This window comes from Rheinheimera sp. (genome assembly GCF_030690345.1).
In the GTDB taxonomy this organism is placed as follows: domain Bacteria; phylum Pseudomonadota; class Gammaproteobacteria; order Enterobacterales; family Alteromonadaceae; genus Alishewanella.
Genome location: NZ_JAUYGV010000001.1, coordinates 403,376 through 515,996, shown reverse-complemented (window position 1 = coordinate 515,996; position 112,621 = coordinate 403,376). Strand labels below are relative to the sequence as shown.

Below are 112,621 nucleotides of genomic sequence, written 5' to 3'. Positions count from 1 at the left end.
GCAGTTTGCCACGGTGCAAGGTGTTGCCGGCGTTGCACCCTATATAAAAAGTAATGGTATGTTGCGCGTTGGCAGCAATGTTAAAGCTGCTGAGGTTCGGGGTATTGATATTGCATCTGAGCGGCAGATCAGTGATTTCGCCAGCTATATCAGTAGCGGCCAACTGGATAGTTTAAATGACGGTGAAGTGGTGCTGGGGCAGGGTATTGCCGATGCATTGCAGGTGGCTGTCGGTGAGCAGGTGCAATTGTTATTGCCGAAACTGACCGACGATGGCCGGCTTGCCAGCCACAGCACTGCAGCATTAACGATAACGGCAATAGTTGCTGTTGGCGGCCAGCTGGATTACAGCCACATTTGGCTGAATATGGCGAATTTGGCACAATTGCTGGCGTTTGAGCCCGATGCTGTGCAGGGCTTTGCCTTTCGGATTAACGATATTTTTCAGGCACCGTACATGGCCAGGCAGTTGGGCCGGATGTCGGAAGATTATGTCTATATGCTGGACTGGTTTCGCAGCCAGGGCCATGTATATCAGGATATTCAGATGGTAAGAACCATTTTATATCTGGTGCTGGCACTGGTGATTGCGGTGGCCTGTTTCAATATTGTTGCCACCCTGGTGATGGCAGTGCGGGAAAAAGAAGGTGATATTGCCATTTTGCTCACTATGGGCGTGTCGCCGGCCACCGTAGTGCTGACCTTTATGTGGCTGGGCTGGCTTAATGGCTTAATAGGTGCGCTGATTGGCACTGTCGCCGGGGTGCTGCTGGCCAGTTACATTGAACCGCTGTTTGCCTTTGTTACCTCGGTATTGGGCCATTCACTGTTAGACCCGAGTATCTATTTTATTAACTTTATTCCGTCTTTGCTGCAATGGCAGGACGTGGCTTTAACTTTAGGCGTAGCACTGGTGATGAGCTTACTGGCTACCTTGTACCCGGCATGGCGGGCTGCGAAAGTACAACCGGCCATGGTATTAGGCCAGCATTAATGCGGTTTGTGACGGCGTTTTAATTTGCGTAACAACTGCTCTTTTTTCACCGATAAACGCCATAGCCAGTCAATAATAAAATAACCTGCGACGGCAGAGCAAATTCCCATCAACAAACAACCGGTTAAAAACGGTTTACCTATGCTGTTAAGGCTGTGTTGTAACCAGGCCCAGCTAGCTTCAAAGGCAAAAGGCTCCAGCGGCGTTCTTAGCACCACTGCGCCGACTAAATAACTGATATAAAACAAAATTGGCATGGTTAACGGGTTAGTCACCCAGACCAGGGCTACTGATAACGGCAGATTTACCCGCAATGGAATGGCCACCGCAGCAGAGGCGACCATTTGAAACGGCATCGGCATCCACGCGAAAAACAAGCCAACCGCAAAGGCGCCGCGGGCAGAGCGACGGTTCAGGTGCCACAAATTACCATCGTGTAACAGCGAACCAAACAGCTTTAACAGCCGTTGTTGCTTGATTTTTTCCGGCGATGGTAAATATTTCTTAATAAAGTTCTTTGGCATTACAACCTATTCACAAAAAACAAACATGAAATCTTTTTGTATCGGTGTGCTTGCAGGCAGCCTATTGTCATTATTTTTGCCGATAGTGCCAGCTTTTTTCACAGTATTTTTATTACTGATGCTAACTATGTGGCTGCTTAAATCCGGCCGCTGCTTTTTCGCCGGCGCAGCCACATTTTTTATCTGCTGGATTTGGCACTACGATGCCTACCAGCAAGCGCAGCAAAGCTTGTTGGCGTCTGAACAGTTACTCACCGGCACTGTGCTCGGTTCGCCTAAACATTACCCTGAGTATAGTCAGTTCAGATTACAGCTTGATGCCGGTGCGGCAAAAGGCTATCAGGTACAGCTGAATTGGCCGATGCCGGCACAGTTACCCCAGCCTGGTCAGCAATGGCAGCTTAGTGCGCGTTTGCGTCCGGTAGCCGGTGTGGCCAACCCGGGCGGGCCGCATAAAGAAGCCAATGCGCTGCAGCAACAAGTATTGGCTCAGGGCAGCGTTAAAACCGACATTGCTGCTGTACTGCTTAATCAGCGTTATAGTCCGCGATATCACATAGTATCGCACATAACGCAGGTAACAGCCTCATTACCCACTGCGCCGCTGTTATTGGCGCTTAGTGTTGGCGAAAGGCAATTTTCCACACAGCTATGGCAGGGGCTGTTGCAATCGTCACTGGCGCATCTAATGGCCATTTCCGGCCTGCATATTGGTTTGATCTTCGGTTGGGGCTTTTGGCTATTACGGCTGTTGCCGCTCCCGGTAGCCTGGTCGGCACTACGCCATCCGTTGTCACTGGCGGGCGCATTAGTGTTGGCGTTTATCTATGCCTGGCTGGCCGGTTTTGCAGTGCCCACTGTGCGCGCAGCCTTTGCCTTGTTGTTGTTGGTGTTGGCGCTGCTGCAGCATAAATCCTTGAGTTACAGCCATTATTGGTTGTTACTTACCGCCAGCTTATTATTGCTGGAGCCATTTTTTGTGCTGAGCAAAAGCTTTTGGCTGTCGGTGCTGGCGGTGGCGGTTATTTTGTTTTTATTGTGGCAAAGCCGTAGTAAAGCAACGGGCTGGCGCAGCAAGCTGATGTTGTTTTTGCGTTTTCAGCTGAGCTTAACGCTGTTTATGGCGCTACTTAGTGTGCTGATGTTTGGTGGCAGCTCATGGTTGGCGTTGTTGTCTAATCTGTTATTTGTACCCTGGTGCAGTGTGGTGGCCATTCCGCTATTGTTTATCTGTGTTGTGGCTGAATTGTTGGCCATCTCCGGCGCGGCCTGGTTGTGGCAATTGTGTGATTGGGCATTCCGGCCGTTATTGTGGTGGTTAAATTGGAGTGCCGGGCAAAACAGCTGGTGGGCACTGCCGGATCTGTCCTGGTTTGTCGTGGCAGGGCTGGTGGTGGCACTGGCACTGTACTGGTTAACGACGCGGCGTTTAATACTGTGTGCTGTGATATTGTTAGCGTTACCGCTGTGCTTGCAGTTGGTGCGCCCGGCGCAGTGGCAACTGCATGTTATTGATGTAGGCCAGGGGTTGGCGGTGTTGCTGCAGCATAAAACGCGCGGCATTTTGTATGACGCCGGGCCACGTTACGGTGAACACAGCGCTACCGCAGCGCAAGTATTGCCTTATTTGCGCCAGGCCGGGATCCGCCATCTGGACATGGTAATTTTAAGCCATGATGATAGCGACCATACCGGTGACTGGGCCTTGTTGCAGCGGCAGTACCCTGAGGCGCACTTTTATGCCGACATTGGCCATATTGGTATTGCACAGCCTTGTGCCGCCGTGCCGCAGCAGTATTTGGGCGCTACGCTTAACATGTTGCACTTTGATACCAACCCGCTGCTGGCAAAGAATGATCGCTCCTGCGTGTTGTTAATTACTGTGGCAGGTTGGCGGCTGTTGCTGCCTGGCGATATCGGCCGCCGGGTTGAGCTGCAGTTGCTGCAGCGCTACCCGGATTTAGCCGCAGACATGCTGGTGTTGTCGCATCATGGCAGCAACAGCTCCAGCCATTTCAGCTTTTTGCATCAGTTGGCGCCGGTATTGGCATTAAACAGCGCCGGCCTGTATAACCGGCATCAGCATCCGGCATTGGCGGTTCAGCAGCGGCTGGATACCTTGGGCATAGCGCTGCTGAATACCGCACAAAGCGGGGCTATCCGGTTGGATATTGACGCAGAGTCGGTTACTGTGCAGCAGTATCGGGCGCAAAGAATCCCCTTTTGGCTGCAAAAGCCGGTGGGAAATGCTGAAACCTTGCTAACAACACGCTAGAATAAGCGAAATTTTTCTTAGAGAACTATTCTTTGGCTGCGTCTCAGTTTACTTCACCTGCTACTTTTCGCCGTTTGCTCAGCTATGTCAAACCGTACCGGTTGGGTTTTGCTGCCGCAGCTTTTGGCATGTTGGGTTATGCCCTGGTTGATGTATTTTTTATCTCACAGTTAGAAGACTTTATTGATATCGGGATTAACCAGAAGAACACCGACTATTTGCGCTATGCCCCGTTGTTTATTATCGGCATTTTTATTTTGCGTGGTGTGTTTAATTTTATTGCCAGCTATTGCCTGAACTGGGTTGGCACCCATGCCGTGCAAGAAATGCGTCAGCAGTTGTTTCGCCACTATATCCGTTTACCGGTCAGCTTTCATGATCAGCACTCTACCGGCGAGTTAATCTCTAAGGTGACTTACAATACCGAACAAATCAAGCAAGCTACATCTAAAGCATTGGCGGTGTTGTTGCGCGAAGGTGTGTTTGTCGTGGGGTTGTTAGTGATGATGTTCTGGATCAGCTGGCAGCTATCGTCGATTTTTTTGCTGATAGCCCCGGTTATCGCCATCGTAGTGCGGCTGGTATCGAAACGTTTCCGTCTGCTTAGCCGCAATATACAGGGCGCTATGGGTGAGGTAACCACTTGCTCGGAGCAAATGTTAAACGGCCATAAAGTTATTTTGTCGTTTGGCGGCCAGCAGATAGAAGAGCAGCGCTTTGCCACAGTGAACAACCTGACCCGACGTCAGGATGTTAAAATGGAGGCTACCCGTGCTATCAGCGTGTCGTCTATCCAGATTATTGCCTCTTTTGCGCTGGCTTTTGTGATCTATATGGCCAGTTTTCCTGAAATGCTCGACAGTCTTACCGCCGGTAAATTTACCACTATTGTCGGCTCTATGATGATGCTGCTGCGCCCATTAAAGCAACTGACAACGGTAAACAGTGAATTTCAGCGTGGCCTTACTGCGGCCAACAGCGTATTTGAAGTGTTGGACCAGCCGGTAGAGCAGGATACCGGCACGACGGTATTAGATAACGTAAGTGGCAATATTCAGTTTAATAACGTGAATTTCAGCTACCCCGGTCATGATAAACAAGTGTTGTTTGATATCAGTTTTAACGCGCCGGCCGGCAAAACTATTGCCCTGGTTGGCCGTTCCGGTAGCGGAAAAACCACCATTTCCAGCTTACTGCCGCGCTTTTATGAAGTAAGTGACGGTGACATTTTGATTGATGGGCATAATATCCGTGACTGTACGCTGGCGTCATTGCGCCGCCAGTTAGCTGTGGTGTCACAGCATGTCACCTTGTTTAACGACAGTATTGCCAACAATATTACCTATGGCTGTACAGAGCCGGTGTCACGTGAGCATTTATTGCAAGTGGCTGAAAAAGCCCATGTGTTAGAATTTGCCGAAAACCTTAAAGATGGCCTGGACACCGTGATAGGTGAAAACGGTGTTAGTTTATCCGGTGGTCAGCGCCAGCGCATTGCTATAGCCCGCGCTTTATTGCGCGAAGCACCAATCCTGATCCTCGATGAAGCCACCTCGGCGCTGGATACTGAGTCTGAGCGCAAAATTCAGGCGGCGCTGAATGAGCTGTTAAAAGGTCGCACCAGCATTGTTATTGCGCACCGGCTATCCACTATTGAAAATGCCGACAGCATTATTGTGATGGATCAGGGCCGTATTGTAGAGCAGGGTGATCATGCTACGTTACTGGCACAAGATGGCGCCTATTCTCAGCTTTACAAACTGCAGTTTGGCGAGCCGTAGTGAGCTTTACTGAACGTTTGTGGTATCAGGGCCATAAAGCTTACTGGTTGTTACTGCCACTGGCCTGGCTGTATGGCGCTGTCACGGCCTTACGCCGTTTGCTGTTTCGCTGTGGGGTAAAACAACAGGTCAAAGTGAAAGCCCCGGTCATCGTGGTGGGCAATATCAGTATTGGCGGTACCGGCAAAACACCTTTTACGCTGCTGCTGTGCGCCAGGTTACAAGCGCTGGGCTGGACACCGGGTATTGTCAGCCGCGGCTATGGTGCCAATATTACAGCCCCGCTGTTGGTAAAGCCTGATGCTATTGCAACAGAGGTTGGCGATGAGCCGTTATTGCTGGCACAGCGCAGCGGTTGCCCGGTAGTGGTGTGTCCGGACCGGGTTGCGGCAGCACTATATCTGCTGGCCAATACCGATGCCGATATTATTGTCAGCGATGACGGCCTGCAGCATTACCGCCTGGCGCGGGATATTGAAATTGTGTTGGTAGACGGCAGCCGCGGCTTAGGCAACGGCCAGTTACTGCCGGCCGGGCCATTGCGTGAAGGTGCCTGGCGTTTGGCCTGCGCTGACCTGGTAGTGGCAAACAGCCAGCCGTTTGCTTTAGCTGATGGCATGATGACACTGCAGCCGTCCGCAGCAAAACAGCTTAACGGTAGTGCCAAACTTACGCCCTGTGCGGTAAGCCTGGTAGCCGGCATCGGTAATCCGGCGCGGTTTGAGCGCACGGTGATTGCGGCGGGTTTCACTGTTAATCAACGGCATTACTTTGCCGACCACCATCAGTTTGTTGCGGCAGATTTTGCTGACATCAGCGGCCCGGTATTAATGACAGAAAAAGACGCGGTAAAGTGCCGTGCTTTTGCCGGCGATAACTGGTTTAGTCTGGGCGTAGATGCGCAGTTGGATGAACAACTTACTACTAAGATAAATACAATATTAACGAAATTGCGGAGCAGTTATGGCACTTAAAGTAGCATTAACCGAAATATTGGCCTGTCCGCTGTGTAAGGGCAAGCTGAAGTATGACCAAGCCTCGCAGCAGCTGATTTGTACCTTTGACCGTCTGGCCTATCCGGTACGCGATAATATTCCGGTATTGTTGGCCGATGAAGCCCGTGAGCTGACGCTGGACGAGGTAGAGCAATGGCGTTCATAGTCGTTATTCCGGCACGCTTCGCCAGCAGCCGTTTACCGGGCAAGCCGCTGGCCGATATCGCCGGCAAAAGCATGATAGAGCGGGTGTATCAGCAAGCGCTGCAAAGTGGTGCCGCCCGTGTGGTGGTAGCCACCGACGACCGCCGGGTAGCTGATGCGGTAGACCAGTTTGGCGGCGAAGTGTGTATGACACGGCCGGAGCATAACTCCGGTACCGAGCGTCTGGCCGAAGTGGTGGCGAAACTCGGGCTCTCTGCCGATACTGTGGTGGTAAACGTGCAGGGCGACGAGCCGTTTATTCCGCCGTTGATTATCCGCCAGGTGGCACAGAATCTGGCAGCGCAGCAAAAAGCACAGATGGCGACATTGGCCGTGCCGCTGACGGATGCGGCAGAAATTGCCAACCCGAATATTGTTAAAGTGGTCAGCGACAAACACGGCTACGCGCTGTATTTCAGTCGCAGCGTGATCCCGTTTGATCGCGATGGACAATTTCAGGCTGAATTAGCCAGCCATTATCGTCGTCATATCGGTATTTATGCTTATCGCGCCGGCTTTATTCAGCATTATGTTGATTGGCCGGCGTCGACGCTGGAGCACATTGAGGCGTTAGAGCAACTGCGGGTGCTGTGGCACGGTGAAGCTATTCATGTTGATACCGCGCTGGAAACGCCGGCAGTGGGTGTGGATACGCCGGCAGATTTAGAACACGCCAGGCGCTATGCCGCCAGCCTTAACTGATGCCGTCTGCTTTTAGTCTGGTCGTTGAAACGCCCGGTTTTGTGTTGCTGAATAAAGCCGCCGGAGTCAGTTTTCATTCTGATGATGGCCCGGGCCTGGCGGTGCTGGCTGAGCAGCAGTTGGGCTATAAATTGTACCCGGTGCACCGGCTGGATAAGGTGACTTCCGGTTTGATTTTGCTGGCCCGCAGCAGCGACGTTGCGGCTCAATTGACACAGCTGTTCAGCAGCCATCAGGTAGAGAAATATTACCTGGCGCTGAGTTTGACCAAACCGGCAAAAAAACAGGGCTGGGTAAAAGGTGATATGGCGCCGGCACGGCGCGGCGCTTGGAAATTGCTTAGCTCACAGCATAACCCTGCGGTGACATACTTTATCAGTCGCGGTTTTGAAAACCTGCCGTTTCGGGTGTTTTTAGTTAAACCGTACAGCGGCAAAACGCATCAAATCCGCGTGGCGTTAAAAAGCGCCGGTGCTGCTATTGCCGGTGATGCGGTATACCAGGGCAGCTCAGCAGACAGGGTGTATCTACATGCTTATGCACTGCGCTTTTGTCTGCACAATACTGAATACCATTATGTCCAGCCGCCAACAGAAGGCGTCTTGTATCAGCAACTGCTGCAAAGCGACGCGCTGCAAGACTGGATGCAGCCGTGGCAGCTGAACTGGCCACAATACACTTTACCCAAGCAGGTTAGCGAATAACGATGTCCGATTATCAATTACGTTTTGCCGGTATCGCCAGATTGTATGGCGTGGCGGCACTGGAAACTTTTGCCAAAGCCCATGTCTGTGTTGTTGGTATCGGCGGGGTTGGCAGTTGGGCTGCAGAAGCGCTGGCCCGCTCCGGCATAGGTGAAATTACGCTGATTGACCTGGATGATGTCTGTATCAGCAATATTAACCGTCAGTTGCATGCGCTGAGCGATACCGTAGGCCAGGATAAAGTGGCGGTAATGGCACAGCGTATTAAAGCCATTAACCCTGATTGTATCGTGCATCAGATAGAAGACTTTGTGACTGCCGACAACCTGCGTGAGCTTATCAGCAACGAGATGGATTATGTGGTGGATGCTATCGACTCGATTAAAGCCAAGGTAGCCCTGCTGGCGCATTGTAAGCGCAATAAAATTAAGCTCATCAGCACCGGTGGCGCCGGTGGTCAAACCGATCCGACGCAAATACAAATTGCGGATCTGACCCAAACCATTAATGATCCGTTATTGGCCAAAGTGCGCAACAGCTTGCGGCGTGATTACAATTACAGCCGCAACCCGAAACGCCGTTTTGGTATCGATTGCGTGTTTTCAACCGAGCAACTGGTGTATCCGCAACCGGATGGCAGCGTGTGCCAGCAGAAAACAGCACAGGTAAATGCTGAGGGCGAGGTAAGCAGTATGCGGCTGGATTGCAGCGGCGGTTTTGGCGCAGTTACCGTGGTCACGGCCAGTTTTGGTTTTGCCGCTGTATCCAGAGTATTAAAAAAGCTGGCTACTTAGCAGGGCAGCAGGCTTTAATCCGTTCAGCCATAGCGGTTAACCCATTGCCGCGTGACTGGCTTAAATACGGCTTTAAATTCAACTGATCAAACTTATGGCACAAATCAAACTTCGCCAGCTCCGCGCTTGTCATACCGTTAACCAGACACAGCATAATAGCCATTAAGCCTTTAACAATACGGGCTTCGCTGTCCAGCACAAAAAAGTGTTTGTCTTGTGCTTTATCGTGATAATGCATCAGCCAGGCGCGGCTTTCGCAGCCTTTTACCAGTAAATGTGGCTGTTTCATTTTTTCCGGTACCGGCGGCAGCTTTTTACCCAGCTGCATCAGCACCCGATATTTGCTTTGCCAATCTTTCGCCGCGGTAATGTCGGCCAGATCCTGTTGTTTGATTTGTAACAGGGCAGGTTGTGTTTCTGCTAATAATTGTTCTAATGTCATGCAGTTAAAATCTCCACGGCCTGCTCCAAAGCGAGCAGGCACCGGTTTACATCGTCCAGCGTGTTATAAGCGGCAAAAGAGCACCTGACAGCGCCTTGCTGCGCTAAATAGCTGAATAACGGCATAGCGCAATGTTGGCCGGAACGCACCGCAACCTGCTGCTGATTTAATAACTCAGCCACATCAGAGGGATGCTCGCCGCGAACATTCAACGCCACTATACCGGCATTATGCACAGGCATAGATAAAATATCTATGGCTTTTATTGCCGCCAGCCCATTGTAGAACTCTTTTAATAACAGCGATTTATGTTGTTGAACTTGGTTTGTGTTATATTTTTGTAGCCATGAGATTGCCGCCGACAAGCCTATAGCCCCCGCGATATTTGGTGTACCGGCTTCTAACCTGAACGGCAATTTGTTGAATGTAGTGTTAACAAAGCTGACAGTGTCAATCATTTCACCGCCGGCAAAGATTGGCGTTAAACGGTCTAACCATAGTGTTTTGCCATACAGCACGCCAATACCGGTGGGGCCATACAGTTTATGGCCGGAGAATACATAGAAATCACAATCTAACTGCTGCATATCCGGTTGTTGATACACTATGCCCTGAGCGCCGTCGATTACAGTAACCGCGCCTGCGGCTTTGGCCAGCGCAACCATTTGCGCTACCGGCTGAATATGGCCCAACACATTGGAAATATGACTGAAGCTGACGGCTTTTGGGCCAAGAGCCAGCAGCTTTTTATAGGCAACAAGGTCTATGCCGTGATCTGCGGTTAACGGTACCACATCTATTATCACCCCAAAGCGCTGGCAATGCAGTTGCCAGGGCACAATATTGGCGTGGTGTTCCAGCTGCGTCAGTAAAATGCGGTCGCCGGGTTTAAGCAGAGTGTGCATTAAGCCAAAAGCGATTTGATTTAACGCCGCAGTAGCACCGCTGGTGAAGATAACTTCATGCGGGTGGGCAGCATTAAGATAACCGGCAATGTTGCTGCGCGCTTGTTCAAACAGCACAGTGGCCTGTTGGCTTAACTGATGTGCACCACGATGTACGTTGCTGTTATGTTGCTGATAAAACGCTGTAACCGCATCCAGCACGGCATGTGGCTTATGCATGGTGGCCGCGTTATCCAGATAAACCCAATTGGGTTGCTGCTGAAAAAAAGCAAATTGCTGGCGAAACTGCTGTACGTCGAAACCGGGCATAGGGCAGGGGTCCTGATGAAGATGGCGCGATTTTGCCTTTTTTTACGCAGTGGCGCAAATCAGATGCCGGATGGCAGGCAAGAAAAAAGCGGCCGCAGCCGCTTTTTAAACACTATTAATAAGTGTCGGTGAAATTAACGTTTGTTCAGCGGTTTAAAATCACGGGCAGTGTAGCCGGTGTACAGCTGACGCGGACGGCCGATTTTGTGGCCTTTTTCGCCGAGCATTTCGTCCCAATGTGAGATCCAGCCAACGGTGCGTGACATGGCAAAAATTACCGTGAACATGCTGGTTGGAATGCCAATGGCCTTTAAGATAATACCACTGTAGAAATCCACGTTCGGATAGAGTTTTTTCTCGATAAAGTACGGATCAGACAGCGCAATGCGCTCCAGTTCCATCGCGACATCTAGCAATGGATCTTTAATGTTCAGTTCTTTTAATACTTCATGGCAGGTATCGCGCATAACTTTGGCGCGCGGGTCAAAGTTTTTGTACACGCGGTGACCAAAGCCCATCAGGCGGAAGCTGTCATTTTTATCTTTGGCGCGGGCGACAAACTCAGGAATGCGATCTACAGAACCAATTTGCTGTAACATCTTCAGACAAGCTTCGTTGGCGCCACCGTGTGCCGGGCCCCACAATGATGCTACGCCAGCGGCGATACAAGCATAAGGGTTAGCACCGGATGAACCAGCTAAACGTACAGTAGAGGTAGAGGCATTTTGCTCGTGGTCCGCATGTAACATAAAGATACGGTCCATCGCTTTAGCCAGAATAGGGCTTACCTTGTAATCTTCTGCCGGCACAGAGAACATCATATGCAGGAAGTTAGCTGAATAGCTTAAGTCATTGCGTGGGTAAACAAACGGCTGCCCTACAGTGTACTTGTACGCCATAGCAGAAATCGTCGGCAACTTGGCAATTAAGCGATGTGCACTACGTTTACGCTGCTCCGGGTCGTTAATGTCCAGGTCTGAGTGATAGAACGACGATAAGGCGCCTACTACACCACACAGCATCGCCATCGGGTGAGCATCAACACGGAAGCCCTGGAAGAAAGAGGCAATTTTTTCGTGCACCATAGTATGGCGGGTAATGGTGTTCTTAAATTGGTTGTATTGCTCAGCTTGCGGTAATTCACCTTCTAACAACAGGTAGCACAGCTCAAGATAGTCTGAATGGTCTGCCAGCTGCTCAATCGGGTAGCCGCGGTGCAATAACACACCGTTGTCGCCGTCGATATAGGTAATTTTAGATTCACATGAACCGGTAGACATAAAACCCGGATCAAAAGTGAAGTACCCTTGCTGACCCAAGGCGCGAACATCAATTACGTCTGTGCCGGCGCTGCCAGAGTAGATTGGCAACTCGAACGATTTCCCATCGATCTGCACGACGGCCTTTTTATCTGCCATTGGATTTCTCCTGTTGTTGTAGTATCGGGTTAAAGGAATTTAGCAAATTGGTCGCTATTCTAACTGCAAACGACCCCTTAAAGTCAATTTTAATGCGTTTCTGCTTAATAAGTATTCGACTCTGGTATTATTGCCCTAATGCGCAAAGTGTGTAATGTTTCAAATACGGATTTTTTCGAGTAAAACCAAACAAAAATTGTAATAGCGAGTCACGAAATATATACTATTGCGGTTTTTAAACAGTTCACTCAGCAAGCACTTTTTGCTGAATCCGGCAGGACTGATCCAGCTTGAGCAATAAGGTGTATTGGTTTTGGGTGTTGACTGTTTATACAGCAATGACAACGACAATGACAACAAGAGCTCGATAATGGGCATCGATGGGCAAGCACTGTGAAAAAACAAAGACCAGTAAATCTAGACCTCTCTACCATATCGTTTCCGGCACCTGCCATAGCGTCAATTTTACACCGGGTTACCGGGGTGGCATTGTTTTTCGCATTGGTATTCGTTATTTGGGCCTGGGCATATTCGCTACAGGACCAACAGAGCTTTGATTTTGTCAAAGAGCTGATGACGTCTCACCTGGCTAAATTCATTGCCTGGGGTACCATCACTGTTCTTATCTATCACCTGGTTGGCGGTATCCGTCATCTGATTATGGATATGGGACACTGGGAAGAGCTGAAATCCGGCAACTTAAGCGCCAAGGTAACAATAGCGCTTTGGGTAGTATTAGCAGTATTAGCAGGAGTATGGTTATGGTTCTGAACCAGGCAAGCCTGAAACGCGATGGCGTGCAGGATTACGTATCGCTGCGCGCAACAGCCATAGTGCTGGCGCTGTACAGCGTATTTATTTTGGGTTTCTTCCTTATTACGCCGGAAGTTACCTTTGAAGTGTGGCAAGCCTTGTTTGCCAACATCCTGGTAAAAGTATTTACCTTGTTAGCTTTAGTGTCTATTGCCGTGCACACCCGCATTGGTTTGTGGCAGGTGCTGACTGATTACATCAAATCAGCGGCTCTGCGCGCAGTATTACAATTCTTCCTTTATGCGCTGGCTTTCGCTTATGTTGCGGTTGGCCTGTTTGTTCTGTGGGGTGCTTAAGTGACTATTCCTGTAAGAGAGTTTGACGCCATCGTAATTGGCGCAGGTGGTGCCGGTATGCGCGCCGCACTGCAAATTACCCAATCTGGTTTAAGCTGTGCCTTATTATCCAAAGTGTTTCCAACCCGTTCGCACACGGTATCTGCCCAGGGCGGTATTACTGTAGCACTGGGTAACAGCCACCCGGATAACTGGGAATGGCACATGTTTGATACTGTTAAAGGTTCTGATTATATCGGTGACCAGGACGCTATCGAATACATGTGTAAAACCGGCCCGGAAGCGATTACTGAGCTGGAGAATATGGGCTTACCTTTCTCCCGCTTTGAAAATGGCCGCGTGTACCAGCGTCCGTTTGGTGGCCAGTCTAAGAACTTCGGTGGCGAGCAAGCTGCCCGTACTGCTGCTGCTGCAGACCGTACCGGTCACGCTTTATTGCACCTGCTGTATCAGCAAAACGTAAAAAACAAGACTCAGGTATTCTCTGAGTGGTATGCGCTTGATCTGGTGAAAAACCAGGACGGTGCTGTGGTGGGTTGTACAGCGATTGATATTGAAACCGGCGAAATCGTTTATTTCAAAGCCAAAGCAACGGTGTTGGCAACCGGTGGTGCAGGTCGTATTTATGCTTCTACCACCAACGCGCACATTAACACCGGTGACGGTGTAGGTATGGCGCTGCGTGCCGGTGTACCGCTGCAGGACATGGAAATGTGGCAATTCCACCCAACCGGTATCGCCGGTGCGGGAACCCTGGTGACTGAAGGCTGTCGCGGTGAAGGCGGTTACCTGCTGAACAAAGACGGCGAGCGCTTTATGGAGCGTTATGCGCCTAACGCGAAAGATTTAGCCGGTCGTGACGTGGTTGCCCGCTCCATGATGACGGAAATTCGTGAAGGTCGCGGTTGTGATGGCCCCTGGGGTGTACACATTAAACTTAAATTAGACCACTTAGGTGCGGAAGTATTAGAAAGCCGTTTGCCTGGTGTGTGTGAGCTGTCAAAAACGTTTGCGCACGTTGACCCGGTAAAAGAGCCGATCCCGGTTATTCCAACTTGTCACTATATGATGGGTGGTATTCCGACTAACGTGCATGGCCAGGTGATTAAACCCACAGCCGATGGCGGCGAGACTATTGTTGCCGGCTTATTTGCCTGTGGTGAAATCGCTTGTGTGTCAGTACACGGTGCTAACCGTTTAGGCGGTAACTCACTGCTGGACTTAGTGGTGTTTGGCCGTGCTACCGGCTTACATTTAGGTGAAGCGCTGGCGGCAACTTCTGAAGCCCGTGCTGCATCGCAATCAGACGTGGACGCTGCTTTAGCGCGTACTCAGCGCTGGGAAGATACCAAGCCAGGCCAGGGTGAAGACCCGGTGCAAATTAAGAAAGACCTGCAAAAATGTATGCAGCTGAACTTCTCGGTATTCCGTGAAGGTGTTGCCATGGCTGAAGGTTTGGCTGAGTTAAAAGAAATTCGTGAACGGTTACAGTTTGCCCGTCTGGATGATAAGAGCTCAGATTTTAATACCGCGCGTATTGAATGCTTAGAGCTGGACAACCTGATGGAAACGGCGTTTTCAACTGCGGTGGCGGCTAACTTCCGTACCGAAAGCCGCGGTGCTCATGCCCGTTTTGATTTCCCGGATCGCGATGATGAAAACTGGTTATGCCACAGTGTGTATACACCGGAATCCGAATCAATGTTTAAGCGTAAAGTAAATCTGGAACCTAAGTTCCGTGAAGCTTTTGCGCCTAAAGCACGTACGTACTAAGAGGGCACAGCGATGAAGAAGTTGGTATTCTCAATCTATCGTTACAACCCTGATGTCGACAAAGCGCCGCGCATGCAGGATTACACCCTGGATAACCCGGAAGGCCGGGATATGATGGTGCTGGACGCGCTGATTAAGTTAAAAGAGCAAGACCCGGGTTTATCGTTCCGTCGCAGCTGCCGTGAAGGCGTATGCGGTTCAGATGGTTTGAACATTAACGGTAAAAACGGTCTGGCCTGTATTACGCCTTTATCAGCCGCAGGTTTAAAAGGCGGTAAAATTGTGGTTCGTCCATTACCGGGTTTACCGGTAGTGCGTGACCTGGTGGTCGACATGAGCCAGTTTTACACCCAGTACGAGAAAGTGAAGCCGTACCTGATCAATGACAGCAAGTTACCACCGGCCGGTGAGTACCTGCAGTCACCGGAAGAGCGCGCTAAACTGGATGGTTTGTACGAGTGTATTCTGTGTGCCTGTTGTTCTACCTCTTGCCCGTCATTTTGGTGGAACCCGGACAAGTTTATCGGCCCGGCCGGTTTACTGCATGCTTACCGTTTCCTGGCAGACAGCCGCGATACGGCAACTGAGCAACGCTTAAACGATTTGGATGATGCATTCAGCGTATTCCGCTGCCATGGCATCATGAACTGCGTTAACGTATGTCCTAAGGGCTTAAACCCTACCAAAGCGATTGGCGAAATTAAATCTATGTTGTTAAACCGGGCGCTGTAATGCGCCCTTTTTTGGTATGTGCATGAAAAATAGCCTGGTTGTATGCAACCGGGCCATTTTTTTGCTACTTTTTCCAGGTGCGCGGAAATTAAGGGAAACTAAATGCACGAAGGTGTAATGAAGGCGTGGTTAGAGTCTTCTCATCTTGGCGGCGGCAACATGGCCTACGTCGATGAGCTCTATGAATCCTACTTAGCTGAACCTACCAGCGTTGGTGATGAATGGCGTGAGTTTTTCGCCAAACTGCCAAAACTTGACGGTGTCGATCTTGAAACCTGTCACTCAGACGTCAGACAGCAGTTTGCCGACTTGGCCCGCAATAAACACCGTGAAGTGGTGGTGGTCAATTCCGGCACCGCCGCCGACAGTCGTCAGGTTAAAGTGTTGCAACTGATTAACTCTTTCCGCTTTCGCGGCCATCAGCAGGCTAATTTAGACCCGCTGGGCTTGTGGAAGCAATCTCGCGTGCGTGACTTAGAGTTGTCTTATCACGACCTGTCCGAGAGTGATTACGATACAGAGTTCAATGTTGGATCATTTGCCATTGGCAAAGAAACAATGAAATTAGGTGAATTGCACAAAGCACTGGAGAAAACCTACTGTGGTTCTATCGGTGCCGAGTACATGCACATCGTCTCCACCGACGAAAAACGTTGGATCCAGCAGCGCCTGGAATCTATTCAGTCAGCGCCTTCTTATGATAAAGCCGCCAAAACCCGTATTCTGAAAGGCCTGGTTGCGGCAGATGGCCTGGAGAAATACCTGTCATCCAAATTCCCGGGCGCAAAGCGTTTTGGTTTGGAAGGCGGTGATGCCATGGTGCCAATGCTTAAAGCCATGATCCACCGTGCCGGCGAGCAGGGTGCGAAAGACTGCGTTATCGGTATGGCGCACCGCGGCCGCTTAAACACCTTAATTAACGTACTGGGTAAAAACCCGTCAAAATTATTTGATGAATTTGCCGGTAAGTATGAAGTCGTCGGTGCCGGTGACGTGAAATACCATATGGGTTTCTCGTCTGATTTTGAAACAGCCGGTGGCAATGTGCATTTAGCGCTGGCGTTTAACCCGTCACACCTGGAAATTGTAAACCCGGTAGTGATGGGCTCGGTACGCGCGCGTTTAGACCGTCGCGGTTGTACCGACGGTTCCCTTGCGTTGCCCATTACCATTCATGGTGACTCGGCCTTTGCCGGCCAGGGTGTGGTAGCCGAAACCTTTAATATTTCGCAAACCCGTGCCTTTAAGGTGGGTGGTACTATCCGTCTGGTGATCAACAACCAGGTAGGCTTTACCACCTCAAAGCAGGAAGATACCCGCTCTACAGAATACTGTACTGACATCGCGAAAATGGTGCAGGCACCGATATTCCATGTTAACGGTGATGACCCGGAAGCTGTGGTGTTTGTCGCGCAACTGGCAGTGGATTACCGTAATACCTTTAAGCGTGACGTGGTAATTGACCTGGTATGTTACCGCCGTAATGGCCACAACGAAGCTGACGAGCCAAATGCAACGCAGCCGTTGATGTATCAGAAAATTAAAAAACACCCGATACCACGTGAAATTTATGCGCAGAAGCTGGTAGCCGAAGGTTTATTCAGCACTGAGCAAATCAGTGAAATGACCGAGCAATACCGTGATGCGCTGGATAAAGGCGATTGCGTGGTAGAAGAGTGGCGGCCAATGACAGAGACTTCTGTCGACTGGACACCCTTTATCGGTCACGACTGGGATGCCACTTATGACGCCAGCGTATCGGTAGAAAAACTGGTTGAACTGGGCAAAAAAGCCACTGCTATTCCGTCGTCGCATACATTGCAACGTCAGGTTGGCCGCGTATATGAAGACCGTGCCTTGATGTTGGCAGGCGAGAAGAAAATTGATTGGGGCTTTGCCGAGATCCTGGCTTATGCTTCAACGGTAGCCGAGGGCAGCCGCATTCGTATTGTTGGCCAGGACTCCGGCCGCGGTACTTTCTTCCACCGCCATGCGGTATTGCATAACCAAACAGACGGCAGCACCCATATTCCACTGGAGCATATCAGTGACGACCAGGGCCCGTTCCAGGTATATGACTCTGCCTTGTCAGAAGAAGCGGTACTGGCGTTTGAATACGGCTATGCCACCGCAGAGCCACGTGCCATGGTTATTTGGGAAGGGCAGTTTGGTGACTTCGCCAACGGCGCTCAGGTGGTAATTGACCAGTTCTTAAGCTCAGGCGAGCAAAAGTGGGGCCGCTTGTGTGGCTTAACATTACTGCTGCCACACGGCTACGAAGGCCAGGGCCCGGAGCACTCTTCAGCCCGTCTGGAACGTTTCCTGCAATTATGTGCTGATCACAATATGCAGGTCTGTATCCCGACTACACCAGCGCAGGTGTTTAATATGTTGCGCCGTCAGATGGTACGGCCAATGCGTCGTCCGCTGATCGTGATGTCGCCTAAATCGTTACTGCGCCACCCGCTGGCAACCTCTACGCTGGAAGAGCTGGCAGACGGCAAGTTCCACAACGTGATTGGTGAGATAGACGATCTTAAGCCAAAAGATGTTAAGCGTGTGGTGTTCTGTAGCGGTAAGGTGTACTACGAACTGCTGGAAGAGCGGCGTAAGCGCGAGCAAAAAGACGTGGCTATAGTGCGTGTTGAGCAGTTGTACCCGTTCCCGCACGAAGAAATGGCCGAAGTGTTAAGCCAGTACCAGCACGTTACAGACTTTGTCTGGTGTCAGGAAGAGCCGCAAAACCAGGGAGCCTGGTATTGCAGCCAGCACCATTTCCGTGCAGCTATTCCTAAAGCAGGCTATCTGACTTACTCAGGTCGTGACGCTTCGTCATCGCCGGCAGTGGGTTATCTGTCGGTGCATAACAAGCAGCAACAGGCTTTGGTTAACGACGCGCTGAGCATTAAATAATGACTTGTCCGGCCCGCGCTGCGGGCCGGTTGAACGAAATAAGACCAACCGGTAAAAGGTGAAAAAGTGGAAATTAAAGTACCCGTACTGCCAGAATCCGTTGCAGATGCAACCATCGCCACCTGGCACGTTAAAGCAGGCGAAGCCGTAACACGCGACCAGGTATTAGTTGATATTGAAACTGACAAAGTAGTACTTGAAGTTGTTGCCCAGGCCGACGGCGTAATGGGTGAAATCATTCATGACACCGGTGCGACCGTAACGGCTGAAGAAGTGATCGGCAAAATGGAAGCCGGTGGTGCACCGGCGGCGAAAAAAGACGACGCCCCGGCCAAAAAAGATGATGCTAAAGCTGAAGCTGCACCAGTTGCCTCAGACGACAGCAACGACGATGCCTTAAGCCCGTCTGTGCGCCGCATGATTGCCGAGAAAGGCTTAGACGCCGGCAAAATTAAAGGCACTGGCAAAAATGGCCGTGTTACCAAAGAAGACGTAGAGAAGTTTGTTGCCGGTGCGCCTGCTAAAGCGGCGGCTGCGGCATCAGCTCCTGCAGCTGTAGCCGGTGATCGTAGCCAGAAACGTGTGCCTATGACACGTTTACGCAAAACCATCGCTAACCGTCTGTTAGAAGCGAAAAACTCCACGGCTATGTTAACCACCTTCAACGAAGTGAACATGAAGCCGATTATGGACCTGCGTAAGCAATACCAGGACGTGTTTGAAAAGCGTCACGGTATCCGTTTAGGCTTTATGTCGTTCTATGTTAAAGCGGTAACTGAAGCGCTGAAACGCTTCCCTGAAGTAAACGCTGCTATTGATGGCGACGATATCGTTTACCACAACTACTTCGATATCAGCATTGCGGTGTCTACACCACGTGGCCTGGTAACGCCGGTACTGCGTGATTGCGACAAAATGAACCTGGCTGAGATTGAAAAAGCCATTAAAGATTTAGCCTTAAAAGGCCGTGACGGTAAGTTGTCGATGGACGATTTAACCGGTGGTAACTTCACCATCACTAACGGTGGTGTGTTCGGCTCGTTAATGTCTACGCCAATTATCAACCCGCCACAGTCCGCCATTTTGGGTATGCATAAAATCCAGGATCGCGTCATGGTAGTGGATGGCAAGATGGAAATTCTGCCAATGATGTATCTGGCACTGTCTTACGATCACCGTATTATCGACGGTAAAGAGTCAGTCGGCTTCCTGGTAACCATTAAAGAGTTGCTGGAAGACCCAACCCGTATTTTGCTGGATATTTAATTATTCAGAGAAAATAACTAAAAATGCTGTTGTTTTGTGACAACAGCATTTTTTATCAAACCGATTGGCATTATAATACGCGCCGATCAAAGTCAGGTTGGACCATAGTGGCCAGCCTCCATATTCAAATGAACGGAAAATAGCCATGAATTTGCACGAGTATCAGGGTAAGCAACTGTTTGCCCAATATGGTTTGCCTGTATCTAAAGGCATCGCCGCAGCTACAGTTGAAGAAGCGGTAGCAGCTGCAGATAAAATCGGCGGCGATATGTTTGTTGTCAAGGCGCAGGTTCACGCTGGTGGTCGCGGTAAAGCGGGCGGTGTGAAGCTGGTTAAGAGCAAAGAAGACATCAAAGCTTTCGCAGAAAAATGGCTTGGCAAGAACCTGGTAACTTACCAAACTGACGAAAAAGGTCAGCCGGTAAGCCGTATCCTGGTTGAACCTTGTACTGACATCGCTAAAGAGCTGTATTTAGGTGCAGTGGTAGATCGCTCTTCACGTCGTATCGTGTTTATGGCCTCTACTGAAGGTGGCGTGGAAATTGAAACCGTAGCCCACGAAACACCGGAAAAAATTCTGAAAGCCGCTATCGACCCGTTGGTTGGCGCTCAGCCATACCAGGGCCGCGATCTGGCCTTTAAACTGGGGCTGGAAGGCAAGCAAATTAACCAATTCGTGAAAATTTTCATGGGTCTGGCGAAATTGTTCCAGGAAAAAGACCTGGCACTGTTAGAAGTAAACCCGCTGGTTATTACGCCGGCCGGTGATCTGCACTGTTTAGATGCCAAACTGGTTATCGACGGCAATGCGTTGTACCGTCACCCTGAATTAAAAGAAATGCAGGATCCATCACAGGAAGATCCACGTGAAGCACACGCTGCCTCATGGGAGCTGAACTATGTAGCCTTAGGTGGCGACATCGGCTGTATGGTTAACGGTGCGGGCCTGGCAATGGGTACTATGGACATCGTTAAACTGCACGGTGGCCAACCGGCTAACTTCCTCGACGTTGGCGGCGGCGCAACCAAAGAGCGCGTAGTTGAAGCATTCAAAATTATCCTGTCTGACACTGCGGTTAAAGCCGTTTTCATCAACATTTTCGGCGGTATCGTGCGTTGTGACATGATTGCTGAAGGTGTTATCGGCGCAGTGAAAGAAGTTGGCGTTAAAGTACCGGTTGTTGTGCGTCTGCAAGGTAATAATGCAGAACTGGGTGCTAAAGTGCTGCAAGAAAGTGGCCTGAACATTATCGCTGACACAGACCTGACTGGCGCAGCCAAACAAGTTGTTGCAGCAGCGGCTAAGGCATAAGGGGTAGGCAATGAGCGTTTTAATTAATAAAGATACCAAAGTAATTTGTCAGGGTTTTACCGGTGCACAGGGTACTTTCCACTCTGAGCAAGCCATTGCTTACGGCACTAAAATGGTTGGCGGTGTAACGCCGGGTAAAGGCGGTCAAACGCACCTGGGTTTACCGGTGTTTAACACTGTACAAGAAGCGGTAGATGCTACCGGCGCGACAGCGTCTGTTATCTATGTACCGGCACCGTTCTGTAAAGATTCTATTTTAGAAGCGGCAAACGGCGGCATTAAGCTGATTGTTTGTATCACTGAAGGCATTCCTACGCTGGACATGCTGGACGCTAAAGTAAAATGTGACGAATTAGGCGTAATCTTAATTGGTCCTAACTGCCCGGGCGTAATCACGCCGGGTGAATGTAAAATTGGTATCATGCCGGGCCACATTCATAAGCCGGGTAAAGTCGGTATCGTTTCACGTTCAGGCACCCTGACCTATGAAGCGGTAAAACAAACTACTGATTACGGTTTCGGCCAGTCTACCTGTGTTGGTATCGGTGGTGACCCAATTCCGGGTTCTAACTTTATCGATATCCTGAAATTATTCCAGGACGATCCACAAACTGAAGCCATCGTTATGATCGGTGAAATTGGTGGTTCAGCAGAAGAAGAAGCGGCCGCTTATATCAAGCAACACGTGACTAAGCCTGTCGTATCTTACATTGCCGGTGTTACTGCACCAGCGGGTAAGCGTATGGGCCACGCCGGCGCTATCATCTCTGGTGGTAAAGGTACTGCGGATGAAAAATTCGCTGCACTGGAAGATGCCGGTGTTAAAACCGTGAAGAGCTTAGCCGATATCGGTAAAGCGCTGAAAGAAATCACTGGCTGGTAATAAGCTGCTGATTTAAATTCTGAAAAACCCGCTTACTCGGCGGGTTTTTTTATGGCAATGCGCGTCGGCCAGGGTGTTTTGGTGTTTCTGTTAAAAGACGTGTAATGTATTGCCAGCATTTTATAGTGGATCAGACGCATGAAAACAGGGGTATTTCCGGGCAAGTTTTTACCACCGCATCGCGGTCATATTACGGCGATACTGCGCGCGCATGCGTTGTGCGACAAGCTGTATGTAGTAGTCAGTGAGCGCACTGCGGAAGATGGTGAGCTGTGCCGGAACGCCGGTATCGGTTATATCAGCGGTGTGCTGCGTCAGCGTTGGTTGTCGCAGGAGTTACAGGGGCTGGGCATTGAGGTGCTGCTGCAAAACGAAGATGCAATGGCACCCTTCCCGCAAGGTTGGGCTGATTATGCCGCCTTGCTTAAACGCACTGTATCTGAACCTTTTGCCGTTATCTTTGGCGGTGAGGAGAGTTATCGCGACGGCCACAGCCGGCACTTTCCTGGTATTGACTACACAGTGCTGGACCCACAGCGCACCCAGTGGCCTATCAGCGGCACCGAAATCCGTAATCACCCGTATTTACACTGGGACTATATTGCCGGGTCTGCCAGGCCTTTTTTTGCCCGTAAGGTGTTAATTACCGGGCCTGAGTCCTGCGGCAAAACCACCTTAACCCGCAAGTTAGCCAAAGTGTATTGCACCTCTTGGTCAGAAGAGTTGGGACGCGATTATCAGCAAGACGTAGTAGGCGGAAATGGTGATCTGTTTGAGCCGGAAGACTTTAACCGTATCGCGCATTTACAGTATGAGCAGGATTTAAAAGCCCTGCGAAGTGCTAACAAAGTGTGTTTTTTTGACACTGATGCCGTGGTAACCGCATTTTTCAGTAAGGCCTTTTCAGGCGCGGTAGCTAACCGCGTCGGGAGTTTTATAGATCCCGGCAAGTACGATTTGGTTATTGCCCTGCAGCCCACCGTGCCCTGGGTTGCGGATGGTATGCGCGAGTTGGGTGAACAGGCGACCAGAGAACTGAGTTTTACCGGGTTGATGGAGCTGTATCGGCAATATGGTTTTGATATTGATTCTTTCGTGATCATAGCGGCACCTGACTATTACACCAGGCTCGAAGGCTGTATTTCTGCAGTAGAATCTTTGTTGTATGGCAAAGGGCCTGCTATCGCTCCGTAACACATCTTAGTTTCCGTCGGGTCTTAAGATTACTTTAAGCTTGCTATTGCACACTGATCGTAACGGTAACACAGGAGTCCGTTATGATCAGTCTGATGCGTAGTGCCGAATCGTTTACCAGTGCCGGAATGGCCGGATTAAGCAGTGCCCCTGCCTTTGATACCCTTTTGCCTGACCACATTACACATGGCGTACTGCAGTTAATTGAACCGCAGCATCAGCTTCGCCAGGCACTACAACAATTTATTGCCGAAGGTTTCGCCAGCCACTACCAGGCTGATGTACAGCAGTTTATGCCGTATTTGCTGGGGGTTGCTTTGTCAGGGCGTTGGCAGGCTGCTTTGGGGATCCGTTTTGCCGCCAGCGGCAGCCTGTTTATTGAGCAATATCTGTCTTCGCCGGCGGAGCTGGTGCTGAATAACCATAATATTGTCAGCAATCGCGCAGATATTGCCGAGATCGGGCATTTGTATGCGCAAAACCGTCCGGCACTCATGCAGTTGTTTGTATTGTTGGTGCAGGCACTGCATCAGCTGAATATTAAGCAATTGGTATTTGCGGCGACAACAGATCTGAAACGCTTGTTGACCCGTCACGGCATTGAGCTGAGCGATGTTGCCGATGCATCGGCAGAATGCCTTGGCGATAAGGCGGTTAACTGGGGCAGTTATTACCAATCTAAGCCGAAAGTATGTGTGTTGTCTGTGGTACAGGCAGCGAACCGTATCCAGTCTGATCAACGTTTAGTGCAGTTAGTTTTCCGCCACTGGCCGCAGCTGCATATTCTGGTTAATGCGCTGCAGGAGACCATTTGATGCACTTTTTCCCCGCCAAGTCTGCAAGGCTTATAGATGCCGGCACTGGTTGTGTGCTGGACAGCAGCGCGATACAACGCCATGTAAATCAGTGGCAGATAATTCTGCAAAGTTATCAGGGCCAACGGGTAGTGCTGACAGCAGATAGCAGTATCAGCTGGATCCTCGTCGATTTAGCCTGCTTAACCGCGGGTATTTTGTTAACCCCGCTGCCCGGCTATTTGAGTGAAACGCAGCGCAGTGCTGTGCTAACCAGACTGCAGCCGGATTTATGGCTTAGCGACTGCGAAATTGACGATGACGCCTGTACTTTGCTTGAAGAGCGGCATGGCTTGTTGCTGTACCGGCGCCGGGTTAATGCGGCTGTTGCAGTAGCACCCGGCACGCAAAAAATTACTTTTACGTCGGGCTCTACCGGCGACCCTAAAGGGGTTTGTCTGTCCGGCGATGGCCAGCTGGATGTTGCGCAGGCATTAAAAGCCCGGGTTGAGCTTATCAGCAGCGGCTGTCCACGGCATTTATGTTTATTGCCCCTGCCAACCTTGTTAGAAAACATTGCCGGGGTTTACGCGCCTTTGCTGGCTGGAGGCGAGGTTATTGTTGCTTCCGACACCATCCGCGGTTTTGTTGGCAGCCGTTTAACCAAGCCTCATGCACTGCTGCAGCTTATCAGTGCGCAGCAACCGAAAAGTCTGATCCTGGTGCCTGAGCTGTTAAAAATGCTGGTACAGGCCGCAATAAAAGGCTGGCAAGTGCCGGCAAGTCTGGAGTTTATTGCCGTTGGCGGAGCCTATGTCTCGCCGGATTTGCTGAAAACAGCCGCAGCACTCGGTTTGCCGGTATATCAGGGCTATGGTTTGAGTGAATGTGGCTCAGTTGTAGCCCTGTCAGGCACAGTTCCGGCTCAGGCCACAGATTCAGTTGGCTTACCGCTGGCGTGTCGTGATGTACAGATCATTGATGGTGAGTTGGTAGTAAACACCCCTTTTCTCGGTTATCTCGGTGAGCCTGACTCTGCAGCGCAGCAGGTGTATACCGGTGATCTGGCTGAGTGGACAGCTCAGGGTGGGCTGCGTATTTCGGGGCGGCGTAAAAATCTGCTGATTAACAGCTTTGGCCGCAATATTTCACCGGAATGGGTAGAAACCGCGCTGACCGACAGCGGTGTAATACAGCAAGCGATGTTGCTTGGTGATGCGCAGCCTTATTGCACGGCGCTGTTATATGCTGCGGCAGATATCAGCGACGTACAATTGGCTGCGGCGGTACAGCAGGTAAATCAGCAATTGCCGGACTATGCCACTGTGGTGAACTTTCACCGGTTGGCTACGCCATTTTGCCCAACGCAGGGCACCCTAACGGAAAACGGCCGGCTGCGGCGCAGCTGTATTGAGCAACGGTATGCCAGCCAAATTTCCGCTCTGTTTACAGGAGAACAGTATGAACTTTTATCAATCCCTGCTTGAAGCCACTGAACAGGAACGTCATTACCTGTTGTCAGCCCCTATAATAACCCGTTGTTTCAACGGCGATTTTACCCTTGATCATTATGTTGCTTTTTTACAGCAGGCTTATCACCACGTAAAGCATACAGTGCCGCTGTTAATGTCGGTGGGGGCTTTGCTGCCTGAACGCCAGGAATGGCTCAGAGACGCCGTTGCTGAGTACATTGAAGAAGAGCTTGGACATCAGGAGTGGATCCTTAATGACATCAGTGCCTGCGGCTATGACAAAGAGCAGACAAGGCGCAGCACACCGGCGTTTGCGACAGAAATGATGGTGGCTTATGCCTATGATGCTGTGCGCCGTATCAGTCCGCTGGCTTTTTTTGGCATGGTGTTGGTACTGGAGGGCACGTCAATTAATCTGGCGGAACAAGCCGCGGCAAATATTGCCGGTAAGCTTGGTTTACCGCGAAAAGCGTTCACTTACCTCAATTCGCACGGCGCGCTTGATCAAGAACACATTAAATTTTATCAAGGCCTGATGAACCGCATAACAGATGCCGGCGAGCAGGCCATTATCGTGCATGCCGCCAAACGGTTTTATCACCTGTATGGCGATATATTCCGCAGCCTTGAGCAACCGCACGGACTCGGCGTAACAGGAGACGCAGCATGAAAAGCTTAGCGGGTAAGCGTGTGCTGCTGACCGGGGCGACCGGCGGTATAGGGCAGGCAGTACTTAAACGGCTGCTGCAACTGCAGGCCAGCGTAGTCATTAGCTCGCGCAGTAGTAGCAAATTGGCAGAGCTGCAGGCAACAGCACCACCACATATCCTCGCTTTTACTGCCGATATAACCGATGAAGCGGGCCGTCAGGCGTTGCTCAACTTCTGCCGTCAGCATGGCGGCATTGATGTTCTGATTAACAATGCCGGCATCAGCCAGTTTGCTGAAGCCACAGAGCAGCACGCCGAAACACTGCTAAACACCAATTTGCTGGCGCCTGTCCGGTTATGCCAGCTGTTTTTACCTATGTTGCAACAACGCAGCGGCACCATTTTAAACGTGGGATCAACATTTGGCAGTATTGGTTATCCCGGCTTCAGCGGCTATTGCGCCGGAAAGTTTGGTCTGCGGGGGTACACTGAAGCCTTAAGCCGTGAGTTGTCAGACAGCAACGTAAAAGTGCTTTATTTTGCCCCGCGCGCTACGCAAACCGGCATCAACCCGCTGCAGGTTGAGGCAATGAACAAAGCGCTCGGGCAGGGCGTAGACAGCCCGGAGTATGTAGCCATGGCATTGGCTGAGCAGTTAATCAGCGGCAAAAGACGTTGCTATGTGGGCTGGCCGGAGAAAATTTTTGTGCGCTTAAATGGCGTGTTCCCCGCTGTGGTTGATAAAGCCCTGGGTAGCAAGCTTAAGCAGATAAAACAATTTTTTGTCACAAAGCAGGTGGAGGTTTGATATGAAAAGCAGATTGATATTGGCATTAGCCACGCTTACATTGCTAAGCACTGTCCGCGCCGACGTACTGGACGAAATTAAACCGTTACAACAGCGCTGGGCTGAAGTGAGTTATCAGTTGGCTGAAGATAAACGCGCTGAGGCCTTTGCCCAATTGTTAGCTCAGGCGGATGATGTGGTGCAGGCCAATGCCGGTAAAGCTGAAGCCTATATTTGGCGCGGTATAGTTGCATCCGGTTATGCCGGTGCTAAAGGCGGGCTAGGCGCCTTGTCGTTAGCAAAACAGTCTAAAGCTGATCTGGAGCAAGCATTGCAACTGGATGACACGGCTTTGTTGGGATCGGCTTACACCAGCCTGGGCGCACTGTATTACAAAGTACCGGGTTGGCCGGTGGGGTTTGGCAGTGACAAAAAAGCCCGGCTCATGCTGGAAAAAGCACTGGCACTAAACCCACAAGGTATTGATCCAAATTATTTTTATGCTGAATTTCTGATGCAGCAGCGCGACTACACAGCAGCAATGCGCTATCTTGAAATAGCCAAACAGGCACCGGCGCGGCCGGACCGGCTGTTGGCCGACACCGGCCGGCGGCAGGAACTGCTGCAGTTGGAAAAAAAGCTGCATAAAAAGTTGAAAACTAACTGAGATAACAGATGCGTCTATTGTTGGTTGAAGATGATATTGCGTTACGAAATGGATTACAGCAAGCCCTGAGTGTACAGGGTTTTGCTGTTAATGCAGTTGGCACGGCACAACAGGCACTGAGTGTCATTCGCGCAGCGGACTGTGACACTGTTATTCTGGATCTGGGTTTGCCGGATATGGATGGCTTGGTTTTATTAAAACAATTGCGCCAGAAATGGCCACGGCTGCCGGTGCTGATCTTAACGGCCAGAGATGGTGTTGACGAGCGTATTAAGGGGCTGGATCATGGCGCGGATGATTATCTGGTTAAACCCTTTGCGGCCCCCGAGCTGTTTGCCCGTCTGCGGGTGATTGAACGGCGGCTTGGTACCGCATCAAGCCATTTGATCCGTTGTGGCGAAGTCGAACTTGACAGCACAGCCATGCTGGTAACGGCCGCAAAACTGGCGGTACCGCTGTCGCGACGTGAATATGTGTTGCTAAAAGAGTTGATGGAGTCTGCCGGGCGTATTAAAACCCGGGATCAGCTGGAATCTGCCTTATACAGTTGGGGCGAGGAAGTTGCCAGTAATGCACTGGAAGTGCACATTTCTAACTTACGCAAAAAATTGCCCGCCGACTTTATCCGCACTGTTCGAGGTGTCGGTTACACTGTTGCCAAAGCATGACCTCCGTTAGACGTTACCTTATTTCAGTGTTGATTGCCGTGTTAGTGCTTAGCAGCTTTCTGGCTGCTTTACAAAGTTATCGTCTCAGCGCTGAGCGGGCCCGCGAGTTGTTTGATCAAGACTTACAACTGATCGCCGGAGCTATCTGGCAGCAATATGATGTGAATATGCCGCAACCCATACAAGGGCTTGCGGTACAGCTGAGCCGGCATGGCGAGCTGAAATACCGCAGTGAATTGGCGCCGCAGGCCGTGATCAGTTGGGCGCAGGGGTACTCAGAGCAAAACTTTGCCGGTAAACGCTGGCGGGTATTTGTGCAGTCCGGTAATAACGGTTGGCAAATTATGGTGGCGCAACCGCTGCAACAGCGGTTGCAACTGGCGGATGAGCTGATTACGGCCTCAATCTATCCTGTAGTGCTTAGCCTGCCGGTGCAGGCGTTGCTGATCTGGCTGATTGTCAGCCGCGCATTGTGGCCATTGCGCTCGTTATCTGCGCAGCTTGCCAGCCGCAAAGCCAATGAACTGTCGCCCGTGACCCTGGAGCAGGTGCCTGAAGAGCTTAAGCAGGTGCTGCAGTCTACCAATCAGCTGTTTGAGCGGTTATCGGCCACCTTTGCCCGCGAGAAACGTTTTGCTTCAGATGTAGCGCATGAACTGCGTACGCCTTTAAGCGTGCTGGAGATTAACCTGCATAATGCGTTAACCCGCTGGCAGCAGCAGGGCTTGTCTGATCATGATGAAACCATGCTGGCGCTGCAGCAGGGGGTAGAGCGGATGCGGCAGCTGATTGAGCAAATTATGCTGTTAAACCGCACTCATCCTGATAATTTTCAGGCAAAAACCCGACTGTTGGACTGGGTAGCATTATGCCGGCAGGTGGTATCTGAATGGTTTAGCCAATTGGAGCAAAAACAGCACAGTATCAGTATCGAAGGGGATGAGCACCTGATGGTAAAAGCTGACGATTTTGCCCTGCGATTACTGGTGTCAAACCTATTGGGCAATGCCATTAAATATACGCCGGCCGGCGGGCAAATTCGGCTGACATTGCATAAAAGCCGGAATAAGGCGGTGCTGGTAATAGAAGACTCCGGGCCCGGGATCCCGCCACAGGAGTACCCGCAGGTATTTAACCGCTTTTATCGTGTCGGTGGAGACAGGCATCAGTTTGCGGTGCCGGGCGCCGGGTTGGGTCTTGCCATTGTTAAAGATATTGTCAGCTTGCATAACGGCAGCATTCATCTTGCACCGGCCGGCTTTGCCAGCGGGCTGAAAGTGACAGTAGAGCTGCCGTTATGACACTGCAGCAGGCATTGGCAGCGCTGGCACTTTGTATTCCGTTAGCAGTGCAGGCGCGGCAAGAGTTCGTGCTAACGCTGAAAGATCATTTGTTCAGCCCGGCACAGCTGGCCGTGCCGGCCGGACAGAAAATAAAAATCCGCCTGATTAATCTGGATGCGGCGCCGGAAGAGTTTGAGAGTTTCCCGTTAAACCGTGAAAAAGTGGTGTTGGGCAACAGTGAAGCCATATTGTACCTGGGGCCTTTGGCTGCCGGAGAATATCCATTCTTTGGTGATTATCATCCGGACAGTGCCAAAGGTGTATTAATTGCCATACCCGAAGCGCAATGGCAGCAGGTGCAGCATGTTAATTAATACGGTGTTACTGGTTACCCGTGAACTGCTGCCGCTGCTGCTGGTATTGGTGCTGATGTTGCAATTGCAACCGGCGCAGAAAAGCCGGTTTTTACTGCTTAGTGTGCTGTTAAGCACCGCGTTGGTGTTGCTGCTGGCCCCCTGGTTAGCGCTGTTGACACAACTGGCAGCAGGCAACGGCCTGGAGCTGTTATTTATCGGCTGTTACAGCGTATCGTTGTTGGCGCTGACGGCGCTGCTCACCGCTAAAGCGAAACCATTTATGCCGGCCTTGCTGGTTATCGCGGCGCAGGGGCTTATTTGCGGCATTAATATACTGCTGTACGGCCTCACCGGTATCGGCAGCGTTGATAAAGGTGACAGCTATTGGCTGGGAGCGTTGCTGGCATTGGGTATTGGCCTGAGTATTGCGGTGTTGTGGTTTCATTTACTTGATGAACTGAAACGCAGGACACCGGCATTATTGCTGGTAATGTTGCTGCCGGTGGCCGCGCGGCAAACCAGTGAAGCGCTGGCATTATTGCAACAAACCGGCTGGCTGCCGGGCGGGCAGGCGCTATGGGATAGCAGTGTCGTGATCAGTGAACAATCTGAGGCGGGAGTTTTTTTACAAGCCTGGTTTGGTTATGAAGCTACGCCGGATCTGATACAACTGACCGGTTGGTTATTAACCCTGATCCTGCTGTCAGCTCTTGGTTATCGCTGCTACATACGGAGAGTAAAAAATGAGCTTTAACCAACAGCTTAGGGCGCTTGTACTATTACTGCTAAGCTGCAATGTGATGGCAGATGGCCGGGTGGTGGACAAGGTTTATCATCCTTACGTTCAGCCGCTGGAGCGTGAGTTTGAGTACCGTTACTTATATCAGTGGCAGGCAAATCATCCGGACAACAACGCTATGGCGCAGCAGTTCGGTTACGGTTTTTCTGTTGCCGATAATATGGCGATTTCAGTTAATATTCTGGCGGAACGTATTATGCCGGAAGATTACCGCATTGCCGGCTATGAGGCTGAGCTACGCTGGATGCTGACCGAACAGGGGCAGTACAGCTGGGACTGGGGCTTGTTGTTTGAATTGGAAAGACAAAAGCAAACTGACAATAATGAGTTCACCACCGGCTTACTGGTTGAAAAGGAGTTTGAATATACCAGCCTTACGGTAAATGCGCTGCTGGTGTACGAGTGGGGCAAGACGATACCGGCTGAATGGGAAAGCGAGTTCAGGTTGCAGTACCGTTACCGCTATTTACCGGCTTTACAGCCCTCTGTTGAAATTTACTCCGGAGAAAACTACAAAGGCGCCGGTCCGGGTTTTATGGGGGTGTACAAGTTCAGCCCTACACGGCAGTTAAAGTGGGAAGCTGCCATGGTGTTTGCCCTTGACAACAGCACTATAGACCGGACCTTTCGTTTTGCGCTGAAGTACGAGTTTTAACCGTGCTGTGTGATGAAAATCTGTCAATTGCCGGAGCAGACAGTGGTCAGCCGTGTTTCTGCTGCTATAATGCCGCGATATTTTATTGTTAGCACTTAAGGATACAGCGCATTATGGCGGACGCAGAACATCGCCCAACCAATTTTATCCGGCAAATTATTGATACCGATTTAGCTTCCGGCAAGCATAACGCGGTGCAAACCCGTTTCCCGCCTGAGCCGAACGGTTATTTACATATTGGCCATGCCAAATCTATCTGTCTGAATTTCGGTATCGCGCAAGATTATCAGGGCCAGTGCAACCTGCGCTTTGATGATACTAACCCGGAAAAAGAAAACGTCGAGTTTGTTAACTCGATTCAGCAAGACGTGAACTGGCTGGGTTTTCAGTGGAGTGGTGAAGTACGCTATTCGTCTGACTACTTTGATGCGCTGTATGGCTATGCAGTTGAACTGATTAACAAAGGCCTGGCCTATGTGTGCTTTTTAAATGCCGAGCAAATGCGTGAATATCGTGGCAATTTAACCCAGCCTGGCAAAGCCAGCCCAACGCGCGATACCAGCCCGGCAGAAAACCTGGCGCTGTTTGAAAAAATGCGTGCCGGTGGTTTTAAAGAAGGCGAATGCTCGCTGCGCGCCAAAATTGATATGGCCTCCAGCTTTATGGTTATGCGCGACCCGGTTATTTACCGCGTTAAGTTTGCCCATCACCATCAAACCGGCGACAGCTGGTGCATCTACCCGATGTACGACTTTACCCACTGTATCTCTGATGCGCTGGAAGGTATTACGCATTCATTGTGTACCCTGGAGTTTCAGGACAACCGTCGTTTATATGACTGGATTTTGGATAACATTACTATTGCCTGCCACCCGCAGCAGATTGAGTTTTCCCGGTTAAATCTGGAATATGCGGTAATGAGCAAGCGTAAGCTGCAAACCCTGGTAGAGCAAAAGGTAGTGTCCGGTTGGGATGACCCGCGTATGCCGACGATTGCCGGTTTACGTCGCCGTGGTTATACCCCGGCTGCTATTCGCGAGTTTGCCAAACGCATTGGCGTGACCAAGCAAGATAATATGATTGAGATGAGCGCATTGGAAGCCTGCATCCGTGAGGATTTAGATGCCGCTGCGCCCCGTGCAATGGCAGTGCTGGATCCGCTGAAAGTCACTATTACTAACTACCCGGCCGGTGGCATTGAGTGGGTAGAAGCACCGAACCATCCGAAAGATGAAACCATGGGCAGCCGTAAACTGCCGTTTGGCCCGGTGGTGTATATCGACAAAGCAGATTTTCGTGAAGAGGCGAATAAAAAGTACAAGCGCCTGGTGCTAAACAGTGATGTACGCTTACGTAATGCCTATGTTATTCATGCCGATGAAGTGATAAAAGACAGCGATGGTAACATCGTTGAGCTGAAATGCTCATACTTGCCGGAAACACTGGGTGAAAACCCGGCGGATGGCCGCAAGGTGCGCGGTGTTATTCACTGGGTTGAAGCAGCTAATGCTGTACCGGCTGAATTTCGCGTATACGATCGCTTATTCAGCGTGGCTAACCCGGCAGCAGAAGAGGATTTCCTGCAGGTAATTAATGCGCAATCGTTAGTGGTGAAGCAAGGCCTGGTAGAGCCATCGCTGCAAACTGCTCAAGCAGAGCAGGCGTATCAATTTGAGCGCGAAGGTTACTACTGCGCGGATAGCAAAGATTCCACAGCTGACAAGTTGGTATTTAACCGCACTGTCGGCCTGCGTGACAGCTGGGGTAAAGAAGAAGAGTAAGTTACCGTTAAAGCAAAAAATAAAGGCCGCAATGCGGCCTTTATTTTTTTTCAGCGTTACTTTTTCAGTAATACACCCAGACCAATAATAGCGGCTACCGCGCCACCCACCAAAAACCAGATAGCGTTATCGGTAGGGTTGCCGGTAACGGCCTCGGTTACCTGAGAAGCGGTGGAGTTATATTCGGTGTAACCGAAGTACAACAGAATGACACCCGCAACTAAAATTGCCAGACCCAGAATTTTATTCATACTCATCTTCCTTTGTTATTTTTTTAGATCAGTGATAATGCTGCGTTTTTTATAAAGTAAATATCAGATTTTAGCCAGCCGTTTTTAACAAAGCCGACAATACTACAGTAATAACATGGCACAGTTATTTGGTGAAAAATAGTGAAGCGTGCAATTTTGTGCTGTTTTTGTTTACTACTGGCAAATAGCGTCTTTGCTGAACTGGTGCGTTATCCTGCCATAGCGCATGTGGAAGACCCGCGCTCGGCTTACCCGTTGGCGTTGCTGGAGCTGGCCCTGGCGCAATCGCCGCGTCAGTATCAACTGCAAAGCTCATCTGAGCGTATGTCAAAATCGCGCAGCATGGTGTTTTTAAAAGAATACACTGAGCTTGATGTGTTATGGACTATGACATCGGTAGAGCGTGAGCTGGATTTACGCCCGATCCGTATTCCTATTTTTAAGGGCCTTAGCGGCTACCGTATTATGCTGATCCGCGCTGATCAGCAGGCTAAATTCGCTGCAGATAAGCCCGCAGCGGCTGTCCGGCGGCTGGTGTATGCGCAGGGCCATGACTGGGTTGATGCTAAAGTGCTGCAACTGAATGGTTTTTCGGTATTAGGTGCCGCCGGTTATGACAACTTGTTCTCGATGTTGGAAAAGGGCCGAGTAGATGCGGTGCCACGTAATGCGCTGGAAATTGCCGATGAAGCCTCGCTGTTAGCATCGCGTAATATAGTGATCGAACAACATTGGCTGCTGTATTACCCTACTGCCAGTTATTTCTTTGTTAATAATGCCAACGAGCAATTAGCGCAGGATATTGAGAACGGCCTGCATAAAATTATCGCAGACGGCACTTTTGAGCAGTTGTTTCAGCAGTTTTTCGCCGGCCACCTGGCTGAGCTTAAGCTGGAACAGCGGCAGATTATCCGCTTGAAAAACCCGTTACTACCGGCACAAACACCTATTAAAGACGCACGACTCTGGTATTATCCGCAGTAACTATTCAGTTTTTAGCATAGGTTTAACATGGAGTTGTTTTTAGCCGTTTTGTTTTTTGCCTTTTCTACCACCATTACACCAGGCCCGAATAATGTGATGATTATGTCATCCGGCGTAAACTACGGTGTAAAGGCCAGCGTGCCGCATTGGTTGGGGATCTGTTTGGGTTTCCCGCTGATGGTGTTGCTGGTGGGCCTGGGTTTTGGCGTGGTATTTGAGCGTTATCCGCATTTGCATCAGCTGATTAAAGTATTAGGTGTAGCCTACCTGATCTGGTTAGCCTGGCATATTGCCAGTGCTGAGCCCAAAGCAATAGAGCAGGGTAAAAGTAAGCCGTTCAGTTTTATGCAAGCGGCGTTATTCCAGTGGGTTAACGGTAAAGCCTGGGTTATGGCCAGCGGCGCTGTGGCGGCCTTTACCACGGTAGGCGGTGTGTATTGGCTTGAGGTCAGCGTTATTACCGCCGCCTTTTTGCTGGTAGCGTTTCCGTGCGTCGGTTTGTGGTTAGTGTTTGGTGCAGCCCTTCGAACCGTGTTAACTAAGGCGCTGTTTCAGCGTATTTTTAATATTTGTATGGCGATTATTTTGCTGTTATCTGTGGTGCCGGTGATGATCGAAATTTGGCAATATTATTTCACTCCGGCCATTGCCGGAATCTAACGTACAGGAGCTGGCGAAATGAGACAAATTATTATAGGTTTGCTGTTGCTACTTAGCGGTTGTGCTGCCACTCAGCCACAAACGGTCTGGTTGGATGTACGCAGTGCTGAGGAGTTTGCTTCCGGCCATCTGCCGGGCGCAGTTAATATTCCGCACACTGAAGTTGCACAGCGGATTAACGAGCTGAAGCTGGATAAAGACACTAATATTGCCCTGTACTGCGGTAGTGGGCGTCGGGCTGGTATTGCCATTGAAACCCTGCAGCAACAAGGCTATACCAACCTTACCAATCACGGTGGTTATGACACACTGAAGCAAAAGTATGTCGCAGCAGATGAACGGCAATGAAGAAAAAATAAAGCTGGAGCATGAAGCTGCCAGATTATTTATGCGCTTGTACGAGCAGCGCTTTGGTATTGCAATGCGGCATATCTGGCACAATGAGCCGGCGCGGCCGGATGTATCCTGTTACTACGACGAGCAAAAGCTCGACCTGGAAATTGCGCATTTATATGGCAGTGAAGTGGAGGCAATGCATATTCTCGGTCGCGAGCTTGGCAGCAACACCCACAAAGAGCTGATGGGCTTGCTGCGCACCCCGGTGCAACACCGTTTGCTAACGGCACTGAACCGGCTGATCAGTAATAAAGCAGAAAAAACCTACCATACCGAGCGGGTTTGGTTAGTTATCCGCAATGCTAATCCTTTGTGGACACGGCGCGATATTTTGCAGCATTACCATCAGCTGCATATGCCCAAACGCCATCCGTTTGAACAAATCTGGTTAATCGGCGATATGCAGGGCCAAAGCGGCATTCTGGCACTTTATCCGCCCATGCTAACCGCGCTGGAGCACGGCTGATGCTGGAGTTTTACCGGCGCTGGGCACGGCGGCTGTATCCACTACGGCCATTTTTTCTACTGTTATGTACTTTGGCGGTAGCGGCTTTTGGCTGGTTATTATTTGCCGCTACTGTGGAGCAGGCGCAGCGCTGGCAGCTAAGCAGTGTGCTGCTGGCCGTAAGCAGTTTGCTGCTGTGGTTATGGGCCGGTTTATTTAACTGTGAGTTGCCGGTGGTAATAAGCGGACAAGGCATGCTGCTGAAGCTTAGAACCTGTTTAGTACGGTTGTTTTACTATCTGTTGGCGCTGCTGATCACGCTGCTGCTGTTGGCAACCACCTACCTTGGCCTGCGCGCACTTAAAGGTATAATAGCCGCCTTATTTTTTAGCTGAGCATTAACTATGCAGAACACCGCTGCGCGCTGGGATATATTCTGCGCTGTGATTGATAACTTCGGCGATATTGGTATTTGCTGGCGGCTGTGCCGCCAGTTAGTGGCAGAGCATAATATTTCAGTGCGGCTGTGGGTTGATGATTTAGCCAGCTTCAGCAAAATTTGCCCGCAAATAGATACCACTGCCGATGAGCAGCAACAGGCCGGGGTGTTAATTAAGCGCTGGGCGGCGGCGACTAATTGGCAACAGTGCACAGTAGCTGAGGTGGTAATAGAGGCGCTGGCTTGCACTATTCCGCTACCGTATCAGCAGAAAATGGCACAGCAAGCGGTTAAACCGTTATGGTTAAACCTGGAGTATTTGTCGGCAGAGGAATGGGTGGAGGGCTGCCATGCGCTGCCATCGCCGCAGCCGCATTTAGCGCTGGATAAACACTTCTTTTTCCCGGGCTTTACCGCGGCTACCGGCGGCTTATTGCAAGAGCGCACTATACAGCAGCAGGCCGCACTGTTTATGGCCGATGCCGCTGCGCAGCAAGCATTCTGGCAGCAGTTGGGGGTGGCAGAGCACGCGCGCTATCAGCAGAAAATATCCTTGTTTGCTTATGATCATCCGCAGCTTGAAACTTTGCTGGCCTGTTGGCAGCAAGCGCCGGTTAATAGCCTTTGCATAGTGCCGCAGGGCGTGTTGGCCAACCAGCTTGCTGCTCTATACCCACAGTTGCAGCAACATGCTGAGTTGACACTAGGCCAGCTGACGCTGAAAGTGGTGCCTTTTATGGCACAAGACGATTACGACAAACTGCTGTGGGCCTGTGATATCAACTTTGTCCGCGGCGAAGACTCGGTTATCCGCGCGCACTGGGCGGCTAAGCCGTTTATCTGGCAAATTTACCGCCAGGCAGAGCAGGCGCATCTGGATAAACTGAATGCTTTTTTGCAGCGTTATTGCGCGCAGATGCCGGCTGCTGCGGCGCAGGCTTTAACGGACTTTTGGCTGGCATGGAATACTGACACTGCGCTTGGCGAGCGCTGGCAAAAATGTAGTGCAATGTTGGCGCAAATCGCCGAATATAACCTTATGTGGCGCGCAGCGTTAACGGCAAACGGAGATCTTGCCAGCAACCTCGTGCACTTTGTTGAAAAAAAATTTATAATGCGACGCAATTTTTCCTAACGAGAAGATATTTCAGTCATGATGAAGACAGCTCAAGAACTGCGTGCTGGCCAGGTGATTATGGTTGGCACAGAACCAATGGTAATTTTAAAAGCCGAGTTTAACAAATCCGGCCGTAACTCTGCCGTGGTTAAAATGAAAATGAAAAACCTGCTGAATGCGCAGGGCATGGAAACGGTATACCGTGCTGATGACAAGTTTGAGCAGGTTCTGCTGGAAACTAAAGAAGTAACTTATTCTTACTTCTCTGATCCTATGTACGTATTTATGGACCAGGAATACAACCAGTTCGAAGTTGAAGCAGAAAACATGACCGAAGCACTGAAGTACCTGGTAGATGGTATGGAGTGTTCAGTGGTGTTCTACAACGAGCGGCCAATTTCGGTTGACCTGCCAACTGTAGTAGTGCGTACAGTAACCTACACTGAGCCGGCAGCTCGCGGTGATACATCTGGCAAGGTATTAAAACCAGCCAAAATTGAAACCGGTTTTGAACTGATGGTCCCGGCGTTCGTGGAAGAAGGTGACAAGATTGAAATTGACACCCGTACCGACGAATACCGCAGCCGCGCCAAGTAATACTGGCAAGTTGAATATAAAAAAGGCGCTTAGGCGCCTTTTTTGATGGGCAATACATAAGACCAGCAAAATCGAAGAAACTCAACAACTTACTCCTAAGCAAAAATGCCACTACCATGTCTTGAGCAAAGACAGAATGCTATGATGCTGATCAGTCCAGATGACGGGTTTATTCGCCGGCACCACACTAATTCGAGTATCTGAATATTCACTATGATGCTGCTCATTTAATTGTATCAGTGCTTCCGGGGCAGCCATCAAAACCCAATCAGAGCCAAATCCCTCACTGCTGGTTGGCTGTTGATACAACGCGGCACTTAACTTCAATTGATTTGCATTTTGCTGAATCACCTGGCTCAGATCGAGATAGGTACTGGAAATATGAATCGCCAGTATTCCGGACGGCTTAAGATGTTTCTGATAAAGCTCAAACGCTTCCATCGTCAACAGATGGACCGGGATCGCATCACTGGAAAACGCATCGATGACGAGCAGATCATACTTACTCGATTCTGAGACAAGCCGCTGATGCAATCTCACCCTTGCATCCCCCTGAACAATATTTATCTCAGCGGGACTGTGCCGCAAATACCTGAAATGAGATTGCGAAAGCGAAATAACTGCGGGATTAATTTCATAAAACGTGAAATCGTCACCAGGTCGTCCATAACTTGCCAGTACCCCGGCACCAAGTCCAACAACGGCAATGCTGGCGGATTTTTTTTGCTGTACATGGTTAAATGCGACATCGATACCAGCGTTATCCCGATAATAATGTTTTCGGGTCAATAGCTTTTCGTAATTTGGTCCTTCTGTACTGGCCATGATCTGAGTGCCGTGTACTGTAGTACCATCCACCAGGCGCCTTTCTATTTTTTCATTAGTAAGTATATCCCTCACACTTACGACCCCATAAAAGTTGCGGTAAGCAATAACCTGGTCCCGAATCAAGAGATGATTAAGCCAGGCAAGTCCGCCTGACAAACCGATAATGACAAGCCCCCACAGGTATGTCTTTTTCGGGAACAGGTGCTCCAGTTGTCGTTGCTGCCATACCAGCGTCGTTAGTAGCATTAAGAATGTCAGAGGGTATTCAAGTAATTGCACAAACAGGATTGGTGCGAGCACAGACAGTGTTATTCCGCCAATACAGCCGCCCAGACTAATACTCCAATAATACAGAATGTTGTCAGTGCCCTTTGCAGGTGCAGATAAACTCAGTTCACCATGGCAAATAAAACAAGCCACAAAAAGAATGAATAAATACATCCCCGCCTGCCATTGCACTGCAAAGAGACTGCCGGTTACAAACATCAGCGCAGATGCTATACAGCAAAAAACCAGAAGCGGCAGCGCATATTGACGGTCATAACAATTGAAGCGGGAGAAACAAATAATAAAAGTCATTAGATAAACGACTAAAGGGCATATCCATAGTAATGGAACCGGAGGCACGTTTTGCGTCAGCATAGAGGTTGTTGCCAAAAGTACCATAACACCAGTCATGGAATAGATAACCCAGTAGAAAGAAATGCAGAATGCTTGTCGCTGTTGCCTGATCTGGTGCAGTCCCCCCTGCAGTAAACCGCCGCCTATAAAAATGACGCTCAGAAAGAAGAACAATCCAAATATCCGAACCCAAAGCCGCAGTTGCGATTCCAATGTCAGCCACGCCTCAACGACAAAAGGGTAACTACATAGGGCCAGAAGCGCTCCTGCGTTTGACCAGGCAAACCAGTGTTTCGCATACTCCTGAGATTCCGGCTTTATCTGTAACAACCACCGTTGTGTCAACACACCGGAGCTGGCCAATAGGAAATACGGAACACCGGCTTTTTGCCACAACAGCAGCACAACCGCATACCTGGGGTGGGTATTATCGATTATCGTATTTACTTCACTAAAGAGATTGGGCAGTAAGAAGAACGATACTACCAGCAACAGCAGATGCATGCTCATCTGTGTCTTGATATTCTCCAGATAGGTTAAAGCAAGGGCATAACAATATCCCGCAAATAATACCGTCTGGAAAAACATCATACTGGTGATCCACACCGACGCTGAGCCACCAAATTGTGGTAACATCAATTTGCCCAAGATGGGTTGGATCTGAAAGATTAAAAACGCACCGATGAATACGGTTAGTGTTGAAAATATTTTCATCGTTTTAAGTACTTATCCTGCATTCTGTTAGTGATTGACATTCCATAGGTAGTGAAAAATTATGGCAATGCAGGAAAGCTTCAGAATTTCTTATGAAAACCTTAGCAATTGATAAATAAAGAAAATTAGAGGTAATGGCTTAGTGAGAAATTGCCAGATTGGTGACTTTTGTGTTGATTTTGACAGGAAACAAATCAGCACAATGAATGGTAAAACGCTTACGCTGGAACCTAAAGTCATGGATGTTTTGCATACACTTGCGTCGCGTCAGGGAGACGTTATCTCTCAGCAAGATATATTCACAAAGGTGTGGGGCAGCGTTACCTATTCTTCAAGCATGATTCAAAGAGCTATTGCTCTGCTGCGCAAGGCGTTTGGTGACGATGCCACAGCGGCAAAGTATATTAAGACCTACCCCAAAAGAGGTTACGCTCTTATAGCAACAGTCAAAACGGAGCATAAGCAAGCCCCCGAAAAAGGCATACAGACCCCGCTATCGGGACGCAAGCTCTACGCCGTTATTCTGATGCTTTGTCTCATTATTCCAACCGTTTACTGGTTGTCTCCTGCGCTTGTAAAAACCAAATTTTCCCGACTCTATCCGGTCACCACAAATATGCACAACGAATATGAAGCCCAATATGATCCAAGCGGCAATTACCTGTTGTTCTTGCGTGACCTGCCAAACCAAAAAGGCAATCAAGTTTGGGTGAGACAACTCTCCAACGCCACCGAGTTCAGGCTAACCAATGATACTGAGATAACCTATGCGGGTATTACCTGGTCACCTAATGGTCAGAGTATTGCCTATGTTAAAAAAGGGCCGGAAGCGGATCAAATTGGATACCTGAGTTTTGATCCGATTACAGTGAAAGCATTGGCGAGTAATCATATTACAACCAGACCATTTCAGACTGTACTCGGGCACCGTTTTCAGTGGTCGAAACTAAATCAGCTGTACTTTATTGAGATACCCTCAATGGACAGATCTAAAATCGTCCGACTGGATTTAGCTACAGGTAGCACTAGCACCCTGTCTGAGGCCTCAGGCAAGGACATGATTCAGAATATTGCCTTGGCACCTGACAATGCAACACTTGCATATACCAAGAGTGTAAAACAGAATCGTTATGAAGTGCGTTTACTGGACTTGCATAGTGGTAGTGACAGTTTACTGACAACCCTGGAAAATAGGGTGCTCGGTATTAGTTGGCACCCAAATGGAGAACACCTGCTTGCCAGCAATAATCACAAGCTAAAGCTGATTAACCGCTCGGGTGATGTGAAAGAAATTCAATTTAACAATTTCAATCCGATTATAGATGCTACTTACAGCCCGGACGGTAAGCAAATTTTGATGCAAAGCGTTGAAATGGATGTGGATATCCTGTACTCCGAGCCCCCGTTTGATCAGCAGCGCTTATTGATAGACAGCAAAGCAGTGGATATATTGCCGTCTTTTTCTCCTGACGAATCTCAAATTCTGTTTTTATCCAATCGCAATGGCAAACAACAGCTGTTTATCGCTTCACTGACAGGAGAAAGCCGGCTGATTTTCCGCAACCCCGATGAACAAGAGTTATTTGGCATGGCATGGTCACCTGATGGTAAACAGGTGGTAACCGCCAGTAAGGATTCCTTGTATTTTATCAACCTCAACAATGGCGTCGTAAGAACAGAGATACATAAGCAGTCGCCTTTTTATATTCAGCGATGGTATTCACATGAACCGGCTTTGCTGGTTTCACGTTTTGAAAAGAATAATTTTATTCCGGCAAAGTACCACTACAACTCCGGAAAATTTGAAGTGCTGGATAGCAGTATCTCTGCCAGACAATGCCTGTACATGACGCTGGATGAAACCGACAAACTGATGTTTACTGATGGGCAACAGGTGGTACGCTTGAACACGTCAAATCAGCCGGAAGTATTGTGGAAATCATCGGGACATCAGATCAAAGGCTTTGCACTGGACAAGGGAGAGCTGGTCCTGATACAAAATGACCATCAGAACATAGATAATGTCTTGATATCCAAAGCCAGCCTCGTCAGTGGTCTTGAAAGCCTGTGGTATCAGTATGATGCCAACAATTTTAAGGTGGTCAGTGGCAATCGGGATCACAGCAAACTCTTAATGCACTCTGCCGCCAGGAAGGTTCGTACCATCGTGAGGCTGGAATAACCCAACACAAACCGGGTTTTATTGAGTCACAGCAACAGAAGCTCTCAGTCAATAAGCAAACTTATTGATAAAGCTTGGGGTATTCTTGCTTTTAATTGCCTTTGCGCAGGTGTTTTATGTCACCAGAAAAACACAAAATGCTATCCGGAGACTGGTATAACCCGCTGGATAAACAGCTTAGCGCTGAGCGTTTGGCGGCGCGTAAGTTACAGCATCAATTTAACCACAGCGCGCCGGATGATGAGGCGCTGCGCCGGCAACTGTTAAAACAGTGGTTGCCCAATACCGGTAAGCATTTTTATGCTGAACCACCGTTTTACTGCGATTACGGCTATAACATTCGCAGCGGTAGCAAAGTGTTTTTTAACTTTAACTGCGTGGTGCTGGATGTTGCGCCGGTGAATATTGGTAATAACGTATTTTTTGGCCCTGCGGTACAAATTTATACCGTGAATCATCCGCTGGATGCCGTTAAGCGGCGTACTTTGCTGGAGCAGGCTTTACCGATAAACATTGCCGACGATGTTTGGATTGGCGGTGGTGCAGTGCTTTTACCCGGCGTGAGTATCGGCGCCGGTAGTGTGATTGCCGCCGGCAGTGTGGTAACCAAAGATGTGCCCTCAGGCGTGCTGGCCGGTGGTAACCCGTGCAAGGTGTTAAAAATGTTGGCGGCAGACTGAAATCCACCAGCTATAACGCTGTGTAATTTTATTGTAAATGTAAGGTTTTAATCTGGTGTTAAGGATGATGTTGTCACTATACTCTGTACAACATTTTGCAGGGAGTAAGCCATGAAATTATCTATCAGTATTATCGTGTTAGTGCTATTAGCGTTTACCGCACCGGCGCAGGCCTGCGGCTTTCGTTTAGCGGATGGCAAGTTGCTAAAGTGCGGTATGCCGCGTATTGAAGTGTTGGCACTGGCCGGCCAACCGGAATCTAAAGATGTGGAAACCTTAGGCGTTGATACCGGTGAGCCGGTAAGCGGCGAAACAGTGGAAACCTGGTCTTACCGGCTAAAAGCCGATATGGGCGGCGATTATTTGGTGTCGTTAACGCTGACCGGCGGCAAGGTGACTGCCATTAACCGCAAGCAAGTAGGGCGTTTATAGCACTGTTAGTGCTGTCAGGCATTTAACAGCAACATAGCGCGAAAACAGCTTAGCGCGATAACAGATATAAGTCGGCCAGCGTCATATTCTCGCCGCCGGGTTTTAATTCACTTAGCAGCAGCAGGGCGCTGCTGTAAGCATCTTCTAAGGCATGATGGTCCGGCATCGCCGGTAAGCCGTGCCGCTCCAGGCAGGCGCCCAGCTTCAGTGCATCATGTTTTACCACCTTGCCGCGGCGCAGCAGGCGTTGCCATTCAATTTTCATGGTATCGACAAAGCGAAAACGCGGCGCCTTGCCAAAACAGCGCTGGCAGGCCACGCGTAAAAACTGCTCGTCCAGTGCGCTGTGATGGGCAACAAACACATAACCGGCATACTGCGTTAGCAGTTGGGTTAATACCTCAGCGATATCGTGGGCATTTTGCAGTTGCCGGTCGTGCAAGCCATGGTACACCGCGCTTTGGCCGACACTGACTGGACTACTGATCAGGTAGTGTTTTGCCTCTGCCAGCACAATTTCCCGCGCCCGTACCGGCACCCAACCAATGCTGACAATATGATCTTTGCGCGGATTTAACCCGGTAAGCTCTAAATCCAATGCCAGAAAATTGCTCTGTGCTACCAGGCTGCCCGGTGGCGGGTAGGGAACTTTGGCAAAGTGAGTAACGACCTCGCTCAGCGCGGTATTTTTTCGTCGTAACCAGCTGAGCACAGTTAAAGATCCCGGCAGAAACGGTGTTTTACACTGGCCTGGGCGCTGTTGATCACGGCAAAGCTGTCTTTCATTTGGTGCCGTGCCAGGCCGGATATTTCTGACGGGTCCAGTAAATTGGTCACATCATGGCCTTGTTGTAAGTCGTGCTGGTGTTTTTCCCAGCGCAGTTGCGCCAGCAAATCAAAGGCATCATTTAAATTCTGGCTGTCTTTGCTGTCTATCACGCCTTGTGCGGCCAGTTGCTGCAGGCGCCGGCGGGTATTCACTTCATATATGCCGGCCGACAGCGCATAAACGCGGACTAAATCTGTGATCAGGCTGATACCGCGCTTTTTCAAATCCAGGCCTTTTTTATGTTTGCCGTCTTGTTCCAGAATAAAGTTCTTAAAAAAGCCCAGCGGCGCTGTGCGCTGCAGAGCAGCCTGTGCCAGATGATACAAAAACAGTGGCGCCTGAGCCGTGCGCTGCAGAATATCTTCCTGTAGGGCGTTAAACAGGCCTCTGCTGCCATCTATTACCCGCAGGTCGAAGAAGATGCTGGCTTTTAGCAGCGCATCCGGCGTAGGGGTGGCTATCCAGCGGGCAAAACGGCCGGACCAGCCTTTTAAGCTTAAGCGCAGCTCGGCATTACTGGCCATAATATTGCCCGGGCACAGGGTAATGCCGCAGCGTGCCAGGCCCTGGCAAACAAAATCGGCTAACTGCGCAAAATAATCACCGACTGCGCCGCTGGGTTCTTTCTCCAGCAGCAGTGCATTGTCCTGATCGGCATTTAAGCTTTGGTCCATCCGCGCCTGGGAGCCAAAAGCCAACCAACTGAAGACGCAGGGGGGCTCGCCCAGTTGTTGCTGAGCCAGGTAAATAAGGCGCTGGGTCAGGGCGTCGGTAATGGTGGTAATAATATGGCCGGCTTCATGGGCCGGTACCTGCTGCTTACTCAGCGTAACAGCAAGGTTGGCTATCTGCTGGCTGCAGCGCTCCAAGCCGTCAACTGTTGCCTGGCGGTGGATTTCGCCAATCAGGTAAACCGGATGGTCCTGCTGGCTGCGGATCACGTCGGTCGCCGTTAGCATGCCACAGCAAATGCCTTGTTCTATTACCGGCAAATGGTGAATATTGTGCTGGCTCATTTGTTGTACGGCTTCATACAAATAGGCATGGCGCTCAATACTCTGCGGTTGCCGCGTCATCACCTGGCCCACCTGAGTACTTGCCGGTAACGCTTGTGCCAGTACACGGCTTCTTAAATCGCGGTCGGTAACAATGCCCACCAGCTTGTCGTGTTCTTCTACCAGCAAGGATGATACGCGCTGGTCTGACATTAATTTGGCCGCCTGCTGTACGGTTTGCTCCGGCCGTACCGCAATTTTACGCTGCTGTACCACATCACTGATTTTCAGCGTAAAGCGCGAGCTTTGTTGCTGCTCGCGGTATTGGTGTAGCCGGCGGCTGAACAGGCGTTGAAAAAAAATATCAATATTTTTGTACTGATAACGGCATTGGTGAAAGGCGTCGGCTTCGAGCCAATACACCAGGCCATCTTCTTCACACTGCAGGGTATCATTGTCCGTTAAGCCGGTAAGCAGTTGCTGATAACCATAAAAATCACCGCTTTGCAGTTTGGTCAATAGTTGCTGCTGATCACTGTACAGCGTAAAAATACCGGTGCGGACAATCAGCAAACGCTCAGTGTTAATATTAACGCTATCCCCGGTCTGGTAATAATACACTTTGATATGGGCCGATAAACCGGCAACGGCAGCACTGCTCAGTTGATCGAACGGTGTGGTGTCACAGAGAAAATTACTGACATCTGCTATTTCCATTATTGCTCCGGGCGCGGTAGTGGCCGCTAACGCTGCATTATCAGCTGTGGCACAGTGCCAGTAGCAGCGGATCAGTTTGGCTAAGTTGTTGCCACTCAGGGCTTAGCGTTTCATTGCCCTGCGGTATAAGTAATTGGTCGGTAAAATTGGCGCGGGAATGTTGCGCGCAATGGACTACCTGGGGTACACGTCTGGCCTGAGCCCGGCGTTCAAAAAAATACAGATCAACTAATTTAAGCTGCGGATTAACTGTATTGGCAGAAGCATTGGCAATATCGGCCGCGATAAAGCGCAGCGTTTGCGGATACAGGTAACTCCATGGCCGCCAAACTGCCTGTTGCTCAACGGCTTTCACCACTACCACGCCTTGCGGCAATAAGCTGGTTTGATGCTCGAACCAGGTGTATTCGCTGTAGATTTGAAAACCTAACATAGCGGCACCGGCAAATACCGGGATTAACCAGCGCGGGGCGATATTGTTACTGAGCTTGCGCAGCAGTAATGCAATGCCTGCCGCACCTAAACCGGCGAATACCGTTGCAATCAATTCCCACAGCATAATGTCTTTCCTGAAAAAGACGGGCCTTCACCATGAAAGCCCGTATTGTTATAGCTACCTTACTACAGTAGCTGAAGTAAGGTAAATCAGATGCTTAGTGATCAGTGGCTGCACCGGCACCTTTAGGGTAACGCACACTTTCTACCAGTTGTTGGATATGTAACGGTGGCGCTTCTGTTGCTGAGGATACGGCAAAGGCAACAATAAAGTTAATCATTGCACCAATAGCACCGAACGACAGCGGGGAGATACCAAATAACCAGTTATCCGGCGTGTTAGCCAAGGTTGCTGTACCCGGGATAAAGAACCAACCCAGGAACAGAAAGATATAAATTACCGTTGACAGTAAACCTGCCAGCATACCGGCGATTGCACCTTTGCTGTTCACCCGTTTGGAGAATATACCCATCATCAGCGCCGGGAAGATAGACGCTGCGGCAATACCAAATGCCAACGCAACAACCTGGGCGGCGAAACCGGGCGGATTCATCCCCAGCCAGGTCGCCACCACTATGGCCACTGCCATCGAAATCCGTGCTGCCAGCAGTTCACCCTTCTCACTGATACCCGGATTAATCGAGCCCTTGATTAAGTCATGGCTGATAGCCGACGATATCGCCAACAACAAGCCCGCCGCAGTAGATAAGGCTGCTGCCAAACCACCGGCGGCAATTAAGCCGATAACCCAGCCTGGTAAGTTGGCAATCTCAGGGTTTGCCAGTACCAGAATATCGTTATTTACTGTCAGCTCGTTACCGTTCCAACCCCGTGCGTCAGCCGTTGCTTTAAAGGCGGCAGTGTCGTTATACAGTTGAATACGGCCATCGGCGTTTTTATCGTCAAACTTAATTAAGCCCGTTAATTCCCAGTTTTTAATCCAGTCCGGACGTTCAGCATATTCAATTGCATCAGCAGTCGGGCCGGCAGGGTAAATTGTGGTTAACAGGTTTAACCGTGCCATAGAGGCTACAGCCGGTGCGGTTAAATACAGCAGCGCAATAAACACCAGCGCCCAACCGGCAGACCAGCGGGCATCCGATACCTTAGGTACGGTGAAAAAACGAATAATAACGTGCGGTAAGCCGGCGGTACCAATCATCAGTGACAGAGTGAATAACACCATATTCAGTTTATTGGAAACGTCAGCGGTGTAATCAACAAAGCCCAGATCCCGCACCACCATATCCAGTTTCTGTAGCAACGGAATGCCGGATTCAACGTGATCAGAGAACAAGCCCAGCGGTGGTAAGAAGTTACCGGTTAACTGCAGCGAGATAAATACCGCAGGGATGGTATAAGCGATAATCAGTACCACGTACTGTGCTACCTGGGTATAGGTAATACCTTTCATACCGCCCATTACCGCGTACAGGAACACGATAACGCCGGCGATAATCAGACCGGTATCACTTTCCACTTCCAGGAAGCGCGAAAACGCTACACCAGCGCCGGTCATCTGGCCGATAACGTAAGTTACCGAAGCAATGATTAAACAGGCCACCGCTACAAAGCGGGCGTTTTTACTGTAAAAACGGTCACCGATAAATTCCGGCACGGTAAACTTACCGAACTTACGCAGATAGGGGGCTAACAGCATGGCCAGCAGTACATAACCACCGGTCCAGCCCATCAGGTAGGTTGAATTGGCATAACCACCGGCGGCAATTAAGCCCGCCATAGAGATAAAAGATGCAGCAGACATCCAGTCGGCCGCAGTGGCCATACCGTTCATTACCGGGTGTACACCACCACCGGCTACGTAAAACTCTTTGGTTGACCCGGCCCGGGCCCAAATCGCGATAGCGATATAGAGCGCGAAGGAGCCGCCAACAAAAATAAGATTAATGGCAAATTGACTCATGACGGGCTTACTCCTCGTGCAGGCCAAATTCTTTATCAAGCTTATTCATTCTCCAGGCATAGAAGAAGATTAAGACGATAAAGGTTAAAATAGACCCCTGTTGTGCAAACCAGAAGCCAAGGTCGGTACCGCCTACACTGATGCCTGCCAGCATGGGACGCAATAAGATCCCGAAACCGTAAGACACCAGAGCCCAGACGATGAGGCTGCCAATGATCAGGCGAAGGTTCGCTGACCAATAAGCCGCCGCGTTGCGATCGTGCTCTGTCATAATAATTACACTCCTTTCCTTTGTTATTTTTATCTCGCAAAGTTAATCTAGCAGTAGTTAACACAAGTGAAAGCCCGACTTTAGTCGAAGCTGTAGCGCGGGGCATTGACTTGCAACGCGGCCTGAGCCAAAAGTAAAACAAGAAAAATAACAGGAGAGTGCAGTGGCCGCTTGGATCGTTGCTTTGTTGGCGTTGCTATATGTTGGTGGTTTGTTTCTTATTGCCAACTGGGGCGAGCGTCATGCGGATGATAAACTAATACGAAAGTATGGGGGCCTGATCTACAGTCTGGCGTTAGCGGTGTACTGCACTTCGTGGACTTATTACGGCGCTGTAGGTACTGCTGTTACCCGCGGTTGGGACTATATTCCGATTTACCTCGGCCCTGTGTTGCTGTTTATTTTTGCCCAGCCGTTCTTGTTTAAACTACTCTATGTTGCCAAAAAGCAAAATGTCACCTCGGTGGCCGACTTTATCTCTGCCCGTTACGGCAAACGCAAAAATATCGCCCTGATTGCCTCGCTGGTGTGCCTGGTGGTGGTGGTGCCTTATATTGCGCTGCAATTAAAGGCCGTATCCAGCTCTTATCAGGTATTACTCGGCGGTGATTTTAATGACGACACCGCCAACTGGTGGCAGGACAGTGCCTTTTTAAGCGCGTTGGCAATGGCATTTTTCGCTATTTTATTTGGTACCCGCAAGCTGCACCTGACCGAGCAAAGCCGTGGTGTGATGGTGGCTATTGCCTTTGAATCCGTGGTGAAGTTGTTTGCCTTGTTAATGTTGGCGCTGGCGGTTTATGTGTTTGTGCTCAGTGACGAGCGCAGTATTTTTCTGCGTTTTGCCGATCATGCCATGGCGCAACAACAAACCAGCAGCAGTTACGGCGTGGTGGAGTTTATTACCAAAACCATTTTAGCGATGGCGGCGGTGTTTTTACTGCCGCGCCAGTTTCATGTCGCCTTTGTTGAAAATGTCTCACATCATCATTTACGCCACGCCAGACGCTGGTTTTCACTGTACTTATTTCTGGTCACCATAGTGGTTATTCCTATCGCCATTGGCGGTATGCAGTTATTTCCGCAGGCGCTCAGTTCGGCCGACAGCTTTGTACTGTTAATTCCGGCCCAATCCGGTTGGCATACCTTAAGCGTACTGGTGTTTATCGGCGGCTTCTCTGCGGCAACCTCGATGATCATTATTGCCACCCTGGCGTTGTCGACGATGATCAGCAACGACGTCATTATGCCGGGCTTGTTGCGCCACAGCAAAAAACGTGGCCTCGGCCACGACTATAGTTTGTTGATCCTGCTGGTGCGTCGCAGCATGGTAATATTAGTGATGTTGCTGTCTTATTTGTATTACCGTGTGTTTGCCCGCAACTACGAGCTGGCCGAAACCGGTTTGTTGGCCTTTGCGCTGGTGATCCAGCTGGCGCCGGCAGTGATCGGTGGCCTGTACTGGCGCCGCGGCAATGCCAACGGTGTTTACCTTGGCTTAACGGTCGGCTTTGTGTTGTGGTTTTATACGCTGATGTTGCCGCAGTTGGTCAGTACCGGCGCCATTGACAGTAACATTATGCAAACCGGTTTATTCGGCTGGTCCTGGCTGGTGCCTACCGCCTTATTCGGTGTTGAGCTGGATAGCTTAAGCCACGGCGTGTTGTTTTCGCTGGGTTTTAATCTGCTGTTCTATGTGTTGGCCTCTTTGTTGACTCAGGTTAATCTACAGGACCGGCTGCAGGCTGTGGCCTTTGTTAAGCCCAATTTGCCGGTTAATCATCAGGACACCCCGGCACGGCGTATCCGCATCCGTAACACCGATTTAAAAATTCTGTTGGAGCGTTTTGTCGGTAACGGCCGCGCGGCGGAGTGTTTACAAGAGTACGCCAGGCGCCAACAAGAATCGTTGCAGTTGGATGATTTACCCAGTGTTGGCCTGGTGGAGCACGTAGAGCGTGAACTGGCCGGGGTAATTGGCGCCTCTTCGGCAGCGGCGATGGTGAATGCTGTACTGGAAGGGCGGCAACTGGGTTTTGAAGATGTGGTAACCCTGTTTGACGACACCACCCAGGCTATTCAGTTTTCGCGTAAAATCCTGTTCTCTACCCTGGAGCATTTAAGCCAGGGCGTCAGTGTGGTCGACCGCGAGTTAAAGTTGGTGGCGTGGAACAAAGCGTATCTGGAAATGTTTTCTTACCCCGAAGCTATGGTGCGGGTAGGCCGGCCGGTAGCCGATATAGTGCGCTTTAACGCCGAGCGCGGCTTGTGTGGCCCGGGCAGTGCCGACGAGCACGTCGAAAAGCGTATTTCACATATGCAAAAAGGCACGGCGCATGTGTTTCAGCGGGTAAGGCCGGACGGCCGTGTGATAGAAATGCGCGGTAATCCTATTCCGGGCGGTGGTTTTGTTACCAGTTTTACCGATATATCGGACCATGTTAAAGCGGTGCAAGCGCTGGCAGAAGCCAAGCAACATTTGGAAGACCGCGTGCAGGAGCGCACCCAAACCATCTCTGAGATAAATCACGAGCTGTTAGGCGAGGTGCGGCGCCGGCGCGAAACTGAGCAGCAGCTGCTACAGGCCAAGGCCGAAGCAGAAGCCGCTAACGCCTCGAAAACACGCTTTCTGGCGCTGGCCAGCCATGACATTTTACAGCCGCTCAATGCAGCGCGGTTATTTACCGCGGCGCTGGCCGGTATTAAAGATACACAGCAACAACAGCATATTATCGGCCAGTTGGACAATTCGCTGAAAGCGTCGGAAGAGCTGATCTCTACTTTGCTGGAAATCGCCAAGCTGGACGATGGCAAGTTAACGCCGGATGTGCAAAATGTGGCGATAAAAGAGTTGCTGGCGCAATTGTCAGACGAATTCAGTTTGCTGGCCAAACAAAAAGGCTTACAGCTGAGCGTAAGGGCTGCGGACTATCAGGTGCAAACCGATCCGACCTATTTGCGGCGAATTTTGCAAAACTTGCTGTCTAATGCGATTAAATACACGAAAACAGGTCGCATAGTGCTGGGTTGTCGCAAGCGCGGTTCGCAGCTGTTGATCCAGGTGTGGGACACAGGTCCCGGTATTACAGACGGTGATTTACAGCGTATTTTTGAAGATTTTTACCGTATTGATGCCACCGCGAAAGGCGAGCAGGGGGTAGGGTTAGGCTTGGGAGTGGTCAACCGGATGGCAAAGTTACTCGGCCATCCGCTTAAAGTGGTATCCACACCCGGTAAAGGCAGTATGTTCAGTTTAGTGCTGCCGCTGAGCCAGGCAGAGTTAAGGCCGGAGTTGCCGTTGCCGGGCAATATTCAGCAAAGGCCGGTGCAGGGGTTGTCGGTAGTGTGTGTCGATGATGATGCGGCTAATCTGGCCGCATTAACGGTGTTGTTGCAGCAATGGCAAATTGATGACGTTAAGAGCTTTTTTGATGAAGAAAGTCTGCTGGACTATGCACGTTTGCATGGCGCACCGGATGCCTTGTTAATTGACTATCAGCTGGGTCAGCACCTGAATGGCTTGCAGCTGTATGAAAAAATCAAATTGGTTTGGGGTAATGTAAACGGCATTTTGGTATCAGCCTCGCCTGAAGCCGGGCTGGCGATGAAAGCCAAACAGCATGGCCTGATGTTTCTGGCCAAGCCGATAAAACCGGCGGCACTGCGTGCCAGCTTAAACCACTTAAAAATGTTAAAGCGCGCAGCACATTAACTGTGGGTTGCGCTGCTTCTTCAGTGTTGTGCCATCGCCTTATTTACCGGTGGCTCCAGCGTTAAGCGCTGCGCCTGGATCACTACCTGGGTGCGGTTGGTTACGCCAAGTTTGCGGAAAATAGCGGTAATATGCGCTTTTACTGTGGCTTCAGAAATATGTAAGTCGTAAGCAATTTGCTTGTTCAGCCAGCCTTCGGTCAGGTAATACAGCACTTTATATTGCTGTTGTGTCAGCTGCGCCACTTTTGCGGCTAAGTCTAAGTCTTCTTCTGCTTTATCACTGCGGTGTTCCAGCACCTGCTTTTTAATTGCCGCCGGCACCCAGAGCTCACCAGCCAGTACGGCGTTCAATGCTGCGCTGATATCTGCCGGATTAGCTGATTTAGGCACGTAAGCGGAGGCACCAAAAGCCATAACGCGGCGGATCACATCCAGCTCTTCACTGGCGGAGATCACCACTATCGGTAATGACGGAAAGGATTTACGCAGTTGGATTAAGCCGAGAAAACCGCAGTTACCAGGCATATGTAAATCCAGCAGCAGTAAGTCTGTGTCGGGGTGTTGTTCCAGCGCCGCGCAGGTGCTGTCAAAGCTGTCGGTTTCTATGGTTGCTTTAGTGGCAAAAGTGCTGCTGATAGCATTTATCAGCGCGTTGCGAAACAGCGGGTGGTCGTCTGCGACGATCAGTTTTGCCATCTTGTCCTCCGGCGACAGGAATTATAATTATTATGTCATTTGTATAAAAAAGGCCGCATTTGCGGCCTTTATACTGAGGTGAGCACGCCACTGTGTCAAGCGCGCACTGGTGCTATGGCTTATTTCCGGTTTAAACGGTTGTTTACCAGGGTTTCAACCACTGACGGATCTGCCAGGGTAGAAATATCGCCCAGTTGATCATGCTCATTGGCAGCAATTTTACGCAAAATACGCCGCATAATTTTGCCGGAGCGGGTTTTCGGCAAACCAGTCGGCGCCCACTGGATCAGATCCGGCGCGGCGATAGGCGAAATCTCTTCGCGCACCCAATCACGCAGGGCCTTGGTTAATTCGGCGCTGGGTTCAATGCCAACACGCGGCGTAACATACACATAAATGCCCTGGCCCTTAATATCGTGCGGGTAACCGACTACAGCAGCTTCTGCTACGGCATCGTGCGCCACCAGGCAGCTTTCAATCTCTGCTGTGCCTAAACGGTGACCGGAGATATTTAATACGTCATCGACACGGCCGGTTAACCAGTAATAGCCATCGGCATCACGTTTGGCGCCATCGCCGGTAAAATACAAGCCCGGGTAAGTGCTGAAATAGGTTTGTTCAAAACGGTCATGGTCACCATAAATGCTGCGCATTTGTCCGGGCCAGCTGTCTTTAATCACCAGGTTACCTTCGCATTCACCGCTTAACTCTTTGCCTTCATTATCGACAATCGCCGGCTGTACGCCGAAGAAAGGCCGGGTGGCTGAACCTGGTTTCAGTTCGGTACAACCGGGCAGTGGTGTAATTAAAATGCCGCCGGTTTCGGTTTGCCACCAGGTATCGACGATAGGGCAGTTACCCTTGCCGAATTTCTCGTGGTACCAGTTCCAGGCTTCAGGGTTAATCGGCTCACCTACACTGCCGAGGGTTTGCAGTGATGCCAGGCTGGCGCCTTCTACCGGTGCATCGCCGTGTGCCATCAGGGCGCGTATCGCGGTAGGAGCGGTATAAAGGATATTCACTTTATACTTATCGACAATTTGTGCCATGCGCTTTACGCTGGGGTAATTCGGCACACCTTCAAATAACACGCTGGTGGCGCCGTTAGCCAAAGGCCCATAGACAATATAAGTATGGCCGGTTACCCAGCCGATATCTGCGGCACACCAGTACACATCGCCTTCATGGTAATCAAATACGTATTGATGCGTCATCGACGCCCATACCATATAACCCCCGGTGGTGTGCAGCACGCCTTTGGGTTTGCCGGTAGAGCCGGAGGTATACAGGATAAACAGCGGGTCTTCAGCGTTCATTGGCTCGGCAGGGCAGTAGGTGCTTTGGCGGCTTAATAAGTCGTGGTACCACACATCACGGCCGTCTTTACCGGCCTGCATATCAATATTTTTACCGACATGTTTTACCACGATAACGTTTTGCACCGGTGAGGCGTCACCCAAATGTCCTAACGCCATATCGGTGTTGTCTTTTAAGTTCGTCACGCGGCTGCCGCGCAGCGCCTGGTCGGCCGTGATCACCAGCTTGGAGTCGCAATCTACAATGCGGCTACCCAGTGCGTCGGGTGAAAAGCCGGCAAACACCACTGAATGCACCGCGCCAATGCGGGCACAGGCCAGCAGTGCTACGGTAGCTTCGGGGATCATCGGTAAGTAAATAGTGACGCGGTCACCTTTGCCCACTCCCAGCTGTTTCATGCCATTGGCCAGCCGGCAAACTTGCTGATGCAATTCGGCATAGGTTACCGACTTTTGCACATCGGGCGAGTCACCTTCCCAAAAATAGGCTACCTGATCAGCACGTTGTGGCAGGTGGCGGTCGAGGCAGTTATAGCTGGCGTTCAGAATGCCATCGCTAAACCAGTTAATATTCAGCTTGCCGCTGTCAAAGCTGGTATTTTTTACTTTGGTAAAGGGAGTAAGCCAGTGTAACCGCTTTGCATGCTCTGCCCAAAAGGTATCAGGAGAGCTGACAGACTGCTGATACATCTGCATGTACTGTTCGTTAGTGAGCAGCGAGCGTTTGGCTGCGTTGGCGGGTACCGGATAAACTGATGGATGTGACATAACTTCCCCTGTGAGACTGCTTTAATTTTCTAAGACTCTTTCTATAGAAGCCGTGTACGGTTTGAAATTAGACATTAGTCTAGCTAAAGTCAGGCGTGGCTGCCACGGCATTGACATCATGGCTGAATATACTGTTGTTTACTGTGAGGTTTAGCACGTTTAATCTGCGACTAAAGGCTAATTGCAGTAACAGCGTTAGTAAACCAAAGTTGAAACGAAAATTTACCATTAAAAGAAAAAACACGGAGAGACGGCAAATGAAAAAAATAACAACTGTATCTTATCTCGCTGCCTGCATCGCGCTTGGCGCCGGTGGTGTGCAAGCTGCGGGTTTCGATATCGGCGGTACTAATGTAACCTTTGGTGGCTATGTAAAACTGGATGCCATGGTAAGTGACTCTGATGGTGAAATAGCATCATTGGGCCGGGATTTTTATGTACCGTCGTTAACCCCGATCGGGGGCGACAGCACTACCAGATTTGATATGCACGCCCGCCAGTCACGCTTCTTTTTCTCTACTGCCACCGAGTTGGAAGACGGCAATAAAATTACCGGTCACCTTGAGTTCGATTTTATGACCAGTAATAACGGTAACGACGAGCGCACTACCAACGGCTACAGCCCGGTATTGCGTCATGCCTTTATCAAGTACAAAAACTGGACCCTGGGTCAAACCTGGTCCAACTTTATGGACCTGGCCTCACTGCCGGACACCCTGGATTTCGTTGGTAACCCCGACGCTGCGGTGTTTATCCGTCAGGCCCAGGTGCGTTATACCCAAGGCAACTTTGCTTTTGCCATTGAAAACCCGGAAAGTACCGTTACCCCATTTGGTGGTGGCGGCCGTATTACCACAGACGACAATGCTACGCCGGATTTCACCGCCAGCTACAATCTGAAAACGGATTGGGGTGTTGTGAAAGTAGCCGGTTTATTGCGCCAAATTGCCATTGACGACGGTACCTTTGATGACGAAGTGACCTCTTACGGTTTATCGGTCAGCACTAAAATTGATTTTGCCAACAAAGATGACCTGCGTATTACGCTGAATACCGGTAAAGGCCTTGGCCGTTATGTTGGCTTAAACACCGTGAACGGTGCTGTGTTGGATGCTGACGGCAACCTGGAAGCTATTGATGTAACAGCGTTCTCAGTGGCTTATCGTCATCTGTGGAATGATCAGTGGCGTTCTACCTTCCTGTACTCAACCCTGATGGCCGATAATGACACAGCGTTAACCGGCACAGGCGCAACCAAAACCACCCAGAGCTACAGTGCCAACCTGTTGTACCAGGCCACGAAAAAGCTGATGGTAGGTGTGGAGTATAAATTGGCTAACCGTGAAATCGAAGCTGGTGCAGATGGCGATATGAACCGTATTCAGTTCAGTGCCAAATATGATTTCTGATTAAACAAAGGTGATTTTTAATTAATATTACCCAATAAAAAAAGCCAGACAATGTCTGGCTTTTTTGTGTTTAGCGCTTAGTAAAGCAGATTATTCATCTGCTTTAGGCTTGGTCATCGGTGCCGTTACTGCCTGACGGGCAAAGGCTGAACCAGCAGGACGCTCTGAGCTGGCAACGCTTGGCCGTGCTGTTGCGGTAGGGGCAGCTTCAGGCGCAGGGCTTGTAGCCTCGTTGCTGTCTACTGCATCCGGCTTAGTCATGGTAGCGACCACCATTTGCGCATAACGGCCACCGGCAGGTTTAGCTGCAGGCTTTGGCGTAGCAGCTTTAACAGCTGCCGGTTCGGCTTTAACGGCCACGTCAGCAACAGCTTCAACTTTGATCTCAACGGCGTTAGCTGTAACTGCAGGGGCAACATCAACTGCCGCAGGCGCTGCTTTTTCAACAACTGCTTTCTCTGCTACAGTAGTCGGTTCAGCTGTTACGTCAGCGCTTACTGCAACCTCAGCTTCGGCTTGAGCCGCTTTTTTCGCGGCCGGTTTGCGACGGCTGCGTGGTTTTGGCTTATCTGCCGCTGCTGCTTCAACTTCAACAGTTTCTGTTGTTACAACCGGGGTCTCAGGCGTGCTGTCTGTCGCTACCACAGGGGTTGCGCTGTCAGCGTCGGCAGGCTGAGCAACGGCATTGCCGGCTGCTTCTGCAGCTGTGGCAGTATCCTGCACATCTGCTGCAGCTTCAGTTTGTTCCTGATCTTTTTTACGCTTCTGGCCGGCAGCACGTAAATGACGCGGCGAACGACGGTTACGGCTACGAGGCTCTGGCGCTTCTTCAGTCGTGGCATCATCTTTTGCTGCAACAAGGTCATCTGTCGTTGCATCAACCGTAGTGTCAACTGTTGCAGTGCTTTCGGTTGACGCAGCAGCTACAGCGGCAGTGTCGTTAGCGGTAGTTTCAACTACCGGATTAGCCGGCATTTCTTTTACTGTAACGGGCTCTACCGCTGCGGTTGCTTGCGCAGCAACGGCGGTTTCCACTGCGGTTGCGCTAACAACAGGCGCTGTTATCGGAGCTGCATTAGCGCCCTCAGCTTTATCCATCCGCACTGACTTGCGGATATTACGACGTTGACGACGCTCTGCAATACGTTGCGGTGCGCTGTCTTCATCGTCGTGCTCTTTTACCACAGGTGCTGCAACAGGTTTATCCTGCGGCTTTCTGGCTTCCTGTTGCGGTCTTGGAGCGCGTGCTTCCTGCGGCGGACGTTGTTGACGTTCAGCTTTGTTTTGCACTGCATCGTCTTTTACCGCTGTTGTTACAGCTCTGTCTTCGCCTTCATTACGACGACGCGGTTTATTACGGCGACGGTTGTTGTCGCGGTTTGCATCACGGCCATTTTCGCGGCTGGCGTCACGATTATTGTCACGACTGCCATCGCGGTTACCGCTACGCTGGTTAGTGCGCTCAGCGGTTTTCGCTGCCGGTTTAACTTCCGGTTGGCTTTCTGCCGGGGCAAATACTTTACCAAACCAGCTGCTGATGGCTTTAAGTAAACCACCGCTTTGCGGTGTAGTTGCTATTTCTGCTGCCGCTTTCGGGGCAGGGCGTGCTGCTGTGCTGTCGGCGATATTAATTGCAGAAATAGCCGGTTTTTCTTTAACTGCATCAGATGCCGGTTGATACAAGGTGGTGGTGGCTTCAGGTGCTTTCACCATGTTGTAGCTGACATCGTCAATTTCTTCGTCAATCCGAATACGGATCACTTCATGATTTGGTGTTTCCAGGTGCTCGTTAGGAATAACAAATACGCGGATACCGTGGCGGGTTTCAATGCGGCGCACTGATTCACGCTTTTCGTTCATCAGGTAAGTGGCAACAGACACCGGCACCTGAGCATGAATTTGACTGGTATTGTCTTTAATTGACTCTTCTTCAATTAAACGCAGGATAGATAGCGCAGATGACTCAGTGCTGCGGATAGTGCCGCGGCCATGACAACGCGGGCACACATGCGTAGCTGACTCGCCCAGTGACGGACGCAGACGCTGACGGGACATTTCCAGCAAGCCAAAACGGGAAATACGGCCAATTTGCACGCGGGCGCGGTCGTGTTTTACCGCATCTTTTAAGCGGTTTTCCACTTCGCGCTGGTGGCGTACCGGCGTCATATCAATAAAGTCGATCACGATTAAACCGCCTAAGTCACGTAAACGTAACTGACGGGCAATTTCATCGGCCGCTTCTAAGTTGGTGTTAAACGCCGTTTCTTCAATATCGCCGCCTTTGGTGGCTTTAGAGGAGTTGATATCAATGGCGGTTAAGGCTTCAGTGCTGTCGATAACGATAGAGCCGCCTGACGGCAGGCGGACTTCGCGGCGAAACGCTGATTCAATTTGGGTTTCAATCTGAAAGTGCATAAACAGCGGCACTTCGCCCTGATACAGCTTAACGCGGTGGGCAAAGTCAGGGCGGAACTGCTGAATATATACTTTAGCTTCTTCGAAAATACGCGGGTTGTCGATCAGGATTTCACCAACATCGCGGCGCAGATAGTCGCGAATAGCGCGAAATACCACATTGCTTTCCTGATGGATTAAAAACGGCGACGGACGCTTTTGCGCTTCTTCGGTAATGGCAGACCAGTGCTTTAACAGCGCTTTTAAGTCGTAATCCAGTTCTTCATAAGATTTACCCACACCGGCAGTGCGCACGATTAAACCCATGCCGTCCGGCATTTCTAACTGGCCTAAGGAGTCTTTTAATTCCTGACGCTCGTCACCTTCTATACGACGGGAAATACCACCGGCGCGCGGGTTGTTCGGCATCAGTACTAAATAAGAACCGGCAAGGCTGATAAAGGTAGTTAACGCTGCGCCTTTTTGGCCGCGTTCTTCTTTATCGATTTGGATAATAACTTCCTGACCTTCTTTCACCACTTCTTTAATGTTCGGACGACCATCGAAGCTGTAACCGGCAGGGAAGTAATCGCGGGAAATTTCTTTCAGCGGCAAAAAACCATGGCGATCAGCGCCGTAGTCAACAAATGCCGCTTCTAAGCTGGGCTCAACGCGGGTGATTTTACCTTTGTAAATATTGGCCTTTTTTTGCTCATGGCCGGGGCTTTCTATATCAAGGTCGTACAGTTTCTGGCCATCGACCAGTGCAACGCGGATTTCTTCTTCCTGCGTGGCGTTAATTAACATTCTTTTCATCGTTAGTGACTCGCATTTATGCAGCCACAACGCAGCCCGGTGGGCACCTGCGTGTTCAGACGTTATCAAACACTAATGGGTGCAGTCTCACGACTGGAATGTCTGAAGAAACCAAATTGTCACTGCTAAGGCTTTTGTGATGGCTTCGCAGTTTATGCTGTTTTCGTTTTTGGATCTGAAACACACCGCCATAAGGCGCTGCGTTATAGCAATATCTTTTATGCTCTGGTTGACCGGAACCCGTGTTTTGCCGTTGTTGATAACAGATTACGCAACATTATCTCAGGCAAATGGCGTTTGGTTTACGTCGGGGGTATAAAAAACGTTGGTTTTCACCACGATTTCGGTATGATCAGTCCCCCAAGCGCAGCCGCACAAATTCTCTTACGTCACTTTGAGCGCCCTAATTGCCAGTTTTTGGCATAATTAGCGGGGGGATTATCCCACTAATGTGCAGCCGATAGCAACTGAAATCTAATATTAGCAGAGTATTCAAAACCCATGACCGATGAAATCAAGTTACCTGTGCAATTAATTGAAATAGAACCTGATTTTATTGGTCAGCGCATAGACAATTTTTTACTGGCACGGCTCAAAGGCGTACCAAAAAGTGTTATTTATCGGGTTTTGCGAAAAGGAGAGGTGCGAGTGAACAAAAAGCGCATCAAACCTGAATACAAACTGCAGCAGGATGATGTGGTGCGCATTCCGCCATTAACCGTTGCCGCTGAAGGCGAGCCGGTGTCAGTAAAATTGTCGATGGTTAAAAACCTCGAACAACATATTTTATTTGAAGATAACGACCTGATTGTACTTAATAAACCGTCCGGTATGGCGGTGCATGGCGGCAGTGGCTTGCAGTTTGGTGTAATTGAAGCGCTACGGGCGCTGCGGCCATTGGCGAAACATCTGGAACTGGTGCACCGGCTTGACCGTGATACCTCAGGTTGTTTGCTGATTGCGAAAAAGCGCTCAGTGTTAACTCACTTGCATGAGCAATTGCGTAATAAAACCGTTGAGAAAAAATACTGGGCACTGGTGGCCGGTGATTGGGACAACAAGGTACGTAAAGTGACCGAGCCGTTGAAAAAGAATACGCTGCAGTCCGGCGAGCGGGTAGTGCGGGTTGACGAGAGGGAAGGCAAGCCGTCAGAAACCCGTTTTCGTATTTTACAGCGCTATCAGCAAGGTACCTTAGTTGAAGCCTTTCCGGTAACCGGCCGCACCCATCAAATTCGGGTGCACACGGCCTGTACCGGACATCCCATCGCTTGTGATGATAAATATGGCGATAATGCTTTTACCGCACAGATGCAGCAAATTGGCTTAAATCGCTTATTTTTGCATGCCAAAATTCTGAGTTTTATCCATCCGATGACAGAAACCACGATGCGGATAGAAGCGCCGCTGGACCCAAGCCTGGAGCAGGCACTGACGAAATTAACGAGAAAGTAAACCGATGCAAAATGTAGTAGCAGTTCAGGCTGCAGCAGATAAGTTGGTAACCGATAAGTTCGTAGCAGAGAAAGTGTCGCTGGTCATTTTTGACTGGGACGGCACAGTAATGGACTCAGTGGGCCGTATTGTTTCGTCGTTGCGTTCGGCCGCCAGAATAAGCGAGCTTGCAATACCAACAGAATTTGCAACGAAGCAAATTATTGGCCTGAGCCTGGATCCGGCGTTTGATATTTTGTTTCCTGGTATAACCGATGACAAACGCCAGTTAATGTTTCAGCATTACCGTGAGCATTATATGCTGCATGATACGACACCCACGCCTTTGTTTGCTGGTGTTGAGCAGGTGCTGGGGCAATTAAAAGACAGCAATATTAAACTTGCTGTGGCAACCGGAAAGCAGCGCAGAGGCCTGACGCGGATGTTTGCTGAGACGGGACTGGAAAAATACTTCGATACCAGCCGCTGTGCCGATGAAGCGCAGTCAAAGCCGCACCCGGATATGCTGCAGCAAATTCTGCGTGAGCTGGATTTGCCGGCGCAGCAGGCGGTGATGGTGGGCGATACCAGCCATGATATGAAGATGGCGCAAGCTATTGCGATGCCGCGCGTTGGTGTAACCCATGGCGTGCATGGCCGCGACGTATTAAGCCAGTTTGCACCCAAAGCCATTATCGATACGATGCCGGAATTATTGCAAGTCATATAAACGCGGATTATGTCGGGTGGGTTCGGTTTGCTCTAAGGCAACCGTTGCAGGCCAGGATGGCCGAATCGAGCCCCCATGGATGGGTTCACGGCGTGTTGCCGTGGGCAAACCGGATTCACCATTACACTGATTTTGTCAGCTAAGCAGCACATTAATGCCTTCATTTAACAGCATCTGGTTTAGCCGGATCAGTGGCAGGCCAATCAGACTATTGGGGTCGTCACCGCTGAGTTTACTGAATAAGCTAATGCCCAGGCCTTCGCTTTTAAAGCTGCCGGCACAGTCCAGCGGTTGCTCTTTGTCGATATAGGCAATAATTTCGGCATCGCTCAAAATGCGAAAACTAACGTTAAACGGCTCAACACTAACTTGTATCTTGCCGCTTTGCACATTAACCAGCGCCAGCCCGGTCAGAAAAGTGACGCTATTACCGCTAAAGCGGCGTAATTGCGCCAGTGCGTTTTCCACGCTGTGCGGTTTACCGATAATATCGTTGTTAAACAGCGCCACCTGGTCTGAGCCAATAACCAAACCTGAGCTTAAACCTGCGGCCACAGCCTGTGCTTTGGCTGTGGCTAAACGACGCACTAATTGCTCTGCGCTCTCGTTTGCCAGCGGTGTTTCGTCAACCTGCGGTTTGACGGTGTGAAACTGCGGCGTTAACTTTGCCAGCAACTGGCGGCGGTAACTTGAAGTCGAAGCCAGATACAGCGCTGGCAAAGTGGGCTCAGTCATTGATAAATAGCCTTTTTATGCAGAATGTGCGGCACTATAAACAGAATGATAAAAATGCGCGAGAAAAACGACAAATATCTGTCGGATCCCTTTGACAGCGCAGGGGCGCTTCTATATGATGCGCGCCTTATGCAAAAAGTAAAAATACCCGTTACTATAGATCCGGTTAAAGCAGCGCAAAAGCGCTCTGATTATGAAGGCTTCGTGCCGCTCGTAAATTTAACCCGATTAACACAAAGCCTGCTTAATCCGCAAGGCGAGGTAACGGTACGAGTTGAATGCGGTACTGACCAGCAAGGCCTGACTGTAATACAGGGTAGCGCTTCTTGCGAAGTGAGTGTAACCTGCGAACGTTGTAGCGAAAGCATGACTGTGTCGCTGGACTGCAATTTTGCATACACTTCGGTTAAGCCGGGTGATGACGCTGCTTTGGAATTAATTCCTGAGCGTTACGACGTGGTCGAGAAAGACGAACACGGCGAAATAAATTTACGACAGTTAGTGGAAGATGAGCTGATTCTGGCTTTACCACTGTTCCCAATGCACGACGAAGCGGTTTGCGCCGTTAGTGCGGCATTGATGAGCTTTGGTGATATCGGGCCGGAACCGGAAAAACCCAATCCTTTCGCTGTACTGGCAGAATTAAAGAAAAAGTGAGTTTAGGAGAAATACCATGGCTGTTCAGCAAAACAAAAAATCACGTGCACGTCGCGATATGCGTCGCTCACACGATGCATTAACTGGCCCAACGCTGTCAGTTGATTCTACTACCGGTGAAACGCATCGTCGTCACCACATTACTGCCGATGGTTACTACAAAGGCCGTAAAGTAAAATAAGTCCGGATGCAGCCGGTGCAGCCAACTAAGCTGACACTTGCATTAGACATGATGGGGGGCGATCACGGCCCCCATTCTACTATTCCTGCCGCTCTGGCAGCGATCTGCGAATTCCCTCAGTTACACCTTATTTTGTGTGGCGACGAAGCTAATTTAACTGAGCAACTCAAGTTGCACGGTGTTTTTCCGCATCCGCAATTAAGCCTGCGCCACAGCACACAAATCGTTACCATGGCCGATAAGCCGTCGGTTGCGCTGCGCTCTAAGCGTGATTCCTCTATGCGCGTGGCGCTGGATTTAGTCGATAAAGGCGAAGTGCAGGCCTGTGTCAGTGCCGGCAATACCGGGGCGTTAATTGCCATGGCGCATTTTGTACTGAAAATGCTCAACGGTGTAGACCGGCCGGCGTTAATCAGCGCTTTACCCGCGGTTGAAGGCAATCCGGTGTATATGCTGGATTTAGGCGCCACAGTAAACTGTGATGCCGATACCTTATTTCAGTTTGCTGTAATGGGCGCCGTAATGGCCGAAGAAGTTATCGGCATCAGCAAGCCGAAAGTGGCGTTGCTGAATATGGGCGAAGAAGAGATTAAAGGCTCGGATCAAATAAAGCGCGCTTCGATGTTGCTGTCAGACTGCAACGACATTAACTATATTGGTTATATTGAAGGCAATGACATTTTTACCGGCAAGGCAGATGTGATTGTCTGTGACGGCTTTGTCGGTAATGTGGCGCTGAAAACCTGTGAAGGTGTGGCCAAGCTTATCCTACGGCGCTTTGAATCGAGCATTAAAGACAAGGTTACTGCGCAATTATTCGGCTGGTTAATCAAACCTTTTATAAAAAACCTTTATCAGGGCGTGAACCCCGACCACTATAACGGTGCAAGTCTGATAGGATTGCGCGGAATTGTAGTGAAAAGTCATGGAAATGCGACAAAAGATGCATTTCTAAGTGCCATCCGTCAAGCGGTGCGCGAGGTTGAACGCCAGGTGCCCGCTAAGATTAAAGACCGGTTGGAACACGTATTAATTGATAAAGCGTAGGTCCTCATGTATTCACGCATTATAGGTACCGGGAGTTATTTCCCGTCGCAGGTTCGCAGTAACGCTGATCTGGAGTCTATGGTTGAAACCACAGACGAATGGATTATTGAACGTACAGGCATTAAAGAGCGCCGTATTATCGGTGACAACGAAACCGTCTCTACTATGGGTGCGCAGGCGGCGTTAAAAGCCATTGAAGCGGCCGATATTGATAAAAACAGCATAGATATGATTATCTGTGCTACCACCAGCGCATCACGCGCCTTACCCAGTTCAGCTTGTGAAATTCAGCGTGAGCTCGAGATCCCGGCCATTCCTGCCTTTGATATCGCCGCCGCCTGTGCCGGCTTCTGTTATGGCCTGAGCGTAGCAGATCAGTATATTAAAAGCGGTATTGCCAAACGCATCTTAGTGATTGGCTCTGACTGTTTATCGCGTTTAATATCGCCGGAAGACAGAAGCATGGTGATCCTGTTCGGTGACGCCGCCGGTGCCGTGATACTGGAAGCGTCTGAGCAACCGGGTATTTTATCTACCCATATTCATGCCGACGGCAAATATTCAGAACTGCTGTATGTCGATAACCCAATACGCGGTGATGAGCAATCGGTGCACCAGTCATGGGGTTCAATGAAAGGCAACGACGTATTTAAAGTGGCCGTGACCAAACTCTCCGAAGTGGTCGAGCAGACGTTGGCGGCTAACAATCTGGATAAATCACAGATCGACTGGCTGGTACCGCACCAGGCTAACCTGCGCATTATTGCTGCCGTGGCACGTAAATTAGATATGTCGATGGACCAGGTGGTGATTAACCTTGACCGCTACGGCAATACCTCAGCGGCGACAGTGCCGACAGCGTTGGATGAAGCCATTCGTGACGGCCGTATTCAACGTGGCCAAACGCTGTTGCTGGAAGCTTTTGGTGGTGGTTTTGCCTGGGCTTCAGCGCTGGTGCGTTATTAAATCCGCGCCTCGTTAATTTACTTATTCGCAGGACCAAAGATGACAACAAAACTTGCAATCGTATTCCCGGGGCAGGGCTCCCAAAGTGTTGGCATGCTGGCTGATTTATATCAGCAGTTTGATGTGGTAAAAGACACATTCACCGAAGCCTCAGCTGCGCTGGGTTATGACTTATGGGCGCTGGTGGCTAATGGCCCGGAAGCCGATTTGAATGAAACTCACCGCACTCAGCCGGCACTGTTAACGGCATCTGTAGCGGTGTGGCGTTTATGGCAGCAGCAAGGAGGCGCGCAGCCTGCTTACTTTGCCGGCCACTCGTTGGGTGAATACTCCGCCCTGGTTTGTGCCGGGGTATTATCGCTGGCCGATGCGGTAAAGCTGGTGGAAAAACGCGGTAATTATATGCAGTTGGCGGTGCCGGCCGGTGTTGGTGCTATGTCAGCCATTATCGGCCTGGACGATGCCGCTATTGCTGTGGCGTGTGAGCAGGCCGCACAAGGCGAAGTAGTATCGCCGGTGAATTATAACTCGCCCGGCCAGGTAGTAATTGCCGGCCATAAAGCTGCGGTAGAGCGGGCCGGTGAGCTGTGTAAAGCGGCCGGTGCCAAGCGTGCCTTACCATTGCCGGTCAGCGTGCCATCGCACTGTGCTTTAATGCGCCCGGCGGCAGATAAATTAGCCGGCGATTTAGCGGCACTTAACTTTAATAGTGCTGTCATACCGGTGGTAAATAATGTCGATGTTGCCATTGCTGCCGATGCCGCTGCGGTAAAAGATGCGTTAGTACGCCAGTTATACAGCCCGGTGCAGTGGACGCAAACCATTGAATGGTTAGCTGCACAAGGTGTGACACAAGTGTTAGAACTGGGCGCCGGCAAGGTGTTAAGCGGTTTAATTAAGCGCATAGATAAAAATGTAACTGCTGCTTCAGTTGGCGACGTTGCTTCGCTGCAAGCCGCATTGGCAGCAGAATAAGGATTAACGATGACAAATTTTATTTCTTTAGAAGGCAAAGTGGCACTGGTAACCGGTGCCAGCCGCGGTATTGGCCGCGCCATCGCCGAGCAATTAGCCGCTTTGGGTGCCAAAGTTGTTGGTACGGCCACCTCTGAAAAAGGCGCCGAAGCCATTAGCAGCTACCTGGCTGACAACGGCTGTGGCATGGTGTTAAATGTGGGCGACACCGCTTCTATAGAACAATGTTTAGAGCAGATAAAAAACCAGTTTGGAGATATTGATATTCTGGTTAATAATGCCGGCATTACGCGCGATAATCTGCTGATGCGGATGAAAGATGAAGAGTGGTTTGACATTATGCAAACCAACTTAACCTCGGTATACCGGTTAAGCAAAGCGGTAATGCGCACTATGATGAAAAAACGTTTTGGTCGCATTATCAGTATTGGTTCTGTTGTCGGTTCTATGGGTAATGCCGGTCAGACCAATTATGCTGCGGCTAAAGCCGGGGTATTAGGCTTTACCAAGTCGCTGGCAAAAGAAGTCGCATCACGCGGTATTACGGTTAATGCCATAGCGCCCGGCTTTATTGATACCGACATGACTAAAGAGCTGTCGGATGAGCAAAAACAAGCTATTTTTGCTCAGGTACCGGCCAACCGCTTAGGCCAGCCGGAAGAAATTGCTGCCACAGTGGCGTTTTTAGCGTCAACTCAGGCTGCTTATATCACCGGTGAAACAATTCACGTAAACGGCGGTATGTATATGGTGTAAGTTTATGTTGCTAAGCAGGTTTGACCAGCGCAAAATGCTGTTCTGTTTGCTTGCAACAATTCTGGCTTACGCATAAACTAGCGCCACACAAAATTGCACGAACTGTTGCGATTTATATGAGAAAAAGGAAGAAAAGATGAGCAACATCGAAGAACGCGTTAAGAAAATCATCATTGAACAATTAGGTGTTAAAGAAGACGAAGTTAAGCACGAAGCGTCTTTCGTTGACGACTTGGGCGCTGACTCACTGGACACAGTTGAGCTGGTAATGGCGCTGGAAGAAGAGTTCGATACTGAGATTCCGGACGAAGAAGCTGAGAAAATCACTACTGTTCAGTCTGCTATTGATTACATCAAAGCACACGCTGAGTAAGTTATCAGCTTACAGAACGGGTAGCTAAGCTACCCGTTTTCGTTTCAGGTCCGATAAAAATTTCCATGGCGGAGGGTTTTGTGGCAAAACGTCGTGTTGTAGTTACCGGTTTAGGCATGTTAACGCCGCTGGGTAATGATGTTGCCTCAAGCTGGCAAGGCTTACAGCAAGGTAAAAGTGGTATATCACTGATCGAGCATTTCGATACCAGTGCGTACACCACTAAGTTTGCTGGTTTGGTGAAAAACTTTGATGTAGAGCCGTTTTTTTCAGCCAAAGAGGCGAAAAAAATGGATCTGTTTATTCAATACGGTGTGGCTGCCGGTATTCAGGCATTTCGTGACTCCGGCATCGAAATTACAGAGCAAAATGCGCCACGCATTGGTGCGGCAATTGGTTCCGGTATTGGTGGTTTGGGGTTAATTGAAGAGAACCATACTAAATTGATCAACAGTGGCCCTAAGCGGTTATCACCGTTTTTTGTGCCATCGACCATTATTAATATGATTGCCGGCCAGCTGTCTATTTTGCTGGGCTTGCAAGGGCCGAATATCAGTATTGTTACTGCCTGTACTACCGGCGTACACAATATTGGCCATGCGGCCCGCATGATTAGCTACGGCGACGCTGATGTGATGGTAGCCGGCGGTGCGGAAAAAGCCTCTACGCCGTTGGGCATGGGCGGTTTTGGCGCCGCTCGGGCGTTGTCTACCCGCAATGACGCGCCACAGCAAGCCAGCCGGCCCTGGGATAAAGACCGTGATGGTTTTGTGCTGGGCGACGGCGCCGGTGTTATGGTGCTGGAAGAGTACGAGCATGCTAAAGCCCGCGGCGCAAAAATCTATGCCGAACTGGTTGGTTTTGGCATGAGTGGTGATGCATATCATATGACGTCTCCACCGGAAAACGGTGCCGGTGCCGCTTTAGCGATGAAAAATGCGCTGAACGATGCGCAGGTTAATCCGGAGCAGGTGGCGTATATCAACGCGCACGGTACTTCAACACCGGCCGGTGATATAGCAGAAACCATGGCGATTAAATCGGTATTTGCCAACAACGTTGACAAGCTGATGGTAAGCTCGTCCAAATCGATGATTGGTCACTTGTTGGGAGCCGCAGGCTCGGTAGAATCTATTATTACCGTGCTGTCACTGCAGGACCAATTAGTTACGCCAACCATTAATCTGGATAACCCGGATGAAGGTTGTGATTTGGACTATGTGCCACACCAGGCACGCCAGGTGTCGATGGAGTACGCCTTGTGTAACTCGTTCGGTTTTGGTGGCACCAACGGTTCTATCTTGTTTAAACGCGTTTAATCTGCTGTTTTAACACGCATAATTTACTGTTTTAACCAACAAAGGCTGCTTGATGCAGCCTTTGTTTTATCTGCTTTTTAAGGCATACTGCTGCTTTTATTAACCTGGTAATATGCGTGCAATCGGTTATCCCGGCAACAGATCGTAGTTTTAACTATGGCGACGGTATTTTTACCACCATGCAGGTGCGTGATGGTTGCATACAGCTGTGGCCATTGCATTTGCAGCGTCTGCAACGTTCTGCCGCGCAATTGGGCTTTGCTGCTATCGATTGGCAAGCGCTGCAACAGCAAGCGCAAGCAGCAATAACCGCACCAGAGCAGGTGATAAAACTGTTGGTGTCGCGCGGTGAGGGCGGTCGCGGCTACGCTGCGGCAGATGTCGGTGCGCCCGGGGTGTATATCTTTGCCAGTCCGATGCCGGATTATCGTCATGCCCAACAGCAGGGTATTCGTCTTGGTATTGCCAGGCTGCAATTGGCGGTACAACCTCTGTTGGCGGGCCTTAAACATAATAACCGGCTGGAACAGGTGTTGTTAAAACAAGAGCTGGCCGGCACCGGGCATGATGATTTGCTGGTGCTGGATCAACAGGGCTTTATCACCGAAGTCAGTGCCGCGAATGTGTTTTTACACCGTGACGGCGTATGGCATACGCCAGAGTTGCTTCGCGCCGGTGTAGCCGGTGTTATGCGGCAACATATTATGCAACAGGCCGATATAACCCCGGTTAACTGGGCTGTCACTGAGCTTGAGTCGGTTGACGCCATGTTTATTTGTAATGCCTTAATGGGCATAGTGCCGGTGCACAGTATAGAAGGCCGCGGCTTATCTGTGCGCACGGTACAGCAGTTTTCAAAGCAGGTACTATGTTAAAAACACTGAAAGTTATGCTGTTCACCGGCATATTACTCGGCCTTGGCTATTATTTTTCGGTACGTTATGTAGAGCAAATTCCGCTTAATTTATCCGGCGATATACATACAGTAGCGCAGGGCAGTTCGGCGCTCAGGCTCTGCCGGCAGTGGCAGCAACAGACGCTGTTGACTGAAAGCCAATGCCTGATGCTGCGGCTTTACCTGAAATTACACCCCGAAGATGCGGCTGTGCAGCAGGGGGTATACCGGATCTCAACTGAAAAAACGTTATTACAGGTACTGACGCTGTTTCGCAGTGGCAAAGAAGCCCAATTTTCACTGACCTTAATTGAAGGTGAAACACTGCAGCAGAGCTTAATCCGGCTGCAACAGGCAGAGTATTTACACCAGGATATAACCAACGCAGAGCAGGTGTTGCAGCTGCTGCAATGGCCTGAAGATTGGGGGCCAGAGCCACAGCACGGTGAAGCGCTGCTGTATCCTGATACCTACTATTATACTGCCAACAGCAAAGCCAGTGAGCTGGTTAAGCGCTCGCAACTGGCACTGCTGAGTGAGCTCGACACTGCCTGGCAGCAGCGTTATGGCGAGTTACCGCTGCAAAACCGCTATCAGCTGTTAATATTGGCGTCGATCATTGAAAAAGAAAGCAGTTATCCGCCGGAGAAAACCCTGGTGGCGTCGGTGTTTGTTAACCGGCTGCAAAAGAATATGCGCTTGCAGACCGATCCAACCGTTATCTACGGTATTGCGGATTTTAACGGTAATATTACCCGTGCCGATTTAAACAACCCGCATCCGTACAATACCTACCGCCATCGTGGCTTACCGCCCGGCCCGATCAGCCTGGTTGGCCGCGCTTCTTTGCTGGCAGCGGCGCAGCCGGCTGAAACCGACCTGTATTACTTTGTCAGCAAAGGTGATGGCAGCCATCAGTTTTCAGCTACGCTGGAGCAGCATAACGCCGCAGTAAGAAAATACATTTTGGGAAACAAGCCATGAAGGCAGCAGCTAAATTTATTGTGGTAGAAGGCCTTGAAGGTGCCGGCAAAAGCAGCGCTATTGCACACGTTAAGCAATATCTGCAGCAATTGGGCGTGGAAGTGGTATGTACGCGGGAGCCCGGTGGTACGCCACTGGCCGAAAGCCTGCGTAACCTGGTTAAGCAAGTACAAACCACTGAGGTTGTTGCGCCGCAAACCGAGTTGTTGCTGATGTATGCTGCCCGTATGCAATTGTTGTGTAATGTGATTAAACCGGCCTTAGCACAGGGCAAGTGGGTGCTGGCCGACCGGCACGATATGTCATCGCGTGCCTATCAGGGCGGTGGCCGTCAGTTGGACGAAGCCTTTATTAATCAGTTACGCAACGCCGTGCTGGGCGATCTGCGGCCGGATTTAACCCTGTATCTGGATATTGACCCGGCGATAGGGCTGGAGCGGGCGCGCCAGCGTGGCGAGCTGGATCGGATAGAGCAGGAACAATTGGTGTTTTTTCAGCGTACCCGGCAAAAATACCTGCAGATTGCCGCAACAGAGCCCAATATCGTAGTAATAGACGCCGGCCAGTCGCTTGAGCAAGTACAGCACAGTATTACGGCTGCGCTGAACAAGGCATTAGGCTAAATTATGCTACCCTGGCTTGTGCGCTACCAGCAGCAATTTATACCTCTGTTGGCAAATCAGCGTTTGGCGCATGGTTTGTTGCTCAGCGGTGTTGAAGGTATCGGTAAATCGGCGTTGGCCAATTGGTTGGCCGCGGCGTTACTTTGTACTGAGCTGACCACAGAGGGTGGCACGGGGCCGGTGGAAGCTTGCGGAAAATGTAAGAGTTGTTTGCTGCGACTTGCCGGCAACCATTCAGACTTACTGATAGTAGATAACAGCGCCGGCAGTATCGGCGTGGATGCTGTGCGCCGGCTCAGTCAGTTTATGCATGGCCGGGCGCAGCAGCAATTAAATAAAGTGGTGCTGCTGGCCCAGGCAGAAAAACTCACCGAAGCTGCCGCCAATGCGCTATTGAAAACATTGGAAGAGCCACCGCAAAACAGTTTTTTGATTTTGCAAACCAGTGCTGCGGCGACCTTGCCTGCCACTTTGCTCAGCCGCTGTCAGCAATGGCCGCTGGCAGCGGAGTCAGGTAACGAAACACAACACTGGCTGGCGCAGCAAAGTAACCGGGCAGTGCCGGATTTTTTGCTGGCGTATTGTGCAGGCGGGCCGTTAAAAGCATTAAAGCTGCTGGAGTCAGGTGAAGCCTATAAGCTGCAAACCTTAATCCAGACGTTACAACAATTTTTTGCCGGACAGCTGGCACTGGCCGATTGCACTAAACAGCTAGAGAGCAGCAGCGAGCTGCGCCAGTTATTGGGCTGGTTTTTACGCCGGCATTTATTGCCCGCGTTAACTACACAAGAGCCGCAGCGTGTGCTGGCTATTCATCAGTTGTACAATCGTTGGTGCCGTGACGAAACACAAATTTTAGGGCAGAATAGGCCGTTAGCACTAAGTGCGTTACTAACTGAATTAACACGGCTGCGAGGCTAAGCGGAGGAGTTATGGAAGAGTTGTCGATTGGATTTAATGACATTAAAGAGCTGTACCGCAGTTATATGCCGTTTTTGAAAAGCGGCGGTTTGTTTGTCCGCACGCCCAGACAGTACAAAATGGGCCAGTCTCTGGCATTAAGCGTTACACTGCCGGACGCGCTGGAGCCGTTGTCGGTGTCGGGTAAAGTAGCGTGGATCACGCCGCACGGCTCACAAAGCTCGAGCCCTGCCGGTATCGGTATTACCTTTATTGATGATAAATCACAATTAGGCGCCAAGATTGAGAAGTTGCTTGGCGGTATGCTGAACTCGCCGGATCCTACTTATACCATTTAAGCAGAGAGTATTATTTTGTTTGTAGATTCACATTGTCACCTGGACCGGCTGGAGCTGGACAAACTTGGTTTAACGCTGCCGCAGGTTATTGCCGCCGCACAGGCAAAACAGGTAGAGCACATGCTGTGTGTTTGTGTCAGTCTGGCGGAATTTGAGCAAATGTCGCAGTTAGTTGCCGCCTATCCACAGGTGTCTGTGTCTTGCGGTGAGCATCCGCTACATCAGCAGGACGTTATCGATGCTGAATTATTGCTGCAGCAGTGCAGCCGGGCGCACGTTGTTGCGGTGGGAGAAACCGGGCTGGATTATTTCTACTCACCAGACTCTAAACTAAGCCAGCAGGCGGCTTTTGTCAGCCATATACAGGTGGCTAACCAGGTTAATAAGCCGTTGATTATTCATACGCGGGATGCACGTGCCGATACGTTAGCCTTAATGCGTAGCCATAATGCTGAGCATGCCGGTGGTGTATTGCACTGTTTCACCGAGAACTGGGAAATGGCCAGTGCAGCGCTGGACATGGGGTTTTATATCTCTATTTCCGGCATTATGACCTTTCGCAATGCTGATGAACTGCGCGATGTGGTGAAACAGATACCACTGTCGCGTTTACTGATAGAAACCGATTCGCCTTATCTGGCGCCGGTGCCATTTCGCGGTAAGACCAATCAGCCGGCGTATGTCACTGCCGTGGCAGAGGCTATTGCGCAGGTAAAGGGTATCAGCCTTGAGCAACTGGCACATGCCACTACAGAGAATTTTTATAACCTGTTTCAGTTGGTTAAAAAAGCCGCATAATTTCAATTATTTAATAAAAGAAGCCCGGAACCAATCCGCATTGTTCCGGGCCTAGGGGAATGGCTCATAGGGAATGAGCCGTGCGCTATCGTTACAACCATCAAACAGTTAAGGTAAGATCCAGTTTAGTTAAAAAGCAGATTTTTTCCTCTGCCACTTAGCGCAGCAATGCCCTTGATGCCGATATCAATTTTCCATTTTACACCCGGTTTATCCTCAGGTTATCCCCAGCTTGTTCCGTGAAGCAGGCAGCTTTACTGCGTTGAACCTGTTTTAGGGGCGGCGTTACTGCACACTGTCGTTAGGCGATCCGTGAATTAGAATTGTTGTTTTTATAAACAAACAGTCTGAAAAAAGCTCTGGCGAAACTCGAATAACTGTGGGCGCTAATACAAACTTCTGTATCGTGCACTGTAAAGAACATCACACAGACTTTGGTCTTATTGTCGACAATATGCTTTGCGTATGGCTTGACTTAAACGCTAAAAGGCTTTAAAACTAACCAATCTTAATTTTATGTCGACAATCTATGGCCGCGTTGCATCCATCTTTACGCTCACCCATTACTGCTGCAGACAGAGTATTATTGGAAATTCAGCGTGCTATTGTTGAAGGCGAGATAGCGCCGGGCAGCAAAATCAGTGAGCCCGAGCTGGCAAAGCGTTTTGATTTGAGCCGCGCGCCGCTGCGTGAGGCCTTAGCCCGGCTGGAACGCTGCCATTTAATTGAACGTATTCCTAACGCCGGTGCCAGGGTAGTGAAATTGTCGACACAAGGGTTGCTGTCGTTGTATCAACTACGTGAAACCTTAGAAGGTATGGCCTGCCGTTTAGCGGCAGAGCATATGGCCGACAGCGAAATTGCTGAGTTGCGTGCTTTGCTTGATCAGCATCTGAACACCCAGCGGGTACGCGAAGGCGAAAGCTATTATCAGGAAGCCGGTGATCTGGATTTTCATTACCGTGTCATCCTGGGCAGTAAAAATGACTATCTGATTAATATTCTTTGCGACGAGCTGTATTACCTGGTACGGATGTACCGCGTGCAATTGGGCATGAACGGGCCACGGGTATCACGGGCATTTGACGAACATAAAGCTATTCTTAATGCCATTGCCAACCGCGATGGTGAACTGGCCGATTTATTGATGCGCCGCCATATAGCCGCATCAAGGCGCAATATTGAAAAACAACTGGAACAAACGGGGACTTAACATGAGCACAGTTACTGCCGGACAAAAATTCCGCGCCGCGATAAGCGCCAACACACCGCTGCAAATCGTCGGCACCATTAATGCCTATACGGCAATGATGGCAGAGCGCACCGGCCATCAGGCACTGTATTTGTCCGGTGCCGGTGTGGCTAATGCCTCTTTTGGCTTGCCGGATTTGGGCATGACGTCATTAAACGACGTATGCGAAGATATCCGCCGCATCACCGCCGCTACCAGCCTGCCGTTGTTAGTCGATGCAGATACCGGTTGGGGTGGTGCTTTTAATATCGCCCGCACGGTAAAAGAGATGACCCGCGCCGGTGCCGCCGGTTTTCATATTGAAGATCAGATAGCGCAAAAGCGCTGTGGCCACCGGCCAAATAAAGAGATTGTATCTTTAGATGAAATGGTCGACCGCGTAAAAGCCAGTGTGGATGCCCGCAGCGACGAGAGCTTTTTTATAATGGCACGCACCGATGCCTTGGCGCAGCAAGGCTTAGACGCCGCCATTGAGCGCGCTCTGGCCTGTGAAGCCGCCGGTGCCGATGCCATTTTTGCCGAAGCGGTGTATACGCTGGAGCAATATCAGGCTTTTACCAAAGCATTAAAAGTGCCGGTACTGGCCAATATCACTGAATTTGGCCAAACGCCGCTGTTTAATAAAGCCGAACTAGGTTCTGTGGGCGTGGCTATGGTGCTGTATCCGTTAAGTGCGTTTCGGGCTATGAATAAGGCCGCACTGAATGTGTACCAGTCCATTTTAGCTAATGGCGATCAGAAGGCGGTGGTAGACAGCATGCAAACCCGCGCCGAGCTGTACGACTTTTTAAACTACCATAGCTTTGAGCAAAAACTGGATCAGCTGTTTAGCAGCAAACAGAAATAAGCCAGATTAAATTAAAAGAAAACGGGGACAAGACAATGGCAAATGCAAAACAATTAACCGGTGCCGGCCTGCGTGGCCAGGTGGCAGGTAAAACGGCGTTATCAACTGTAGGTAAAACCGGCTCAGGCTTAACCTACCGCGGTTATGATGTAAAAGATTTAGCCGCCAGCTGCAGTTTTGAAGAAGTGGCGCACTTAATTTTAAAAGGTGAGTTGCCGACAAGCGCAGAGCTGAATGCCTATAAAGCCAAACTGAAAAGCCTGCGCGCTCTGCCACAGGCTTTAAAAGATGTGTTGGAGCGTATTCCGGCCAGCGCCCACCCGATGGATGTAATGCGCACCGGTTGTTCTATGCTGGGTAACCTGGAAACAGAAGCCAGCTTTGCACAGCAACAAGACGCCAGCGACCGGATGTTAGCGATTTTCCCCGGCCTGGTGAACTACTGGTACAACTACAGCCACCATGGTAAGCGCGTTGAGGTAGAAACCGACGCTGATTCTGTTGCTGAGCAATTTTTGTGGACCTTGCACGGCAAAAAGCCAAACGCACTGCATGTTGAAGTGATGCAAGCCTCGCTGATTTTATACGCCGAGCATGAGTTCAATGCATCTACCTTTACTGCCCGCGTTTGTGCTTCAACCCTTAGTGATATGCACTCTTGCGTTACCGGCGCTATCGGTTCACTGCGTGGCCCGTTGCACGGCGGTGCTAACGAAGCGGCGATGGAGCTGATTGAGAAAATGGCTAACCCGGATGATGCCGAGCAAAAGCTGCTGGGCATGCTGGAGCGCAAAGAAAAAATTATGGGTTTTGGCCATGCGGTATATTCAGACTCAGACCCGCGCAATGCGGTAATTAAAGCCTGGTCAGAAAAGCTGGCCAAAGCCAACGGCGATACGCGTTTATATGATGTGTCTGAGCGTTGCGAAGCGGTAATGTGGCGCGAGAAAAAGCTGTTTTGTAATGCGGACTTCTTCCATGCCTCGGCCTACAACTATATGGGTATTCCGACTAAGCTGTTTACACCGATTTTTGTTTGCAGCCGTTTAACCGGTTGGGCAGCACATGTGATGGAGCAGCGCGCGGATAACCGTATTATCCGGCCAAGTGCCGATTACGTGGGTGTAGAGCCGCGCAGCGTGAAGCCGATAGCGCAGCGTTGAGTGAAGTTGCAACTGATCGGTTGCAACACCCGCCATGCTCGCCACAGCAACTACGCAGGACTTTCCTGTCCTGCGCCAGAGGCCAGCCGAAGGCTGTTCAAATTCGTTCCAGACGAATTTGTCGTCCTTATGCCTACGGCAGGACTCAGACACTCTGTGGCTGCGCTAGCGGGGTTCCAACCTCACATTGCAGAATGCATCAGCAACAAGTGATAAAGCCAAATCGGCTTGATCTAAACCAACCGTTGAAGCCCCGGACGGGCTGACAAATTCGTCAGGAACGAATTTGAACAGCTCCGCTGGCCCAAGGGGGGAACTTCAGGGAAGAAGTTCATAAACGAGCCCCCAGGGATGGGTTTACGGCGTGTTGGTGTGGTCAAGCCGGTTTGTGCGTTACACCACAGTCTGGTCACAACCAAGACAAACAGGTAAACACTATGAACAGCCAATACCGTAAAAAATTGCCCGGCACAGCGCTGGATTACTTCGACACCCGGGCCGCTGTCGATGCGATAGAACCGGGCGCTTATGCCAAACTGCCTTATACCTCGCGCGTGCATGCCGAAAACTTAGTGCGCCGCTGCGACCCGGCCATGCTTACAGATGCGCTAAAGCAGCTGATTTACCGCAAACGCGATTTAGACTTTCCGTGGTTCCCGGCCCGGGTGGTGTGCCACGATATTTTAGGCCAAACCGCTTTGGTCGACTTAGCCGGCCTGCGTGATGCTATCGCGGAAAAAGGCGGCGACCCTGCCAAAGTAAACCCGGTAGTGCCCACCCAGTTAATCGTTGATCACTCCTTAGCTGTAGAGCATGGCGGCTTTGAAAAAGATGCCTTTGCAAAAAACCGTGCTATTGAAGACAGACGCAACGACGATCGTTTTCACTTTATCAACTGGACGAAAAAAGCCTTTAAGAATGTTGATGTCATACCGCCTGGCAACGGCATTATGCACCAGATTAATCTAGAGCGGATGTCGCCGGTGGTACACGCCATAGACGGCGTGGCGTTCCCTGACACCTTAGTGGGTACCGACAGCCATACGCCGCATGTCGATGCGCTGGGCGTTATTGCCATTGGCGTAGGCGGTTTAGAGGCTGAAAGCGTAATGTTAGGCCGGGCCAGCTGGATGCGCCTGCCGGATATTATCGGCGTAGAGCTAACCGGCAAAGCCCAACCCGGCATAATGGCCACCGACATAGTGCTGGCGCTGACCGAATTTTTACGCAAAGAAAAAGTGGTGTCGGCCTATTTAGAGTTTTATGGCGCAGGCGCCGGCAGCTTAAGCCTCGGCGACAGGGCCACTATCTCCAATATGACACCGGAATACGGTGCCACAGCGGCGATGTTTTCTATTGATCAGCAAACGCTGGATTACTTAACCCTGACCGGCCGCGAACCACAACAGGTTAAGCTGGTTGAAACCTACGCTAAAGAAGCGGGCTTGTGGAGCGACAGCTTAATAACCGCCGAGTACGAGCGGGTGCTGAAGTTTGATTTATCCGGCGTTGGCCGTACCATGGCAGGGCCGTCTAACCCGCATGCGCGACTTTCTACCAGCGACTTAACGGCCAAAGGCATTGCCGGTAAATACGTATTGGAAGAGGGTAAAATGCCCGATGGCGCGGTGATTATCGCTGCTATTACCAGCTGTACCAATACCTCTAACCCGCGCAATGTTATTGCTGCCGGCTTATTAGCCCGCAACGCCAACAAACTGGGCTTAACGCGCAAGCCCTGGGTTAAAACCTCACTGGCACCGGGCTCTAAAGCCGTACAACTGTACTTAGAAGAAGGCCACTTGCTCAGCGAGCTGGAGCAGCTGGGCTTTGGTATTGTCGGCTTTGCCTGCACCACCTGTAACGGCATGAGCGGTGCACTGGACCCGGTTATTCAACAAGAAGTAATAGCGCGCGACTTATACGCTACGGCAGTGTTATCCGGTAACCGTAACTTTGACGGCCGTATTCACCCGTACGCCAAGCAAGCGTTTTTGGCTTCTCCTGCATTGGTTGTCGCCTACGCCATCGCCGGCACTATCCGCTTTGATATCGAAAAAGATGTACTGGGTTATCATGACGGCAAGGCCATTACGCTAAAAGATATCTGGCCAAATGACGCTGAAATTGATGCAGTAGTTGCTGCCAGTGTAAAACCGGAGCAGTTCCGTAAAGTGTACGAGCCGATGTTTGCCGTTGAGGTAGATTACGGTGACAAAGTATCGCCACTGTACGATTGGCGGCCACAAAGCACTTATATTCGTCGCCCACCTTATTGGGAGGGGGCACTGGCCGGCGAGCGCAGCTTAACCGGTATGCGGCCACTGGCGCTGTTGCCGGATAATATTACTACTGACCACTTGTCACCGTCGAACGCCATTATGCTCGACAGCGCCGCCGGCGAATACCTGCACAAGATGGGCCTGCCGGAGGAAGATTTTAACTCTTACGCAACCCATCGCGGTGATCACTTAACCGCGCAGCGCGCTACCTTTGCCAACCCCAAGCTGATTAATGAAATGGCCGTGGTTGATGGCAAGGTAAAACAAGGCTCGCTGGCACGGCTGGAGCCGGAAGGCAAAGTAACCCGCATGTGGGAAGCGATAGAAACCTATATGCAGCGTAAGCAGCCGTTAATTATTATTGCCGGCGCCGATTATGGCCAGGGCTCGTCACGTGACTGGGCGGCCAAAGGTGTACGGCTTGCCGGGGTAGAAGCGATAGCGGCGGAGGGCTTTGAACGTATTCACCGTACTAACCTGGTGGGTATGGGCGTACTGCCGCTGGAGTTTATGCCGGGCACTAATCGCAAAACGCTGCAGCTGGATGGCACAGAGACCTACGATGTAACAGGTGAGCGTACGCCACGCAGCACATTAACGCTGGTTATTCACCGCACGAACGGCGAAAAGCTTGAGGTGCCGGTAAGGTGCCGGTTGGATACGGCAGAAGAGTTGTCGATTTATGAAGCCGGCGGTGTACTGCAGCGCTTTGCGCAGGACTTTTTGCAGGGAGCGGTGTAATGACGGCACCACAAATAAAAATCCCGGCTACCTACATGCGCGGCGGCACCAGCAAAGGCGTATTTTTTAAACTGGACGATTTACCCAAGGCCGCGCAAGTGCCCGGCACAACGCGTGACAACCTGCTGCTACGGGTAATCGGCAGCCCGGATCCGTACGGCAAACACACCGATGGTATGGGCGGCGCCACCTCCAGCACCAGCAAAACGGTGATTTTAAGCAAAAGCGCCAAAGCGGATCATGACGTCGATTATCTGTTCGGCCAGGTAGCGATAGACAAGCCGTTTATCGACTGGAGCGGTAACTGCGGCAACTTAACTGCAGCTGTGGGGTCATTTGCTATCAGCAACGGCTTGGTCGCTGCTGAGCGGATCCCGCAAAATGGTATCTGCACTGTGCGCATCTGGCAGGCGAATATTAAAAAAACCATTATTGCACATGTGCCAATAACCAACGGCGAAGTGCAGGAAACCGGTGACTTTGACCTGGACGGTGTTACTTTTCCGGCAGCAGAAGTGCAAATTGAGTTTTTAGACCCGGCCGCCGATGAAGGCGAGGGCGGCGGTGCTATGTTCCCCACCGGCAACCTGGTCGATGATTTAGAAGTGCCGGGTATCGGTACTTTTAAAGCTACGCTAATTAACGCCGGCATCCCGACTATTTTTGTAAACGCCACCGATATCGGTTACAGCGGCACTGAGTTACAAGACGCGATAAACGGCGATGCCGCCGCACTGGCACGTTTTGAAACCATCCGCGCCTACGGTGCGGTAAAAATGGGCCTGATACAGGACGTCAGTGAAGCTGCTGCACGGGCACATACACCAAAAATTGCTTTTGTCGCACCGCCTGCAAGCTATGTATCATCCAGCGGTAAGCAGGTAAACAGCGAAGATATCGACCTGCTGGTGCGGGCGCTGTCGATGGGCAAACTGCACCACGCCATGATGGGCACGGCCGCGGTAGCCATTGGCACCGCAGCAGCAATACCAGGCACCTTAGTAAACCTGGCTGCTGGTGGGACGGAGCGCGAAGCAGTGCGCTTTGGTCACCCGTCCGGCACCTTGCGCGTTGGCGCAGCCGCAACACAGGTTAACGGCCAATGGACAGTAACCAAAGCCATAATGAGCCGCAGTGCACGGGTGCTTATGGAAGGTTGGGTAAGAATTCCCGGCGATTGTTTCTGAAAAAAAGGCGCTGCGGCGCCTTTTTTTACAACAGTTGCGACAGCGGGCTTTTTACGGCATTGCCGCCTTGTTTTAATACATGGGTATAAATTTGGGTGGTTTTTACATCGGAGTGGCCAAGCTGCTCCTGCACCGTACGGATATCCATACCCGCTTCGAGTAAATGCGTTGCGAAGGAATGGCGTAAGGTATGACACGTTACCTGTTTAGCGAGCGCAGCTTTTTTCCCTGCAATGCGTACTGTTTTTTGCAAACCAGATTCATCAATATGATGCCGTCTAAGCACATTAAACTGTGGGTCGATACTTAAGCGGGCAGAAGGAAACAAATACTGCCAACCCAGATCTTTTGGCGCTGCCGGGTATTTGCGCGCCAAAGCAAACGGCAACCACACGCCGGTAAATTCAGCAGTCTGCATATCCTGCTGGTAAAACGCGTCTACCAGATCAATTTGCCGGCGCAACGGCTCAATGAGTTCTGGCGCCAAAGTTACCCTGCGATGTTTACCGCCTTTACCATGCCACACCATCAGCGATAAATAGTCAAAATCAACAGCATTAACCCTAAGCCTAACCGCTTCCATTAAGCGCAGGCCGCTACCGTACAGCAGCTGCGCCAGCAGTAAATACTGCGGATCAATACAGGCTAAGAGCGTTTTAACCTCGGGCTTGGTTAGCACTACAGGCAACTTGCGCGGCTTAGCGGCCTGATTAAAGTTTAAGTTCAACGCCAATGGCCTTTTAAGTATTTCTTTATACATAAAGCTCAAAGCATTAAGTGCAAGCGCCTGTGTTTGCACCGCTACATTTCGGCTAACCGTCAGATGGGTTAAAAACTGTTCTACGTGCTCATCTTGCAAATCACTGGGGTGACGTTTTTTGTGAAATAAGATAAAAAACTTAATCCAATGCAAATAAGTTTCAACAGTCCGCTTTGCATAGCGTCGGGTATACATTTCCTCCGCAATGAACTGCATAAAAGGCGATGATTCAGGCATGACGACACTCCAAATAAGCACTGTTTAAGTATACAGTTAATTTTAAAATGTCAAGCAGGTCTTGTTAGACGGAAAAATCCGTACTTTTCTATCTGAAGCGAATATTTGAATCACTAAATCGTTGTAAATTTAGTTAATTCTCAGTAATGTTGCATGCATTAAATTTACAAAGACGGAAAAGTCCGTGTTTAAATACGGATTTTTCCGCCCAATAAGCGTTAGCAGGTGTTCTGGTTTTAACGGTTTTAGTCAGTAGTTTTGTTCCGGCACTGCTCGCGTATGGTTTTCTTAGCGGCAGCGCCAAATGGTCAAATGTCCCCAGTTTGTGGGTTTGCTGCAAACGGTGGTGGCGGTAGCGTTGCTCTTCCTGGCTTCGCTTAAACAGTTTTACAGGCTCCGGTTGGCTCGCTGTGTCGCAGTTAACCGGTGTAGTTTTTAATTAATAGCAGCTTGCCGTTGTTCAGGTTTGCCAGTGCGGCAAGCCGCGCAAGTTCGGTGTGGGTGGCTAACAAGCAAAGGCAGCCGACGCGTACCGCGCAGCTGCTTTGAGCGTTAGGCCATGAATATGAGCAAGATCGAGTTACTGCCATCCTCTCTAAGAGAACTGTCCATATCTAAAAGAGAGATCGTATTGCCACTGCTGGCTGCACTTGAAGCCATCGATTTTTTTGAGTCTAGAGAAATTCAGATTCTTGGCTGGGAGGGGTGGATAAAGGACGCTCAAGGTCGCGTCGGTCATGGCAGTGCTCCACAAGGAACCGTTAGCCTTGAAGATCTCTCGGTACAAGAAGCCATAAAACTATGTCGCACAACTATTGCCAGTGAAGCGGCTCAATGGCAAGAAGAGAATCAAGGCACTACTGATGTACTGCACTTTTGCATTACAGTCCGGGCCTAACAATCGGCTGTTGTCGCCCCTCCGGGGCTGGGACGGCCTTTCCGCCGCTGCGCGGCTACAAGTCCGCCCCAAAGCCGGGCGTTATGTGGCATTGAGAGCTCATGATATATAAACAATACAGTGTCGTTAAGCTTAAAGAGCTGAATAGAGTTTTCTGTAAAGAAGATTCTATTATTGGAGATAGCCTTCCTAAAGTAGGCGATGAAGCTGCAATAGTAGAAGTTTATACTGAACCAACAATTGGCTATGAATTGGAATGTGTAAGTGAAAATGGTGACACATCTTGGTTGGTTACCTTTTCACCTGAAGATGCAGTATTTGAAGTGGTTTATGAAAGCACATAACAAGGCCAAGCAACACCGTTCGCTGCGCTCTCTGGACAGCCTTGCGCTTGCGCCTTTTGTGCATGGCTTCGCCATTATTGCACAAAATTCACAATCACAAGTCTGCCGTTGTTGGCGGCGTTAGCTGGGGTATGGAGTGACCAAAGAAATCAATGATGGACCTAAAGATCTTATTTCTTTGCATGTGGCTGGTGCGACCGTGAGGCATGCCAGTCCATATTCTGATCTTAAGGTCGATGAGAATGCTGAGCCTTTAGATAACGATTTTATAGCAACCTACGTGTCTCCCTTCTATCGGGGAAGAAAAGATACTGATGAATTCCGCAAGAAATACGTGGCGGTAAAATCCTCAATAGATACCACGCTTGTTTCAAAATTGCTTGGTGATTTTAACTGGCGACCAAGGTCTGTAGGTGCATATTTTGCAGCCCTTGGTAACATGAATGAGCTTGAGGATCATATAGGTAAATTGCTATTGCGGAGTGATGTTTGCTATGCAGGCCATAATTACTGCTTGGCACTAGCTTCCTTTTCGTCTCTAGGGGCTATTTGTTACCTGGAAAAATACCTAGGGTACTATCTCGAACAATCTGACTTGTGGTTTGATCAAAACTCTGCAATGGCGGCATTATCATACATAGGGGCAAAACGAGGTGAAGACTTAGTTAGTCCCTTTATGCCGTCGTGGCAGAAGTTCATCGTGAACAAGCCGAATTGGGACTTGGCTGCTGCTAATGAAAAGTTTATCCAACAAATGAGCTATCTAAGTGAATTTAAGCATGCAATCAGCAGCTAACAAAGTGCGGCATTCGGGGCCTACGGCCCCTGCGACGCTCACAAGTTCGCGCGCATGCGCAAGGCGTTATATTTGCATTCAGTATCGAGGTTAAATTTTGAATCAAAAGGAATTGGATGATGCATTAATTCAGGCGGCTGACTCTGACGTCGAATCAGCTCGAGAGTTACTTGCGGCTGGAGCAAATCCAAATGGCATGCCTTTGATTATGGCAATTCAGTGTGGTGCTGAGGACATGGTTTCTCTTTTCATAAAAGCCGGTGTTGACTTGAACTCTAGTTATTCTGATACAACACCTCTAATCAGAGCAGTCACTGCAGGTTACCCAAATATAGTAAAATTGCTTATTGTTAACGGAGCTAAGCCTGACTTGAAAGATACCACTGGAAAAACAGCGGAGCAAAGGCTATCTGAATGCTCTATGCCCCGTTTAAATGAGCACAATAAAAAGTTAATTACTGAGTACCTAAGTGGTGCAAAGCAAATATAACAATCGCCATCAAAAACGCGCCCTTTGGGCGCTCGACTCGCAACAAGTTGCTCGCGTTTGTGGCGGGCGTTATGTCGTTCTAAATTAACCGGGAGTTTGGGACTATGCTGCGAATACTTTCAGTACTTATCTTCCTTAGCTGCAGCACTCTAGCAATAGCAGAATCGTCAAAAAGTAATGTTGAGTGGGGAAAGCTGGCAAGTCTTAATTTGGCTCAAATTGAACAGCAATCCAGAGGCTACATCCAATTAAACAGGCCTGATTTGAATGGTGTTGAAATAAAGTGGACTCAGACAACCGCAAATTACAGCAAAAGTCAGGGGCCATCATTAGAAGTCGTGTTTCTTCATGAAAAGTCATTGAAACCTATAGAGGAAAGTCAATTATTAGGTCCTTTGCAAGGCGTGAAATATTACATGGAGTTTGTCTACGTAGAGTTTTCATTGAGCGGTGAACCATTGCACATTGGACTGAGAGAGGGCTTGTTAACTAACGACAAAGAGAGCTCAGAAAAAATTTTCATGGAAACTTATGATTCTTTTTAATTACAGTTTGGATAAGCAACATAACAAGCAAATTTTATCGCCAGCAAAAAGCGCCGGCTGCGACGTCAACCCGCTGCGCGGCTTTCCGCGCTAAATTTGGGCGTTATAAGGCTAGTTAGAGTTAAGTGTAATGACTAAGAAATTACTATTTTTATTAGCGGCGGCCTTGTTTAGCCTGTTTTCATACAAAATCATCATCGACAGTAGCAAGGAAAAGCCTTCAGATTACGTTGATGTAGATTTATCGTGGGTTGTTCCAATTTCAGAAAATAGTAATTCATTTAAATTTCGCATACCGAAAGAGTTTAACGCTACATATCGAAAAGGAGATTCATATTTCACCTTTTACGTAAAGCCGTCATCAGAGGGATTGCCTTTTGAAAAAATTGGGCCAACTAATTCAAACCATTTGAGAGTTCTTGTGAAGGCTGTGGATAGTGAAAAACGAATGAGATCCGTATATCTGATAAAAGAATCCCAATGTGTCCCAATCGAGAAAAAGAATAGTCCTTGTTTTGTTGGTGAGCTTGGTGAATTTGATAAATATGAATATGATTACGGGGCAAAAAAGACAACTATAGGTACGTACTTCCATAAAAAAGATGTCAACGGCTCGCCCATCGTTATAGATGATCCTGGAGACTGGTCAGTAGGCTTTCGTGCATATCGTCGGCTAAATGACAATATCGAAATAGATTATGTTTTCTCCAAAAAAGTAGGCATCGAACAATGGAATGCTCTTGATAAATATGTCGTTGATACCATAATTTCTTTCCAATCGCCTTATAACAAGGCATTGCAGCGGACAAGCCGCTGAATGCGGCGTTAAATTTTTCAAGGAAGAATTTATGAATTTCAGAGTTATTAAAAATGTTGTATTAATTGGAATTTTGCTAGCCGCGGGGGCTGCTGCATTTTTTAAGGCACAGCAATACAAAGAGGATTACACTTCTGATTTTATTGATGAAACGATTTACTCTTCGGTATTAGGCGAAAACAGGAAAATCTTTGTCCGGCTACCTAGTGGTTACGAGCGAAGTAAAAAATACCCGCTAATTATTAAAACTGACGGCAATTTTAATCTGAAACGCTGGGATGAAACATTGGCTGAGCTAAGCTCACAGGACATTACAGAAGATTCTATAATCGTTGCTATACCTAACTTATTTTGGGTTGACTCGAGAAACAGGGATTTAGTTCCTCCTTACGCTCGACGTGATGTAAGTATTGAAGCTCGCCCTGAAAATGATAATCATCCGGACATTTTTGGTAAAGCTGATAAATTTTTAGCATTTATCGAAACTGAATTGATCCCATATCTTGAGAAGAATTACTCTATCAACGACAACAGGTTGCTAAGTGGCTTTTCGGCAGGTGGGAGTTTGGTACTCTATACAATTGTTACTAAGCCGAATCTTTTTAGCGGGTATTTTGCTTTTAGCCCAGCAGCTTGGTACGACGATTCGGTGGTTGTAAAAGAGTTTGCAAAAAACTTGCCCGCTACCGATGGTAAACCTATTTTCTTATACCTTAGCTTGGGTGCAGAAGAAAACGAAATTATTACTGGTTCTTTCAAAGGGCTACTTAGTGCTTTGGAAACCAATGCTCCCGCCAATTTACAATGGGCATACAGTTATAGCGAAGGGGCTGGGCATAATGCTAACCCATATGTTTCCGTACCTAAAGCGCTCACTAAGTATTATGAATTTTGGGCAAACAAAATTTAACAAGGCCAGGCACGGCGACGTCTTTTCCGTTGCGGCTTTGCCTTCACTACAAAGCCGCGCGTGCTGGCGTCGTTATACACCATGGAAGTAAAATTGAAATTTAAGACTACATTTCAACAAAATCTGAAAGCTACTTTGAAATTCTTAAGTCTAGTTATTCCTGCGATTGCGTTATTTATCATTGTCGATTCGATCAAGGAGGGTGACTACTCAAACTTGATGATATTGGTTTATTTGCTAGCTTCCATGCCACTTGTTGTTCTCGCGACAGCGACATATACAGGGCTAAAGTTGTCATCCTTGAACAAATTTCTTTGTTCTGTGCTATTTGCTTTTGCCACCACAGTGTTTGTGGTTGCATACTATTTCTTGGCTTGGTTTATTGATGGGTCTGAACTAGATTTTTCCTTTTTACAGAGAATGTCAGCCATTATGTTTGTTGTCCTGGCGGGGATTTATTTACAGCTACCTTGGAAACAGAATGGTGTATAACAAGCGCCTTAAACATCGCGGCCTGCGGCCGCTGGACTCGCAACAAGTTGCTCGCCGTTTAGGCGTGCGTTATATGCCTTTGTCAGCGCAGGAGTAAAATGAAAGTTTCGTTGGGAAAACTAAGCGCATGGTTTGCTATAGTCGGTGCAATCGGAATATTCACGTGGATTCCTTGGCTAATATACAAATCCATTACTGGCGATAGTTCATACGATTTTTTAATGTTTTTTAGCATGATGGTTGGCGTGCTGCTTTCAATCGCTCACCATTTTTTAGCCTTCTTTGTTAAATGCCCTAATTGCGGCAAATCATTGATGGTTAGAGGATTCAAAAAAATAAAGCCAGATACTCATGACAGTGGGTTAGAAGTGGCATTTTTATGGTTTACCGACAAAGTCCACTGCATGCATTGCGGTGTTAAGGTCGATAAATGCGGCATATAACAAGCAAAGCCAGCCGACGCGTACCGCGCAGCTGCTTTGAGCGTTAGGAAGAGTAGAGACCATGGCGCATAATCCTGAGACTCCTATACAAACTTACTGGAAGGTTTCTAGCGACGATTACAGTGGTTACTGGTTTGATGCATATGGTTGGATTGCTTGCTACTTCGCGCAGCTAGAGGGCTTGAGCTACGCGCTTATCGAACTGTTATGCGATGGTGAAGACAAGGTTCGATTGATGAAATTGCCATTTCAAAAGCGGACGGACCTAGCCCGTGCAGTGGTTTGCGCACATTTTAGGGCGCAAGGAAAGATGACACTCGCGGATGAGTGGGATGCATTGCTCTGCGAGGCTAAAGCTGCTGCGCCATTAAGAAACAAAATCCTGCACAACCCATTAAGTATTAACTTAGCGCTAGGTGGTCGACTTACCGATACTGATGCCGGTATTATCTTGACTCACCAATCGGGCCAACCGATGCTTAAGCTCGGTGCAGTTCAAGAATTCGCAACGTCAATGCATGAACTTAATATTCGGATGCAAGATCTACTGACGCGTGGTCAGCTCATCCCACAGCGGTCTGGTGACAATTTTGCCTAACAATCAAATATTATCGCCAGCAAACGGCGCTGGCTGCGACGCCAACCGCGTGCGCGGTCGTCGCGCTAAATTTGGGCGTTATGTGCTAGGAGAGATTAGGTGAAGCTACTCAAGGTACTTGGATTAGTTGCTTTCGGCTTTGTGATTGGGCTATTTTCTTCGCAGTTTTTTATGACAGAATCGACAGAAGAGTACAATGCCGCAAGCGCCAAAATTAACGACGCATTACAAACAGCAGTTACAGTAACAACTCGGGATCAGCTAACCGCTATTCAACGAGATATTGAGCAATATAAAGATATTTTGAGTGCTTATAAATCTGGTATCACTACAGATGTGTTTATAAAAAATGAGCTTCAAAAGTTACAAGAGCATTTGAAGCTTCTTTCGCCTGTGTTAAACAGCGTAGATCAAGCAACAAAGCAATCATTTCATGAGACTGAGGAAAAATTGGCGCAACTTCAGTCAGATGTTAGTTTTTACTTTGGTGGTTAATATGTTCGCACATAACAATACGCTGTTGTCGCCACTGTCGTGGCTGGGACGGCTTACGCTGCGCTTCAGCCGCCCCAAAGCTTTGCGTTAGGTAGTGCAATGAAATCAAACCGATGTTTACCTCTAATTTTTGGGGCGCTCATACCAATAACTGTGAATGCACAAACTCGTGGTGGCACTTGTCAAAGTGCTATCTGTGAATTTACCGGGGGACTAATCGGCTTAGCTTTGCTTGTACTTTTTTTTCTTTCCCTTTCTGCATCGATAGCTAAACACGGTTTTTGGAAAGGGATTTTTGAACATACAGCAGTGCGGATTCTGATTGTATATTGCGCAATGATTACTGGGTTAATTTTTGCGATGCTGTTAGCTGTAGAAATTTTTGGAAAAATGGGGGGCGTTTTATTGTTCCTCGCCATTGTTTTCATGCCTAAGTCTTGGATAAAAAGCAATAAAGAAGATGATAAAAAAAGCACCTAACAATCGCCATCAAAAACGCGCCCTGTGGGCGCTCGACTCGCAACAAGTTGCTCGCGTTTGTGGCGGGCGTTATATTAACCAATCATCATCGAGGTTTTGTGTTTAAAAAAATACTTCAGTTAGCTTTAATATTCTCTATTTTTGGGTGCTCGGATACCGAACAATGGGAACCTAGAATTGAAAGAATGGTAGCCGATGCTCCGACTGAAGCGCAGGCTTTATCTTTCAGTCGTGGTGCTTGTTATGGCACTTGCCCCGTTTATGACTTTTATATATTTCCCGACGATAACTTTGTGTTTATTGGTAGAGCTCACGTTAAAAAAATGGGTGCCTATCGAGGCACGCTAGAAAAAGGCACTTTTCAAAGTTTGGTAAACTTAGTGGATAATAATAACTTTCTCAAACTGTCGCGAACTGGGTATTTTGGCAACTCTCATTCTGCAGATGCAACATTTAAATGTGGTTTATATAAAACAGACCACCCATCTGTTTCTATTGGTGTTCAGGTTCAAGAGTCAAAATTAACAGTGACCCATAATTTAGGATGCTCAGATTTCCCAGATGAACAGGTAATAGTAAAAATGTTTAGCAAGTTTGAGCAAGTTGTTATTTTAAATAGTAAAGGGTTAATATAACAAGTTGCTGAATTTCGTTCCGGCCACAAACAGCGTGGCCTCCACTGGACTGCCTACGCTACGCTGCGGCAGCCAATTAGCAAAGCGTTAGTACTCAAATATGATTGAAGATATTTCTGCAAGTATTTTGCTCCATGGTGAAAGATTTTCGCCAAATCAAGCTGAGAAAATCACTGGTTTGGAGCTTCAGGATAAAATGGAAGTGGGGGATATTGCGAGCAAAGGCCGATATAAAGGCAAAGCAATCCCATATGGGTCTGGCCTTCTCGTTCCTCCTAAGCATATTGATATGTTCGATAGAATAATGTGGTTGGTGAAAGCGTTAGATGGAAAAATTGATCAACTTAAAGAAATAGGCGCAGATGAGCCTAATATCTATATTGGCTATTTTTATAAAAATCAATGTAACCTAGTGCTTTCTAAAGAAGAATTAGCAGCATTGGCAAAATTGGAAATTGATTTTTCCTTTTCTTGCTACGACGTGAGCGATGACTAATAAAGTACTAACAAACGGCTTCATCGGACAAATTTCCGCTGTCACCTTTTTTGCGTGGCAAAAAAGCCGCCATCAAAAATTTGCTCGGTGAGCCGGGCGTTATAGGGATTGAACATGTTAGTAGAGAATGGCGGTGTTATTCGGCAAGAAAGAGCTTCTGCGATTGGAGAGTTAGTCAGAATTGTTATCTTGCAAAATCTTGATAAGTTGAATGATTTTAAATTTTTATATAAGAAATTTGATGCTGACCATTTAAATCAGCTGTCCAGAGAGCAAATAGAGGCAGAATGTCCAAGTTATTTTAGTCGTTGGATTGTTGCTCAAACTTTTACAGCTATGTCACTTGAAGCATTTTATTATGATTACATACAAAATAATGCATCGAAAACTCAGGCTGACAAGAAGCGTACTCCACCAGAAAGGTTTAAGTTTATTTGCTATGACCTGTTAAAAATCAGTTCCGATAAAATTGATGACTTGGTGAATAAGATAACTTTACTTGATAAAACCAGAACGCACTGGGTTCATAATAAGAGCGCAGACTTTGCTAGTTACAGAAAAGCTGCAGATTTCCTTAGTCCTGATGAGTGCGTAGGAATATTGACTGAAGTATTCGAGGTTATCTTCAAATATGATCGTGACTATATTTTGGCTCGTGAAATCAGTTTCAAACTAAAGCAAGTACAGCTAAATGTAGCTGCTGAAATTGATGCGCTCGCCCTATAACAATCGCCATCAAAAACGCGCCCGTTGGGCGCTCGACTCGCAACAAGTTGCTCGCGTTTGTGGCGGGCGTTAGGGATCTGAAATGAAACCGGAAGACTTAGAGTATTTCAGCAAGTTCCTTAAAGAGTTTCAGGCGGAGACGGATCGCGGCGCTGCATTAGTCGGTGCAGCTTTACTTGATGAACAGCTCCTTGAGCTCCTAAAGAGCCACCTTCTAAAGAAAAAGCAATCTAAAGAGCTTCTTGAAGGAGGAACTGCACCACTTGGCACTTTCAGCGCCAGAATTAAAGCCAGCTATTGCCTAGGGCTGATCACTGATTTAGAACATAAAGAGTTACAACTAATTCGCAAGGTGCGTAACGAGTTCGCACATCATGTTCACGGTTTAAGCTTCGTAGATGATGCGATTACTGCTTTATGCAATAACTTCTACGATCGAATGCCGGATGCAAAAGAGAAGGGAATTCCTCGTGATGCACGTGCTCGCTACATCGATTCAGTCATTTTCACATCCTTGGCGCTATGGTATCGACCTCAGCATGCGGAAAAATACAAGGCAGAGCAACGTGAGTGGTCTTATTAAACCCATCCCTAACAAGCGCAAGCACGCGGATCAATTTTCCGCTGCGCTCCAAATTGCCCGGTGTTGCGGGCGTTATGTTGGAGCAGCATATTGATCGCTCGTATTAAGACCATTAGTTTTGGTGCATCTATAGCGGCAATGCTTATTACGCTAGTTCTTTTATTAGGTAATGTTGAGTTTTACGGACTTCTAAGCGCATATATATTTTTAGTTTTGTGGAGCTTAGACAATGTATTTTTATGGTGTATCGATGATGACTTCGGTATCGCAAGCCAGCTGACAATTAAAAAAGACGCACCAAAAGCGATACGCTTTCTTGGGCTTATTTTTGTTTGCTTTACTTTGTATATTGGGCTTAAGGGTCTTATCGAGCATGTTTCAACATAACAAGTTGCTAAATTTCGTTCCGGCCACAAACAGCGCGGCCTCCACGGGACTGCCTACGCTGCGCTGCGGCAGCCAATTAGCAAAGCGTTAGCTAGAAAGGGTAGTTTAGTGAAAACAATTAAATATGTAGTACTGTCATCAACATTATTATTGACTGCGTGTGTTACGACTCCTTATCAGAAAGCAGGTTTTTTCAGTAGTACAGGTGGCTATGAAGACAAAGAAATCGCTGAAGGTGTGTATTTCATTACATCAAAAGTTAATGCCAATACAAATCCGTCAGTCGCTTTAGATTATTGGCATCGCCGGGCTAAGGAACTGTGTGGGCATTCAGAATATAAGGCAGAGGTTACTAACTCTTTTGATACCAATGTCAATCCAGATCCTTATTCAAGTACTAGTCAATGGCCTACAGCGTCTGGAAAAGTATTTTGCAAGAAATCATAGCTAACAATCGCCATCAAAAACGCGCCCTTTGGGCGCTCGACTCGCAACAAGTTGCTCGCGTTTGTGGCGGGCGTTAGCTGTCCGAGTTACCCACTGACTGTAAACCAGGAAAAAAATGTTTTTAATCAAAAAAAACGAAGTTACATTTATGCTCTGGTGGAAATTGATTGGGGCAATCGTAATGAGCGTATTTATGGTGTTTGCCATTCGTGAGGGAAGCTTTTTTGTTTCTGTTAGGGGGGAAGTAATAACGATAGAGAATAGACCAATAATGTTCCCTATTTTGATAGTCTCTTTCGTTTTAATGACGATGTTGTCATATTGGCAAGGCGGTTATGGCCTTTATCAAAAATATTTTGTTAACCAAAAACAATAAGGCAGCTAACAAGGGCAGCCACAAACGGCCACTGCGTGGCCTGGACCTCAACCGCTGCGCGGGTTTCGGCCTGTGCTGCGAGCGTTAGGCATCAAGTGAAAATATGATACGGATAATCTCTATAGTATTAATCTCTTTTGCTTCATTAGTGCCATATTTAGTTATTTTTAATAGGTGGCTGGATGTAGGGAATGATTTGGCTGGTTGGATATCAATGGCCTTAGGATGGATAGTTACCCCTATACTGCTTTTGCACTTCTGGAAGGTTAAACCGAGCCCTGAAGTAATACCAGTCGATGTTAATGACCCGATAATTCAGGAGCTTGTAGTTCGATCTCGTTCTGAATTGAATCGCTTCTTAGTAGGGTTAGAGGAAGGGAAAAAAGAGGCATATGTGAAGTTTCCTTATCAATTTGGTGATGAGACTGAGCATGTTTGGGGAGTGGCGCACTCAATCAAAGATGGGAGAGTAATCACATCACTTGAATCAAACCCGGTAGGAGAAGCAACTGAGGAGGTTTACGAGAGACTGAGCATTGATTTAGATTCTATTGAAGATTGGATGCTAGTAGATCGCTCAGGAAAAACTTATGGTGGGTATAGTATTTTAGGGCTAGCTAAAGTTTATACCCGTGACTACGGCAAGCTTCCCAAAGCTTACGCTCGTGATTTGGATAGGTTTGTAGATTTCTCATGGCCTGAAAATGCCTAACAAACAAATATTATCGCCAGCAAAAAGCGCTGGCTGCGACGTCAACCCGCTGCGCGGCTTTCCGCGCTAAATTTGGGCGTTATGTTTACAGGGAAGTGAAGTGAATAAATTAATTTTGCTGACACAGTTTCTTGCTATTTTTGCTTTAATAGCTTTGGTTGGTATCCTGTATTTGAAGTTAACTAAATCAAAGTTTACTGCTCGTAAGATTTATATTTTTACAATGTTTGGTGCAGTTATTGGCGCAACAGCAGCTGAAATATGTTTTACCTTTCTTGATGAGAATTTTAGTTTTAGTAATAACATCCAAAGTTATTTGGTGGGTAGTTTTATTGTAATCGTTACACTTGGTGCTTCATTTTATACTTTTCGCTGGAAAGTTGAGTAAACATAACAAGTTCCTTAGTTTCGTTCCGGCCACAAACAGCGTGGCCTCCACGGGACTGCCTACGGTGCACTGTGGCAGCTCATTAGTAATGCGTTATGTTGCAAAGGTTTAATTAGAGGGTAATTTGATTGGTGAACTTCATTTTTTGGGCAAGCCTAATCTGGGGCGTATTCGGGGTTTTAGGTGCTACCGGCCACTTTATTGCTAGTCAAGCAAATGGTTTTGGGCTAGCGTCTCCAATTGCATTTTGGTCTCAAGTTTTCCTAAGCGTTGTTCTGGTTGTTTCATCTATCGGATTTAAAAAGTGCTCAGTAATGATGACAAAGTTAGTTGGCTTCGCTTGGGTAGGATTGTTTCTATCTATGGCATTTACATCATTCGAAGCATACAAGGAATTTAATTCGTTAGGAGCCTTTGGTGGACTCGCGTTTTTTTCTTGTATTGTAGCCCTTGTTCTCAAGGGCTTGTTTAGTGAGGCAGTGCGTAAGCACTTGATGTCAAATGCAACATAACGAGGCGCATCACTCGCAGCCTGCGGCTGCTGGGACGTCAAACGTTAACGCGTTTTTCCGCCCGTGTGCTTTGCGTTAGCTCCTCGGGGTGCGATTGAACTACATATTTTTTATTAGCTTTGCTGCGGTCCTGATGTTAGGGATAAGCGCTGTATCCAAAGCAGAAGAACTGAAAAATGAAATTGGTTATGAGGGCAGTACAATGAGCCTGTACTATTTGGTGCAAAACTCTCTTCTGCCTCATAACGAGTTTCCAATAAACTTAAAAAGCGTTTATGCAAAAAAACTTTATGGTAACTGTATCAACCGAATAAGACTGGGTGTTGTGATAATCGTTATCAACACTTTGCTAGGACTCATCTTTGAATAATAGAGTTAACAAGCGCCTTAAACATCGCGGCCTGCGGCCGCTGGACTCGCAACAAGTTGCTCGCCGTTTAGGCGTGCGTTAGACGAACAAGGAACTATTGTGAAAAAGGTAATTTCATTTCTTTTGCTTTCTCTCTTTTCAGTTTTTTCAAACGCGAACACCGTACTCTCTGAAGAACAGCTAAAGGACTTAACGCAACAATTTATCGCTGCAAAAAATGCTCGCCAGCAACCAGATTCTACGGCAGCAGACGTTGAGCATTTCCTCTCGTTTTTGGCTGACGAGTTTCTGGATGAACACGTAAAGTTTAATGTGATATTTTCCAGCAAAGAGGAGTTGCGAGAGGGCATGTTGGCGAAATTAGAAGACAGGATGTTTTTCAGCAATATAGATATTCTGGAAATGATGACCGGCCGCAACGTTACCTTTGTAAAATTCAAAGAGCACGCCAAAGGGCAACCAGGTCACATGGATAAACCTATTGAGTACACTGCCATTAATATCATGTCTTTAGAATTCAACGAAACTGGCAAAATTAAACATATAAGACTCCACCATGGGCTGTAATTGTTCGTCTAACAAACGCAGTCACAAACGGCCACTGCGTGGCCTTGACCTCAACGAAACTTCCCCGCACTATTTGCCTGGAAGTAGGCTGCAAAACGGCACCCTGGCGCTACTTATTACTACCGGTATTTTGCAAAACTCCGCCATGTCGATAGCACCCGGTGTCTACAGTTTATTGATGTTCGCCAGCGCGTCATTGTTTGCGCTGTGGGTCTTACACAGCACTCAGGGTTAAAATATAAACAAGTTGCTGCTACATAAATTTATACAACATAAAAATACTTGATTTACATTCTGCCGACAGAATAGACTCTTGCTCCGGCGCAGATTGAGGCTGAACGCAGCCAGCTGTTTCTGCTCAACTTGTTAAGTATTCAGGGATATTTATGCTGTTACGCCCGCTGTTAGTTTTATTGCTACTGTTTTCTGTTAATAGCTATGCAGAAGCCACCCCGACCATTGATTGCACGACAGCGTACTCTGCACAGGAAGTGGAGCACTGTGCGCTTATTGCGCTGGATAAAACCGAAGCTCTGCTAAACGCAAGTTACCACAAGTTGGCAGAACAACTGACGCAGCCTGACACTGAGCAGGATAACTACACAGAGTACAGAAAAAAGCTGTTAACCGCGCAGCGTGCCTGGATCAAGTTCAGAGATGCCGATTGCGACACGCAGTACGCTATGCATGGCTCAGCCCCTATTGGTAAAGCGATGTATTTTACTTGTCAGCAACAACGGGCAGAGCAAAGAATTAAGCAGTTGGATAACTATGTGCCGTACTAACCAAAGATGAGAAGTAGTTGTGAATAAAACAATAAAGTGGCTGCTTGCTGTGTCTGTTGTTACTGCGGTTGTGTTTGGCGCCTATCAGCTTATTACCCGGATGCCATTGGGTAGCAGTATTGCGCCGGGTACGCAAATTGATGAATTAAACGGCGTGGGTATTTTCTATAACGGCGGGGTAAACCAGTCTTATGGCAGAAATTTAACCGCTACCGGCTATAACCTTGGCCTCAGGTACCAGTGCGTTGAGTTTATTAAGCGCTATTACTATGAGCGGTTCGGCCATCAAATGCCGGATTCTTATGGCCATGCCAGAACGTTCTTTGACCGAACCCTGCCTGATGGTGGCTGGAATAAGCAGCGCGCTTTGCTGCAATACCGCAACGGCGGTGTAACTATGCCGGCGCCGGATGACATTATTGTCTATGCTCCGTCGCTGTTTAACCCCTATGGCCATGTAGCCATTATTGCAGAGGTGAATCCGTATGCTGTGGTGATAGCGCAGCAAAATGCCGGGCCCGTTTACTCCTCCAGAGAAGCCATACCGCTTGTGCAGCAAGGTAGCGGCTACCGGGTGGATAACAGCCGTGTGCTGGGTTGGTTGCGTTTGCCGGTGCCGGCTGATTAAGTGTAAAACTGTAAGGAAGACTAACTATGTATAACTCAGCCAGATTTTTGCTGTTGTTTGTGTTGCTGAATGTGTGCAGCGGTGGTTTATACGCCGAAACCGGTAGCTTTAACCCGGATGCCACCTTGGTGTATCGCGATATGGTGGGCGGCCCTTATTTTGATGAATGGTATCTTGATGGTGACCTGGTTAGCGGGGCCAACCTTAGTTTACTGCGCGAAGGTAAATCCGGCAGTTTAACCATGCCGGTGGCAATAACATGCGGGTCAGGCGTGTTAACTGTCACTGGTGACGGCATAGTGTTTGGCCATATGGCGATCTCTGCAGCCGAAGCACAAGACTATCTTACGGCTGATATTGTTGCTGCCGTTATTGATAAAGTCTGCACACACCGTTAACCGCGGGTAATAATACAAAGTACATCTTGGGATAAGACATGAAAGCAATTGCAATTGTTAAATATTTATTTACCTTAGTTGGCTTCGCTATGCTGGCCGGGGCTTTTTTTATCTACAACAGCACCAGCGCATTTTTAAAAGACGCCGTAACGGCAGAGGGTATTGTGGTTGAGCTGTTAGCGTCACGTTCTGATAATTCCATTACTTACCGGCCCTTAGTTGAGTTTACTGCCCAAAACGGCCGGGTAATTGAATTTGCACCAACTACCGGCAGTAATCCGGCGCGCTATGCCGAAGGCGAGCAGGTAGAGGTGCTGTACCAGAGCGCAAGGCCCTCAGATGCCAAAATTAATGATTTCTTTTCCTTGTGGGGCGCTGCGCTTATTTTAGCGGCTATGGGCGCGGTATTTTTTCTGGCAGGTGGCGGTATTATCTTGTTTATCGCTTTAAAAGGCCGCCAGGATGAAATACTGAAAACCAGTGGCGTGGCAATAGAAACCCGCTACCAAAGCGTTGAGCAGAACACGGCGTTATCCGTTAATGGCAAACACCCGTTTCGGGTGTTAACGCAGTGGCAAAACCCCGCCACGTCTGATATTCACATCTTCAAGAGTAATAATCTGTGGTTTGATCCTTCAGCTTTTATCGACAAAGAGACAATCAGAGTATTTATTGCACAGGGTAATCCTGATAAATACTATGTCGATTTATCGTTTCTGCCTAAATTGAAATAGGAAACAATACAATATGTTTCGTGTTGTTAGTCTGTTTTTGCTGCTGCTAAGCCATGCGTCTGCAGCTGATCAGCCCTTATACCTGTGCCAGCCGGATGAGCAACTTATTTTCGGTTGTGAAATAGAACACAAGCTGCTGTCTGTATGCGCGTCTGCAGATGTCAGTAACACAAGTGGCTATGTACAATACCGTTTTGGTAAACCCGGTAAGATCGAACTGACTTATCCGGCGGCAAAAGTAGCGCCGCAGGGCAAGTTTTTCCTGGCCAGCGCCGGATTCTCCGGCGGCGGAGCAAATATCATTCGCTTTAACAATTCCGGTTATGAATACCTGGTTTTTGACCGCATGCGAAGAACCAATTTCACACCGGGCGAGCCGCACGATGCTGAGTTTCATGCCGGCATTGTTACCCGTCGTTACGGCAAAATCACCTCAACCCGGTTGTGTGACAATAACGATGCCAGTGTCCGTGCAGTCGCGTTTGAAGTGTTGGAAACAGAAGAGTTTGATTATAGTGTTCTCCCCTGACAGGCACTGGCATGTATTTTGTTAAGCGTTCAGCATTGATATTAAATGTTGCAAATTTGGTGCGGTGCAGGGCCGATAAGTTGTCTGTGCCCCTTGTATTGCAAAAACTGCAACGAAACAAACTGAACCGATAAGGCTAATTAAGATGAGCCAGCGATTTACCGTTGTGATACCCGACATAATAGCCATTATTGCCGGGACCATATTACTGGCTGGTTGCACTGCCCTGGCAACGGTGGGTAAGGCAACAATGGAGGTGCCCGCTACCCTTGGCAGTATTAGCAGCCATGTGCGGGCAAAGCGCAATATTATCGATAAACAGGATTTATCCGCTGCTATCGGTTATCTGGCGGGAGAACGTTACACCTTCCGGCAGCATGTATATGCCGGTGATACTAATTGGTGGACGATTAATTGGGCTGCCAGCACCATAGTGATTAAAGCGCATGCCGAAGGCAAAGCAGTACCGCAAGAGGTGCTGTATCGTGCTTACCGGATTAAAACCGTCAGTTATGATTTGGCCGAAAGTGGCTATTATCTGGATTTATTGCGGCAGAAGCAGCTGGCCGACTATGGTGAGAACAGCCCGCAGGTTCTGCTGGCCAGCCTTGATCCTAAACGGTTGTTACTGGAATACCTGCGTATCGGTGGTTACATTGACTATACCCTGGAAACCGATCTGGATATTTATGCGCTACTGACGTTGCAGGAAAATGACTACCGCGACTACGGGCTGGATGTTCCTCTGTTGCTTAGCTTTCCTTTACGAATGCAACCAGGTGAGCGGGAAGCTTTTTTCCGCTTGATTAAGTTTCCGTTACCTGAAAGCCAATGGCATGATGCGGCTGCCGTACAGCAAGTTATGCTAACCCCCTGGTACCTGGTTGAATTGAGTCGTAGCTACCGGTTGCTGTCCGTAGAGCAGGAGTCGCTGCTTTGGGCGCTACGTAGGGAAGTTTCAGATTTACACAATGAAACCAGCTTGTGCGTTGGCCGGCATCATGGCTTTAAGTTAACGCCCATGCCTTATCTGGCAATTGAATTGGTTACTCCGCCACAATGCCTGCAGAACCAAACTTAGTCTTTATCTGTCAGTGTGGTGTTTGCTGTAAGTGGTGCTTTCTCAGCTTACTATACAAAAGGTAAACATTTATCATGGCTGGCTTTTTTTCGTAGTGAGTGCATTAACACTGGCAAGTGCGTTTAATGGCTGATAATTAGCGGCACAAGCAGCGCTGCAATGATACAAACCGCGAGTGTCGCCAGAACGCATTTTAATTTCAATCTTTAAGGGGATTTCATGAACGGCCCGGCAAAACATGGTGCTTTAGTTTATTCAAACGACATAAAAAATCTGGCCGGATTTTACACCGCGCTTTTTGCGATGGACGTGATCCGCGAGACAACTGAGCTGATTAGCCTTGTTAAAGATGGTTTTAACATTGTTATTCATACGCCACCGATAACGATGCCACCGCCGGATTTTAATAGCGTAAAACTGTTTTTAACCGTTGATAATATTGAAGAAGCAAAGCTAAAAGCAATAGAGCTGGGTGGCCGGTCATTTGAAGGATTATGGTCTAATCCGCTATTTACCGTGTGTAATATCGCAGACTCAGATGGTAACCATATCCAATTACGCCAGTTCAGGTAATGGCCAGGTTGGTTAAGCTGGCACATAGCTGATGTTAGCCAAAACACTAAAGGGAAAATCCGTTGATGAACATCGAAACCAACCGCTTAATGTTAAGCCCGCTACAACAACAGCACTGGCCGCTGTTTCTGCGCTTACATACCGAGCAGCAAATAGTAGCGCTGTGCTTTGATGTACCGCCGGAAGATATGATAAGACAGAAGTTTGCCGCGCGGCTTAAGCCCTGGACACCGGACAGCAACAACTGGCTTGGGCTGGTGGTGGCTGATAAGGTTACCGGCGCAGAGTTGGGCGTTACCGGCTTTATGCTACAAGACGGCGTTGCTGAAGTTGGCTATCTGTTTTTACCCGAATTTTATGGCAAGGGTTATGCGGCGGAATCTCTGCAAGGGCTGATTAATTGGGCAACGGACACACAGCAGATAAACCGTTACCAGGCAGTGGTGACAGAAGGCAATGCCGCATCAGAGAAGGTGTTAACCAAATGCGGCTTTGCGCTTAAGCAAATTGCAGCCAACGCACATAATATTGGCGGCAAGTATTTTGCTGACCATATTTACCAACTGCAGTTGCAGCGCTAAGCCTGTTTAGCCATTACCGGCGGATAAACGCCAGGATATCTTTGGTCAGCTTGTCTTTGTCGGTGACAAATAAACCGTGAGGTGCTTTTGGGTATTCAATGAGGGTTGCCTGGCTGATGCCCTCAGCCGCCAGCCTGGCCGAGGCGTCAATCGGCACGGTCTTGTCTTCAGTGCCATGAATGATCAGCGTGGGCACTTTAAAGTAGGCCAAATCAGCGCGAAAGTCGGTAGTGGAAAACGCCTTCAGGCACTCCAGTGTCGCCCTGATACTGCCTTGCATGGCAACGGCAGCCATATGCCTGAGCAGTTCGTCACTGACGTTATTACCCGGCGTACCTGCACCGAAAAAAGTATTAAAAAAGTCGGTAAAAAATGCCGCGCGGTCTTTATTAATCGCACCGGCTGTTTTATCGAAAGCTTCCTGCTCCGTCCCTGCCGGGTTGTCGTCGGTTTTCAGCCGAAACGGCACCACAGATGAAATCAGCGCTGCTTTTACTACCGATTTAGCGTTATGGCGCGACATATAGCGGGCCACTTCACCGCCACCCATGGAAAAGCCGATAATAATAGCGTTTGGGGCGTCCGCATAGGCGATAACCGCGGCAAGGTCGTCACTTAAGCTGTCGTAGTCGTAACCACTCCACGGTTGTGACGAGCGGCCAAAACCGCGCCTGTCGTAGCTAATGGCACGATAACCGGCTGCGGCAATCGCCATAGCTTGCTCATCCCAGGAGTCGGCAGACAGTGGCCAGCCATGTATCAATATAACCGGCTGGCCTTCACCCCAGTCTTTGACATAAAGTTTGGTGTTATCTTTGCAGCTGATAAAGTGCATAGTGCTATTCCTTTTGGCGTGGATAAAACGCGGCACCGGCAACCAGGTTCAGCAGATAACAGGGTTCAGCCGGTGTGTGTGAAGGAATAGTAGCGGGACGCAACTTTAGGATCTGTGCGCCAGCGCACAGATCTCAACACTGATTAAGCCGCGGCCGTGGGGGAGTACGGCCGGTTTTACCAGTTTGCGCTTAACTGCAAACCTACGCCGTTTAAGCTCGCGGTTGGGGTAATTTGCACACCATAAAACGGTTCGGCGAACCAATAGCCGGCGGCGATGCCGATCAGCGCGCCGGCCAATACGTCGCGGCTGTCGTGATGATCATTCTTTACCCGGCTGTAGCCGACATAGCTTGCCAGAGCGTACGCCGGAGCGCCGTGTTGCCAGCCGTAACGGCGCTGCATAAAGGCAGCACCCTGAAACGCCATGGAGGTATGGCCGGAGGGGAAGGCATCGTTGTCTGAGCCGTCGGGGCGGTTTTTATCAATTGCTGTTTTTAGCGCCAGGGTCGTAGCAACAGTGGCGGTAAAGCTGTAGTAGAACTGTGTGCTGCTCTCGTCATCGTCAAAATACCTGGTCATGCCCCAGGCTGCAGCGGGCAGGGCAACGCGTAATACGTCAGCGGCGGCGTCCTCTGTGTTGGCTGCAGCATGGTGCAGCGGTAACAGCCATAGCAGCATGGCTACCGCCAGCGGGTAAATACGTTTGGTCATATTTTCGTCCATCGTTGCAGCTTGCAGCTTACAGCTCCGGCTTATAGTTCCAGCTTATAGTTCAAGGTATTGCGGCCAGCCGAGTAGCGGATTAGTTAAGCCTTGCTTGCCTTCAAAGGCGTCGAGCTTCTCCGGTGAGGCATCCTGTGCTGCCAGCGCCTGATAGTCTTTAGCAAAGGCTAAGGTACGCAGCAGCGCCGGAATAAAATGCTGGCCTAAATCGTTACGGATAGCATCGGCATTGGCCTCAGGTAGTTCGGCCAGAGTGGCTTCGGTTTGCAGTTGAAAAAAGGTGTCGTTAAACCAGTGCGGTTGCAGGGCAATAGTGCGGATACGCTTTTTTAAATCCTGGCGTACTTTATCGCCGCCGGTAAGGGCACGGTATAACACTATTTCAGCCAACACTTCTTCTAAGCTGAAATGCTCAAACTCATCAAAGTGTGTGCGGGCGTAAAACTGCTGTTGTAACAGCTGCATAGACTGGCTGCGGCGGTGATCTTTCAGCGCTTGCTGATAGTGCGCCCAGCCGCTCCATTCTTCGGCATCAGGCGGGCTGGCAATACTTTGCAGCAGTTGCTCTTCCACATCGCCGTATAAAGAGTTCTTACCGGTTTTTTTGCTGACAGTGCTCAGCATATTCCAGCCTTTTTGAAACGGCTTTACCACGCCCTCCGGCGCCAGCAGCAGGCTTAAAGCACGCTCAGCGTCGTTGTCGCTAAGCTCCAGCAGGCCTAAGCTGACTACGCCGATAATGTCGTGTGCGGCTTGTTCCAGCAGGTGCATTTTGTACTTGTTGTAAAACTTATCGGCAAATTTCAGGCTCATCAGCACGGCTTTGCTTTTAATCTGTTGCAGCTCAGCAGGGCTGAGTTTGTCGTCGGCCAGTGCCTTATGCAGCACCTGAGTTAAAAACGGGCCAAAACTGCCATCGCGTAGCATTAACTGCATGAGTTATTCCTTAGTCGAGAAAACTGAACATATCGTCCACTTCGGCGTATTCATCCGTGGCCTGGTTTTTCTCTTTTGCCTGCATTACCAACTCGGTGGCAAATTTGCTGATAATGCCTTCCCAGCCGGAGTTTTCGTTGCGGATAAGCGCTTTAATGGCTTGCTCTACCTGCGGCGTTAACTGGCGGATCAGCGCCAACAGGCTGCGTGGGTCGTCAAAGCCCAGGCCATGGGCGTCTTCTGTCAGTTGCCGCTCGGTGTAGGCCAGGGCTTCTTCCAGGTCTTCTTCCTCTTCGTGCAGGGTGTCGGCGTAGAAGTCTTCATCGGCAAATTGTTCGCCGCGGTAGATTTCAATAAACGGAATGGACAAATAAAACAGCCCGGCAGGGTCTTCTGCCACGCATTCTAAAATAGCAGCTTGTTTGTCTTCACTGTCCTGGGTGCGGATCAAATAGGTTAAAAAGTCGAAGGTGTGTTGCTTAAGTTCTTCGGCGTTATTCTTAATTTTCTCTTCCCAGTACAATGGCTGCTGGCAAACGATATCGCGAATGCGCTCCGGGCTCATCAGCTCAGAGATAATCGACGGGAAGGAGATATCGTGCTCGCTGTTAATCTGGGTCAGCGTAACAATGTCTATTTGCTCAATCACTTCTACCAGTTGCTCGTCGCTCATGGTATTGGCAATCAGCTCAAATTTTTTGCTGGCTTGTTTTGGCTCTACTACAGCCAGTTGTTTAATTTCGGCAACGGCTATCTCAATTAAATTAGTACTCATTAAGGCTTCTCTCCGTTAAAACGAATGTCGTCGTACTGGTCGTCGTAACCTTCTTCGTCGCTGTCATCATCATTGTCGTAGTCGTCGCTGTCATAATGATGGCTGTCGCTGTCGGCATCGTCGTGCTCTGCGTCGTTGTACGCCGGGTCTTCGTTATAGGTTTCGCTGCCGTTACGGCGTTTGGCGACAATTTTACCGCCTTCCAGTAAAAACAGTACGGCACAGGCTTCGATCAACTGCGCTTCATTGTGGGCACGAATGGCTTTTACCAGTTCAACATCGGCGTTGTTAAACGCCACTGAGGTTTTAAATTGATCCCATGTGGGAGCGGTGGCACTGCTCAGCCACTGCTGCCATTGCAATTTCGCTGCCGGGGTAAATTTTACCCGGCCGTATAACGCCATAGGCAGGTATTCCGGTACCGAGTCGAGCATGTCCGGACTGGCCAGTAAAATGGCTTTCATCTTGGCGGTAAATTGCTCCAGTGCCCTGGGGGTATCGGGGTCCATATAGGACTCGATATTTTCCAGTGCATCGGTTTGCAGGGCGCGGATGCGCGCCATATTCAGTTTGTTTGCCATAAGCTGTTGACGACCCTGATAGGTTTAAGAGTAGTACTGATCCCACAACTCCTGCATAGCAGCAGCGGGGTCGGTAACAATGACATTGTTAAAATCTTTAATAAAAGCGGCTTTTTGCTTTGGATCTGATAATAGCTCATAAGCGGCTTTTACCCGTTGCAACTGTGCTGCAGCCTGGTCTTTTTCATCGTCAGTCAGGCCGTGCAGCTTATCCGGGTGATACTTATTGGCTAAGCGCTTATAGGCTTTTTTAATATCGTCATCGCTGGCATTGGTTTTTACGCCAAGTACGCGAAAGTGGTTAATCATAAGTAGTCCCGTAAATACTAAGAGGAGTTGTGCCGGCCTGCTGCGCCGTTACGAGGGCGGCAAACAGCAGGCAATAATAGCAGATAGCGCACAGTACTTCACCTGGTGGCGCAGTAACTTAGTTAAGCTGTTGAATAAACCAGCGTGGGTCTGCCGGCAGGCTAAACAACAGCGGCGCAAACTTGTTAAAGTGTGCGGCATTGGCCGGGCACTGAATATTATCCGGATAATGTTTTTTCCACGCATCGTTAACTAAATATACCGTGTCGCCGTGCACGGCGACGCCTTCAATGGCGGTTTGTACCATTTTCTCATAGGCGGGGCAGGCGCTGTTGGCCGGTGTGGGTGCGTAATAGGCTATTTTTTGTACAAATGGCGCTTGCTGTTGGCTTAAATCAATGATCCACAATTGGTCATCATTGCGCGCGGCTGCCACTAAGTAACCGGTGTGGCCGGCTTTTTTGCCGGCTAAATAATCCAGGCCGTTAATCGGGTGGTCTTTGTTATCCGGCACCGGCAGCACAAAACCGCTGTCCTGCACCTTAACGTAGCCATCTTGCTGCCAAAACGCTTTGTTGTAGGGCGTTTTAAAAATCATCGGCGCATTGGCGGCATTTTGCTCCAACGCTAAGTACAAGTTCCCGCTGTTATCAATTGCCAGGCCCTCAATGCCGTCGTTTGGTGCATTGCCAACCTGCGCAGTTTCGGGAAACTGCACCGGCCGCACTGCGGTAATTTCGGCGCGGCTGAGCGTGCTGTCGGTTTCAATTTTTACCAACAAGGTGGGGAAGTCGGTAGAGTGAGTGGTGCCGTACTTTGCTTTGCAATCTGCACTTAGCTGCACAAAGGATGAGTCTTCGGTAACGCTGATAAACACCGTATCGTCTGCTCTATCCCAGGTCAGGGATTCAAAATCAGGGTACTTGCTAAACAGTTCGCCAAAACAGCCGTTTAGTACCGACTCTGATACCGTAATATTAAGCGGCGCTGCATTAAGTTTTGCCGTGTGCGGGTTTATCCGCAGCAGTTTATTGCGCATCGGCTCTGCGGCGCTGTTATCACCTAAATGAATCAACTCATCATGGCGCCAGGTAAAACCGGAGCTTTGCGGATCGGTTAAGGTTTGGCCGTGTAAATCGGTGATCCATTTACCGGCTACCGGTTGCTCTGTGGCACCGATGCCGGCGGCGAAGCATAAACTGACTAAGTACAGGCTGGCTTTCATAGATGTTCTTCATGGTCTGTAATTAAACGTATTTTGCCAGCCGCAGATGACAAATTAAACCCTGATCCGTTTAGCGTCGGTTAGGGCAGGTTTAACCGCCGCCCGCCGTCCAACGCTATCACTTTACCGGTTATATAGTTGCTGTTTAGCAGATACTGCACGGTGTTGCTCATTTCCTCTGCGCCCGGCTCACATTGCAACAAGGACTTTTTCAGTGCTGCGGTGCGGTAGCTTGCGTCATCGTGCTCATTAAACAGCAGCAGCGCCGGGGCAATAGCATTGACTTTAACTTTGGGGGCCAGCGCGCGGGCAAAGCTGTAGGTTAAATTTTCCAGCGCCGCTTTAGAGGCGGCGTACGCCATATGTTTGCTACTGCCGACGCTGGCGACAAAATCGGTTAAATGAATAATGTCACTTACGCCGTCGTGGGCCTGCAATAAAGGCGTAAAGGCGCGGTTTAGCATATAGGGAGCCCTGGCATGCACTGCCTGCATAGCATCGTACACCGCCGCATCTGCGGCAAGTGCATCGGTGCTTGCGTCGTTTAGCGGTGCATCCTTTTTCCAGTCGGAAGCGTTGTGGATCAGTGCTCTTAAGCTGCGGTGTTGTTGTTTGATCTGAGCAATAAAACCGGCCAATTGGGCCGGATCCGTCACATCCAGTTGTATACATTGCACACCGGCATCACGCAGTTGCGCCAGGCCGGGCTTTTCGCTGCGCCAGGTGGCAATAACCTGATAACCGGCTTGTTGCAGCGCCAAAGCACAATGCAAGCCAAGACGTTGTGCAGCGCCAGTGATAATAATGTTGTTGCTCATCAAAGAATCCTATGTACTAAGCTTATAAACTGATTGCTGTAACCGATACGTGACGTTGGCGCTTTGGTTTGGTTTTTTCTGTTTTGCAGCAAACTAAACCGGCGACGGCCTAACGCAGTAGTACTAAGCGATAGCTAAAAACAATAACAGCAACATTAAGTGCAGATGTGTAATGACAAGATCAGAGGAAAAATTATGACAACCAGCAGAAGACGTTTTTTAAAACTATCGGCCGGCGGCGTAGTGGGCTTAAGCATGGGGGGCATTAGCTTAAAGGCTTTTGCCAACGAGCAACTGGACCCGGAAAACCCGCAAGCCAAGGCGCTGCAATATGTGCATAAGTCAGCCAAAGACGGGCAAAACTGTGCCAACTGCGCCCTTATTCAGGGCAGTGATGGCGAGCCGTGGCGGCCATGCGGCATTTTCCCGGGCAAACTGGTGAACAGTGAAGGTTGGTGCGCCGCCTGGGCGAAAAAGCCGGGGTAGTGTAAATGAATCAGGCCCGCTAAAGCGGGCCTGATTCATTAATTCAAGCTGCTTAACACTCGATAATATTGACTGCCAGACCACCACGTGAGGTTTCTTTGTACTTGGTCTGCATATCTTTACCGGTATCCCACATGGTTTTAATCACTTTATCCAGAGACACCTTGTGATCGCCGCTACCGCGCAGCGCCAGCCTTGAGGCGTTGATGGCTTTAATCGAGCCCATGGCATTGCGTTCAATACAGGGCACCTGTACCAAACCGCCAACCGGATCGCAGGTTAACCCCAGGTTGTGTTCCATACCAATTTCAGCGGCGTTTTCTACGTGCGACGGTGTACCGCCCTGAATTTCAGTTAGTGCGGCAGCAGCCATAGAGCAGGCCACACCCACTTCGCCCTGACAACCAACTTCAGCACCGGAAATAGAGGCGTTTTTCTTATACAAAATGCCGATAGCCGCTGCGGTTAACAGATATTGCACAGCGATATCAGGGGTTACCGGTTGAATAAATTTGTCGTAGTACATTAACACTGCCGGAATAATACCGGCGGCGCCGTTAGTGGGCGCAGTAACCACGCGGCCACCGGCGGCGTTCTCTTCATTAACGGCCAGCGCGAACAGGTTTACCCAGTCCATCACCTGCAGCGGATCGTTACTTTTTTCGGCCATCAGTTTTTTATACAGCGCCGGGGCGCGGCGTTTTACTTTTAACCCGCCCGGCAGTATGCCTTCGGTTTTAATACCACGCTCAATACAGGCGCGCATGGTTAACCAGATATTGTTCAGCTGGTCGGTAATCTGCGCCGGGCTGCGTAATACTTTTTCGTTTTCGAGCATTAAGCCGGCAATCGACAGGCCGTGTTCTTTGCAAAGCGCCAACAGCTCTGCGCCTGATTCAAACGGAAACGGTGGTGGGTTATCAGCAGCAAACTGGCTGGCGGCCTCTTTTTCCTTGGCAAAGTCTTCGGCTTTTACAATAAAGCCGCCGCCGATAGAGAAGTACACATCGCGAAGCACGATGTTTTTGTCTTTATCATAGGCAACTAACTCCATGCCGTTGGAGTGCTCTTTTAAGGTTTTACGCCGGTGAAACACGATAGCGCCTTCGCGCGGGAAATTTACGGGTTTTACTTTTGCCAGCCGGATTTGCTGCTCGTCACTTACTTGCTTTAACAAACCCGGCACCGCGTCGGGATCGACCGTTTCCGGCAGGTAGCCGGCTAAGCCTAAAATAACCGCTTTGCCGGTGCCGTGGCCAATGCCGGTTTGGCCCAGCGAGCCAAACAGTTCTACTTTAACGCCGGTAACACTGTCGAGCAGGTTATTGTTGGTTAAATCGTCGGTAAATTTTTTCGCCGCCCGCATCGGGCCTACAGTATGTGAGCTGGACGGGCCTATGCCGATGCTGAACATATCAAAAGCGCTGATAATCATAATTAATTCTGTTTGGTGGTTATCAAAGTTGCACCATTGTAGCCCAAGCAGCGCTGTTCTGTAAGTCGGTTGGTAACTGGTCGGTGCTTATTACAGATGAGAAAAACTAATGAGAGTTGGTTATGCGATTTGCAAATACAACCCCATGCGCTGCTCAGCATGCAAAAAGCCTCTTGCTTTGCGCTTTTGCACAAACTATATTCATAATTAACAATTATGAATATGTGAGGTGTATCGTGGCAACAACAAGTTTAAGCTTGGGCGAACACTGGGAAGTGTTTATTAAAAATGAAATTTCCAGCGGCCGCTACGGCTCAGCCAGTGAAGTAGTACGTGATGCTCTTCGAGCCATGGAGGAACGCAAGAGCAAACTTGAAGCCTTGCGAGCGCATTTATCTGAAGGCGCAAAGCAAGCCGGTAATGGCGACTTTGTTGATGACTTTAGTATGGATTCGCTTATTCACGATCTGGATGCCAGCACCTAATGGCGTATACACCGCCAAAAAACTACCGGGTAACCCCTCGTGCCAGAGATGACTTGATAAATATCGCGCGATATACCGAAATAACCTGGGGTAAGCAGCAGCGAAACCGCTATTTAAAAGCTTTAGAAAAGCGTTTCGAATGGCTTGGTGAAAACCCATTACTGGGTAAACATCGCACTGATATTCATCAGGGTTATTACAGTTTCCCTCAGGCGCAGCACGTAATCTTTTACCTGCCAGATATCGATGTTATCGATATTATTGGCGTGCTGTACAAAGAAATGGATGTTATCAGTTACTTTCAGGCAACGATATAACACTTAGGCTAACTGTACGCACAACCGGTGCAAAATAGCTGCAGTAGCACCCCAGATAAACTTATCCTGATACGGCATGGCATGCAGTTGTTGCACCTTACCGCGCAGCGGCAGGCTGAACTGATGGCGGTTTTCCTGCTGCAAAAAATGCGTTAACGGCACTTCAAAAATGCCGGCCACTTCATCGGCCTGCAAAATCCAGCCGGACTGTGGCTTAAGTAAACCCACCCAAGGTTCAATGGTAAAGCCGGTACTGGTGCTTTGCAGCGGCAGAGTGCCAAGTAGTTCAACCGCGGCAGGGGCTAAGCCGATTTCCTCGTGCGCTTCACGCAGCGCCGCAGTGTGGCTTTGTTCGCCCGGTTCAATGCGGCCGCCGGGAAAGCTGATTTGCCCCGGATGATGGCGCAAGTGCAGCGCGCGTTGGGTAAATAACACATGCAGCTTATTACCGTAATCAATCAGCGGCACTAACACGGCGGCTTGATGCTTGTCTGTGGCGGCTATCGCAGCGGCTGCAGCGGCCGTTTGCAGTAAAAAACGCTGGCGAAATTCTGCAGCAAGCACCCTTATCGCTCCTTAGCGGCCAGCACCGGCAGAATTTTATTCACTTTATCTAAGGTTTCCTGATACTCGCTGTCTGCTTCGGAGTCGGCCACTATACCGCCACCGGCCTGACAATGAATTTGACCTTCGCTGCAAATCAGCGTGCGGATAGCAATATTGGTATCCATATCACCGGTGCTGTTAATGTAACCAATAGCGCCGCAGTACACGGAACGGCGTTGTGGCTCCAGTTGCTCAATGATCTGCATTGCCCGCACCTTGGGCGCGCCGGTAATAGAGCCGCCAGGGAAGGCGCCGCGCAATAAATCACAGGCGCTGTACTGTGGTGCCAGGGTGCCGGTTACCGTGCTGACCAAATGATGCACCGCCGGAAAGCTTTCAATAGCAAATAATTGCGGCACGGCTACTGAGCCCGGCACACACACTTTGCCTAAATCGTTACGTAGTAAATCAACAATCATCACATTTTCGGCGCGATCTTTGGCAGAATTACGCAGGTTGTCGGCCTCAACTTCGTCAGTCAGCGGGCAAATGCCGCGCGGCCGCGTGCCTTTAATTGGTTTGGTTTCTACCTCATTATTGTGTAGCTGTAAAAAGCGCTCCGGTGAGATACTCAGCACCGCGCCTTGCGGCAAGCGGATAAAGGCAGAAAAGGGCGCAGCGTTTTTATCGCGCAATTGTAAATAGGCCTGCCATTCATCCCCCTGATACGACGCTGAAAAGCGCTGTGTCAGGTTAATTTGGTAGCAATCACCGCTTAGCAGATATTGCTGCACCTGATTAAACCGGGTTATGTAACCGGCCTTATCCATATTGGCTTGCCAGTTACCGTTTAAACTAAATGGTGCTGATTCCGCTAGCTTTTGTTGCAGCCTGGCGTGCAGTTTCTGCCAGTTGGCTTGCGCCTCGCCGCGATAATCGACATACCACAATTGCTTAAGTTGTTTATCGAGGATCAGCGCCCAAGGATAAAAGCCCACTGCCATATCAGGTAGGGCAATGTCGGCCTCGGCGGTAGCGGGCAGCTTTTCAATATAGCGGCCTAAATCGTAGCCAAAGTAGCCCAGGGCGCCGCCAATAAAGGGCAGGGCGCTGCTAACCGGCTGCGGGAAATAGCGCTTTAACGCACAGCTCAGCACGGTAAAGGGTTCTTCGTTGCAGATATGGGCGCCGTGCTCGTCGGTGAGTATGCTACAGCCGGCTTTGGCCTCTAAGGTGGCCAATGGCTCTGCTACTAAGATGTCGTAGCGGCTATTCACATGCGCTGGCGCAGCCGAGTCGAGCAGCATGGCCCAGGGTTGCTGCGCGAAATGGCTGAACAGTGCCAGCAAGTTATCCGGCGTGTTGCCATAAATTTCCGGTGGAATAAGGTACTGCTGCATGAATGGGGCTAGCCGCTGTTTCTGATGCGCGCTATCATACCAGCACCCGCTAAAATAGTTAAACATGGCGCTGCCAGAGGCGCCAGAGGACAGGTAAAACATGACGGTTATTCGCCAACAAGACTTTATCGACAGCATCGAAGATGCGCTGCAGTACATCTCTTATTATCACCCGCTGGATTTTATTAAAGCACTGGAAGTGGCCTACCATAAAGAGCAAAACCAGGCGGCGAAAGATGCCATAGCGCAAATTTTAATTAACTCGCGTATGTCGGCCGAAGGCCACCGGCCAATTTGTCAGGACACCGGTATCGTCACCTGCTTTGTTAAAATTGGTATGGACGTAAAGTGGGACAAAACCGATATGACGGTGCAGCAGATGGTGGATGAAGGTACCCGTCGTGCTTATTTAAACCCCGATAACCCGCTGCGTGCCTCTATCGTGGCCGACCCGGCAGGCAGCCGCAAAAACACCAAAGACAATACGCCATCAGTAGTGCACATTGACTTAGTTGCCGGCCATCATGTTGAAGTGATGATTGCCGCCAAAGGCGGTGGCTCGGAAAATAAAACCAAGATGGCGATGTTAAACCCATCTGATTCCATTGTGGATTGGGTACTGGAAACGCTGCCGAAAATGGGCGCCGGCTGGTGTCCGCCTGGCATGCTGGGCATAGGTATTGGTGGCACGGCCGAAAAAGCAGCCGTACTGGCCAAGGAAGCACTGATGGAACCGGTAGATATCCAGGACTTAATTGCCAAAGGCGCCGAAACCGCCGATGAAAAACTGCGCTTAGAGCTGTACGAAAAAGTGAATAAACTGGGTATTGGTGCCCAGGGCCTTGGCGGCTTAACAACGGTAGTAGATGTAAAAATTAACAGCGTGCCAACCCATGCCG

General features: G+C 49.3%; 123 protein-coding genes (2 of these 123 cut by a window edge). 96 read left to right on the top strand and 27 right to left on the bottom strand.

Annotation, left to right across the window (positions count from 1 at the left end; all coding sequences use genetic code 11):
* Window positions 1-994, top strand: the 3' portion of a protein-coding gene (locus Q8O77_RS02460) for a lipoprotein-releasing ABC transporter permease subunit (RefSeq protein WP_305551281.1). Its footprint begins 245 nt before the window's first position; 994 of the gene's 1,239 nt are visible here — the last part of the coding sequence; its start codon lies beyond the left edge, outside the window; it ends in the stop codon at window positions 992-994.
* On the opposite strand, the gene Q8O77_RS02455 is transcribed toward Q8O77_RS02460, so the two are convergent.
* A complete protein-coding gene (locus Q8O77_RS02455; RefSeq protein ID WP_305551280.1) occupies window positions 991-1,518 on the bottom strand; it encodes a DUF2062 domain-containing protein in 528 nt (175 codons plus the stop codon). The genes Q8O77_RS02460 and Q8O77_RS02455 overlap by 4 nt on opposite strands.
* A 25-nt stretch (window positions 1,519-1,543) precedes the next feature.
* Between Q8O77_RS02455 and Q8O77_RS02450 the strand changes: the two genes are divergently transcribed.
* The 7 genes from Q8O77_RS02450 to tcdA are packed head-to-tail and all read left to right on the top strand — an operon-like array spanning window position 1,544 to window position 8,973.
* A complete protein-coding gene (locus tag Q8O77_RS02450; protein ID WP_305551279.1) occupies window positions 1,544-3,793 on the top strand; it encodes a DNA internalization-related competence protein ComEC/Rec2 in 2,250 nt (749 codons plus the stop codon).
* Between the two features lie 32 nt (window positions 3,794-3,825).
* Window positions 3,826-5,574, top strand: coding sequence for a lipid A export permease/ATP-binding protein MsbA (gene msbA / locus Q8O77_RS02445; protein ID WP_305551278.1), 1,749 nt, complete (start codon window positions 3,826-3,828; stop codon window positions 5,572-5,574).
* Window positions 5,574-6,548, top strand: coding sequence for a tetraacyldisaccharide 4'-kinase (gene lpxK, locus Q8O77_RS02440; protein WP_305551277.1), 975 nt, complete (start codon window positions 5,574-5,576; stop codon window positions 6,546-6,548). The genes msbA and lpxK overlap by 1 nt, the downstream gene beginning before the upstream one ends.
* Complete coding sequence (locus Q8O77_RS02435; RefSeq protein WP_305551276.1) at window positions 6,538-6,735, top strand: Trm112 family protein; 198 nt, start codon at window positions 6,538-6,540, stop codon at window positions 6,733-6,735. The genes lpxK and Q8O77_RS02435 overlap by 11 nt, the downstream gene beginning before the upstream one ends.
* A complete protein-coding gene (kdsB, locus tag Q8O77_RS02430) occupies window positions 6,723-7,475 on the top strand; it encodes a 3-deoxy-manno-octulosonate cytidylyltransferase (protein ID WP_305551275.1) in 753 nt (250 codons plus the stop codon). The genes Q8O77_RS02435 and kdsB overlap by 13 nt, the downstream gene beginning before the upstream one ends.
* Window positions 7,475-8,179 carry a pseudouridine synthase gene (locus Q8O77_RS02425; RefSeq protein WP_305551274.1) on the top strand — a complete coding sequence of 235 codons (705 nt, stop codon included), beginning with the start codon at window positions 7,475-7,477 and terminating at the stop codon, window positions 8,177-8,179. Before kdsB ends, Q8O77_RS02425 begins: the two co-directional genes overlap by 1 nt.
* Window positions 8,176-8,973, top strand: coding sequence for a tRNA cyclic N6-threonylcarbamoyladenosine(37) synthase TcdA (gene tcdA, locus Q8O77_RS02420; protein WP_305551694.1), 798 nt, complete (start codon window positions 8,176-8,178; stop codon window positions 8,971-8,973). The genes Q8O77_RS02425 and tcdA overlap by 4 nt, the downstream gene beginning before the upstream one ends.
* Here the strand turns inward: tcdA and Q8O77_RS02415 are convergent.
* The 3 genes from Q8O77_RS02415 to Q8O77_RS02405 all read right to left on the bottom strand — a co-directional run bounded on the left by Q8O77_RS02415 (window position 8,966) and on the right by Q8O77_RS02405 (window position 12,047).
* On the bottom strand, window positions 8,966-9,415 hold the full coding sequence (locus Q8O77_RS02415) for a SufE family protein (RefSeq protein ID WP_305551273.1): 450 nt from the start codon (window positions 9,413-9,415) through the stop codon (window positions 8,966-8,968). The genes tcdA and Q8O77_RS02415 overlap by 8 nt on opposite strands.
* Window positions 9,412-10,629: an aminotransferase class V-fold PLP-dependent enzyme gene (locus tag Q8O77_RS02410; RefSeq protein ID WP_305551272.1), complete on the bottom strand. Its 1,218-nt coding sequence runs from the start codon at window positions 10,627-10,629 to the stop codon at window positions 9,412-9,414. The genes Q8O77_RS02415 and Q8O77_RS02410 overlap by 4 nt, the downstream gene beginning before the upstream one ends.
* Before the next feature lie 134 nt (window positions 10,630-10,763).
* Complete coding sequence (locus Q8O77_RS02405) at window positions 10,764-12,047, bottom strand: citrate synthase (protein WP_305551271.1); 1,284 nt, start codon at window positions 12,045-12,047, stop codon at window positions 10,764-10,766.
* A 393-nt stretch (window positions 12,048-12,440) separates the two neighbouring features.
* Here Q8O77_RS02405 and sdhC point away from each other — a divergent pair, with 393 nt between their 5' ends.
* The 20 genes from sdhC to glnS all read left to right on the top strand — a co-directional run bounded on the left by sdhC (window position 12,441) and on the right by glnS (window position 33,141).
* Window positions 12,441-12,818: a succinate dehydrogenase, cytochrome b556 subunit gene (sdhC, locus tag Q8O77_RS02400; protein WP_305551270.1), complete on the top strand. Its 378-nt coding sequence runs from the start codon at window positions 12,441-12,443 to the stop codon at window positions 12,816-12,818.
* Entirely contained in the window at window positions 12,809-13,156 is a 348-nt protein-coding gene (sdhD, locus tag Q8O77_RS02395; protein WP_305551269.1) for a succinate dehydrogenase, hydrophobic membrane anchor protein, read from the top strand. Before sdhC ends, sdhD begins: the two co-directional genes overlap by 10 nt.
* On the top strand, window positions 13,157-14,929 hold the full coding sequence (gene sdhA / locus Q8O77_RS02390) for a succinate dehydrogenase flavoprotein subunit (RefSeq protein ID WP_305551268.1): 1,773 nt from the start codon (window positions 13,157-13,159) through the stop codon (window positions 14,927-14,929).
* Window positions 14,930-14,941: 12 nt separating this feature from the next.
* Window positions 14,942-15,661 (top strand): succinate dehydrogenase iron-sulfur subunit, encoded by a 720-nt coding sequence (locus Q8O77_RS02385; protein ID WP_305551267.1) that lies wholly within the window; start codon window positions 14,942-14,944, stop codon window positions 15,659-15,661.
* 102 nt (window positions 15,662-15,763) lie between these two features.
* A complete protein-coding gene (locus Q8O77_RS02380) occupies window positions 15,764-18,574 on the top strand; it encodes a 2-oxoglutarate dehydrogenase E1 component (RefSeq protein ID WP_305551266.1) in 2,811 nt (936 codons plus the stop codon).
* A 66-nt stretch (window positions 18,575-18,640) separates the two neighbouring features.
* Complete coding sequence (odhB, locus tag Q8O77_RS02375) at window positions 18,641-19,840, top strand: 2-oxoglutarate dehydrogenase complex dihydrolipoyllysine-residue succinyltransferase (protein ID WP_305551265.1); 1,200 nt, start codon at window positions 18,641-18,643, stop codon at window positions 19,838-19,840.
* 145 nt (window positions 19,841-19,985) lie between these two features.
* Window positions 19,986-21,152, top strand: coding sequence for an ADP-forming succinate--CoA ligase subunit beta (gene sucC / locus Q8O77_RS02370; RefSeq protein WP_173500154.1), 1,167 nt, complete (start codon window positions 19,986-19,988; stop codon window positions 21,150-21,152).
* Window positions 21,153-21,162: 10 nt separating this feature from the next.
* Complete coding sequence (sucD, locus tag Q8O77_RS02365; RefSeq protein ID WP_305551264.1) at window positions 21,163-22,035, top strand: succinate--CoA ligase subunit alpha; 873 nt, start codon at window positions 21,163-21,165, stop codon at window positions 22,033-22,035.
* Window positions 22,036-22,173: 138 nt separating this feature from the next.
* Complete coding sequence (gene nadR, locus Q8O77_RS02360; protein WP_305551262.1) at window positions 22,174-23,229, top strand: multifunctional transcriptional regulator/nicotinamide-nucleotide adenylyltransferase/ribosylnicotinamide kinase NadR; 1,056 nt, start codon at window positions 22,174-22,176, stop codon at window positions 23,227-23,229.
* Between the two features lie 83 nt (window positions 23,230-23,312).
* On the top strand, window positions 23,313-24,044 hold the full coding sequence (locus Q8O77_RS02355) for a thermostable hemolysin (RefSeq protein ID WP_305551260.1): 732 nt from the start codon (window positions 23,313-23,315) through the stop codon (window positions 24,042-24,044).
* On the top strand, window positions 24,044-25,510 hold the full coding sequence (locus Q8O77_RS02350) for an AMP-binding protein (protein ID WP_305551258.1): 1,467 nt from the start codon (window positions 24,044-24,046) through the stop codon (window positions 25,508-25,510). The genes Q8O77_RS02355 and Q8O77_RS02350 overlap by 1 nt, the downstream gene beginning before the upstream one ends.
* Window positions 25,485-26,165 carry a TenA family transcriptional regulator gene (locus Q8O77_RS02345; RefSeq protein WP_305551256.1) on the top strand — a complete coding sequence of 227 codons (681 nt, stop codon included), beginning with the start codon at window positions 25,485-25,487 and terminating at the stop codon, window positions 26,163-26,165. Before Q8O77_RS02350 ends, Q8O77_RS02345 begins: the two co-directional genes overlap by 26 nt.
* Window positions 26,162-26,953, top strand: coding sequence for an SDR family oxidoreductase (locus tag Q8O77_RS02340; protein WP_305551254.1), 792 nt, complete (start codon window positions 26,162-26,164; stop codon window positions 26,951-26,953). The genes Q8O77_RS02345 and Q8O77_RS02340 overlap by 4 nt, the downstream gene beginning before the upstream one ends.
* A 1-nt stretch (window position 26,954) precedes the next feature.
* Window positions 26,955-27,599, top strand: coding sequence for a hypothetical protein (locus Q8O77_RS02335; RefSeq protein WP_305551252.1), 645 nt, complete (start codon window positions 26,955-26,957; stop codon window positions 27,597-27,599).
* An 8-nt stretch (window positions 27,600-27,607) separates the two neighbouring features.
* On the top strand, window positions 27,608-28,267 hold the full coding sequence (locus Q8O77_RS02330; RefSeq protein WP_305551250.1) for a response regulator: 660 nt from the start codon (window positions 27,608-27,610) through the stop codon (window positions 28,265-28,267).
* The gene (locus tag Q8O77_RS02325; RefSeq protein ID WP_305551248.1) at window positions 28,264-29,568 is read left to right on the top strand and encodes an ATP-binding protein; all 1,305 of its coding nucleotides are present in this window, start codon (window positions 28,264-28,266) and stop codon (window positions 29,566-29,568) included. The genes Q8O77_RS02330 and Q8O77_RS02325 overlap by 4 nt, the downstream gene beginning before the upstream one ends.
* Window positions 29,565-29,924: a cupredoxin domain-containing protein gene (locus Q8O77_RS02320; RefSeq protein WP_305551246.1), complete on the top strand. Its 360-nt coding sequence runs from the start codon at window positions 29,565-29,567 to the stop codon at window positions 29,922-29,924. The genes Q8O77_RS02325 and Q8O77_RS02320 overlap by 4 nt, the downstream gene beginning before the upstream one ends.
* Window positions 29,914-30,660 carry a hypothetical protein gene (locus Q8O77_RS02315; RefSeq protein WP_305551244.1) on the top strand — a complete coding sequence of 249 codons (747 nt, stop codon included), beginning with the start codon at window positions 29,914-29,916 and terminating at the stop codon, window positions 30,658-30,660. Before Q8O77_RS02320 ends, Q8O77_RS02315 begins: the two co-directional genes overlap by 11 nt.
* Window positions 30,650-31,360 carry a hypothetical protein gene (locus Q8O77_RS02310; protein ID WP_305551243.1) on the top strand — a complete coding sequence of 237 codons (711 nt, stop codon included), beginning with the start codon at window positions 30,650-30,652 and terminating at the stop codon, window positions 31,358-31,360. Before Q8O77_RS02315 ends, Q8O77_RS02310 begins: the two co-directional genes overlap by 11 nt.
* A 113-nt stretch (window positions 31,361-31,473) precedes the next feature.
* Complete coding sequence (gene glnS / locus Q8O77_RS02305; protein WP_305551241.1) at window positions 31,474-33,141, top strand: glutamine--tRNA ligase; 1,668 nt, start codon at window positions 31,474-31,476, stop codon at window positions 33,139-33,141.
* Window positions 33,142-33,197: 56 nt separating this feature from the next.
* Here the strand turns inward: glnS and Q8O77_RS02300 are convergent, their stop codons facing one another.
* Window positions 33,198-33,392, bottom strand: a complete 195-nt coding sequence (locus Q8O77_RS02300) for a DUF3185 family protein (protein ID WP_305551239.1) — start codon at window positions 33,390-33,392, stop codon at window positions 33,198-33,200.
* Between the two features lie 141 nt (window positions 33,393-33,533).
* Between Q8O77_RS02300 and Q8O77_RS02295 the strand changes: the two genes are divergently transcribed.
* The 7 genes from Q8O77_RS02295 to efp are packed head-to-tail and all read left to right on the top strand — an operon-like array spanning window position 33,534 to window position 38,030.
* Window positions 33,534-34,376, top strand: coding sequence for a transporter substrate-binding domain-containing protein (locus tag Q8O77_RS02295; RefSeq protein WP_305551237.1), 843 nt, complete (start codon window positions 33,534-33,536; stop codon window positions 34,374-34,376).
* 27 nt (window positions 34,377-34,403) lie between these two features.
* The gene (locus Q8O77_RS02290) at window positions 34,404-35,036 is read left to right on the top strand and encodes a LysE family translocator (RefSeq protein WP_305551235.1); all 633 of its coding nucleotides are present in this window, start codon (window positions 34,404-34,406) and stop codon (window positions 35,034-35,036) included.
* 18 nt (window positions 35,037-35,054) lie between these two features.
* Window positions 35,055-35,384 (top strand): rhodanese-like domain-containing protein, encoded by a 330-nt coding sequence (locus Q8O77_RS02285; RefSeq protein ID WP_305551233.1) that lies wholly within the window; start codon window positions 35,055-35,057, stop codon window positions 35,382-35,384.
* On the top strand, window positions 35,359-35,898 hold the full coding sequence (locus tag Q8O77_RS02280; RefSeq protein ID WP_305551231.1) for a hypothetical protein: 540 nt from the start codon (window positions 35,359-35,361) through the stop codon (window positions 35,896-35,898). Before Q8O77_RS02285 ends, Q8O77_RS02280 begins: the two co-directional genes overlap by 26 nt.
* Entirely contained in the window at window positions 35,898-36,272 is a 375-nt protein-coding gene (locus Q8O77_RS02275) for a hypothetical protein (protein WP_305551229.1), read from the top strand. The genes Q8O77_RS02280 and Q8O77_RS02275 overlap by 1 nt, the downstream gene beginning before the upstream one ends.
* A gap of 9 nt (window positions 36,273-36,281) precedes the next feature.
* Window positions 36,282-37,451: an elongation factor P maturation arginine rhamnosyltransferase EarP gene (gene earP, locus Q8O77_RS02270; RefSeq protein ID WP_305551228.1), complete on the top strand. Its 1,170-nt coding sequence runs from the start codon at window positions 36,282-36,284 to the stop codon at window positions 37,449-37,451.
* Window positions 37,452-37,472: 21 nt separating this feature from the next.
* Window positions 37,473-38,030 carry an elongation factor P gene (gene efp, locus Q8O77_RS02265; RefSeq protein ID WP_068231517.1) on the top strand — a complete coding sequence of 186 codons (558 nt, stop codon included), beginning with the start codon at window positions 37,473-37,475 and terminating at the stop codon, window positions 38,028-38,030.
* Between the two features lie 111 nt (window positions 38,031-38,141).
* On the opposite strand, the gene Q8O77_RS02260 is transcribed toward efp, so the two are convergent.
* Window positions 38,142-40,193, bottom strand: coding sequence for a spermidine synthase (locus tag Q8O77_RS02260; RefSeq protein ID WP_305551226.1), 2,052 nt, complete (start codon window positions 40,191-40,193; stop codon window positions 38,142-38,144).
* Window positions 40,194-40,395: 202 nt separating this feature from the next.
* On the opposite strand from Q8O77_RS02260, the gene Q8O77_RS02255 reads away from it, so the two are divergent.
* From Q8O77_RS02255 to Q8O77_RS02245, 3 genes are all read left to right on the top strand, one after another.
* Complete coding sequence (locus tag Q8O77_RS02255) at window positions 40,396-42,375, top strand: winged helix-turn-helix domain-containing protein (RefSeq protein ID WP_305551224.1); 1,980 nt, start codon at window positions 40,396-40,398, stop codon at window positions 42,373-42,375.
* A 116-nt stretch (window positions 42,376-42,491) separates the two neighbouring features.
* Window positions 42,492-43,055, top strand: coding sequence for a sugar O-acetyltransferase (locus tag Q8O77_RS02250; protein ID WP_305551222.1), 564 nt, complete (start codon window positions 42,492-42,494; stop codon window positions 43,053-43,055).
* A gap of 111 nt (window positions 43,056-43,166) precedes the next feature.
* Window positions 43,167-43,487, top strand: coding sequence for a hypothetical protein (locus Q8O77_RS02245; RefSeq protein WP_305551220.1), 321 nt, complete (start codon window positions 43,167-43,169; stop codon window positions 43,485-43,487).
* A 49-nt stretch (window positions 43,488-43,536) separates the two neighbouring features.
* Here Q8O77_RS02245 and Q8O77_RS02240 read toward each other — a convergent pair whose 3' ends face one another.
* The 5 genes from Q8O77_RS02240 to Q8O77_RS02220 all read right to left on the bottom strand — a co-directional run bounded on the left by Q8O77_RS02240 (window position 43,537) and on the right by Q8O77_RS02220 (window position 48,719).
* The gene (locus Q8O77_RS02240) at window positions 43,537-44,199 is read right to left on the bottom strand and encodes an exonuclease domain-containing protein (RefSeq protein ID WP_305551218.1); all 663 of its coding nucleotides are present in this window, start codon (window positions 44,197-44,199) and stop codon (window positions 43,537-43,539) included.
* A gap of 2 nt (window positions 44,200-44,201) precedes the next feature.
* Complete coding sequence (locus Q8O77_RS02235; protein ID WP_305551216.1) at window positions 44,202-46,028, bottom strand: DUF294 nucleotidyltransferase-like domain-containing protein; 1,827 nt, start codon at window positions 46,026-46,028, stop codon at window positions 44,202-44,204.
* 40 nt (window positions 46,029-46,068) lie between these two features.
* Window positions 46,069-46,587, bottom strand: coding sequence for a hypothetical protein (locus tag Q8O77_RS02230; protein ID WP_305551214.1), 519 nt, complete (start codon window positions 46,585-46,587; stop codon window positions 46,069-46,071).
* 94 nt (window positions 46,588-46,681) lie between these two features.
* Window positions 46,682-48,448, bottom strand: coding sequence for a sodium:solute symporter family protein (locus tag Q8O77_RS02225; RefSeq protein ID WP_305551212.1), 1,767 nt, complete (start codon window positions 48,446-48,448; stop codon window positions 46,682-46,684).
* 7 nt (window positions 48,449-48,455) lie between these two features.
* A complete protein-coding gene (locus Q8O77_RS02220) occupies window positions 48,456-48,719 on the bottom strand; it encodes a DUF4212 domain-containing protein (protein WP_305551210.1) in 264 nt (87 codons plus the stop codon).
* 163 nt (window positions 48,720-48,882) lie between these two features.
* Here Q8O77_RS02220 and Q8O77_RS02215 point away from each other — a divergent pair, with 163 nt between their 5' ends.
* Entirely contained in the window at window positions 48,883-52,431 is a 3,549-nt protein-coding gene (locus tag Q8O77_RS02215; RefSeq protein ID WP_305551209.1) for a PAS-domain containing protein, read from the top strand.
* Window positions 52,432-52,451: 20 nt separating this feature from the next.
* Here the strand turns inward: Q8O77_RS02215 and Q8O77_RS02210 are convergent, their stop codons facing one another.
* A complete protein-coding gene (locus Q8O77_RS02210; RefSeq protein WP_305551207.1) occupies window positions 52,452-53,129 on the bottom strand; it encodes a response regulator transcription factor in 678 nt (225 codons plus the stop codon).
* 119 nt (window positions 53,130-53,248) lie between these two features.
* Entirely contained in the window at window positions 53,249-55,213 is a 1,965-nt protein-coding gene (gene acs, locus Q8O77_RS02205) for an acetate--CoA ligase (RefSeq protein ID WP_305551205.1), read from the bottom strand.
* 257 nt (window positions 55,214-55,470) lie between these two features.
* Between acs and Q8O77_RS02200 the strand changes: the two genes are divergently transcribed.
* Window positions 55,471-56,622 carry a DcaP family trimeric outer membrane transporter gene (locus Q8O77_RS02200; RefSeq protein ID WP_305551203.1) on the top strand — a complete coding sequence of 384 codons (1,152 nt, stop codon included), beginning with the start codon at window positions 55,471-55,473 and terminating at the stop codon, window positions 56,620-56,622.
* A 90-nt stretch (window positions 56,623-56,712) separates the two neighbouring features.
* On the opposite strand, the gene rne is transcribed toward Q8O77_RS02200, so the two are convergent.
* Complete coding sequence (gene rne, locus Q8O77_RS02195) at window positions 56,713-59,832, bottom strand: ribonuclease E (protein WP_305551201.1); 3,120 nt, start codon at window positions 59,830-59,832, stop codon at window positions 56,713-56,715.
* A gap of 501 nt (window positions 59,833-60,333) precedes the next feature.
* Here rne and rluC point away from each other — a divergent pair.
* Together rluC and Q8O77_RS02185 are read left to right on the top strand one after the other, a co-directional pair.
* A complete protein-coding gene (gene rluC / locus Q8O77_RS02190) occupies window positions 60,334-61,287 on the top strand; it encodes a 23S rRNA pseudouridine(955/2504/2580) synthase RluC (RefSeq protein WP_305551199.1) in 954 nt (317 codons plus the stop codon).
* Between the two features lie 4 nt (window positions 61,288-61,291).
* Window positions 61,292-61,996, top strand: coding sequence for an HAD family hydrolase (locus Q8O77_RS02185; RefSeq protein WP_305551197.1), 705 nt, complete (start codon window positions 61,292-61,294; stop codon window positions 61,994-61,996).
* A 135-nt stretch (window positions 61,997-62,131) separates the two neighbouring features.
* On the opposite strand, the gene Q8O77_RS02180 is transcribed toward Q8O77_RS02185, so the two are convergent.
* Window positions 62,132-62,731, bottom strand: a complete 600-nt coding sequence (locus Q8O77_RS02180) for a nucleoside triphosphate pyrophosphatase (RefSeq protein WP_305551195.1) — start codon at window positions 62,729-62,731, stop codon at window positions 62,132-62,134.
* Between the two features lie 54 nt (window positions 62,732-62,785).
* On the opposite strand from Q8O77_RS02180, the gene yceD reads away from it, so the two are divergent.
* The 19 genes from yceD to prpF all read left to right on the top strand — a co-directional run bounded on the left by yceD (window position 62,786) and on the right by prpF (window position 81,036).
* Window positions 62,786-63,388 carry a 23S rRNA accumulation protein YceD gene (gene yceD / locus Q8O77_RS02175; RefSeq protein ID WP_305551193.1) on the top strand — a complete coding sequence of 201 codons (603 nt, stop codon included), beginning with the start codon at window positions 62,786-62,788 and terminating at the stop codon, window positions 63,386-63,388.
* Between the two features lie 16 nt (window positions 63,389-63,404).
* The gene (rpmF, locus tag Q8O77_RS02170) at window positions 63,405-63,569 is read left to right on the top strand and encodes a 50S ribosomal protein L32 (RefSeq protein ID WP_008223049.1); all 165 of its coding nucleotides are present in this window, start codon (window positions 63,405-63,407) and stop codon (window positions 63,567-63,569) included.
* A gap of 6 nt (window positions 63,570-63,575) precedes the next feature.
* On the top strand, window positions 63,576-64,616 hold the full coding sequence (gene plsX, locus Q8O77_RS02165) for a phosphate acyltransferase PlsX (RefSeq protein WP_305551190.1): 1,041 nt from the start codon (window positions 63,576-63,578) through the stop codon (window positions 64,614-64,616).
* A gap of 6 nt (window positions 64,617-64,622) precedes the next feature.
* On the top strand, window positions 64,623-65,582 hold the full coding sequence (locus Q8O77_RS02160) for a beta-ketoacyl-ACP synthase III (RefSeq protein WP_305551188.1): 960 nt from the start codon (window positions 64,623-64,625) through the stop codon (window positions 65,580-65,582).
* 39 nt (window positions 65,583-65,621) lie between these two features.
* Window positions 65,622-66,557: an ACP S-malonyltransferase gene (gene fabD, locus Q8O77_RS02155; protein ID WP_305551186.1), complete on the top strand. Its 936-nt coding sequence runs from the start codon at window positions 65,622-65,624 to the stop codon at window positions 66,555-66,557.
* Window positions 66,558-66,566: 9 nt separating this feature from the next.
* Window positions 66,567-67,313: a 3-oxoacyl-ACP reductase FabG gene (gene fabG, locus Q8O77_RS02150; protein ID WP_305551185.1), complete on the top strand. Its 747-nt coding sequence runs from the start codon at window positions 66,567-66,569 to the stop codon at window positions 67,311-67,313.
* Window positions 67,314-67,449: 136 nt separating this feature from the next.
* The gene (gene acpP, locus Q8O77_RS02145) at window positions 67,450-67,686 is read left to right on the top strand and encodes an acyl carrier protein (protein ID WP_068231583.1); all 237 of its coding nucleotides are present in this window, start codon (window positions 67,450-67,452) and stop codon (window positions 67,684-67,686) included.
* Between the two features lie 80 nt (window positions 67,687-67,766).
* On the top strand, window positions 67,767-69,005 hold the full coding sequence (fabF, locus tag Q8O77_RS02140; protein ID WP_305551183.1) for a beta-ketoacyl-ACP synthase II: 1,239 nt from the start codon (window positions 67,767-67,769) through the stop codon (window positions 69,003-69,005).
* Window positions 69,006-69,121: 116 nt separating this feature from the next.
* Complete coding sequence (gene pabC / locus Q8O77_RS02135) at window positions 69,122-69,880, top strand: aminodeoxychorismate lyase (RefSeq protein WP_305551182.1); 759 nt, start codon at window positions 69,122-69,124, stop codon at window positions 69,878-69,880.
* Window positions 69,874-70,884 (top strand): endolytic transglycosylase MltG, encoded by a 1,011-nt coding sequence (mltG, locus tag Q8O77_RS02130; RefSeq protein ID WP_305551180.1) that lies wholly within the window; start codon window positions 69,874-69,876, stop codon window positions 70,882-70,884. The genes pabC and mltG overlap by 7 nt, the downstream gene beginning before the upstream one ends.
* Window positions 70,881-71,507 (top strand): dTMP kinase, encoded by a 627-nt coding sequence (gene tmk / locus Q8O77_RS02125; RefSeq protein WP_305551178.1) that lies wholly within the window; start codon window positions 70,881-70,883, stop codon window positions 71,505-71,507. Before mltG ends, tmk begins: the two co-directional genes overlap by 4 nt.
* Window positions 71,508-71,510: 3 nt before the next feature.
* On the top strand, window positions 71,511-72,428 hold the full coding sequence (locus Q8O77_RS02120) for an AAA family ATPase (RefSeq protein ID WP_305551176.1): 918 nt from the start codon (window positions 71,511-71,513) through the stop codon (window positions 72,426-72,428).
* A gap of 11 nt (window positions 72,429-72,439) precedes the next feature.
* Window positions 72,440-72,766: a PilZ domain-containing protein gene (locus Q8O77_RS02115; RefSeq protein ID WP_305551174.1), complete on the top strand. Its 327-nt coding sequence runs from the start codon at window positions 72,440-72,442 to the stop codon at window positions 72,764-72,766.
* A 15-nt stretch (window positions 72,767-72,781) separates the two neighbouring features.
* Window positions 72,782-73,564, top strand: coding sequence for a TatD family hydrolase (locus tag Q8O77_RS02110; RefSeq protein ID WP_305551172.1), 783 nt, complete (start codon window positions 72,782-72,784; stop codon window positions 73,562-73,564).
* Window positions 73,565-74,093: 529 nt separating this feature from the next.
* On the top strand, window positions 74,094-74,777 hold the full coding sequence (locus tag Q8O77_RS02105; RefSeq protein WP_305551170.1) for a GntR family transcriptional regulator: 684 nt from the start codon (window positions 74,094-74,096) through the stop codon (window positions 74,775-74,777).
* A 1-nt stretch (window position 74,778) separates the two neighbouring features.
* A complete protein-coding gene (gene prpB / locus Q8O77_RS02100; protein ID WP_305551168.1) occupies window positions 74,779-75,663 on the top strand; it encodes a methylisocitrate lyase in 885 nt (294 codons plus the stop codon).
* Between the two features lie 35 nt (window positions 75,664-75,698).
* Complete coding sequence (gene prpC / locus Q8O77_RS02095) at window positions 75,699-76,826, top strand: 2-methylcitrate synthase (RefSeq protein ID WP_305551166.1); 1,128 nt, start codon at window positions 75,699-75,701, stop codon at window positions 76,824-76,826.
* Window positions 76,827-77,263: 437 nt separating this feature from the next.
* Window positions 77,264-79,849 (top strand): Fe/S-dependent 2-methylisocitrate dehydratase AcnD, encoded by a 2,586-nt coding sequence (acnD, locus tag Q8O77_RS02090; RefSeq protein WP_305551164.1) that lies wholly within the window; start codon window positions 77,264-77,266, stop codon window positions 79,847-79,849.
* Window positions 79,849-81,036, top strand: coding sequence for a 2-methylaconitate cis-trans isomerase PrpF (prpF, locus tag Q8O77_RS02085; RefSeq protein WP_305551162.1), 1,188 nt, complete (start codon window positions 79,849-79,851; stop codon window positions 81,034-81,036). Before acnD ends, prpF begins: the two co-directional genes overlap by 1 nt.
* 25 nt (window positions 81,037-81,061) lie before the next feature.
* Here the strand turns inward: prpF and Q8O77_RS02080 are convergent, their stop codons facing one another.
* Entirely contained in the window at window positions 81,062-82,033 is a 972-nt protein-coding gene (locus Q8O77_RS02080) for an integron integrase (protein WP_305551160.1), read from the bottom strand.
* Between the two features lie 565 nt (window positions 82,034-82,598).
* Between Q8O77_RS02080 and Q8O77_RS02075 the strand changes: the two genes are divergently transcribed.
* The 31 genes from Q8O77_RS02075 to Q8O77_RS01925 all read left to right on the top strand — a co-directional run bounded on the left by Q8O77_RS02075 (window position 82,599) and on the right by Q8O77_RS01925 (window position 100,849).
* Window positions 82,599-82,931, top strand: a complete 333-nt coding sequence (locus Q8O77_RS02075; RefSeq protein WP_305551158.1) for a hypothetical protein — start codon at window positions 82,599-82,601, stop codon at window positions 82,929-82,931.
* A 101-nt stretch (window positions 82,932-83,032) separates the two neighbouring features.
* Window positions 83,033-83,275 carry a hypothetical protein gene (locus Q8O77_RS02070; RefSeq protein WP_305551157.1) on the top strand — a complete coding sequence of 81 codons (243 nt, stop codon included), beginning with the start codon at window positions 83,033-83,035 and terminating at the stop codon, window positions 83,273-83,275.
* Between the two features lie 136 nt (window positions 83,276-83,411).
* The gene (locus tag Q8O77_RS02065) at window positions 83,412-84,071 is read left to right on the top strand and encodes a DUF6000 family protein (protein WP_305551155.1); all 660 of its coding nucleotides are present in this window, start codon (window positions 83,412-83,414) and stop codon (window positions 84,069-84,071) included.
* A gap of 97 nt (window positions 84,072-84,168) precedes the next feature.
* Window positions 84,169-84,561: an ankyrin repeat domain-containing protein gene (locus Q8O77_RS02060; protein WP_305551153.1), complete on the top strand. Its 393-nt coding sequence runs from the start codon at window positions 84,169-84,171 to the stop codon at window positions 84,559-84,561.
* 104 nt (window positions 84,562-84,665) lie between these two features.
* Window positions 84,666-85,106 carry a hypothetical protein gene (locus Q8O77_RS02055; RefSeq protein ID WP_305551151.1) on the top strand — a complete coding sequence of 147 codons (441 nt, stop codon included), beginning with the start codon at window positions 84,666-84,668 and terminating at the stop codon, window positions 85,104-85,106.
* Window positions 85,107-85,236: 130 nt separating this feature from the next.
* Window positions 85,237-85,923, top strand: coding sequence for a hypothetical protein (locus Q8O77_RS02050; RefSeq protein ID WP_305551149.1), 687 nt, complete (start codon window positions 85,237-85,239; stop codon window positions 85,921-85,923).
* Window positions 85,924-85,954: 31 nt separating this feature from the next.
* On the top strand, window positions 85,955-86,833 hold the full coding sequence (locus tag Q8O77_RS02045; RefSeq protein ID WP_305551147.1) for an alpha/beta hydrolase: 879 nt from the start codon (window positions 85,955-85,957) through the stop codon (window positions 86,831-86,833).
* 93 nt (window positions 86,834-86,926) lie between these two features.
* Entirely contained in the window at window positions 86,927-87,325 is a 399-nt protein-coding gene (locus Q8O77_RS02040; RefSeq protein WP_305551145.1) for a hypothetical protein, read from the top strand.
* A 98-nt stretch (window positions 87,326-87,423) separates the two neighbouring features.
* Window positions 87,424-87,768 (top strand): hypothetical protein, encoded by a 345-nt coding sequence (locus Q8O77_RS02035; protein WP_305551143.1) that lies wholly within the window; start codon window positions 87,424-87,426, stop codon window positions 87,766-87,768.
* 61 nt (window positions 87,769-87,829) lie between these two features.
* Complete coding sequence (locus tag Q8O77_RS02030; RefSeq protein ID WP_305551141.1) at window positions 87,830-88,366, top strand: hypothetical protein; 537 nt, start codon at window positions 87,830-87,832, stop codon at window positions 88,364-88,366.
* A 99-nt stretch (window positions 88,367-88,465) separates the two neighbouring features.
* Window positions 88,466-88,861 carry a hypothetical protein gene (locus tag Q8O77_RS02025; RefSeq protein ID WP_305551139.1) on the top strand — a complete coding sequence of 132 codons (396 nt, stop codon included), beginning with the start codon at window positions 88,466-88,468 and terminating at the stop codon, window positions 88,859-88,861.
* 99 nt (window positions 88,862-88,960) lie between these two features.
* Window positions 88,961-89,341 (top strand): hypothetical protein, encoded by a 381-nt coding sequence (locus Q8O77_RS02020; RefSeq protein WP_305551137.1) that lies wholly within the window; start codon window positions 88,961-88,963, stop codon window positions 89,339-89,341.
* 59 nt (window positions 89,342-89,400) lie between these two features.
* The gene (locus tag Q8O77_RS02015; RefSeq protein ID WP_305551135.1) at window positions 89,401-89,976 is read left to right on the top strand and encodes a DUF6438 domain-containing protein; all 576 of its coding nucleotides are present in this window, start codon (window positions 89,401-89,403) and stop codon (window positions 89,974-89,976) included.
* Window positions 89,977-90,076: 100 nt separating this feature from the next.
* Window positions 90,077-90,472, top strand: a complete 396-nt coding sequence (locus Q8O77_RS02010; protein WP_305551133.1) for a DUF4279 domain-containing protein — start codon at window positions 90,077-90,079, stop codon at window positions 90,470-90,472.
* A gap of 114 nt (window positions 90,473-90,586) precedes the next feature.
* Entirely contained in the window at window positions 90,587-91,198 is a 612-nt protein-coding gene (locus Q8O77_RS02005) for a hypothetical protein (protein ID WP_305551131.1), read from the top strand.
* Window positions 91,199-91,280: 82 nt separating this feature from the next.
* Entirely contained in the window at window positions 91,281-91,781 is a 501-nt protein-coding gene (locus Q8O77_RS02000; RefSeq protein WP_305551129.1) for an MltR family transcriptional regulator, read from the top strand.
* 90 nt (window positions 91,782-91,871) lie between these two features.
* The gene (locus tag Q8O77_RS01995; RefSeq protein WP_305551127.1) at window positions 91,872-92,168 is read left to right on the top strand and encodes a hypothetical protein; all 297 of its coding nucleotides are present in this window, start codon (window positions 91,872-91,874) and stop codon (window positions 92,166-92,168) included.
* 108 nt (window positions 92,169-92,276) lie between these two features.
* The gene (locus Q8O77_RS01990; protein ID WP_305551126.1) at window positions 92,277-92,615 is read left to right on the top strand and encodes a hypothetical protein; all 339 of its coding nucleotides are present in this window, start codon (window positions 92,277-92,279) and stop codon (window positions 92,613-92,615) included.
* Between the two features lie 115 nt (window positions 92,616-92,730).
* Window positions 92,731-92,991 (top strand): hypothetical protein, encoded by a 261-nt coding sequence (locus Q8O77_RS01985; RefSeq protein WP_305551125.1) that lies wholly within the window; start codon window positions 92,731-92,733, stop codon window positions 92,989-92,991.
* Window positions 92,992-93,094: 103 nt separating this feature from the next.
* Window positions 93,095-93,703 (top strand): DUF2314 domain-containing protein, encoded by a 609-nt coding sequence (locus Q8O77_RS01980; RefSeq protein WP_305551124.1) that lies wholly within the window; start codon window positions 93,095-93,097, stop codon window positions 93,701-93,703.
* Between the two features lie 100 nt (window positions 93,704-93,803).
* Window positions 93,804-94,091: a hypothetical protein gene (locus tag Q8O77_RS01975; RefSeq protein WP_305551123.1), complete on the top strand. Its 288-nt coding sequence runs from the start codon at window positions 93,804-93,806 to the stop codon at window positions 94,089-94,091.
* Window positions 94,092-94,222: 131 nt separating this feature from the next.
* The gene (locus Q8O77_RS01970; protein WP_305551121.1) at window positions 94,223-94,603 is read left to right on the top strand and encodes a hypothetical protein; all 381 of its coding nucleotides are present in this window, start codon (window positions 94,223-94,225) and stop codon (window positions 94,601-94,603) included.
* Between the two features lie 469 nt (window positions 94,604-95,072).
* On the top strand, window positions 95,073-95,540 hold the full coding sequence (locus tag Q8O77_RS01965; protein WP_305551120.1) for a hypothetical protein: 468 nt from the start codon (window positions 95,073-95,075) through the stop codon (window positions 95,538-95,540).
* A 386-nt stretch (window positions 95,541-95,926) separates the two neighbouring features.
* Window positions 95,927-96,325: a lysozyme inhibitor LprI family protein gene (locus Q8O77_RS01960; protein WP_305551119.1), complete on the top strand. Its 399-nt coding sequence runs from the start codon at window positions 95,927-95,929 to the stop codon at window positions 96,323-96,325.
* A 19-nt stretch (window positions 96,326-96,344) separates the two neighbouring features.
* Window positions 96,345-96,953, top strand: coding sequence for a CHAP domain-containing protein (locus Q8O77_RS01955; RefSeq protein WP_305551118.1), 609 nt, complete (start codon window positions 96,345-96,347; stop codon window positions 96,951-96,953).
* Between the two features lie 26 nt (window positions 96,954-96,979).
* Window positions 96,980-97,351, top strand: a complete 372-nt coding sequence (locus Q8O77_RS01950; RefSeq protein WP_305551117.1) for a hypothetical protein — start codon at window positions 96,980-96,982, stop codon at window positions 97,349-97,351.
* Between the two features lie 38 nt (window positions 97,352-97,389).
* Window positions 97,390-98,085, top strand: a complete 696-nt coding sequence (locus Q8O77_RS01945; RefSeq protein WP_305551116.1) for a DUF3592 domain-containing protein — start codon at window positions 97,390-97,392, stop codon at window positions 98,083-98,085.
* A gap of 13 nt (window positions 98,086-98,098) precedes the next feature.
* Window positions 98,099-98,614, top strand: a complete 516-nt coding sequence (locus Q8O77_RS01940; RefSeq protein WP_305551114.1) for a hypothetical protein — start codon at window positions 98,099-98,101, stop codon at window positions 98,612-98,614.
* A gap of 145 nt (window positions 98,615-98,759) precedes the next feature.
* Window positions 98,760-99,695: a hypothetical protein gene (locus Q8O77_RS01935; RefSeq protein ID WP_305551112.1), complete on the top strand. Its 936-nt coding sequence runs from the start codon at window positions 98,760-98,762 to the stop codon at window positions 99,693-99,695.
* Window positions 99,696-99,914: 219 nt separating this feature from the next.
* On the top strand, window positions 99,915-100,268 hold the full coding sequence (locus tag Q8O77_RS01930; RefSeq protein ID WP_305551109.1) for a VOC family protein: 354 nt from the start codon (window positions 99,915-99,917) through the stop codon (window positions 100,266-100,268).
* 65 nt (window positions 100,269-100,333) lie between these two features.
* Window positions 100,334-100,849 carry a GNAT family N-acetyltransferase gene (locus Q8O77_RS01925; RefSeq protein ID WP_305551107.1) on the top strand — a complete coding sequence of 172 codons (516 nt, stop codon included), beginning with the start codon at window positions 100,334-100,336 and terminating at the stop codon, window positions 100,847-100,849.
* 13 nt (window positions 100,850-100,862) lie between these two features.
* Here the strand turns inward: Q8O77_RS01925 and Q8O77_RS01920 are convergent, their stop codons facing one another.
* From Q8O77_RS01920 to folM, 8 genes are all read right to left on the bottom strand, one after another.
* Window positions 100,863-101,684, bottom strand: coding sequence for an alpha/beta fold hydrolase (locus tag Q8O77_RS01920; RefSeq protein WP_305551105.1), 822 nt, complete (start codon window positions 101,682-101,684; stop codon window positions 100,863-100,865).
* A gap of 176 nt (window positions 101,685-101,860) precedes the next feature.
* Window positions 101,861-102,397, bottom strand: coding sequence for a phosphatase PAP2 family protein (locus Q8O77_RS01915; RefSeq protein ID WP_305551103.1), 537 nt, complete (start codon window positions 102,395-102,397; stop codon window positions 101,861-101,863).
* Window positions 102,398-102,451: 54 nt separating this feature from the next.
* Window positions 102,452-103,345, bottom strand: coding sequence for a hypothetical protein (locus Q8O77_RS01910; protein ID WP_305551101.1), 894 nt, complete (start codon window positions 103,343-103,345; stop codon window positions 102,452-102,454).
* Window positions 103,346-103,355: 10 nt separating this feature from the next.
* The gene (locus Q8O77_RS01905; protein WP_305551099.1) at window positions 103,356-104,120 is read right to left on the bottom strand and encodes a hypothetical protein; all 765 of its coding nucleotides are present in this window, start codon (window positions 104,118-104,120) and stop codon (window positions 103,356-103,358) included.
* Window positions 104,120-104,701 carry a hypothetical protein gene (locus Q8O77_RS01900; RefSeq protein WP_305551097.1) on the bottom strand — a complete coding sequence of 194 codons (582 nt, stop codon included), beginning with the start codon at window positions 104,699-104,701 and terminating at the stop codon, window positions 104,120-104,122. The genes Q8O77_RS01905 and Q8O77_RS01900 overlap by 1 nt, the downstream gene beginning before the upstream one ends.
* A 24-nt stretch (window positions 104,702-104,725) precedes the next feature.
* Window positions 104,726-105,010, bottom strand: a complete 285-nt coding sequence (locus tag Q8O77_RS01895) for a DnaJ domain-containing protein (protein WP_305551095.1) — start codon at window positions 105,008-105,010, stop codon at window positions 104,726-104,728.
* A gap of 118 nt (window positions 105,011-105,128) precedes the next feature.
* The gene (locus tag Q8O77_RS01890) at window positions 105,129-106,235 is read right to left on the bottom strand and encodes an esterase-like activity of phytase family protein (protein WP_305551094.1); all 1,107 of its coding nucleotides are present in this window, start codon (window positions 106,233-106,235) and stop codon (window positions 105,129-105,131) included.
* Window positions 106,236-106,315: 80 nt separating this feature from the next.
* Window positions 106,316-107,053, bottom strand: coding sequence for a dihydromonapterin reductase (gene folM, locus Q8O77_RS01885; protein ID WP_305551093.1), 738 nt, complete (start codon window positions 107,051-107,053; stop codon window positions 106,316-106,318).
* Window positions 107,054-107,248: 195 nt separating this feature from the next.
* Here folM and Q8O77_RS01880 point away from each other — a divergent pair, with 195 nt between their 5' ends.
* The gene (locus Q8O77_RS01880; protein WP_305551092.1) at window positions 107,249-107,539 is read left to right on the top strand and encodes a high-potential iron-sulfur protein; all 291 of its coding nucleotides are present in this window, start codon (window positions 107,249-107,251) and stop codon (window positions 107,537-107,539) included.
* Window positions 107,540-107,591: 52 nt separating this feature from the next.
* Here the strand turns inward: Q8O77_RS01880 and Q8O77_RS01875 are convergent, their stop codons facing one another.
* Entirely contained in the window at window positions 107,592-108,974 is a 1,383-nt protein-coding gene (locus Q8O77_RS01875) for an L-serine ammonia-lyase (RefSeq protein WP_305551091.1), read from the bottom strand.
* Between the two features lie 236 nt (window positions 108,975-109,210).
* Here Q8O77_RS01875 and Q8O77_RS01870 point away from each other — a divergent pair, with 236 nt between their 5' ends.
* Both Q8O77_RS01870 and Q8O77_RS01865 read left to right on the top strand, forming a co-directional pair.
* A complete protein-coding gene (locus Q8O77_RS01870) occupies window positions 109,211-109,459 on the top strand; it encodes a type II toxin-antitoxin system ParD family antitoxin (RefSeq protein ID WP_371133431.1) in 249 nt (82 codons plus the stop codon).
* Complete coding sequence (locus tag Q8O77_RS01865) at window positions 109,459-109,776, top strand: type II toxin-antitoxin system RelE/ParE family toxin (RefSeq protein WP_305551089.1); 318 nt, start codon at window positions 109,459-109,461, stop codon at window positions 109,774-109,776. The genes Q8O77_RS01870 and Q8O77_RS01865 overlap by 1 nt, the downstream gene beginning before the upstream one ends.
* Before the next feature lie 3 nt (window positions 109,777-109,779).
* Here Q8O77_RS01865 and Q8O77_RS01860 read toward each other — a convergent pair whose 3' ends face one another.
* Window positions 109,780-110,340 (bottom strand): CoA pyrophosphatase, encoded by a 561-nt coding sequence (locus Q8O77_RS01860; protein WP_305551088.1) that lies wholly within the window; start codon window positions 110,338-110,340, stop codon window positions 109,780-109,782.
* 2 nt (window positions 110,341-110,342) lie between these two features.
* Complete coding sequence (gene pabB, locus Q8O77_RS01855; RefSeq protein WP_305551087.1) at window positions 110,343-111,722, bottom strand: aminodeoxychorismate synthase component I; 1,380 nt, start codon at window positions 111,720-111,722, stop codon at window positions 110,343-110,345.
* Between the two features lie 100 nt (window positions 111,723-111,822).
* Between pabB and Q8O77_RS01850 the strand changes: the two genes are divergently transcribed.
* Window positions 111,823-112,621 carry the 5' portion of a fumarate hydratase gene (locus Q8O77_RS01850; protein WP_305551086.1) on the top strand. 722 nt of this gene lie beyond the right edge of the window, so the window shows 799 of its 1,521 coding nt (coding positions 1-799); the start codon lies at window positions 111,823-111,825; its stop codon lies off the right edge, out of view.

Excerpts from the sequence above, each read along its gene's own strand:
- earP (WP_305551228.1), top strand. The coding sequence starts at position 36,282 with ATGCAGAACACCGCTGCGCGCTGGGATATATTCTGCGCTGTGATTGAT.
- Q8O77_RS02275 (WP_305551229.1), top strand. The coding sequence starts at position 35,898 with ATGCTGGAGTTTTACCGGCGCTGGGCACGGCGGCTGTATCCACTACGG.
- Q8O77_RS02350 (WP_305551258.1), top strand. The coding sequence starts at position 24,044 with ATGCACTTTTTCCCCGCCAAGTCTGCAAGGCTTATAGATGCCGGCACT.
- Q8O77_RS02115 (WP_305551174.1), top strand. The coding sequence starts at position 72,440 with ATGGAAGAGTTGTCGATTGGATTTAATGACATTAAAGAGCTGTACCGC.
- mltG (WP_305551180.1), top strand. The coding sequence starts at position 69,874 with ATGTTAAAAACACTGAAAGTTATGCTGTTCACCGGCATATTACTCGGC.
- Q8O77_RS02415 (WP_305551273.1), bottom strand. The coding sequence starts at position 9,415 with ATGACATTAGAACAATTATTAGCAGAAACACAACCTGCCCTGTTACAA.
- Q8O77_RS02335 (WP_305551252.1), top strand. The coding sequence starts at position 26,955 with ATGAAAAGCAGATTGATATTGGCATTAGCCACGCTTACATTGCTAAGC.
- Q8O77_RS02325 (WP_305551248.1), top strand. The coding sequence starts at position 28,264 with ATGACCTCCGTTAGACGTTACCTTATTTCAGTGTTGATTGCCGTGTTA.
- Q8O77_RS02285 (WP_305551233.1), top strand. The coding sequence starts at position 35,055 with ATGAGACAAATTATTATAGGTTTGCTGTTGCTACTTAGCGGTTGTGCT.
- Q8O77_RS02260 (WP_305551226.1), bottom strand. The coding sequence starts at position 40,193 with ATGAAAATATTTTCAACACTAACCGTATTCATCGGTGCGTTTTTAATC.
- Q8O77_RS02385 (WP_305551267.1), top strand. The coding sequence starts at position 14,942 with ATGAAGAAGTTGGTATTCTCAATCTATCGTTACAACCCTGATGTCGAC.
- Q8O77_RS01895 (WP_305551095.1), bottom strand. The coding sequence starts at position 105,010 with ATGATTAACCACTTTCGCGTACTTGGCGTAAAAACCAATGCCAGCGAT.
- acnD (WP_305551164.1), top strand. The coding sequence starts at position 77,264 with ATGAACAGCCAATACCGTAAAAAATTGCCCGGCACAGCGCTGGATTAC.
- Q8O77_RS02290 (WP_305551235.1), top strand. The coding sequence starts at position 34,404 with ATGGAGTTGTTTTTAGCCGTTTTGTTTTTTGCCTTTTCTACCACCATT.
- Q8O77_RS02185 (WP_305551197.1), top strand. The coding sequence starts at position 61,292 with ATGCAAAATGTAGTAGCAGTTCAGGCTGCAGCAGATAAGTTGGTAACC.
- Q8O77_RS02055 (WP_305551151.1), top strand. The coding sequence starts at position 84,666 with ATGCTGCGAATACTTTCAGTACTTATCTTCCTTAGCTGCAGCACTCTA.
- Q8O77_RS01935 (WP_305551112.1), top strand. The coding sequence starts at position 98,760 with ATGAGCCAGCGATTTACCGTTGTGATACCCGACATAATAGCCATTATT.
- Q8O77_RS01915 (WP_305551103.1), bottom strand. The coding sequence starts at position 102,397 with ATGACCAAACGTATTTACCCGCTGGCGGTAGCCATGCTGCTATGGCTG.
- Q8O77_RS02105 (WP_305551170.1), top strand. The coding sequence starts at position 74,094 with ATGGCCGCGTTGCATCCATCTTTACGCTCACCCATTACTGCTGCAGAC.
- Q8O77_RS01880 (WP_305551092.1), top strand. The coding sequence starts at position 107,249 with ATGACAACCAGCAGAAGACGTTTTTTAAAACTATCGGCCGGCGGCGTA.
- sucC (WP_173500154.1), top strand. The coding sequence starts at position 19,986 with ATGAATTTGCACGAGTATCAGGGTAAGCAACTGTTTGCCCAATATGGT.
- Q8O77_RS02405 (WP_305551271.1), bottom strand. The coding sequence starts at position 12,047 with ATGGCAGATAAAAAGGCCGTCGTGCAGATCGATGGGAAATCGTTCGAG.
- Q8O77_RS02410 (WP_305551272.1), bottom strand. The coding sequence starts at position 10,629 with ATGCCCGGTTTCGACGTACAGCAGTTTCGCCAGCAATTTGCTTTTTTT.
- Q8O77_RS02235 (WP_305551216.1), bottom strand. The coding sequence starts at position 46,028 with ATGGAAATAGCAGATGTCAGTAATTTTCTCTGTGACACCACACCGTTC.
- Q8O77_RS02005 (WP_305551131.1), top strand. The coding sequence starts at position 90,587 with ATGTTAGTAGAGAATGGCGGTGTTATTCGGCAAGAAAGAGCTTCTGCG.
- glnS (WP_305551241.1), top strand. The coding sequence starts at position 31,474 with ATGGCGGACGCAGAACATCGCCCAACCAATTTTATCCGGCAAATTATT.
- Q8O77_RS02230 (WP_305551214.1), bottom strand. The coding sequence starts at position 46,587 with ATGCTGTGGGAATTGATTGCAACGGTATTCGCCGGTTTAGGTGCGGCA.
- Q8O77_RS02250 (WP_305551222.1), top strand. The coding sequence starts at position 42,492 with ATGTCACCAGAAAAACACAAAATGCTATCCGGAGACTGGTATAACCCG.
- Q8O77_RS01865 (WP_305551089.1), top strand. The coding sequence starts at position 109,459 with ATGGCGTATACACCGCCAAAAAACTACCGGGTAACCCCTCGTGCCAGA.
- Q8O77_RS02315 (WP_305551244.1), top strand. The coding sequence starts at position 29,914 with ATGTTAATTAATACGGTGTTACTGGTTACCCGTGAACTGCTGCCGCTG.
- pabB (WP_305551087.1), bottom strand. The coding sequence starts at position 111,722 with ATGCAGCAGTACCTTATTCCACCGGAAATTTATGGCAACACGCCGGAT.
- Q8O77_RS01875 (WP_305551091.1), bottom strand. The coding sequence starts at position 108,974 with ATGATTATCAGCGCTTTTGATATGTTCAGCATCGGCATAGGCCCGTCC.
- Q8O77_RS02355 (WP_305551260.1), top strand. The coding sequence starts at position 23,313 with ATGATCAGTCTGATGCGTAGTGCCGAATCGTTTACCAGTGCCGGAATG.
- prpC (WP_305551166.1), top strand. The coding sequence starts at position 75,699 with ATGGCAAATGCAAAACAATTAACCGGTGCCGGCCTGCGTGGCCAGGTG.
- Q8O77_RS02245 (WP_305551220.1), top strand. The coding sequence starts at position 43,167 with ATGAAATTATCTATCAGTATTATCGTGTTAGTGCTATTAGCGTTTACC.
- Q8O77_RS02045 (WP_305551147.1), top strand. The coding sequence starts at position 85,955 with ATGAATTTCAGAGTTATTAAAAATGTTGTATTAATTGGAATTTTGCTA.
- Q8O77_RS01980 (WP_305551124.1), top strand. The coding sequence starts at position 93,095 with ATGATACGGATAATCTCTATAGTATTAATCTCTTTTGCTTCATTAGTG.
- sdhD (WP_305551269.1), top strand. The coding sequence starts at position 12,809 with ATGGTTCTGAACCAGGCAAGCCTGAAACGCGATGGCGTGCAGGATTAC.
- nadR (WP_305551262.1), top strand. The coding sequence starts at position 22,174 with ATGAAAACAGGGGTATTTCCGGGCAAGTTTTTACCACCGCATCGCGGT.
- Q8O77_RS01890 (WP_305551094.1), bottom strand. The coding sequence starts at position 106,235 with ATGAAAGCCAGCCTGTACTTAGTCAGTTTATGCTTCGCCGCCGGCATC.
- plsX (WP_305551190.1), top strand. The coding sequence starts at position 63,576 with ATGCAGCCGGTGCAGCCAACTAAGCTGACACTTGCATTAGACATGATG.
- Q8O77_RS02035 (WP_305551143.1), top strand. The coding sequence starts at position 87,424 with ATGAAAGTTTCGTTGGGAAAACTAAGCGCATGGTTTGCTATAGTCGGT.
- Q8O77_RS02200 (WP_305551203.1), top strand. The coding sequence starts at position 55,471 with ATGAAAAAAATAACAACTGTATCTTATCTCGCTGCCTGCATCGCGCTT.
- fabD (WP_305551186.1), top strand. The coding sequence starts at position 65,622 with ATGACAACAAAACTTGCAATCGTATTCCCGGGGCAGGGCTCCCAAAGT.
- Q8O77_RS02210 (WP_305551207.1), bottom strand. The coding sequence starts at position 53,129 with ATGGCAAAACTGATCGTCGCAGACGACCACCCGCTGTTTCGCAACGCG.
- Q8O77_RS02425 (WP_305551274.1), top strand. The coding sequence starts at position 7,475 with ATGCCGTCTGCTTTTAGTCTGGTCGTTGAAACGCCCGGTTTTGTGTTG.
- Q8O77_RS01940 (WP_305551114.1), top strand. The coding sequence starts at position 98,099 with ATGTTTCGTGTTGTTAGTCTGTTTTTGCTGCTGCTAAGCCATGCGTCT.
- rluC (WP_305551199.1), top strand. The coding sequence starts at position 60,334 with ATGACCGATGAAATCAAGTTACCTGTGCAATTAATTGAAATAGAACCT.
- Q8O77_RS02030 (WP_305551141.1), top strand. The coding sequence starts at position 87,830 with ATGGCGCATAATCCTGAGACTCCTATACAAACTTACTGGAAGGTTTCT.
- Q8O77_RS02070 (WP_305551157.1), top strand. The coding sequence starts at position 83,033 with ATGATATATAAACAATACAGTGTCGTTAAGCTTAAAGAGCTGAATAGA.
- Q8O77_RS02280 (WP_305551231.1), top strand. The coding sequence starts at position 35,359 with ATGTCGCAGCAGATGAACGGCAATGAAGAAAAAATAAAGCTGGAGCAT.
- yceD (WP_305551193.1), top strand. The coding sequence starts at position 62,786 with ATGCGCGAGAAAAACGACAAATATCTGTCGGATCCCTTTGACAGCGCA.
- Q8O77_RS01900 (WP_305551097.1), bottom strand. The coding sequence starts at position 104,701 with ATGGCAAACAAACTGAATATGGCGCGCATCCGCGCCCTGCAAACCGAT.
- acpP (WP_068231583.1), top strand. The coding sequence starts at position 67,450 with ATGAGCAACATCGAAGAACGCGTTAAGAAAATCATCATTGAACAATTA.
- Q8O77_RS02255 (WP_305551224.1), top strand. The coding sequence starts at position 40,396 with ATGAATGGTAAAACGCTTACGCTGGAACCTAAAGTCATGGATGTTTTG.
- Q8O77_RS02435 (WP_305551276.1), top strand. The coding sequence starts at position 6,538 with ATGGCACTTAAAGTAGCATTAACCGAAATATTGGCCTGTCCGCTGTGT.
- Q8O77_RS02455 (WP_305551280.1), bottom strand. The coding sequence starts at position 1,518 with ATGCCAAAGAACTTTATTAAGAAATATTTACCATCGCCGGAAAAAATC.
- Q8O77_RS02020 (WP_305551137.1), top strand. The coding sequence starts at position 88,961 with ATGAAATCAAACCGATGTTTACCTCTAATTTTTGGGGCGCTCATACCA.
- Q8O77_RS01920 (WP_305551105.1), bottom strand. The coding sequence starts at position 101,684 with ATGCACTTTATCAGCTGCAAAGATAACACCAAACTTTATGTCAAAGAC.
- prpF (WP_305551162.1), top strand. The coding sequence starts at position 79,849 with ATGACGGCACCACAAATAAAAATCCCGGCTACCTACATGCGCGGCGGC.
- Q8O77_RS02340 (WP_305551254.1), top strand. The coding sequence starts at position 26,162 with ATGAAAAGCTTAGCGGGTAAGCGTGTGCTGCTGACCGGGGCGACCGGC.
- Q8O77_RS01925 (WP_305551107.1), top strand. The coding sequence starts at position 100,334 with ATGAACATCGAAACCAACCGCTTAATGTTAAGCCCGCTACAACAACAG.
- Q8O77_RS01910 (WP_305551101.1), bottom strand. The coding sequence starts at position 103,345 with ATGCAGTTAATGCTACGCGATGGCAGTTTTGGCCCGTTTTTAACTCAG.
- Q8O77_RS01945 (WP_305551116.1), top strand. The coding sequence starts at position 97,390 with ATGAAAGCAATTGCAATTGTTAAATATTTATTTACCTTAGTTGGCTTC.
- fabG (WP_305551185.1), top strand. The coding sequence starts at position 66,567 with ATGACAAATTTTATTTCTTTAGAAGGCAAAGTGGCACTGGTAACCGGT.
- Q8O77_RS02330 (WP_305551250.1), top strand. The coding sequence starts at position 27,608 with ATGCGTCTATTGTTGGTTGAAGATGATATTGCGTTACGAAATGGATTA.
- rpmF (WP_008223049.1), top strand. The coding sequence starts at position 63,405 with ATGGCTGTTCAGCAAAACAAAAAATCACGTGCACGTCGCGATATGCGT.
- Q8O77_RS02075 (WP_305551158.1), top strand. The coding sequence starts at position 82,599 with ATGAGCAAGATCGAGTTACTGCCATCCTCTCTAAGAGAACTGTCCATA.
- Q8O77_RS01950 (WP_305551117.1), top strand. The coding sequence starts at position 96,980 with ATGTATAACTCAGCCAGATTTTTGCTGTTGTTTGTGTTGCTGAATGTG.
- Q8O77_RS02450 (WP_305551279.1), top strand. The coding sequence starts at position 1,544 with ATGAAATCTTTTTGTATCGGTGTGCTTGCAGGCAGCCTATTGTCATTA.
- tmk (WP_305551178.1), top strand. The coding sequence starts at position 70,881 with ATGAAGGCAGCAGCTAAATTTATTGTGGTAGAAGGCCTTGAAGGTGCC.
- Q8O77_RS02010 (WP_305551133.1), top strand. The coding sequence starts at position 90,077 with ATGATTGAAGATATTTCTGCAAGTATTTTGCTCCATGGTGAAAGATTT.
- Q8O77_RS02310 (WP_305551243.1), top strand. The coding sequence starts at position 30,650 with ATGAGCTTTAACCAACAGCTTAGGGCGCTTGTACTATTACTGCTAAGC.
- Q8O77_RS02160 (WP_305551188.1), top strand. The coding sequence starts at position 64,623 with ATGTATTCACGCATTATAGGTACCGGGAGTTATTTCCCGTCGCAGGTT.
- Q8O77_RS02180 (WP_305551195.1), bottom strand. The coding sequence starts at position 62,731 with ATGACTGAGCCCACTTTGCCAGCGCTGTATCTGGCTTCGACTTCAAGT.
- Q8O77_RS01960 (WP_305551119.1), top strand. The coding sequence starts at position 95,927 with ATGCTGTTACGCCCGCTGTTAGTTTTATTGCTACTGTTTTCTGTTAAT.
- Q8O77_RS02220 (WP_305551210.1), bottom strand. The coding sequence starts at position 48,719 with ATGACAGAGCACGATCGCAACGCGGCGGCTTATTGGTCAGCGAACCTT.
- efp (WP_068231517.1), top strand. The coding sequence starts at position 37,473 with ATGAAGACAGCTCAAGAACTGCGTGCTGGCCAGGTGATTATGGTTGGC.
- Q8O77_RS02120 (WP_305551176.1), top strand. The coding sequence starts at position 71,511 with ATGCTACCCTGGCTTGTGCGCTACCAGCAGCAATTTATACCTCTGTTG.
- folM (WP_305551093.1), bottom strand. The coding sequence starts at position 107,053 with ATGAGCAACAACATTATTATCACTGGCGCTGCACAACGTCTTGGCTTG.
- Q8O77_RS02380 (WP_305551266.1), top strand. The coding sequence starts at position 15,764 with ATGCACGAAGGTGTAATGAAGGCGTGGTTAGAGTCTTCTCATCTTGGC.
- Q8O77_RS02345 (WP_305551256.1), top strand. The coding sequence starts at position 25,485 with ATGAACTTTTATCAATCCCTGCTTGAAGCCACTGAACAGGAACGTCAT.
- sucD (WP_305551264.1), top strand. The coding sequence starts at position 21,163 with ATGAGCGTTTTAATTAATAAAGATACCAAAGTAATTTGTCAGGGTTTT.
- Q8O77_RS01905 (WP_305551099.1), bottom strand. The coding sequence starts at position 104,120 with ATGAGTACTAATTTAATTGAGATAGCCGTTGCCGAAATTAAACAACTG.
- rne (WP_305551201.1), bottom strand. The coding sequence starts at position 59,832 with ATGAAAAGAATGTTAATTAACGCCACGCAGGAAGAAGAAATCCGCGTT.
- Q8O77_RS01985 (WP_305551125.1), top strand. The coding sequence starts at position 92,731 with ATGTTTTTAATCAAAAAAAACGAAGTTACATTTATGCTCTGGTGGAAA.
- Q8O77_RS02300 (WP_305551239.1), bottom strand. The coding sequence starts at position 33,392 with ATGAATAAAATTCTGGGTCTGGCAATTTTAGTTGCGGGTGTCATTCTG.
- prpB (WP_305551168.1), top strand. The coding sequence starts at position 74,779 with ATGAGCACAGTTACTGCCGGACAAAAATTCCGCGCCGCGATAAGCGCC.
- kdsB (WP_305551275.1), top strand. The coding sequence starts at position 6,723 with ATGGCGTTCATAGTCGTTATTCCGGCACGCTTCGCCAGCAGCCGTTTA.
- Q8O77_RS02320 (WP_305551246.1), top strand. The coding sequence starts at position 29,565 with ATGACACTGCAGCAGGCATTGGCAGCGCTGGCACTTTGTATTCCGTTA.
- Q8O77_RS02000 (WP_305551129.1), top strand. The coding sequence starts at position 91,281 with ATGAAACCGGAAGACTTAGAGTATTTCAGCAAGTTCCTTAAAGAGTTT.
- Q8O77_RS02080 (WP_305551160.1), bottom strand. The coding sequence starts at position 82,033 with ATGCCTGAATCATCGCCTTTTATGCAGTTCATTGCGGAGGAAATGTAT.
- Q8O77_RS01930 (WP_305551109.1), top strand. The coding sequence starts at position 99,915 with ATGAACGGCCCGGCAAAACATGGTGCTTTAGTTTATTCAAACGACATA.
- Q8O77_RS02050 (WP_305551149.1), top strand. The coding sequence starts at position 85,237 with ATGACTAAGAAATTACTATTTTTATTAGCGGCGGCCTTGTTTAGCCTG.
- acs (WP_305551205.1), bottom strand. The coding sequence starts at position 55,213 with ATGTCACATCCATCAGTTTATCCGGTACCCGCCAACGCAGCCAAACGC.
- Q8O77_RS02225 (WP_305551212.1), bottom strand. The coding sequence starts at position 48,448 with ATGAGTCAATTTGCCATTAATCTTATTTTTGTTGGCGGCTCCTTCGCG.